Origin of the sequence: Streptomyces sp. NPDC005551 (assembly GCF_042871785.1) — a bacterium.
GTDB lineage: Bacteria > Actinomycetota > Actinomycetes > Streptomycetales > Streptomycetaceae > Streptomyces.
In genome coordinates this window covers 400,760-515,176 of record NZ_JBIAJE010000004.1, presented here as the reverse complement: position 1 = coordinate 515,176, position 114,417 = coordinate 400,760, and the positions used below count along the sequence as shown (strand labels likewise).

Here is a 114,417-nt window from a genome sequence, read left to right as displayed (position 1 = left end):
CTGTCGTCGACGACCGTGAGGTGCTTGCCGGGCGCGATCTTGTATCGGCCACGCCAGTAGTTTGCCCGCTTCTCGGCGAATCCCATGTGTTCCTCCCCTCCTCTTGCGTCGTCTCTTAGGCGGCGGTCCCGAACTGAGCCTGGCGGGCCCGGCGTGGCGGGCGAGCACGGAGGCGGCTCGCGGGAAGGGGGACGGCGGACGGAGGAGCGAGAGTGTCCATCTTCGGGACAGCGGCAGCCCCGGCAGGGTTGCCCGGAACGGCCGGACGGGCCTCGTGCATGCGGATGATCTCCGCGAGGTGATCGCCGGTGAAGCGATAGGCGCGGCCGACCCGGGTGAAGGGGATCAGCCGCCTGCGGGCACGGTCCTTGACCCACCAGGCGGAGCAGCCGAGCACAGCGGCAACGTCCTCGGGGAGAAAGAGGCGCGGCGGCGCGGCGGCGGCGTGTGAGGTCTGGGCGGAGGCATGGGGTATCGCGGTGTGGCGCAAGCAGGGGTCCTCTCCTGGCGCGGCGAATGGGGCGGCAACCCCGGCCGGGCCGGTGTCGTTCAGGGGATGGGATGGGCGGGCGGTGCTGGCCGTGGCCTGGGGTTTGCGATCCACGGCGGCCGGTAGGAGTGGGCTACGGCTGAGGCGGCGAGCCGAACTCCTCCTGGTTGATCTTCATGGTGTTCTCGGCGATGGCGTTGCTGACCATCACGTCGGCCGCCTCGCGGATGGCCGGGTGCTCGTCGAGGTAGGCGACCAGTTCGTTGTTCGCCCGGCGGTACGCGTGCTGAGCTCTCTGGGCAGCCGCGTTGGCGGCCACGACGGTGTCGATCAGCTCCATGGCGCGGCCGGCGGCGGCCAGGGCCGGCGGGCCGACGAGGTTGGACAGCGACACCCCGAAGACCTCGGCGAAGCCGATGGCCTCGTCGAGGTTGATGCGGCGCTTGCCGTTCTCGATCCGCCACACCGCCGACGGGTTCATCTCGTAGCCGGCCTCGTTGAGGCGGTCGGAGAGCGTGGTGGTGCTCCAGCCCCGCTGCTCGCGCTCGGCCTTGATCCGCTGGGCGGCGTTGTCCTCGCCCTTGAGCAGCACGGCGGGTGCCTCGTCATGGTCGTCGTCGGACATCCACCCTCCTTCCAATTGCAGCAGGCCCCTGCAATCTGCAGCGACCGTCCAAGAGTACATCACCTTCTGCCACTTGCAAAGCGCCTCTGCATGGGGCATAGTCGTTGTCATGCCGGAGCCCTGTGGACCGGCATGCAAAAGCCCCCCGGTGCTTGCGACACCGAGGGGCTCAAAGCGCAAACCTCACGCCGCCCATCCCTGAACGACTAGCTGCATAGCCGGGATTGCCGTCCCATATGGCCTGCAGATTGAGGAGCTCGATGTCCAGTATGGACGAAGCCACCCCGAACACGCCACCACTCACCACCACGCCCGTGCCGTCACCCGGCCAGTCGGCCACCGAGGAGCCCGATCCCACCCCGGCCTCCGAGGGCGAACGGGTACTCGCCGGCCTGCGGGCGCAGATCCGCCGGTACGTCGTACTGCCGAGCGAGGAAGCCTTCACGGCGGTGACGCTGTGGGTGGCGGCCACGCACCTGCAGACGGCGTGGCAGCACGCCCCGCGCCTCGCGGTCGTCGGACCGGCGAAGCGGTGCGGCAAGTCGCGGCTCCTGGACGTGATCACCGAGACCGTCCATGACCCGCTGATCACGGTCAACGCCTCGGCCGCCGCGGTCTTCCGGTCGATCACCGAGACGCCGCCGACCCTGCTGGTCGACGAGGCCGACACCCTCTTCGGCTCCGCGAAGGTCGCGGAGAAGAACGAGGAGATGCGCGGCCTGCTCAACGCCGGCCACCAGCGCAACCGGCCCACCCTGCGGGTCTCCGGCCCCAACCACGAGGTGTCGAAGTTCCCCACCTTCGCCATGGCAGCCCTCGCCGGCATCGGAGACCTACCCGACACGATCATGGACCGCTCGGTCGTGATTCGGATGCGCCGCCGCAGGCCGGGCGAGAAGGTCGCGGAGTTCCGCACCGTACGGGGCACACCCGCGTTGCACGCCCTGCGCAACCGGCTCGTGGCCTGGCTCGCCCCGCTCCACGCCGAGGCGACCAACATGACGCCACCCATGCCGGTCGAGGACCGGGCGGCCGACACGTGGGAGCCGCTGGTCGCGGTCGCCGACCTCGCCGGGGGACCGTGGCCCGAGGCGGCCCGCGCCGCCTGCCTGGAGATGACGAGGCACGAGGCCGAGCAGGATCAGGACCACAGCGCCCTGAACATCCGGCTCCTCGCAGACATCCGCCGCGCCTTCGTCGCCGAGGGCAACCCGCCGGTCATCCGCACCGGCCGCCTGCTCGGCATCCTGAACGAGGACGCCGAGTCGCCCTGGCCGGAGTACAGCGACAGGGGACTGACAGCGCGTGGTCTGCAGATCCTGCTGAAGGATTACGGCATCAGTTCGGCCAACCGCCGCTTCCCCGACGGATTCCAGGCCAAGGGCTTCACCCGCCTGCAGTTCACCGACGCCTGGGCCCGCTACTGCCCCGAGCCCGCACCGGCCGCCGAGCCGATGACCTTGCCGGAACTCGCGACCAGCGCCTGACCCGACACGACCCGTCCCGACCCGTCGCCGCGCAGGTCAGAGCCGGGACGGGTCACCGGCCCGCAACGAGTCGACCCGACATCGCCACCCTGACCCGTACCTGCTCTGACCAGGCACGCGACGGGTCGCAACGACTTATCACCCGCCCTGGGGCCCACCAGCCGCCCCGCACTTTCGCCTGGAGTCAACGCACCCTTGTTTGCACCCACCAAGCGCATAACTGTGCCGCCGCTGAACGTCGCGATCCAAGTGGGTGTGGCCCTGCTGGCCGTGGCCGCCTTCGCCCTCTCGTACGACGCGCTGCGTCAGATGGCCGCCGCCAGCCACATCTACTGGCTGCTCACCTACGCCTTCCCCCTCGTGATCGACGGCTTCATCGCCATCGGCATCGGCGCCCTCCTCGTCCTGCGCACCGCACCCATGCGCTCCCGCGTGTACGTCTCGGCCCTGGTCGGCATCGCCACCGCCACCAGCATCTGGGCCAACGTCCTGCACGCCGTCCGCCTCGACCAGCAGAGCAGCCCAGGCGGGCTCGCCCTCGGCAACATCACCGTCGGCGTCATCTCCGCCATCGCCCCGCTCGCCCTGGCCGGCGCCGTCCACCTCTACCTCATCGTCCAGCGCCACTCCGCACACACGGAGCCGGACGACGAGGGCCGCCACGACGCTGCGGCCACAACGCCGGAAGGTGGCGCGGCGCCCGCCACAACCGAACCCGCCTCCGGCAACGACGTGGCCGAGGAAGCCACCGAGCAAGTGGCGCAGCCCAAGAAGCGGCCCGCCAAGCGCCGTGACGACAGGCCGCTCGCCAACTACGAGCAGGTGGTCGAGATCGGGCGCACCGCGCCCTTGGGACGTGACGGCCACGTCTCCCGCCGCAACATCGAGAAGGCCATCAACGCCAAGGGCCTCCGGCCCGGCCGCCGCGAACGCCTCGAAGAGGTCAAGGCGCTCCTCCAAGCCGAGATCGACGGAGCCAACCGCGACGGAGCCCTCCTCGAAGCCGCCGCGTAGCCGCGGGGTCCCTCCCGCACGCCGACCGCTCGCCCCGGAAACGCCCTGGGGCGAGCGGCCTCTTCCCTCCCGTCCCCCACGCACGTCAGAAAGCCCGCCCATGCACGCACAGCACGTCCCTGCCTCCCACCCCACCACACCGCAGTCAGCCACGCCCCCGGCCCCGGGCGGAGCAAGGTATGACGTTGGACCGTCCAAGGGCCGGTCCAACGCGGAAGCCTCCGCCCCAGGGGTGACGGAGCCAAGGCCCCGGCGCGAGGGCGCACCGGGAACTGGGGTCGTCGTGCGTGCCGCCGACGAGGCCGCGCTGCACCGCGTCGCCCGCCGCCGCGCCCGCCAGAACGTCCAGCGCAAGGAGCGCGTCGACGTCCGCTACAGCATCGACGAGAAGACCGAGATCCTCGCCGAGGCCCGTCGTCTCGGCTTGGCCGGCGCGCACCTCGTCGGCGCCATCGTCATGGGCCACCTGAACGGCGACCTCGCCCTGCCCGAGCAGCGCACCACGACCGATGACCTGATCGACGAGCTGGCGGCCCTGCGCATGCAGGTAGCCAGGATCGGCACGAACGTGAATCAGATCGCCCACCGCCTCAACTCCGGTGGCGGTCCACACCCCGTGGACTCCGCCGTGCTCGCCGAGGCCGGACGGGTCCTGGCCATGGTCAAGCAGGCGGTCACCGCGATCGACGCCACCGCCGATGTGGCCGCCACACAGCAGCGGGCGGCCTGATTGATCGCGAACATCGTCAAGCCCGGCCACAAGACCAGGGGCGTCCTGAACTACCTGTACGGGCCCGGCCGCGCCAACGAACACACCGACCCCCACCTCGTCGCCTCGTGGGACGGCTTCGCGCCCGACCCCGGCCGCGACCCCGGCGCCACCCTCGCCGAGCTCGCCACCGTCCTCGACCTGCGCGTCAAGCAGGCCAGCCACAAGGCGCCGAAGAACCACGTCTGGCACTGCTCGATCCGCGCCGCGCCCGAGGACCGCCACCTGACCGACGACGAGTGGGCCACCATCGCCCGCCGCGTCCTCAACGCCACCGGCATCGCCCCGGCCGGCGACCCCGACGCCTGCCGCTGGGTCGCCGTCCGCCACGCCAACGACCACATCCACATCGTCGCCACCAAGGTCCGAGGCGACCTCCGCCCGCCGAGGAACTGGAACGACTTCCTGCGCGCCGACAAGGAACTCGTCGCCATCGAGAAGGAATACGGGCTCCGCCAGGTCCCGCGCGGCGACCGCACCGCAGCCAAGCGCCCCACCCGAGCCGAACAGGAGAAGGCCCAGCGCACAGGCAGAGCCACAACCGCCCGCGAACGCCTGCGCACCACCGCCCGCACCGTCCTCGCAGCAGCCACGACACCGGAGGAGTTCTTCCGGCTCCTCGAAGGCTCCGGGGTTCTCGTGGAGATCCAGCGGTTCCCCTCCGGGGACGTCCGCGGCTACAAGGTCGCCCTCGCCGGCGACACCAACAAGGACGGTCGGCCCGTCTGGTTCTCCGGCTCCACCCTCGCGCCCGAACTCTCCTACCCCAAGGTCAACGAACGCCTCGCAGCCAGCGACACCAGTCCAGCGGCACTGCCGGAGTCCCGTGCCTGGCGTCGCCTCGCCCAGGCCACCGACCGGGTGCCCGAGCTCCTCGACCACAGCGAGAACGAAGCCGGGCAGGCGCACATCACCGTGCTCGGCGAAACCCTCGACGTCCTGCCCCTCGCCGCCCCTCCGAGCCTTCGGCCCGGACTCCTTCAGGCAGCCACCGCCTTCGAGCGGGCCAGCCGCTCCCGCATCCGCGCCCAGCACCAGCAGGCTCAGGCCACCCGCCGGGCAGTCAAGGCGATTCTGCGTGAACCCGCTCCAAAGGACGGGGTCCTCCTCACGGTCCTCCTCGACGCCCTTCTGCTGGCGGCCGTGGCCGCGCAGCACTGGCACCGCACCCGTGGCCACAGTCAACAGGCGGAGGCCGCACGACAGGCAGCCGAGCATCTCCGGGCCGCGTACAAGTCCGCGGCAGCCGAGCCGCTGGCCGTGATCCACCGGCGAGGAACCGAGCTGCCCCAGTGGCTTCGTCTCCAGCAGGCGGCGACCGTGCGCCGAGCGCTCCCGGAACAAGCCGAACAGATCCTGGCCGAGCCCGGCTGGCCCGTCCTCGCGGCCACCCTCGCCCAAGTCGGCGCGGCCGGCCACAACCCCGCCGCCCTCCTCACCGAAGCCACCACCAGGCGAGAACTCGACACCGCCACCAGCGTCAGCGAAGTCCTCACCTGGCGGCTGCACCGCCTCGCCGACCTGACCCAACGCACCACCAGGAGTGCCCCGGCACCCCAGTCGGCTCCCTACCGTCCCGTCCGCACCGACCAGCAGCGCCGTACGCGCTGAATCCCGTCCGCCATCCGACAAGGAGCACACCCTGAAGATCCACCCCGTCACCAGCCTGTTCCCGATGCTCAGCCAGGGCGAGCTGCTCGACCTCGCCGAGTCGATCAGGACCGAGGGCCAGCACGAGGACATCGTCCTCGACGCCGACGGCGTCCTCCTCGACGGCCGCAACCGCCTCGCCGCCTGCGAGATCGTCGGCGTCGAGCCCCGCTTCACCACCTACACCGGCAACGACCCCACAGCGCTGATCTTCTCCAAGAACATATTTCGCCGACACCTCAGCAAGGGACAGGAGGCCGTGATCACCGTGATGGCGTGTTCATTTTCGGGACACTCCCTGCGGGACCTGTCCAAGCTCCACGGCCTCAGGCGCAGCCGCCTCTCCGCCGCCAACGTCGTCCTCAAGCACTCCCCCGACCTCGCCGAACAGGTCCGCATCGGCACCCTCAGCCTCGACAACGCCTACAACACAGTCCACGAGCGCAAGGCTTGGGCCGCCGCCCTGCAGAAGCAGTACGACCACCTCCGTGAGCACGCCCCCGACCTCGCCGAGCAGGTCACCGAAAGCGAGATCACACTCGCCGACGCCACAGCCGCGCTGAACGAGCGGCTGGAGACGGAGCGCCTCCGGCAGTACGTGATCAATGCCGACACCGTGCGTCTCGCCGATGGCGACACCACACCGCCCCTGGCCGAGCTCGTCGAACGGGGAGACATCACCTGGCCCGAGGCCCACCAGCGCGCCGAGGAGTTCGCCGTCCACCGACGGGACACCATCCAGCGATCCAGGCATGCCCTCCATCTCATCGCCGAGAACTGGAACGCCGTCCAGGACCTCGCAGCCCGCCGCGGCAGCCGCTACGCGCAAGAGGTCATCGACGGCCTCACCACCGAGGCCCGCTTCCTCGTCAAGGAATTGACCAGTCACCGCTGACGTCCCGAACATCCTGGGGGGCCAGCGCAACCCGCCGGCACCCAGAACCACCCAAGAGCTACCGACGTTCCCCCACGCGGCGGCCGACATCAGGCTGTCGGCATGACCGCCAATCCTCAGTGGGCTGCTCGCCGCACCAGCGCGGGAGCCAGCAGCTCCAGCGCCTCCTCCCACCGGAAGCGGTCCGCTCCTCCGCCCGCCTTCGGCCGGTGTGGCTCGTACGACCCGACCAGCACGCCCATGTCCCGAAGTTGGTCGAGGCTCCGGCCGTAGGCCGGGTGTGCGGCCATGGCGGCGTTCACGTACGGCAGGACGGCGGTCGGGATGCCCATCCCGTACGCCTCGCAGAGGATGCCCAGGGCAAGGGTGTCGGCGACACCGGCCGCCCACTTGTTGACCGTGTTGAACGTGGCAGGGGCGACGGCGATGGCGTCGGCAGACGGGAGCGGGCGCGGGGCGCCGGGGCTACGCCAGGCCGAGCGGATCGGGTGGCCAGTCTGCGCCTCGATCGCCTCCGTGTCGAGGAAGCCGAGGCCCTGTGGTGTGGCTATGACGCCCACGCCCCAGCCCCGCTCCTGCGCGGCGGTGATCAGCTTGTGGGCGTCGCCCGCGATGCCGGCGGCGCAGACGACGACGTACAGGAACGGCTGTGCGGTCACGCGGGGACTCCCAGTCTGCGGCGGAAGTGGTGGAGCTCGGGCAGGGTACGTCGCCGGTCGCGGGCGGCCATGTCGGCGACCAGGTCGCGGACGGCGGGGCGGCGTACGTCTTGAGCGGCGCAGGTCTCGGCGATCCGCAGGGCCTGGTAGCCCTCGGCGAGGCGGCCCTGCTGGTTGTAAGCGCGGGCTGCTTCGACCCAGAGGGCCGCTCGGCGTTCGGGGACGGGGATGTGGCGGCGCATGAGGGGTGCGGCGGTGTTCAGGGCGATGCCGGCGTCGCCGAAGGCGACTGCGGCACTCACCCCGTGAAGGGCGACGTTGGTGGGGCTGAAGTTGGCCCAGGCGTCGGGCCGGTCGAGCGCGACGTAGCGGGCGACGTCCCGGGCTTCGTCGAGGAATTCGCGGGTGGCGGCGCGGTCGCCGGCGGTGCTGGCGGCGGTGACGCCGCGCAGGAGGAGCAGGCCCACGGCGGCGAGGTAGCGCGGGGAGCGCTGGTCGTAGGCGCCGGCGAGCTGTCCCGCCGTGTGGCGGACGAGGGTGACGGCCTGGGTGGTGTGCTTCTCGCGGGTCAGGACGTGGGCGTGCACACGGACGCTGGAAGCGAGGACGACGGGGTCGCCGGAGCGCTCGGCTTCGGCCAGGGCGCGGCCCACCGCGAGCCAGGCGTTGCCGTGGTCCCCTTGCTTGAGCAGCAGGCTGGTCGAGGTCTGGTAGGCGGTGGCCAGGAGTCCGGCCATCTCGGCCTCGTTGCGGTGGTCGCCTGCGGCTTCCCGCAAGTCGGCGAGGAGGCCGGGCAGGGTGGCCTCCAGCTCCGCGTAGTCGCAGGTGCAGAACAGACGCCGGGCGGCAGAGACGCGGGTTTCCAGGGAGCCCGTATCCAAGGCGGCGGCCTGGCCGGAGGCAGTCCACGGACCGGGGAGGAGGGCGCGGACGAGGTTGTCGTGGGCGGCCGTGGCGGGAGTGGTGGGGGCCGTGAGGGAGGCGATGCTCGCGGCGAGGAAGGTGCGGCGGCGCATGTCTTCTGTCTCGGGATCGTCGGTCGTTTCTACGGACGGGCCAGGGTCGCCCAGGCCGAGGAGATGGAGGGGGATGTCGAGCTCGGCGGCGACGGCGCGTAAGACCCGGGTGTCTTCCGTACCGCGCCCGTTCTCCAGGCGGCTGAGCTTCGACTGGTGGTAGCCCAGCGCGGTGGCAACGTCCGTCTGCGAGCGGCCGGTGCGCTGTCGGGCGCGCTTGATCGTCTTGCCGATCTTCTCGGCTTCCGTCTTCACGTCTGCCATCCATGCCCTTCCGTCCGCGTCGAGCATGCCTCTGCGAACGAGCGTAGGCGAGCGGTACGGAGGCTTCATGCAGCTTCTGCATAGACGATGCAGGACGGGCACACGGCATCGCGAACGAGGCTGGCCGAGCGGTTCCTTGGGGTGGTCGATCCGACTCCTGGAGGCCGCTCGTGGAAGCGCACCAGCTCACCTTTACTCTCCCGCCCACACCGGTCGCCGTGCCCACGGCACGACGCCAGGTCCGGGAGGCCATAGCCGCCTGGCCGACGGTGGCAACGGCGTCGGAGGCCATCCAGACGGCCGAGCTGGTCGTCAGTGAGCTCGTCACGAACGCAGTCCGATACGCCGGCCACCAACCGATCAGCATCGCCGTCCAGTTCTGCGCCGCGACTCTGCGCGTAGAGGTCAGCGATGCGAGCCGCACTTTGCCGAAACCGGCGCTGCCGGACGAGGACAGCGAGGGCGGACGCGGTCTCTTCCTCGTCGGCGTCCTCGCAGACCGCTCCGGCACGGCGCCGACGGACTCCGGCAAGTGTTGCTGGGCCGAGATCGACATGGCTGCCTCACTTCCGGTCGGGGCTGCTGCCGCCTTGTCGCGTCCTACACAGAGGAGTTGTACGTGAGTACCCGCGTCCCCGCCGTCACGTCTCAGGTCATCGCGATCCGGCCCGGCCGGCCCCTCGCCGGTGCCGTGACGGTCGACGGTTCGAAGAACGCCGCGCTCCCGCTCGTAGCCGCTGCGGCAGCGCTCCTTCGCCCCGTCCGTCTCGACAACGTGCCCGCCAGCTCGGACGTCCAGACTCTGCTGGACCTGCTGCGCCAGGCGGGCTGGAACACCGCCCATCCGGTCGGTGACGACCACACCGTCCTCGTCCTTCCCCGCGAGGCGGCCCCGACGCCCGACGGCCTGGGCGAGGCAGCGTCCAGCATCCGGGCCTCGTACTACCTCGTCCCCGCTCTGATCGCCCTGTGCGGCCGTGCCCGGCTTCCCTGGCCGGGCGGATGCCGGATCGGCGACCGTGGGATGGAGCAGCACTTCAAGGTGTACGAAGCTTTCGGCGACCGCGTCCGCGTGGACGACCGCGGGTACGTGGTCGAAACCGGCAAGGCAGTCCGTGGCACGGTGTCGCTGGTCCTGCCGTTCCGGTCGCGCGGGGCGACGATCGCCGCAGTCCTGCGCTCCGTGGTCGCGGGTGCGCCGCTACGGCTGGGGCAGCCGAACCTCTCTCCTGAGGTCCTCGGCGTCGTGAACGCGCTGACGGCCGTGGGTTACAAGTGCCGTGCCGGCGAGCGCGTCCTCACCCTCGTGCCGCCGTCTTCCGTCCCGGAAGAAGACGTACCCGCCTGGAAGGTGCCGGGAGACAAGATCGAGGCCGGAACCCTGGCATGTGCCGTGGCCGCAACCGGCGGCACCGCGCGGATCAAGGGCGTCCACGGCCCCGATGTCGCGCCGCTGGTCACCGCCCTCCACCGGATGGGCATCCCCACGACCAACGAACCGGAGACCCTGGTCGTCCACGGACGGGACACCCAGCCGACCGGCCGCCCCCTGCGGGCCATGGCCACACTGGCCCCAGGCGGCCTCGACGCCGACTTCGAGCCGCCGCTCCTCGGTCTGGCCCTGGGCTTCCCCGGCACCCACCTGTTCTCGGACCCGATCAACCCCGGCCGCCACAACAACCTCATCCCGCAGCTCGTCCGCATGGGCGGCGAGATCACCGAACTGTCCTCCACCGAATGCCGGTTCACCGGCCCCCAGCGACTGACCGGTGCCGGAGTAGAAGCGACCGACATCCGCACGGGTTCGGCGCTGATGGTCGCCGGCCTCACCGCTCGCGGCGTCACGACACTCGGCGGGGTCGACCAGATCCGCCGCGGCCACGCCGATCTGCCCGGATCGCTCCTCGCCCTCGGCGCCGACATCTGCGAGGTCACTCCATGACCGCAGCCAGGCACTTCCAACGGATCATCGCCACCACCGACGTCCACTCCGCCTTCGACAACGCCGTACCGATGCTCGCGCACCTGCACGCCGCGAGGCACGACAGCTTCGTCGTCGACTGCGGGGACTTCTTCGAGGGCACGGGCTACTACCGGCTCGGTCAGGGCCGGATCGAACGGGACGCCCTCGCCCGTCTCTACGACGCCGTCACCCCGGGCAATCACGGCTGGGACCACCACTTCGAACCCGACCTGTACGACATCACCGTGTGCGCCAACGCCATCGACGACGAGACCGGTGAGTTGCTCTTCCACCCTGTCCGCCTGGTGCGCATCGGCACCCGACGTGTCGCCGTCACGGGCATCATCGGCCCGCAGGTGTTCAACGCCATCCCAGCCCACCAGCGCACCGGCCACCGTGTCATCGAGCCCGTACGTGCACTGCGCAAGCTGATGCTGGCCCATCACCACCAGGCCGACTCCTGGGTGGCGCTGAGCCACTCCGGGTTCGACGAGGACCTCAAGCTGGCCGAGTCCTGCCCATTCCTGGACGTCGTCTTCGCCGGGCACTGCCACAGCGATCGACCGGAGCCTGTGGTCGTCGGTGACACGCTGGTCCTCAAGGGACGCGAGCTGGCGGCGGGATACGCGCTCGCGCAGCCTCTGGGCTCCGGCTGGACCGCTCACGTGGCCGGCTTCCCACCAGCGGCCGACCTCCCAGACGAGCTCACGTCGGTACAAGAGGCCATCGACGCCATCCGCGACCAGCTGCGCACACCGCTGGGGCCGGTCCGGCACCTGTACAGGAACGGTCCACTTGACCGTCACGCCGTTCTGCTGGACCTCGCCGACCGCCTCCACAATGGTCTAGGCGCCGAAGCCGTCGTCCTGAACGAAACGGCCCTCCGGTCGCCGCGGCTCAACACGGTGCTCACGCATGGCGATCTCCTGGCGATCGAGCCCTTCGACAACCAACTCGTGCACGCCCACGTGCCCGAGCACTTCTCCGCCGACCCGACGGCCCTCCTCACTCACCTCACCGAGCAAGCCGGCCCGATCATGTCAACGCCCGATCCACTGCCCGACCGCCTGCCGACCGTGCTGACCACCAGCTATCTCGCTGACGCGTACCTCGGAGGCCGTACCCGGCAGGCCGGCATCCGTCTCAGCCAGGCCGTGCAGCACACGCTCACCGATGGAGACTCCCGATGATCCTCACTGGTCCCGAGATCACTCAGGCCGCGGCGGACGGCCGCATCCGCATCTTCCCGTTCGAGCCGACGCAGGTGAACCCGAACAGCTACAACGTCCGGCTCGGCGGGACCCTGCTCACGTATGCCGCCGACGTGCTGGACGCCCACCGGCCGAACTCCACCGTGCCGATCGAGATCGGGCCGGACGGCTTCGAGCTCCAGCCCGGCCAGCTCTACCTCGGCCACACGATCGAGGAGGTCGGCTCCGACACGTTCGTGCCGCTGCTCTTCGGCCGCTCCTCGGTCGGCCGCCTCGGCCTGTTCGTCGAGATCACCGCCCCCATCGGAGACATCGGCTTCCACGGCCAGTGGACGCTCATGCTCTCCCCGATCCGACCGCTGCGCGTCTACGCGGGCATGCGGATCGGCCAGATCATGTTCTTCGTATCGGTCGGCCCGGTGGCCCTCTACGCGGGCAAGTACCAGTCGTCCGCCGGCCCTCAGCCCTCCGCGTACTGGCGCGACGACGCCGCTCTCGGGGCGGTGGCCTCGTGATCCTCACCGGCCTCGCCATCGCCGCCGCCAGGGCCGCCGGCGAGATCACCATCGAGCCGTACGAGCCGCGGAGGATCTCCCCCAACGCCTATGACTGGCGCCTCGGCGACACCCTGCGCCTACACGACGGTTCCCTGGACTCGGCGAGGCCGACCGAGTTCCAGGAGGTGCCGATCCCCGCCACCGGCTACGTGCTGCGGCCGGAGGTCCTCTACCTGGGGACGACGTACGAGCGGACCGGCTCGGAGGCGTACGCGCAGTTCCTCAACGGCGACCGGACGATCGGCGCGCTCGGCATCTGGGTCCACGTGTCCGCTCCGCTCGGACACCAGGGCCACGCCATCCGCTGGACACTGGAGATCCGCGCCAGCCAGCCGGTCCGGGTCTATCCGCGCATGACCTTCGGGAAGTTGGTCTTCCTCCAGGCCCTCGGTGCCACGGCCAGCTACCAGAACCACGGCCTCAAGTACCGAGCCCGCCAAGGCATCGAAACGTCCCGCCTCTACGAGGAGAACCCGGGAGACCGCGCGTGAACCCCACCGTCGTCACAGCCCTCGACCTGCCGTTCCCGAGCCCCGGCGGAAGCGTCGAACTCTTCCTCGACCTGTACACCGGTCGAAATCCCCTCCTGCCCGCACGGGCCTTCATGCTCGCCCCGGAGCACAGGGGCCTGCGGCCGGCAGTACCAGCGGGTCTGGAGCTGGTGCAGGCACCGGGGAAGTGCCTGACCGGATACGCGTTCCGCCGTTACGTCGCCACACTTCAGCGAGCACTCGCAGAGGCGGTCGATCCAGGCAAGGTCGAGGTTCTCCACCTGCAGCACCTTGCCTTCGGCGCCACACCAGCCCTGCTCCGTGCCTTCCCGAATCACCCGCGGATCGCCCTCGTCCACGGGACCGATCTCCTCTTCGCGGAGACGCACCCCGAACAGCTCGCCGCCATGCGCGAGGCGGCCTGGGCCGCCGACGTCGTCGTGGTGCCGACCGGCGCGATGGCCGACCGCCTGCTTCTGCTCGCCCCCGACACTCGCCGTCGCAAGGTGGAGAAGATCCCCTGGGGCATCCCGGACCGTCTCATCGCCAGCCCTCCGCCCCGGGGCCGGAACCAGCCCTCCAGCCACCTGCGGATCCTGTACGCCGGCCGCCTCACCCCCGAGAAGGGCTTCGACACCCTGCTGGCAGCCCTTCCCCTCACCCAGTCCGTGGAGCTGTCCATCGCCGCGCCCCGAGCTGAATTCCATACCCTGCGCCACCGTCTCCACCAGCGTGGAGTACACGTCCACTACCTCGGCTGGCTACGGCGGCCACAGCTGTGGAAGACGTTCGCCGACCACGACGTCCTGGTCATGCCCTCCACGACGCTGGAGGCCATGGGCCTCGTGGCTCTGGAAGCCCAGGCATGCGGCCTCCCCGTCCTCTTCCAGCCGGTTCCCGGCCTCACCGAGGCGCTGGGCGGCACCGGCCTTGCCACCGACTTCGCCGACCCGCATGCCGTCGCCCGCGAACTCGACCGCCTCCGCACCAGCCCCGGCCTCCTTCCCGCCCTTCGTGCGGCCGGCCTCACCAACGCGGCCCGCTTCCCCCTGAGCGCCACAGCCACGGCCCTTGCCGAGCTCGGCAGACGGCTCACCTGATCACCCGTGGCGCACCCACTCCAGGGACAGCCGCCTCACTACGATCGGAACACCATGACGCTCGACATCCCGCGCATTGAGCAGCTTCTCCAGCACGGCGTCCGCGACCGGGTCTATCCGGGAGCAGTCTGGGCCGTCGGCAACGCCGAGGCCACGACGGCGAGCGGGGCGGTCGGTCTCCTCGACCCGGCCGCCCCCGACGAGCCGATGCGACTCGACACCGTCTTCGACATCGCCAGCCTCACCAAGATCGTCGCGGTGTGGTCCGTCATCGGAACACTCGTCGAGGAGGGCAAGCTCCAGCTCCACACCCCGCTCGGCACCTTCTGGCCCGAGGTCACCAACCACCCGCTCGCCCAGGTCACCACCCACGAGCTCCTGACCCACACCGCAGGTCTACCTCTGCGCGCCAACCTCAAGAACCTGTACGGCACCGACCCTCAGGACATCCGCGACGGCGTTCTCCGGGAGGCACTCCACCGCGCCCCCAGCGAAGCCGTCGAGTACACCGATCGCGCCGCCCTCATCCTCGGCTACCTCTCCGAGTACCTCGATGGCCAGCCCCTCGACCTGCTGGCGGCCAGCCGCGTCTGGGAGCCGCTCGGCATGATCGAGACCCGCTTCGGTCCCCTCCCCGCGGACGTGGTCGCCCGCTGCGCCCCCACCGAACTCGACGAGGAAACCGGCACCCATCTCAAGGGCACCGCCCACGACTTCTCCGCCCGCCTCCTCGGCGGCACCTGCGGCATTGCCGGCACCTTCTCCACCCTCGCCGACCTCAGCCGCTTCCTCCGCCACATGCTCGCCCCGACCCAGGCCGTCTTCGGCCCGACCTGGATCGCCGACTCCCTCCGCATCCGCACAGGCGAACTCATCCCGGCCCGCGGCTTCTTCTGGCACCCGGCCCCTGGCACGGGCCTCAGGGAGGACGTCTGGGTCCACTACGGCTTCACGGGCACCGGCATGTGGATCAGTCCGAAGCAGGAGCGCTGGGCCGTCCTCCTCACCAACAAGCTCTACTTCACCCGCGACCGGGTGCCACTGACCGACGTCCGGAACACCTTCCGAGCTGACGCCTTTTCCTGACCTGAAGACGGCGTCGCAGGTACCCGCATGCCGCCACACACACTTCAAGTCCACTTCCCGGTCGGGGGCCTGAGCAGCGGGAATCGCAGTCGGGGGCAAACCTTCAATCTCCTGGCTGGGATCTTCGGTGTGCGCGGCGGCTGTTACTCGGCCGAGCCTTGCTGTATCCGCTGGCGTGCCATCTCGTAGAACCTATTCGCCATCGGGGTGTCGGCGGAGGTGATACGTACATAGTCGGTGCTCAGCTCTCGGGTTCTCGCTTCGAGGGCCGCCAGGTCGGAGGCTTCGGTCATGAGGCTGATCTCGGTGTCTACGCGGTGCTTGAGTGCCGTGTAGGCACGAGCGGACGCGAGATGATCAGCGGCCTTCTTCGGCGATCCCAAGAAGGCTGCGGTGGCCGCAATGGCTCCGGCAACGGCGCCGAGCCCGCTGAAGAACACTCCGGGGCCGACCTTGACCGCGACCAGGAAGCCGGAGATGGCGGTCACGCAGGCAGGGATGAACACCATCAGCCGCCCCCATTTCTCTGCGCTCTTGGCCGCCTCGAAGTACCCTTGAGCGGTGTAGAGGCAGTTGCTCTGGATGCGCTTCAGCTCGGTCTTGATGCTCTCGAACTGCGTGTCAGAAGTAGACATAGGGTCCAATCCGGGGCGGGCTTATGTACGGGCCAGCGGCAAGGAAGTTGCAGAGCCATTCCATACCGGGGACGGAGGCCGTGATCTCGTTGCGGTAGCGGGTGGAGAGGTAGCCGGCCTCGTACAGCGCGACGAGTATGGCGCGTCGGACGGCAGCGCTGGTTTCTCCCTCGAAGCGGTGGCGCAGCAACTGGCCCTCGGTAGTAGATGCGTGCTGACCGACGTAGCGGGCGGCGAACTCGCGGGCGTAGTCAACCCGGTTGCGGTCCCCGAGAATAGCCCACGCCGCTTCTTTCACTCGTTCGTCCTTGAAGTCCATGGCGATGAAATAGCGCAGGACACGCTGCTCAATCAGAGGGTGCGCGGCGCTGTTGCTGGAGTGCAGGAACTGGACCAGGGCGCTTTCGACTTCGGAGGCTCTGGATTTGGCCGCGTTGAGGTACTTGAACACGTGCGTGATGGCGTGTGGGAGATGAGTGAGATTGTCCAGGCACCAGCCGACCGCGCGATCATCTCTAAGCCAGCGGAGCTGACCAAGGACAAAGCGGACCTGGTTACCGTTGAACTTTCCCTCTTTGGCGATCTCCTCGAAGTAGGTCACGAGATCTTCCCGAGCGCGCGGGCGTCCGTGTCTGATGGCACTGGCCAGGGAGTCATGCCGGATGTCGGTTTCGCGTTCCCGGGCGTCCTGAGGGTCGAGAATGACGGTCTTATTGGAGGAAACAGAGAGCCTCCTGGAGCGCAGTTGGCTGTTCACGCCGAGGAAGAGATCGCGCAGCTCGCTCCAGTCGGGATGGAAAACCTTGATGTCGTCGGAATAGCGCAGGAATCGGGCGCTGTTCTGGGCCAAGTAGGCATCAACAGGAGCGAGGTAGAGATTGGCGAGTATGCCGGAAGCGTCCGGCCCTTGAGGCAGCCCCCAAGCGTGGTTGATGGTCTGAAACCGGGTAAGGAAGTCGATGATGTGCCTGGCGGCCCGACCGTCGCCACCGAGCGCTTCTAGATCGTCTCCGAGGATGGCTACGTCGATGTGCTCGTAGAAGGCCGCGATGTCGAGGTAGGCGACTCTGAGTGAAGTGTCGGAACGGATGGTATCCAGCGACTTTGCCCGGTAGGACTTCCAGTTGGGCCACCATCCCTTGGGTTCACCCTTGAAGCGGTCCCATCGGTAGCTGGAGACGTCAGGGTGAAGGTGGCGGTCGATCTGATCGGCGACGGTGAAGACAAGAGCGTCGTAGATAAGCCGGTCTCGGGTGGAGAAACGGGCTACCGGCCGCACAGTCAGATCCGTCTTGGGGAAGTCAATGATGCTGGTGCTGTCCGGGCCGCAAGCACCGTCTTCAACGGCCTGCTCCAGCGTCTTACGGTAGCCGCGTTCCCACTGGTGCCGAACGTCCTGGTACCCGATGACATCGGGGACCTCCGATTCGGCTTCTCCCGCTATCAACAGGTCCTTGGCCTTGGTGAGCCTGCTGGAAAGGTCCACCGTCCCCCTTTGCCGCATGAAGGTGCCCCACCGGGATGCTAGCCGGGCAGGGCGTGAACTGGCCTGCGGTCTGGGCATCTTGTGACCGGTATCCCACACCAGCCGGTGATGGTGCAGGTGCGGGCGATGCAGTGTTGAATGCCGTATGGCCCGGTGAGTGTTCCAGCCATCTCTTCGTGATCGACGATCTGGACGAGTACCCCAAGGCCCACGGCATCAAGCACGACGTGCAGCGGACAGGACTGGCCGAGTATGTGCACCAGGTCCGGTGGACCCAGTCGGACGACGAGCAGAATCCTCGCAGCCCGTACATCGGCATCGAGGTCGTGCTGGACTGCGGGTGCAAGATCGAGAGTCTCTTTGTGTTCGCCGAGCAGCGAGAGCAGAAGGGCTGGGCGGTGGCCACCTCGGTCGGGTGGGGCCGATGGGGCGGACCCGAGGGAACCACGTACTCCCTCAGGGTCCGCCGCAAGAGCCTGGCTGCCTGGACCATCGCGGCCAGGATCCTGCAGGACTCTGCCTGGCAGTCAGCGGCGGAACCCACGGTGGGGATCTCGCGCTTCGACGTTCAGGAACGGTTCGAACCAGGCTGCGGCACGGAGATCGCCGATGCCCATGTGCTGGTTCGTCTCGCCGTCCGGGTCCTCGATCCCGTCGAAGCGAGCGTTGTAGAGCATCAGCACGTCAGTGTCCTGGAAGAACACCTCGGAGCACATGCCGAAGTCGTAGTCGTCACGGTGGGCGGGCAGCCTCCCGTGGTCACCAGCAGCATCGCCTTCAACCTCGCGGTCGCCGGCGTCACGGATGACAAGGTGAAGGGCAAGTTCCTCGGCCGTGCAGGTGGGCTCCGGCCACTGCCCGCGTTCGAGGTCACCAGCGAGGTCGTCGGCGGCCCGGGCGAACCGGCGGCGCCACTGAAGGTCGGCCGCGAAGGTCAGCTTCGGGAGATACGAGAACACTCCCCAGTGGCCGTCCTGTTCGTCTGGCACCACCGGCCTGTCACCAAGTTCCCCACTGTCGTCGTACGCCTGATCGGCGAGCACGCACAGTTCCGTGTAGAGGACGTCGGCGGTTCGGGGGGTGAGCTGCCACTGGCACCGCTCGTCTTCGCACTCCGGGTCGTCGCAGTGCGGCGCCTCCGTCGCGAACAGCGCCGCGAAGTCCGGGCTCTTCTTCCTGATAGACGGCGTCGCTGGCTCACCTCGGCGGACAGCCGCTGTGTACCGCAAGCCCGCACCGAAGTCGGCGACCACCGCTTCCTCGCTCCAGTCGGCGACCTCATGCCCTTTCTCGGTGCGCAGCCGCAGGCCCTGGGAGGTATCCGTGATCGTGTCCGCGCCATCGATCTCGCTGTCGGACTCCCCAAGCCACATGACGGCCCCGACGACGTCCTGGGGGTCGTCGTCCTCGAGGTCGTCGTTCGGCTGGGGCTCCCAGCCCGCGGTCCTGGCTGCCTTCAACACGGCCTGCTGGTCATGCACGTGGAACTCTCGGAGTACCTCTACCCGGATGACGGGACCAGCCAGATCAGCGAGGCGGGCGTCATTCAGGGTACGTACGGCGCGCGGGACCGCGTCGGCGTCGTCTTCGTCCGAGTCGTCGTCAACGACATAGGCGATCTGCTCCCACTTCAGGAGGCTGCCGGGAGGCATGGGCCAGACGCCCGCGAGGGCGTGCCGTGCGGCACTGCGGAGGGAGGAGGCGGGAGCGTCCGGCAGCTGGGCGCACAGCTTCTCCAGCGGCTCGGGCTTCCACGCGTCGGCGGAAGAACCGATGGCCTGCTGGAGGATGCCCACTGCCTGCTGCGCGAGTTCGGGGTGGCGGCAAGTGAGAACGGCCTGCAGTGAGGCAGGGCCCTCTCGGTGGTGGACGAGAGCGAGGATGCGGCTCTTGCTAGGGGTGTGCTCGCAGTGGAAGCCGCGGAGCGCGGCCATGGTCGGCTGAGCAGACATGCGGAGGACTCCGAACATTGGGCGCACGGGACCGTGCGTGGAAGCGAGTGGAGTTCCGCTGGTGGGCACGCTGCTGACGCGCCTCCGGACGGCGAAGACGAGGTGTGTTTGGTTGGTTCCCCCGGTGCTACCGGGAGTCCGGACCTGGCTCCCACAGCTTACTCACACGAAGCGTCGGAGGAGACTGATCCGATACCAGAGTTCTGCCTAAAGGGACCTGGCGCATACGATGGACGTTGCGGCCGCCTCCATGCTTCGATGCGATCAGCGTCGCACGATCGGAGGCAGGATTGAAGCAGTCAACGCGGGTTCTGAAGCGAAAGGCCCTCGCCTCACTCAAGAGAATGACTTCCGCGTTTAACGCAGTTGACGAGGAAGGCCGCACCTCATCTGTTCTGCTAAGCCTCCAGCATTCATTTGAAATGCTCCTGAAAGCAGCACTGGTTCACAATGATGTGCCGGTCTTCGATAAGAGCCTTGGGCGGTCGATCGGATTCGAAAAATGCCTGCAGCTAGCCCGCCAGGCGTCAGGCGTAAAGATCACCGATGCAGAAGCCGGCACTTTGCGGGCGATCGACGCGCTACGAGATGACGAGCAACATTGGTTCAACGCCGTCAGCGAACCTATCCTGTTCGTCCATGCTCGCGCCGGCGTCACGCTCTTCGACGACCTCTTGAACCGAGTTTTTGGGGAGCGACTAGCGGATAGCCTTCCGCTACGGGTGCTTCCCATTTCCACCGAGCCTCCTATGGGGCTCGACATCCTGATCGACCAAGAGTTCACCCAGATTCAGCAGCTCTTGCAGCCAGGGCGCCGGGCCCGGAACGAGGCCCCGGCCAGGATCCGGACACTTCTCGCGATCGAAGGGCACGCTTCTGAAGAGAGCCTTGTCAGCGAGAGAGACGTCGATCGAGTCGAGAAAGGGATAATCGACGGGAAGTCCAGGGGTGCAGTTTTCCCAGCCCTCGAACAAATTTCCACCGAGTTTTCGGGTGAAGGGCCGACACTGACTGTCCGGTTCGACAAGAAGGGGCCTCCAGTCAAATTTGCGGGAGAGGATTCAGACGCTGCCGCGATTCGTGAAATCGACCTCCAGAAGACGTTCCATTGGTCGGCAACGAATCTAGCCGAGAAGCTGGGCCTGTCGCTTCCGAAATCAATTGCCCTGCGGCAACACCTGGGGATCGATACGGACCCAAAATGCTACTACGTTTTCGAGATGGGCTCACAGAAGCATCCCCGCCTCTCAGATAACGCACTCAAGCGCATGAGGGAGTCCATGAAGAGCATCGACATGGATGCCGTATGGGAAGCTCACAAGCCAGTCGGCAAGGGAAAGGGGCCTCGGCAGTGCTTCGTGGAGGGATGCGCGCAATCCTGAGAAATAATCCCCCGGGACCTTCCAGCGATCCGCTGAAGCCTCGCCCTGCCTCTACCTCCGCCAGGCCAAGGCACTCTCCCGGGACATCCAGCACGTGGGCGGCCGACAAGTCCTTCGACCACTCCTACGATCTGCGGGAGCCCCCGACGGGATCGGCAGGTACGGCGAGTCTCAACTCAAGTCCACCGAAGGCAAGACCATGCTGACCAGGGAGCAGGAATGTTCGATCGCGACGTGAGCTACGCGTGTGCTGTCGCCAGCTACGACGCCGAGGGTGTGGGCGCAGCCATCGACTGGTGCTGCGAGCGCATGGAGGACGGCGACAGGCTCACCGTATGGACCAGCCTCAAGTCCAATCTGAGCAACTGCTCCGAGTTGGAGCAACTCGTCAACCGACACTCCAACGTCGAGCACATCACCGGCAGAGGCGGCGGGTTCATCCGTGGAAACGGTCCCGTGCTCATGGCCTGGCCGGACATGGCAGACATCGGGAAGCTCGTGCAATACGGCGGCCGCCACATCCGGGCGCTTTGCGTCATCACCTGGAACGAGGACGAGATCAGGCCATGGGTGACAGCCATGAAGCCATCCATCCTGGGCGATGGCTCGGCGTGGGAGGAGCTGACGCCCGAACTCGATCCCGTCGTCGTCGAGGCGCTGAAGGGCCTCACGTTGACGGTCAATCACAGCAACACCATCTCGGCAGGCCACGAGAAGGACATGGTCGTGAGCAGCCTTCTTGCACTGCACGACGCCGGCATCTGGATGGACGGTGAAGCCATGCAAGGGTGGGCGCTGGCGCATGGCTGGTCGGGGAAGAATCCCGAGCGCCTCGCCAAGTACGTGGAGGACATCAACACAGGGAAGCGTCCGCGATGCCGACGCATCCTGCGCCCGGACTACATCGACAGTCTTCGACGCCGAGTCGCGGACGGCACGTAGAGCTACGGGCTGACCAAGTCGCCTACCCATCCATGTGCACCATTCGAGCGGTAGGACACCCTGGGAGCCATCTGGGAGCCAACCCGCTCCCCGAGCCCCTTCGAGAACGCCCGAAACCATGGCACTCGGACCCTCTGATCAGGGAAAACGCCATCCGCGCAGGCCAGATCAGCAACCGAACCTCATTCGGGACGAAGAGGTCGTGGGTTCAAATCCCGCCACCCCGACAGTGAAGTACCAGGTCAGGGGCCTGATCCAGTTGATGGATCAGGCCCCTGAGTGGTTCCTGGAGATCGCTTGGGAGAAATCTGGGAGAAGATCTTGGTCGGGTTCTCCCAGTGGGTGACTGGTGAGGCCGTCTGAAGTGCGGCGGCTTAGGGCACTCGGACCTGCGCGTTCGCGAATCCAGCCTAGTAGTCGGCCGGGAACACCATGCCCGCCCGCCTCAACCGCCCTTAGGATCACGACACATGGCAAGCCATCACTCAGCGCGTCCCCACGACCACGCCCGAGCACTCGCCCAGCGCGTGCGAGCGATGCGGGAGGCTCGAGGATGGTCGCGGGAGCGGCTCTCCAAGGAAGCTGGCATCGCCGTAGGAACGCTGGCCCGTCTGGAGAGCGAGGGAGCGATCCAGCCAGGTTTCTTCACCGTCGGAGCAGTCGCCGAGGCACTTGAAGTCTCCCTCGATGAACTCTTCCAGGAGACCAAGGTCACTCCCGGCCTCTGGTCCGCCGGGTACGAAGGCCGGGACATCGACTCGTTCGTCTCCTCTCTCCTCGACAACCGTATTGATATCGTGGCGGACGTACGACTTACGCCGATCAGCCGCAAGAAGGGCTTCAGCAAGACTCGGCTCGGGCAGGCACTCGCCGAGGCCGGCATCGAATACACCCACCTGCGTGGCCTGGGCAATCCCAAGGACAACCGGGCGCCGTTCTGGGAGGGTCGCCTCGACGTAGGCCGGGCTCGGTTCCGTGGAGTGCTGCGGTCCGAGGAAGCGCAAACCGATCTTGAGCGCCTCGCAGAGCATGCCCGGCAGTCCCGGGTCGCGGTGCTGTGCTTCGAGAAAGACGAAAGCCGCTGCCACCGACAGGTCGTCCTGGAGACGGTCCGCAAGCGGGCCGCCGTGCCCGTAATTCCCCTGGCCTGACATCGCCCCTCGCTCCTGTACGCGGCCTTGCCGCTGGCGCATGCCTCTCCTCCAATCGGATCGGGAGATCAGTGGAGGGGGCAACCATGGGATCGGGGATTTGGCAGCGCGCACGGATCATGATCACGGTCAAGACCTATCCGGAACTGTCCGCGAAGTACCACGAGACGAGCTGCGTGGCCGGCATACGGCTCGACCAAGGGGCGCCCCAGCATGTGCGGCTCTTCCCGGTTCCGTTCCGGCTGCTGAACGAAGAAAGCCAGTTCGCCAAGTACTCGATCGTCGAGGTCGATGTGCAGCGACACCATGGGGACCGCCGTCCCGAAAGCTTGCGCCCCAACCTGCAGAGTCTCAAGGTCATCGAGCGCCTCGGGACAGCGGACGGCTGGCGCGAACGCTTCTCGCACGTGCAGCCCCTCGTAGCGCCGTCCCTGTGCTCCATAAAGCGGGACCAGGAGCTTCGGGGAACGTCGCTTGGCGTCTTCCGCCCAGCGGAGTTCACCGGCTTCCGCTTCGCTCCTGCCGAGCCCTGGCCAGCTTCGAAGGCGGCCCTGGCAGATCAGTTGGATCTACTCGCACAGGACCTCCGCCAATTGGAGTGGGTGCCATTTGAGTTCCGGTACAGCTTCCGATGCGCGGATCAGGAGTGCGCTGGTCACGACATGGGGCTGAGGGACTGGGAGGCGGGCGAGTCGTACCGCAAGTTCTTTCGCCACTACGGGAAGGACGGCGTGGAGGAGAAGTTTCGCGAGCGTTGGTTCGACCGGATGGTCACTGCGGAGAAGGCCGTGCACTGCTTCGTCGGGAACGTCGCGGCCCGCCCCAAGACGTTCCTGCTGCTGGGCCTGTTCTACCCGCGACGGGATGTCGTCGAGAACTTCCAGGAGAGCCTGTTCGACCTGTGAGGGTGAGTATGCAGGATGGGGAACCCATGTCACCGTCCCCTGACCGAGGCCGTCGGCTGAACTGCCGCGTGCCGGATGCGGCCTGCGGACCTGTCTGGATGCGGGCATGCCATGCTGTCGTCAACGGAGCGTCGCTCGCGTTCAGTTGATCGTCAGGGGGAGCTGTGGCAGGGCGGGATCTTCGCACGTTGTTCAGCTCGAACGACCGGAGCATCGCCGCCAGCGAGGCGTTCACGAACCGGCAGGCACAGTGGCAGGCCGTAACGGCCGGCCTCGCCGAGCACATACGGCACGTGACCCGTGCGGACTTCGACGTGGAGGACCTGGAAGCTCCCCGCCACAACATCCTCGTGTTCCACGGTGTGGGCGGTATCGGCAAGTCCACGCTCTCCCGAAAGATCGAGGCATCGCTGGCCCGCAGCGAGCACCGCCCGGCGCAATGGGAATCGCCATCCCACCCCGAAGAGCGGACCCTGCCAGTCCGTATCGATCTCGCGCGCGCCGCGGGTATGGATTTCGAGCGCGTCATCCTCACCATCCGTCTTGCCGTCGCCGCGCTCGGCCGGCCACTGCCCGCCTTCGACCTCGCCCTGCGCCGCTACTGGGAGCACAACCACCCGGGCGAATCGATCGAGGACTACCTGCGCCGGGGCGGGCTGCTGAGCCGCTTCAGCGCCGCTGCCGCCCTGCCTCAGCAGATGCAGTCCGCCCTCAGCGATGTCGCCCAGGCTCTGCTCCTGCCCGGCACCGTCGGCAGTGCGCTCGGGCACGGGGCCGGAGCGCTCATCAAGGCGTTACGCGAACGGCGCCAGTCTGTACGCGCCCTCTCCGGCTGCTCCCGCTTGGCCGACCTCCTGGAGGCCGAGCCCGATCTGGACGCCCTGAGCTTCTACCCGCACCTCCTCGCCTGGGACCTGGCCCAAATCCCCGTCGGCAAGAGCGCACTGCCCGTGATCCTGCTGGACACCTTCGAGGACACCGGCGACCGCACGCACCGCGACTTCGAGCGTCTGCTCCAACGCATCGTGTGGTTGATGCCCAACGCGTTCTTCGTCGTCACCGGACGCAACCGCCTCCAGTGGGGAGAGACGAGTCTGGAGGGGCAGGTCGACTGGACTGGGCCGCACTCGTGGCCCAGTCTCGCAGCCGACACGGCACATGTGGGGCGAGCTATATCGGGCCGTCAGGTCCTGATCGGCGACTTCTCTCCCGAAGACTGTGAGGACTACCTGGTCCGCAGGCTGAGCCGCGACGGGCAGCCGCTGATCGACGAACCGGTCCGCCGGATCATCACCGAGCGCTCGCACGGGTTGCCTCTCTACCTGGACCTGTCGGTCATGCGCTATCTGGAACTCCGGCGCGGCGGCAGACAGCCGCAGGCCACCGACTTCGACCACGACTTTCCCGCCTTGATCGCCCGTACCCTCAGCGACCTGACCGCCGATGAGCGCCACGTGCTCCGCTCGGTCAGCCTGCTCAGCGCGTTCTCCGTACCCCTGGCCACCCAAGCCGCCGGAATGGACCACGACGCGCCCACCCTACGGCTGACCGAGCGCCCCTTTATCCGGGAGTCCTCCTCCGGTGTGTGGCCCTTCCACGTCCACGACCTGATCCGCTCCGCCATTCGCAACGCAGACGACAGCAGTGACGACCGCTGGTCGGAACAGGACTGGCGGCGCGCGGCCCAACGAGCCTTCCACGCACTGGAATCACAGTGGCGCCAGGACCTGCGACACGATCGCGCAGTCCTGGTCGGCTATCTCCAGCAAGGACTGCTCCTCGCACGGGACTTCCGTCTCGATCTTGGCTGGCTCGCCGATGCCGCATTCCAGTACGTGGGGGACTCCGTCTGGGAACCGCTGGCGCTTCCCGCCGCCGATGCCACGTCATCAGGTGGTCTGCAGACCTCGGCAGATGCCCTGGTCGAAACGCTGAGCGCCATCGCCCGGCGCCAGCACGAGCACCGTGAACGCACGTCCAGTCGGCTCTCGGCCGTCCTCGCCTCGGAGCTGCTCCCCGATGACCTGGTCGAACTGGCCACGTACTACCTGGCGAAGGCCCAGCGAGACCTCGGTCTGACCGACGATTCGCGTCGCGGGATGCAGCGCGTCGCTTCAGCCGGGGGTCGGCTCTCTTCCGCGGCTCGGCGCGGCCTGGCACACCTGAGCCGCCTGTCCGGAGACTTCCCGACCGCGGTCGAAGCCGCGGGGAGACTGGGCTGGGAGGGGAGGCACCATCGGGTGTTGGGAGACGTGTGGTGGGTGCAGGGTGACATGGATCGAGCGGTAGCCGCCTACCTGGCAGGCCGGAGTGAAGCCGAGGAGCACGGTGTGGTCGGCGAGACCGCCATGGTGCAGGCGCATCTCGCCTTCGCCGTCTCCTTCTCCGATCAGCTTCGGGCCGATGACGAACTCGATATAGCGGAACGGCTGTTGTCCCACCTCAGCCTGCGCTCCAGCGAGATGACCGCTCGCATCGCCGTGCTCGTACGCGACGCCGGGTTCGCCGCCGACCTGCCCGGCCGGGCGGCCGTACTGCTCGCCGAAATCGGTGTCTCCGGCATTGCCTACGCCGCGGCGAAGCTGCAACTGGCCCTGTGCTTCCACCACGCCGTCCTCGACGCCCAGGACGGCCTCGCCACCGCGATCACCCGCCTGCGCGAACTCACGCAGAGCGGCGACTACGCCTACTACGTCGACATCGCCCACTTCATGGCCGGCCTTCCGCTTCCCGAGCACACCGCGCGAGCACGGTGGATCGACGGAGAACAACGGACCCGCGCACGATGGCGCCACCTGGTCACGGCACGTCGCAGTCAACTCGCCACGCCTCGTTAGGCTTTCCCCACACGCGCAGATCGCTGGTCGACGAGGCGCGACTACGATCGCCGGTCATGGACTGGCTGGAGCGCACCGCGAAGCTGAGGCAGTGGAGCAGAAGCGGGACCCGTGCTCCGCACAAGCCGTTGCTGCTGCTGTACGCCCTCGGTCGGTTCCAACAGGATGCCGCCCGCGAACTGCGGTACAGCGCGGTGGAGGAGGATCTGCAGCGGCTGCTGACCGAGTACGGTCCGCCGAACAGGACGACTCCGGCCTACCCGTTCCACCACCTGGTGAGCGACGGCGTGTGGGAGGTGCGCACCGATAGCGGACCGGGGAGCCCCGGAAGCGGGGTGCGGGAGTTGCGGGCCGCGGGTGCCGCTGGGCGGCTGGCGCCGGAATTGCGGGCGGCACTGCGGCGTGAGCCGGAACTGCTCGGCCGGATGGGACGGGTCCTGCTCGACCTGCACTTTCCGCCATCGCTCCACGGCGACCTGTGCGAATCCGTCGGCCTGGAGCTGGAGCCGGCGGAGACCAGACAGCTCTCCGCCGCCGTGCGGAGGCGACGGGATCCGAGGATGCGGGAGCGGGTCCTGACGGCCTACGAGTACCGGTGCGCCTTCTGCGGCTACGACGGCAGGATCGGCGCGGTGCCGGTCGGACTGGAGGCCGCGCACGTGCGCTGGTGGGCGTTCGACGGACCGGACGACGTAGACAACGGACTGTGCCTGTGCTCGCTGCACCACAAGCTCTTCGACAAGGGCGTCCTCGGTGTCGGCGAGGGCCACCGCATCCTGGTCTCCCAGCGCTTCGTCGGCCACAGCCCCGCCGCCCGCGAGCACGTCATCGGACTCGCCGACCGACCACTCATCGGACCTCAACCGGGCGCCCGCCCCGTCGCGGCGATCCACCGATCCTGGCACACCAGCCAAGTCTTCCAAGGCAGCCCACGCCCTGCCCCGGCCGCCTGACTGTCGAATCGTCGACTGCGCCCCGCTGGTGAGGAATGCGATACCAAGAGTCGCCGAGGCGCTGCGCTTCAAGCGCGACCGGGACCGGCTCCTGGACTGGGTGCCGTGTTCGGCTGGGACTGAACTCAGAACGCCTTCAAGTAGACCCTGGCCTGATCGTCCTTGAGCGCCTGGACGTAGATGTCGATCCACTGCACCTTCTTGCGGCGATCGTCCTTCACGCACGGGGGGCAGACCCCGGCCGAGCGAACTCCCTTCAACGTCTGCGGCTCGGCCAGCCCCAGGTGCTCGAAAAGCTCGCGATCCGGGGCGAAGTCGACCTTGTTCGCCTTCAGTGGTTCCTCGGAACGAAGGTCCTCCGCGATGCCTTCGGCGTTCTTCTCACCGGTGACGAACGAGAGCAGGTAGATGTCCTCCTGCGGGTTGACCTGCACGGCCCCCTTGACGTCGGTCGCGGCCTTGGGCGCCGTCACGTTCATGAACGCTGACGCCTCGGGCGCGCCGGCGTTCTTGTCCCACTGCGAGGTGCGCCCGTCGGTCACTCGGCGATCGTCCGTGTCCGGGCTGGAGCATGCGGAAAGCAGGAGGGCGGCGGCAGCCAGTGCCGTGATGAGGGGAATACCCCGTTCGATCGTCACCGGTTCTCCTCGTCGCCGCGGGAAGCGTCACCGCACGCTACGTTCTCGACCACCTCGCCTGCATCCGCTAACCCGAACCCGTCGGTGCAGGCGATCTCTTTGACATGCGCGTGCCCTAGCGGGAGGTCGTCGGGTGAGGTCCCGTGTGTGTGAGCGCCGCTGTCACCGCCGTCGCCGCCGTCGTCGCCGCCAGGGTTCCGAGGCTGACCAGGGCGACTCCGACCGCGAAGAGACCGCTCGCGTCGTCCGACCAGTCGTAGTAGGCGGCGGCCCTCGTACGGGCCGGTCGCCGAGCCTTCGGGGTGCACGGGCGGGTCGTACCGTTCGCTCCGCGGCTCGGTCAGGTGGTCAGTCCCCCGACGCCGGTGGGGCGGAGTACGTCCGCTCAACCGGGCTGTCGGCCGTGTGAGTTCGTGGCGGTCCCGGCCGCTCCGCCCTCCTCGCAGCGGCCCCGTGGGACGCTCCCCGCGGTGGTCTCGTACGGTGACGTCGGTGACGCCCCACCCTCGTGCCCGGCCGGGCCCGTGGTGTCGCCCGGTGTTCTTCGCGAAAGGTCTTTCACGGTGACAGTCAACGCCCCACGCCAGAGGGTCCGTTCGGTGGCTGTCGGTGCCGCCGGGGGTCGGCCCTGCACGCTGGTCGTGTGCCGGGGGTGCTGCTGCGGCAACCCGCGCAAGTATCCGGGCACCGACCACGAATGGCAGTTGGAGCGGCTGCGGGCCGGGGCCGAGGCGTCGGGCGGGCGGTTCGCCGTGCGCACGACGGACTGTCTCGGGCCCTGCGACCAGGCCAACGTGATCGTGGTGCAGCCCTCCGCCGCGGGGCGGCAGCGCGGCGGCCGGGCGACCTGGGTCGGCTTCGCCATGGACGACGACTGCACGGAGGAGCTGATCGGCTGGGCCGCGGCCGGGGGCCCCGGCGTCGCCGCCCCGCCGACGGCGCTGGAGCTGCAGTTCGTACGGCCGCCGGGCGAGACCCGCGGCCGCTCCCGTTCACGCTCCCGCCGCTGATCCGCAGGGACAACGGCACCCGCTACGACCGCTTCCTGTGCCCGGCACCCGCGCCGGACGGCAACATCGGCCAGTACAGCGGCACTTGTCCCGACGGCTGACCGCCGGCGGCGGCCCGCCGGTGTGGAACCGGTGGTGCTCGTGCGGCAGTCTTCTCCTGTGTGGGGAGCCTTCCGAGTCAGAGCGAGCCGCCCGAGACCGTCGCGCACATGGTGGTGTGCGGCGACGACGGTCTCGCGCACCGGCTGGCCGCCGAGCTGCGGGGTGTGTACGGCGAGCGGGTGACCCTCGTCGTGCCGCCCGCGGCCCGGCGTGTGCAGCCGCCCGTGGTGGGCCGGACCCGGGCGCCGGGCCTCTTCGACCGGGTGTCCGCCGCCGTCACCCGGGCTGCGGGCAACGGCGACGCGGCGGGCGCCCGTACGACCGGGAGCCGGGACGCGGGTAGCGCCCGTACGACCGGGAGCCGGGACGCGGGTAGCGGCCGTACGACGGCGGACGGGGACGCGGGCCCGGCTCACGCGGCGGGACTCCGGGGTTCCGGAGCCGCCCGGAGCGCCGAACCCCCGGGCGCCGAACGGGTGCTGGAGGCCGCCGAGGCCACCGAAACCGTGCTCGCCGAGGCGGGGGTGGAGCGGGCCGCCGCGCTGGCGCTGGTGTACGACGACGACGAGACGAACATCCGGGCCGCGCTGACCGCCCGTCGCCTCAACCCCCGGCTGCGGCTGGTGCTGCGGCTCTACAACCGGCGGCTGGGCCAGCACATCGAGGCGCTGCTCGACCAGGCCGCCACGCTGGCCGCGGCGGGCGCCGACGAAAGCGCCGGCGGGTTCGACGGCTTCGACGCGTCCACCACCGTCCTGTCCGACGCCGACACGGCCGCGCCCGCCCTCGCCGCGACCGCCGTGGCCGGCACCAGCAAGGTCGTCCAGACGGACGGGCTGCTGCTGCGGGCAGCCGAGCGCCCGCCGCCGGGGCCGGGGCAGGTCGCCGACCCCGGCCTGTGCACGCTGGCGCTGCTGTCCGCGACGACCAGCGATCCGGCCGGCGCCGACGGCTCCGAGAGCAGCGGCGACGAGGGACCCCGGCTGCTGCCCGACCAGGGAGCGGTGGCCGCGGCGACCGGGCGCGGCACCATCGTGCTGGAGACGGTGTCGTACTCCGGGCCACCGCTGCCCCCGGGACGCAGCGTCGTGCCGTTCGCCTCGCTGCTGTCACGCCGGCTGCGATGGTCGTTCGTGGGTCTGGTCGCCTGCGTGGTCGCGCTGGCGGTGGCGTCGATGGCGGTCACCGGAGAGAAACCGCTGCACGCCACCTACCTGACCCTGCTCGACCTCTTCGCGATCAACGACCCGGCGATCGGCAAGCCTCTCGGCCGGCAGCTGCTGCAACTCCTGTCCGGACTCGTCGGGCTGCTGCTCCTCCCGGTGCTGCTCGCCGCGGTGCTGGAGGCGCTCGGCACCTTCCGCAGCGCGTCCGCGGTGCGCCGGCCGCCGCGGGGGCTGTCCGGGCACGTGGTGCTGCTCGGGCTCGGCAAGATCGGCACGCGGGTGCTGACCCGGCTCCGGGAGCTGCACATCCCGGTGGTGTGCGTCGAGTCCGACCCGGAGGCACGGGGGCTCGCGACCGCACGGCGGCTGCGGGTGCCGGTGGTGCTCGGTGATGTCACGCAGGAGGGCGTCCTGGAGGCCGCGAAGATCCATCGGGCGCACGCGCTGCTGGCGCTGAGCAGCGCGGACACCACGAACCTCGAAGCGGCCCTGTACGCCCGGTCGTTGCGCCCCGATCTGCGCGTCGTGCTGCGTCTGTACGACGACGACTTCGCGACCGCCGTGTACCGGACCCTGCGGGCCGCGCACCCGGGGGCGCTCACCCGCAGCCGCAGCGTCTCGCATCTCGCGGCGCCCGCGTTCGCCGGGGCGATGATGGGGCGGCAGATCCTCGGGGCGATTCCGGTCGAGCGCCGGGTGCTGCTGTTCGCCGCCGTGAGCGTGGGCGGGCATCCGCAGCTGGCGGGGCGGACGGTGGGCGAGGCGTTCCGGGCGGGCGCGTGGCGGGTGCTCGCGCTGGACACGGCGACGCCGGGGGAACGCCGGGGCGGCCCGGCGGCCTCCCCCGGTGGCTCCGCCCGCGGCGAGCGCCCCTCGGGGCTCGTCTGGGACCTGCCGTCCACGTACGTCCTGCGCCCCGAGGACCGGGTGGTGCTGGCGGCCACCCGGCGCGGCCTCGCGGAACTGCTCGGGCGCGGCCCGCGGGATCGATCGGGGACCTGACCGGCTGCTGACCGGCTCCCCGCCGGCAGCGGCCCCGTCGGCAGCGGCCCCGCCGTCGGCTGTCCCACCGGCACCGGCGGCTGTCCCACCGGCGGCTGTCCCCGCGCGCAGACGAGTCGGACCGGGGCCGGTCGACCCCGAGGCCCCCCCGTCGCGAAGTCCTACCCCCCGAGGTGCCGCCGCGCGAAGTCCAGTTCCAGTCTCACCTGCTTGATGCGCTCGTCCACCACGAGCGACCCGTGGCCCGCGTCGTAGCGGTAGACCTCGTGGACGGCGTCGCGGGCGGCGAGGCGCTCGACGTAGTTGTCGACCTGGCGGATGGGGCAGCGCGGGTCGTTGACCCCGGCGGAGATGTAGACGGGGGCCTTCACCGCGTCGACGTACGTCAGCGGGGAGGAGGCCTCGAAGCGCTCGGGGACCTCCTCGGGGGTGCCGCCGAGCAGCGTGCGGTCCATCGCCTTCAGGGCCTCCATCTCGTCGTGGTAGGCCGTCACGTAGTCGGCGACGGGGACGGCGGCGATGCCGAGGGTCCACGCGTCCGGCTGCGTGCCGAGGCCGAGCAGTGTGAGGTAGCCGCCCCAGGAACCGCCGGTGAGGACGAGGCGGGAGGGGTCCGCGAGGCCGGACGTCACCGCCCACTCGCGGACGGCGGCGATGTCCTCCAGCTCGATCAGACCGACGCGCTGCTTGAGCGCGTCCGTCCACGCCCGGCCGTACCCCGTGGAGCCCCGGTAGTTGACCCGGACCACCGCGTACCCGTGGTCCACCCAGGCTGCCGGGCCGGCCGCGAAGGAGTCGCTGTCGTGCCAGGTCGGGCCGCCGTGGATGTCGAAGACGGTGGGCAGGGGGCCGGTCGTCCCCGCCGGCCTCTGCACCAGGGCGTGGATGCGTCCGCCGGGGCCGTCCACCCAGACGTCCTCCACGGGCACGGATCCCGGGGACTTCATGCCGGGCGGGTCCAGGACGACGTCACCGGTGGTCGAGCGCACCGCCGACGGCTCGGCCGCCGACGACCACAGATACTCCACGGTGCCGTCGGGGCGGGCGGTCGCACCCGACACCGTGCCCGGCGGCGAGGGCACCCGGGTCAGCTCGCGGCTCACCAGGTCGTACCGGAAGAGCTCGCTGCGGGCTTCGAAGCTGTGCCAGACGAGGAGCGCGGACCCGTCGGGACACCACTCGGCGCCGACGTCACCGGGCAGGTCCAGGGCCAGGTCGGTCTGCTCGCCGGTCGTCACGTCCCACACCAGCGGCTCCCAGCGACCGCGCCGCTGGTGCCCGATGAGCAGCCGCGCGTCCCCGTCGACCGGGGCGAAGCCGAGCACCTCGAGGCCGAGCTCGACGGTGCCGCCCTCGGTGTCGTCGAGCTCGGCGACCGGGGATCCGTCGGGCCGCAGCACGCGCAGCGCGGAATGCATCGCGTCGCCGTGCTCGGTGTGCTCGACGGCGATCAGGGAACCGTCGTGGGAGAGGTCGCCGACTCCGGCGGACTCGCGGTGCCGGTAGATCTCCAGGGTGGCCTCGCCGGTCCTGGCGAGGTGGATCGTGGAGCCGTCCTCGTCGGTGGAGCGGCCCACGACCGCCGTACGCCCGTCCCTGCCGAGGGCCAGGCCCGACGGGTAGGACGGCTCGAGGCCGGGGACGGCGACTTCGTCGGGGCCGCCGCCGAAGGGCTGGCGCCGCCAGACGCCGAACTCGTCGCCGTCCTTGTCGTCGAACCACCAGATCCACTCGCCGTCCGGGGAGAGCACGCCGTCCGTCGTGCCGTTCGGCCGGTCGGTGACCTGGCGCTGCTCTCCCGTCCCCCGGTCCCACGCGTACAGCTCGTAGGTCCCCGTCGCGTTCGAGACGAACAGCGCGCGGTGCGGGGCGTCCTCCGCCCAGTCCGGCAGGGACACCCGCGGTGCCCGGAAGCGCTTCTCCCAGGCGGGCATCTCCACGCCGGCCTGCGTGGACCCCTGCTCCTGCGTGGTCCCGTTGGTCTCAGTCATGGCCCCATAGTGCCTGGCCCGTCCGACAACCCGCCGGGGAGTCCCCCAGCCTGTGGAAAACTCCCGCCACGGCCGGGACGGTGAGAGGGAAGGCACCCACCCCGCGGCCCGCCTCCGCGCCGCGGCCCCGTACCGTTGACGGCGTGTACCGGTTTCTGCTGACGCCCCGCTGGTGGGGGATCAACGTCTTCGTGCTGTTGGCCATCCCCTTCTGCGTCTTCATGGGGTCGTGGCAGCTGGGCCGGTTCGAGGACCGGGTGCAGGACCACCGGACGGCGACCGAGCAGGCCGCGTCCGCCGAGAAACAGCCGGCCCGCCCCCTGGACGAGCTGCTGCCCGTGGACCGCGGCACGTCCGGCGCCCGGGCCACCGCCACCGGCCGGTACGGCAGGCAGCTGCTGGTGCCCGGCCGTGAACTGGACGGCAGGCACGGTTACTACGTGCTGACGCTGCTGCGGACCGACGGCGGCAGGGCGCTGCCCGTGGTCCGGGGCTGGCTGCCCGGCGAGGCGGACCCGGCGAAGGTCCCGGCCGCGCCCGCCGGCGAGGTCACCGTGACCGGCGCCCTCCAGGCGTCCGAGAGCCCCGGGGCGAACGGCGTCGGCGGCGGTCTGCCCGCCGGCCAGACCGGCGCGATCAGCACCGCGTCGCTGGTGAACCTCGTGCCGTACGACGTGTACGACGCCTGGATCACCCTCGACCGCGCGGACGGCGGGATGCGGGCGGTGCCCGCGACCGCGCCCGAGGGCACGGGCCTGGACCTGAAGGCGTTCCAGAACCTCGGCTACACCGGCGAGTGGTTCGTCTTCGCGGGCTTCGTCGTCTTCATGTGGTTCCGGCTGCTGCGCCGTGAGGCGGAGTTCGCCCGGGACGCGGCGCTGGGCCTGGTCCCGGACGAGGAGTCCGCCGGGCGGAACGCTCAGGAACCGGCGAGCAGCCCCGTCCAGTAGACCGTCCCCGCGCAGGCGTCGGGCACCACGGTCGACGCCGAGGGAGCCCCGGCGGCCGCCGTGTGTGACACCACGACCTTGCCGTCGACGGTGTCCTCCCTGACCATCTGCGTCGAGACACCGGAGTCGGTGGAGGTGCCGCCGCCGCTGTCCGCCGTACCGCCCGAGGGCGTCGGGTCCGGCGAGGGGTCGCCGCCGACGGGAGGACACGCCTGCGAGGGCACCCAGGCGAACTTCACCACGTAGGAGCCGCCCGGCCGGAGCACCAGGGTGGCGGCCTCCTGGGACGGGTCGGGCAGGGCAGGGGCCCCGTCACCCGCCGCGTGCCGCAGTGCCGTGGTCCTCGACGGGTCCGCGGCACCCGTCGCGGTGGCGCCCACACTGCCGGGGCCGGTCACGGTGCAGTCGGTGCCGGAGATGTTGGAGACGGAGAAGCTGCCGTAGACCGCGCCGGCCGCGTCCGGGGTGCCCGCCGAAGCCGTGGCGCCGCCGAGCTGCGCGACCGTGCAGGGCGCGGCACCCGCCGCCGAGGCGGTCGGGGCGGCGCCGCCGGTGACGCCGCTGCCGGCGCCCCTGCCCTTGTCCCGCTTGCCCTTTTCCTTCGTGCCCTTGTCCTTGGACTTGCCGGAGGGGCCGCTCGTGCCGCCGCCGCGGCCGTCCTCGCCCTTGCCTTCGCTCTGCCCGCCCTGCGTCGCGTGGCTGTTGCCCACGACGGAGGGGTGGGCGTCCGAGCCTGTCGCGTTCGAGACGTGGACCAGGGCAGGGACGGCGGTGCCGATGAAGAGCGCGGCGGCCGCCATGCCGACCATGGCCTGGCGCTTGCGGGCGCGCCGGGCCGGCACCGCCCGGCGCAGGTGGTCCAGGGTGCCGTCGGCCGGTTCGATCTCCTCGACGGCGCTGTGCAGCAGTGTGCGCAGCGCCAGTTCGTCGGAGCCGAGCCCTTCGGGGCCCTGTTCTTCGGGGCCGTGAGTCACAGTTCCGTTCCCAGCGTGCGATTGCGTGTGATCGTGCTCGGGGCGCCGCTCGTGGTGGTCGCTCATGCCGGTGCCGCCTCCATGGCGACGCGCAGCGCCGCGATGCCGCGCGAGCCGTACGCCTTGACGGACCCGAGCGATATCCCCAGGGTGTCGGCGACCTGGGCCTCGGTCATGTCCGCGAAGTAGCGCAGCACCAGCACCTCGCGCTGCCTGCGCTGGAGGCCCTTCATCGCCTTGATCAGGGCGTCCCGCTCCAGTAGGTCGTACGCGCCCTCCTCGGCGCTCGCCATGTCCGGCATGGGCTTGGAGAGCAGCTTCAGGCCGAGGATGCGCCGGCGCAGCGCGGACCGGGAGAGGTTCACGACGGTCTGCCGAAGGTAGGCGAGCGTCTTCTCGGGGTCCCGGACGCGTTTGCGTGCCGAGTGCACCCGGATGAAGGCCTCCTGGACGACGTCCTCGCAGGAGGCGGTGTCGTCGAGCAGAAGTGCCGCCAGACCGAGGAGCGAGCGGTAGTGCGCGCGGTAGGTCTCGGTCAGGTGGTCGACGGTGGTGCCCGCCGCCGTGGTGTCCTCGGCGCCGTCGCGCTGGTTCGGTATGCGGGCCTGCCGCGTCGCGGGCATGGGGGCGATCACCGGCATGCCGCCGGGCGTGCCGGGGCTGCGGGGTCGGCGGGGTGGACGCAGGGCGGTGCCCCTCGTCTGTACCGCGGTGAAATCGAGTACCTCTGCCACGCCAGTTGGACACGTCTGCCCCCGTGAGGGTTGTACGCGTCAGGCATCGCATTTGCGTCAGGCACCCCGTTTGACATGGTGTCAAATGCCCTCATGCGTACCAGCTCTTCCCTTGTGCCCCGTGTGCCGTGAAGTTCGGACGCGCCGAAGTGCGTCCGCAAAGACGCTCCCCGCCCTCCGCGCGGTTGCGGAGAACGGGGGGAAGAATCTTCGGACGCCCGGCCGGTCCGTTTCAAGTGGTCCGGACCATGTGCCGAGCCACAGTTCCGGCACGATCTGCACAGATCCTACAAACGAACGCGTCGCCGGCCGATGGGATTTCCGGCTCCGGGGCGCCCGGTGCGTCAGTCCTGCGGGCCGGCGGGTCCGGGGCGGGGGACCTACGCGCCGGTGATCTCCGCCGCCACCAGCTCCGCGATCTGCGCCGTGTTCAGGGCGGCGCCCTTGCGGAGGTTGTCGCCGCAGACGAACAGTTCGAGCGCCGTGGGGTCGTCGAGCGACCGGCGCACCCGTCCCACCCAGGTCGGGTCGGTGCCCACCACATCGGCGGGGGTGGGGAACTCGCCGGCGGCCGGGTTGTCGAAGAGGACGACCCCGGGTGCGGTGGCGAGGATCTCACGGGCCTTGTCGACGGTGACCTCGCCCTCGAAGCGGGCGTGGACGGTCAGCGAGTGCGTGGTCACGACGGGGACGCGTACGCACGTCACGGCGACCTTCAGCGACGGCAGGCCGAGGATCTTGCGGGACTCGTCGCGGACCTTCATCTCCTCGGAGGACCAGCCGTCGTCCGCCAGGGACCCGGCCCACGGCACCACGTTGAGCGCCACCGGCTCCGGGAACGGCCCGGTGTTGTCCCCCACGGCACGCCGTACGTCACCGGGCTTGGTCCCCAGGTCCGTGCCCGCGACGAGTGCGAGCTGCTGCCGGAGCGTGTCGATCCCGGACCGTCCGGCGCCGCTCACCGCCTGGTAGCTGGAGACGACCAGCTCGCGCAGGCCGAACTCGGCGTGCAGCGCGCCCAGCGCGACGATCATGGAGAGGGTCGTGCAGTTCGGGTTGGCGATGATCCCGCGGGGCCGCAGCCGGACCGTGTGCGCGTTGACCTCGGGCACGACGAGGGGCACGTCGGGGTCCATCCGGAAGGCGGCGGAGTTGTCGACCACGATCACGCCCTTGGCGGCGGCGACCGGCGCCCACTGGGCCGCCACCTCGTCGGGCACGTCGAACATGGCGACGGCGACGCCGTCGAAGGCGGCCTCGGTGAGCGCCACGACCTCGACCTCCTCGCCGCGCACGGTCAGCTTGCGGCCGGCCGAGCGTGGCGAGGCGATCAGGCGGATCTCGCCCCAGATGTCCGCGTGCTGGGACAGGATCTGGAGCATGACGGTGCCGACGGAGCCGGTCGCTCCCACGACCGCGAGCGTCGGCCGCCCGCTCCGCGACCCGGACGGGGACATCAGCGGCCCGTGCCTCCGTAGACGACGGCCTCGTCGCTGTCGGAGTCGAGACCGAAGGCGGTGTGCACGGCGCGCACGGCCTCGTTCACGTCGTCGGCGCGGGTGACCACGGAGATGCGGATCTCGGACGTCGAGATCAGCTCGATGTTCACCCCGGCGTCGCTGAGTGCCTCGAAGAAGCCGGCCGTGACGCCCGGGTTCGTCTTCATGCCGGCGCCGACCAGCGAGATCTTGCCGATCTGGTCGTCGTAGCGCAGCGAGTCGAAGCCGATCTTGTCCTTCGCCTTCTCCAGCGCGTCGATGGCCTTGCGGCCCTCGGTCTTGGGGAGGGTGAAGGAGATGTCCGTCAGGCCCGTGGCGGCGGCGGACACGTTCTGCACGACCATGTCGATGTTGATCTCGGCGTCGGCGATGGCGCGGAAGATCGAGGCGGCCTCGCCGGGCTTGTCCGGGACGCCGACGACCGTGACCTTGGCCTCGGAGGTGTCGTGAGCGACACCGGAGATGATGGCCTGCTCCACCTTCTGGTCCCCTTGCTTCGGCTCGTTGCTGACCCAGGTGCCCTGCAGTCCGCTGAAGGACGAGCGCACGTGGATCGGGATGTTGTAGCGGCGGGCGTACTCCACGCAGCGGTGGAGCAGCACCTTAGAGCCGGAGGCGGCGAGCTCCAGCATGTCCTCGAAGGAGATCCAGTCGATCTTCTTCGCCTTCTTCACCACGCGCGGGTCGGCGGTGAAGACGCCGTCCACGTCGGTGTAGATCTCGCAGACCTCGGCGTCGAGCGCCGCGGCGAGGGCGACGGCGGTCGTGTCGGAGCCGCCGCGTCCGAGGGTGGTGATGTCCTTCTTGTCCTGCGAGACGCCCTGGAACCCGGCGACGATGGCGATGTTGCCCTCGTCGAGCGCCGTCCTGATCCGGCCCGGCGTGACGTCGATGATCCGCGCTTTGTTGTGGACCGAGTCGGTGATGACACCCGCCTGGCTGCCCGTGAACGACTGGGCGCTGTGGCCCAGGTTTTTGATCGCCATCGCCAGCAGGGCCATGGAGATCCGCTCCCCGGCGGTCAGCAGCATGTCGAACTCTCGTCCGCTGGGCATCGGAGATACCTGCTCGGCGAGATCGATCAGCTCGTCCGTCGTGTCGCCCATCGCGGAAACGACCACGACCACCTGGTGGCCGTTCTTCTTCGCTTCCACGATCCGCTTGGCGACGCGCTTGATGCCCTCGGCATCGGCTACGGAGGAGCCTCCGTACTTCTGCACGACAAGGCCCACGTGCGCTCCTCGCTCAATCCGTCTCTGCACCGCACAACTGCGGTCGGCTCAGTCTATCGAGCGGCCGGAATTCCCCTCCTCGGTATCGCATGGTGAGATGTCCCGCTCACCACATGATCACCGGGCCGGTCTCCCGGCCGCTCCAGGACGGCACCTGCCCGATGCCGGCGCGGGTCACTCGCAAAGTGCGCCGTGTCACAGGGGGGCGGTGCGGGGCGGAGCGGGCCCGCGGGGGCGGTGCGGGCCGGCCGGACCGGCGGGCCGCCGGCGGGGGCCTGGCAGCCCCGTGGGCGGCGCCAGGCCCGGGCCGTCACTTGAGCTCGCGCAGCCCCAGCGGTCCGCCGATCTCCTCGGCCATGACCCGGCCGGCCTCCTCGGCGAGGGCGTCCTCGCTGAGGTCCTGGTCGGTGTCGAGGCCGTCCAGCCCCTGGAGGGGCTGGTTCAGCCGCACGTGCGCCACCAGCGACTGGAGGGCGCGCAGCGCCGCCGACGCGGTGGAACCCCAGTTGGAGAAGTACGAGAACTGCCACCACCAGAGCGCCTCGGTGGTACGGCCCGCGCGGTAGTGGGCCATGCCGTGCCGGAGGTCCGCCATGACGTCGACCAGGTCGTCGGAGATGCGCGCCGGGACCGGGGCCTTGCGGGGCTCGTACGGGTCGAAGACCTCGGAGTAGACGTCGACCGGGTCGAGCATGGCCGCGAGGCGCAGGCGCAGGTCGTCCACGTCGGGCTCCGGGCCCATGTCCGGCTCGTAGCGCTCGTCGGGGAGAATGTCCTCGTGCGCGCCGAGGCGGCCGCCGGCCAGCAGCAGCTGGGAGACCTCCAGCAGGAGGAAGGGCACGGCCGAGTCCGGCTCGTCGCCCTTGGCGACCTCGGTCACGGCGACCAGGAAGCTCTCGATCTGGTCCGCGATCTGGACCGCGAAGTCACCTGGATCGGGAGTCGTCGCATGCAGCATGGCGTCAGACATCTAGGAGTCGTCTCCCCTCGAAGGCGCGGCCGAGTGTGACCTCGTCCGCGTATTCCAGGTCGCCGCCCACAGGGAGGCCGCTGGCCAGGCGGGTGACCTTGAGGCCCATGGGCTTGATCATGCGGGCGAGATACGTGGCCGTGGCCTCGCCCTCCAGGTTCGGGTCCGTGGCGAGGATCAGCTCGGTGACCGTGCCGTCGGCCAGCCGCGCCAGCAGCTCCCTTATCCGCAGGTCGTCCGGGCCGACGCCCTCGATGGGGCTGATCGCGCCGCCCAGGACGTGGTACTTGCCCCGGAACTCACGCGTCCGCTCGACCGCGACGACGTCCTTCGGCTCCTCGACCACGCAGATGACCGAGAGGTCGCGGCGCGGGTCGCGGCAGATGTTGCACAGCTCCTCCTGCGCGACGTTGCCGCAGGTGGCGCAGAAGCGGACCTTCGCCTTGACCTCCATGAGGCACTGCGCGAGCCGGCGGACGTCGGTCGGCTCCGCCTGCAGGATGTGGAAGGCGATCCGCTGCGCGCTCTTGGGACCGACGCCGGGCAGCCGCCCGAGCTCGTCGATGAGGTCCTGGACCACGCCTTCGTACAACGGACTGCCTTTCCTGTGCTTCGTCGGTACGCATCAGTGTCCTGGTACGTACGGTAGTTGGCCGCCGCCGGTCTCCGAAAGGCGGGCCGGGCCCCGGTACGGCGGGCCCGGCCTCGCCGCCCCTCAGAAGGGCAGACCGGGGATGCCGCTGTCGCCGCCGAGCCCCTGGGTGAGCGGGCCCAGCTTCTGCTGCTGGAGCGTCGACGCGTTCTCGTTGGCCGCGTGGACGGCCGCGACGACCAGGTCGGCGAGGGTCTCCGTGTCCTCCGGGTCCACGGCCTTCGGGTCGATCCTCAGCGCCCTGAGCTCGCCGGAGCCCGTCACGGTCGCCTTCACCAGGCCGCCGCCCGCCTGGCCTTCGACCTCGGTGCGCGCCAGTTCCTCCTGCGCGGTCGCGAGGTCCTGCTGCATCTTCTGGGCCTGCTGGAGCAGCTGCTGCATATTGGGCTGGCCACCACCGGGAATCACGATCAGCTCCTGGTTTCGTACGGCTGTATGGGCGAGGGTTTCCCGCTGGCACGAGCCTACGTGGTCGGGGGGTCGGCCGCCCAAGCACTCTTTCGGGTGAGGCGGCCGGGAATCCTATACCTGATCAAGGCCCACTTCCGGGCGGAACAGCCCTGAAACCCGGTCCGTCGCCACCCATTGGGCGGTAGGAAAGGGTCCGGCGCTCCAGCATCAGCCGTCACAGGCCTTCGAGCAGCCGTCACGCAACGTCATCAGTAGGGAGTGCCGGGTGAGCCAGCCGGAGATGCCGCCCGAGGGGCCGCCCCGGGACGGAGGGGGCGAGGACGCCGCGGGTCCCCGGCCGGGCGACCTCGGCGGACGGGCGTTTCCGCTCGGCGACTGGGGAGAGCCCGCGGAGCGTCTCCACGAGCTGTATCTGTGGGTCGAGCGGGGCGCGCTGGACACGGCGTCCTGGTATCTCGCGGACCGCGTGTGGAAGCGGCGCGGGGCGCGGGCGCTGCGGACCGGGGCGGCGGCGGGCGCGGTGACCGGCGCGGCGCTGCCGCTGCTCGACCTCACCAGGGTGGTGGGCGGGGTCGCCGCCTGGGGGTATCCGGCGCTGCTCCTCGCGGTCGCGTGCGTGGCCGGCGACCGGTTCTTCGGGTTCACGTCCGGCTGGATGAGGGACGTGGCGACGGCGCAGGCCGTACTGCGCCGACTGCAGGTGCTCCAGTTCGACTGGGCGTCCGAGAGCGTGCGCGAGGTGCTCGGGCCCACCGAGGGGACGGCCGGGGAGGCGGCGGAGCGGTGCCTCGGGGTGCTGCGGCGGTTCTCCGAGGACGTGACCGAGCTGGTCCGGACGGAGACCGCGGACTGGATGGTGGAGTTCCGCACGGGGGCGTCGGCACCGCTGGGGATGCAGGCGTCCGTGGCCGGGGCGCCCCGGGTGGACGGGACCCCGCAGAACCGGTTCCCGCTGCCGCCGGGCGTCCGGCCGAACATGCCGAGGCAACGCCCGCCGGAGCCCCGGTGACCTCCGCGGGAGCGGCGGCGCCATTCCGGGGTGACCCTTCGGGGTGACCCTTCGGGGCGCGCCCGGCGGTGTGACCCTCCGGGGCGACGCCGGGTACGGCACGGGCGCGGGAGCCGGCTCGCCCGCGAGGGCGGCACGCGGCAGACGCCGCGGGCCTGGGAGCCACCCCCGCCCGGGAGCCGCGCACGCGGTCGGCGAGGGGGGAACGCCCCTCGCGCCTGTCACCCCTCGCCGCAGATCCGCAGCCCCACCGGGGTCCCGCACGGCAGGTGGCCGTGGGTGCGGACGACGTCCTGGCCGGCGCCTCGGCTCACGTAGGCCAGGAAGCTGGAGGCGAGGGAGGCGGCGGGCGGGCGGCCGTAGGTGTAGGCGTACTCGATCTCGCGGTACGGGTAGTCGCCGGTGCCCTGCTCCAGCTCCTCGACGGACGGGTCGTGGCCGTCGAGGGCGAGGCGGTGCAGGCCGGCGAAGCCGGTGGCGAGGGTCAGCTCGCTGTAACCGATCGCGCCGGGCAGCCGGGCGACCGTGTCCAGCACCTGTTCGGTGGAGTCGAGCTCACAGCGCACCACCGGGGCCTCGGCGTCGTCCTTGTGGACGCAGTCCAGCGAGGAGTTGGCGATCTCGCCGCGCCCCAGCACCCGCCGCTGGAAGACCTGCCGGGTACCGGAGTTGGCGTCACGGCTGACCAGGACGACCGGACGGTCCGGGCCGCCGAGCTGCTTCCAGTTCCCGATCTCCCCGCGGTGGACACGGCGTACGTCGGTACGTGACAGGCTCTTCAGCGGGATGTCCTCGTTCACGACCAGCGTGAACACGGACACCGCGAGGCGGCTCTCCCGCAGCTGGGGAAGCCCGTCCGGCTTGCGCCCGTCCGAGAGGGCGATCACGGCCGGTGAGCCGCCGTCGGACGCGGTGCCGGCGGCCTGGAGTTCGCGCACTCCCGCGGTGCTGCCGTGTGCGTCGACGGTGATGAGCGACCCCGCGCAGTCCTTCTCGTACTTGTCGGCCAGCTCCCGCATGACGGGGGCGAAGGCGGTCGATCCGGTCACCGTCAGCGTGCCCCGCGCACAGCCGATCGGCGGCGGGGTGTCGTCCCGGACGACGACGATGGCCGCGAGCGTGACGACGCACACCGTGAGCAGGACGGTGATCAGCCGGGCCGCGCGGCTGAACAGCGGCGGCTGGTCGTCCGGGGTCGTACTGCGGTTGGGGCTCACCACGCCGTCCCGGATCCCGCCGATGAGCCGTACGGGCCGCCCGACGTCACCGCCCGACAGCAGCACCAGCAGTTTGTAGTGCTCGCCCCGGTTGAGCGGGACGCGCGGGATGCGCAGGGTGCCGTCCTCGTAGCCGAGACCGGCGGCGGCGCTGAAGTGGTCCATCAGGTGCTCGGTGCCGGGCGGCTGCGTCACGGAGACGCCCCGGATCGTGCGGTCGGTGAACACCGCGGTGAGACCGTGCCGTTCGCGGCCCGTGTAGTCGTCGCCCGCGATGCTCCGGGAGCCGTCGTTCTCGATCCGCAGCAGGACGAGGGTCGCGCCGGCCATGCTCGGCACCTCGTCGAACAGCCCGAGCCGTACGTTCGCGATCCCCGACCGCACGTCGACGCCGATGGGGTTGTCCATCTGGACCCGGTAGCCGACCCGCTTGCTCCGCGGCACCCGGCGCTCGTACCAGACCATCCCCGCCGACGCCGCGATGCCGACCACCGCGGTCGCGATCGCCACCACGTTCTCCGCGCTCAGCCACTCCATCCGGCACTCCCCCGGGCCGCGCGGGCCCCGAGCCGCGCGGTGCCGTCACGGTACGGCCCGGAGGGGGAACGGCCGGGATACGGCAGATGAAGTTCGCCGCCGGTTCGGTGCCCGCATGCCCCGAACGGCCGTGCGCGCAGCCGCCGTTCGGCCGCTCAGCCGCCCTTCGTGTACGTCAGCTCCTGGCCCGACTCCGTGATCACGCGGCGCAGGCGGCCGTCCGGCAGGAGGGTGACCTCGGAGCTGCCCCCGGGGGAGCACGAGGAGGCCGGTTCGCCGACGACCACCTCGGACGGGCCTATCTCCAGGGGCCCGTCGGCGGTCGGGGTCTTCGCCAGCTCGGCACGGAACACGCAGTGGTAGGTGCCGCCGCCGGCCGGGCCGTCGGCGGTGAGCGAGAGGACGGTGTCGCCCGCCTTGCCCTGCCGGATCACCAGACGCCGGGTGTTGTGGCCCGTCGCGTTGTCGATGCTGCCGTTCCAGGTGCCGAGGTACTTCTCCGGGATCCCGCCGTCCTTCGGCGCCTCGGAGGTGGGTGACCCGGACACGGAGGGGGACGGCCGCGACGGGTCCGGGCCGGGTGTCGTGGGCCCGCCGGTGACCGGCGTCGGACCTTTGCCGTCGTCGTCGGTGCCGTCCTTCATCAGCGCGTACACGGAACCGCCCGCGCCGAGCGCGACCACCAGGGCGACCGCGACGAGGGCCGCGGTGGAACGGCCGCCCCGGCGCGCGGGCTCCTGCTGCGGCGGGACGGCGCCGGGGCCGTAGGGCGGGGTCGGGCCCGGTCCGTACGACGGGGCCGGGGCCGGGGCCGGGGCCGGACCGTATCCGGCGGGCGGCCCGGCGCCCCAGCCGTTCTGCGGGTAGCCGTACGCCGCGGGCTGCGGGTGCTGCTGGGGATGGCCGTAACCGGGCGGGGCGGCCGGCGGGGGTGCCAGGCCCGGCCCGGAGACCATCGTGGGGAGGTGGTTGACCGGGGCCGGGGTCCCGGGCTTGGGCGGGGTGGCGCCGCCGGGGGGCTCGGCGGCGGAGCCGTGCTCGGGCGGCGCCTGCGTCGCGGCGGGGGGCGCCTCCGGAGCCGGCGGTGCCTGCGGAGCGGGGCGCTTGACGAGGTCGGGGGAGTCCGGGGCCGGGGTGGCACGGGGGTCCCCGGCCGGTGCGCCCGCGCCGGGGGCCGCGGGCGCACCGGCATCAGGGGCACCCGACGCGGCGGCTCCCGCCGAGGCGGCACCCGCGGGAGCGGCACCCGCGGGGGCGGCGGCCTGGACGCCCGGCCGGGACGCCCCGGCCGCCGGCTCGTCCGGGTTCTCCGTGTCGAGCAACTGCACGGCGTGCCGCCCGAGTTGGGCGACCAGCGTGCCCGGCAGCCACGGGTCGCGGGCCCGTCCGTCGACGACGGTGTCCTCCGCCCCCGTGCGCTCCAGGATCCGGTCGAGGGTGGGGCGCGCCGCCGGGTCCTTGCGCAGGCAGTCGCGGACGAGTTCCGCCAGGGCCTCCGGCACGCCCGTCAGGTCGGGCTCCTCCTGCGCGATGCGGAACATCAGGGCGTGCACGCCGCTGTCGGAGCTGCCGAAGGGCTGGGCGCCGGTCGCCGCGTACGCGAGGACGGACCCGAGGCAGAAGATGTCGCACGCCGGGGTGATCCGGTCGCCGCGGACCTGTTCGGGCGCCATGAACCCGGGGGATCCGACGAGCGCGCCGGTCCGGGTGAGCCCGCCGTCGGTGACGGTCTCCAGGGCTCGGGCGATCCCGAAGTCGATGACCCGCGGCCCGTCGATCGTGACGAGCACGTTGGACGGCTTGAGGTCCCGGTGGATCAGCCCGGCCGCGTGGATGTCCCGCAGCGCCGACGCGAGCCCGGCGGCGAGGATCCGCACCGACCGCTCGGGCAGGGGACCGTGGTCCTGTCCCACCACCGTCTGCAGGGAGGGCCCCGCGACGTACCCCGTGGCGACCCACGGAATGGCGGCCTCGGTGTCCGCGTCGAGCACCGGCGCCGTCCAGTACCCGCCGACGCGACCCGCGGCCTGCACCTCCTGCCGGAAGCGGGCCCGGAACTCCTCCTGCTCGGCGAGTTCCCGGCGGACCAGCTTCACGGCGACCGTGCGTCCCCGGCCCGAGCGGGCCAGATACACCTGCCCCATCCCGCCGGCCCCGAGCCGCGCGAGCAGCCGGTAGCCCCCGATCCTCTGCGGCTCCCCTGCCCCCAGCTTCTCCATCGTTGCGCCGCCTTCCCCCGTACGTGAGCAACAGCCCGAGGATAGTGCGCCGCCACGGGGCGGTGGGCGGGGCGGTCTCTACGGTTCCGTAACAGCGGGCGCCGCCCCCGGTGCCGCCGGCCGGGCGGGCCCGTACGCCCGACAACCTGTCGCGGAAAGTCCCCGACCGCAGACAGGACGCCGATGTCGGGTACGCACCCCGGGCATCTACCCTCGCGGCATGACCCCTCAGCCCAACCCCCAGGCCGGCGCCGCCGTGAAGGCCGCGGACCGCGCGCACGTCTTCCACTCCTGGTCCGCGCAGGAGCTCATCGACCCGCTCGCCGTCGCCGGCGCGGAGGGGTCGTACTTCTGGGACTACGACGGCAAGCGGTATCTGGACTTCACCAGCGGGCTCGTCTTCACCAACATCGGCTACCAGCACCCCAAGGTCGTCGCCGCGATCCAGGAACAGGCCGCGACCCTGTCCACGTTCGCGCCCGCCTTCGCCGTCGAGGCCCGGTCGGAGGCCGCGCGGCTCATAGCCGAGCGGACCCCCGGCGACCTGGACAAGATCTTCTTCACCAACGGCGGGGCCGAGGCCGTCGAGAACGCGACGCGCATGGCCCGGCTGCACACCGGCCGCCCGAAGGTGCTGTCCGCCTACCGCTCGTACCACGGCGCCACCTCCACCGCGATCAACCTCACCGGTGACCCGCGCCGCTGGCCCAACGACCTCGGCGCCGCCGGAGTCGTCCACTTCTGGGCGCCCTTCCTCTACCGCTCCCCCTTCCACTCCGACAGCGAGCGGCAGGAGTGCGAGCGGGCACTCCAGCACCTGGAGGACACCATCGCCTTCGAGGGACCGGCGACCGTCGCGGCCGTCATCCTCGAGACCGTCCCGGGGACCGCGGGCATCATGACCCCGCCGCCCGGCTACCTCGCCGGAGTCCGCGAGATCTGCGACCGGTACGGCATCGTCCTCGTCCTCGACGAGGTCATGGCCGGGTTCGGGCGCACGGGCGCCTGGTTCGCCGCGGACCACTACGGCGTGACGCCGGACCTGCTGACCTTCGCCAAGGGTGTGAACTCCGGCTATGTGCCGCTGGGCGGTGTCGCCATCTCGGGCGCGATCGCCGAGACCTTCGCCCGCCGCCCCTACCCCGGCGGCCTCACCTACTCCGGGCACCCGCTGGCCTGCGCCGCCGCCGTCGCCACCATCAACGTGATGGAGGAGGAGGACATCGTCGGGCAGGCCGCCAGGACCGGCGAGAACCTGATCGGTCCCGCCCTGCGCGAGCTCGCCGGGCGGCACCCGAGCATCGGCGAGGTCCGCGGCACCGGCGTGTTCTGGGCGCTGGAGCTCGTCCGGAACCGGGAGACCCGCGAACCGCTGGTGCCGTACAACGCGGCCGGGGAGGCCAACGCGCCGATGGCGGCGTTCGGGGCGGCGGCGAAGGCCCACGGACTGTGGCCCTTCATCAACATGAACCGGACCCATGTCGTGCCGCCGTGCAACATCAGCGAGGCGGAGCTGAAGGAGGGCCTCGCGGCGCTGGACGCGGCGCTGTCCGTGGCGGACGAGCACACCGTGTGACATCCCACCCGCACCGCCCGGGGAAGGACGAGGCTGTCCGGACGGACTCTCCTGGGCCCGCGACCCCACCGCGTAAGGTGACGTGCTCGTAGACGCAGACGAGCGACGACCACGTACCCGTACGCGATGGGGGAGCCAGACACCATGCCCGGCACCGGCGGCAGCGGCGCCGTAACCCGTAGCACCCTGCGGCAGCAGATCGCGGACGCCCTCCGCGACGAGGTGCTGGCCGGCCGGCTCCAGGCGGGGCAGGAGTTCACGGTGAAGGAGATCGCCGACCAGTACGGCGTCTCCGCGACCCCCGTCCGCGAGGCCCTCGTCGACCTGTCGGCGCAGGGTCTCCTGGACGCGGCACAGCACCGCGGCTTCCGCGTCCACGCGTACACCCTGGACGACCACCGGGGCATGATCGAGGCCCGGAGCATGATCACGGACGGCATGTTCCGGAGCCTGGCCGACGGCTCCGCGGTCTCCACCGACCAGCCCCGCGCCCTCGCCGCGCTCGCCGGTGTGCGCCGCCGCGGCGAGGAGGCGGCGCGGGCGGCCTTGGCCGGCGACCTGAACATCCTGATCGGCTACGACCTGCGCTTCTGGCGCGAACTGAGCGGACTGTTCGGCAACGCCTACCTCGCCGACTTCCTGCACCGCATGCGCGTCCAGTCCTGGGTCTGCACGGTGCAGCACCTGCGCCGGGTGACCGACCTCAAAGGGCACCTGTGGTCGGGACACACGGAACTCGTGGACGCGCTGACACGCCGCGAACCCGAGCAGGCGCACGCCCTCGTCACCGCGTACAACGCGCACTCCCTCGCCGTCGTCGAGCGGCTGGCCGCCGGATGAGCGCGCCGCAGTGCACCGACGTCGTGCAGGACAAGCCGGCCGTGGACGTGGACCTGACGGTCGTCGTCCCCGCCTACAACGAGGAACGGCGGCTCGGGCCGACGCTGGACGCGATCGTCACGCACCTGACCGAGAACGAGGGCCGCTTCGGGCAGTGGGAGCTGATCGTCGCCGACGACGGCTCCACGGACGGGACCGAGGCCGTCGCCGCCGAGGCCGGTGCCCGCGACCCCCGGGTCCGGTTCGTCACCAGCCCCCGCAACCGCGGCAAGGGCCACGCGCTGCGCCTCGGGGTCGCCGCGTCCCGCGGCCGGCGCGTGCTGGTCACCGACGCCGACCTGGCGGCCCCGATCGAGGAGCTGGAGCACCTCGACAAGGCGCTCGCCGACGGCCGGGCCGCGGCGATCGGCTCGCGGGCCACGCCGGGCGCGTCGATAGAGGCGCACCAGCACCGGCTGCGGGAGCTGCTCGGCCGGGCCGGGAACCTCCTGATACGCAGGGTCGCGGTGCCCGGCATACGCGACACCCAGTGCGGCTTCAAGCTCTTCGACGGCGACCGCGCCCGCGAGGCGTTCGCCGCCTCCCGGCTCAACGGCTGGGGCATAGACGTCGAGATACTCCAGCACTTCCGCCGCTCCGGCTGGCCGGTGGCCGAGGTCCCGGTGCGCTGGGCGCACCAGTCCGGCTCGAAGGTACGGCCCCTCGACTACGGCCGGGTCCTCACCGAACTCTCCCTCCTCAAACTCCGCTCCGCCCGCCCCGCGGACCTGCTGGCCGCCGCCCTCTTCCTCCTCATGTCGGTCGCCCTGTACTCCGGCCGCTGGGTGAACCCCGACGACCGGTACCTCGTCGACTCGCTCCAGGACCAGAACCAGTGGGAGTGGTTCTTCGCCGTCACCGCCGACAGCGTCCGCCACCTGCACAACCCGCTCTTCACGACCTACCAGGGCTTCCCGGACGGCGTGAACCTGATGGCCAACACGGTCATGCTGGGCCTGTCGGTGCCGTTCACGCCCGTCACCCTGCTCCTCGGCCCGGCGGTCGCCCTCAACCTGGTGATGACACTCGGCCTGGCCGCCACGGCCGCCGCCTGGTACTGGCTGATCGTCAAGCGGGTCGTACGGCAGCGGGGCGCGGCCTTCCTGGGCGCCGCGCTCGCCGCCTTCGCCCCGCCGATGGTCAGCCACGCCAACGCGCACCCCAACTTCGTGATCCTGCTGATGATCCCGCTGATCATCGACCGGGCCCTGCGGCTGTGCGCGGGCACCCGGGTGGTCCGCGACGGAGTCGTCCTCGGGCTGATGGCGACGTACCAGATCTTCCTCGGCGAGGAACCGCTGCTGCTCGCGTCGATGGGCATGGCCCTGTTCGCGCTCGCCTACGCGGCCGTCCGCCGGGACGTCGCCAGGGCGTCCTGGCGCCCGCTGCTCAAGGGCCTGGGCGTGGGGGCGGCCGTCTGCCTGCCGCTGATCGCCTTCCCGCTGTACTGGCAGTTCGCCGGGCCGCAGAGCTACAAGAGCGTGCTGCACGGCGACAACGCGGGCAACAGCCCCCTCGCGCTGCTGTCCTTCGCCGAGCGCTCGCTGGTCGCCGGGAACGCGGAGACCGCGGGCGCGCTGTCCCTGAACCCCACCGAGCAGAACGCCTTCTACGGCTGGCCGCTGGCCGCGCTCGCCTTCGCGGTCGTCGTACGGCTGTGGGACCGGGCGCTCGTCAAGGCGCTCGCCTTCACCGTGCTGGCGGCGGCGGCGCTGTCGCTGGGCCCGCGGTTCCGCATCCCGCTGACCGACGTGGTCCTGCCCGGGCCCTGGGCGGCGCTGGCCGGCAAGCCGCTCTTCGAGTCGGTCATCGAGGGGCGGGTGGCGATGGTCTGCGCGCCCGCGCTGGGCATGCTGGTGGCGCTCGCGTTCGACCGGCTCGTGCGCACCCGCGCCCTCGCCACCCAGTACCTGGGGATGGTGGCGCTCGCCGCGGCGCTGCTCCCCCTCGTCCCGGCGCCGCTGAAGTCGGTGGACCGCGCGGACGTCCCCGCGTTCGTCGCGGACGGCACCTGGAAGTCGTACGTCGGAGAGGGCGAGTCCCTCGTACCGGTGCCACTGCCCGACCCGGTCAACGCGGACGCGCTGCACTGGCAGACCACCGCGGATCTCGGTTTCCGGCTGCCCGGGGGCTACTTCAACGGGCCCTTCGGCGAGGAGCGCGTCGGCATCTACGGCGCCGCGCCCCGCTACACGTCCAACCTGCTGCGGGAGATCGCCAACTCGGGCGCCGTCCCGGAGATCGGCGAGAACTGGCGGGCGCAGGCGCGCTACGACCTCGCGTACTGGAGGGCGGGGGTGCTGGTGCTGGCGCCGCAGCCCCGCCAGGACGCGCTGCGGGAGGCCGTCGACAAGCTGGTGGGGCACCCGGGCACCTTCGTGGACGGGGCCTGGGTGTGGGACCTGGACGGCTCCGGGGGCTTCCACCGGCGAACGGAATGAGCCCAAGTCGCGCGCACCGGGAGTCACCCGGGCGCCGCGCGCATTACGCTTCCCTGTCATCGTCGTACCGCTGTAGCGCAAAGAACCAGAGGAGCTGTCTGTTGGCCTGTGACCTGTGGCTGGTCCCGCTCGTCGACGTGTTGTGCCACACCCCCGACAACCCCTTCGCCGAGGAGCTCGCGCTCTACGACAAGGTGCTCGGCGAGGCGAAGCTCCCGCCGGTTCCGGTCTACGCGTACATGCCCGGGCTGACCGGTGAGGTCGCCCCGGTCGCGGGCTTCGACTACGACGCGCTGCATTTCCTGCGGCGGGCGTACCTGCTGCAGATGTGCGGCCTCGCGGTGACCCCGGTGGACGAACTGGGCGGGGACTACGAGCAGCTCCTAGAGATGTTCGAGACGAACGCCCAGCAGTCCCACCTGGTGTGGCACTACGACCACGCGGGCGCGTACGTGCCGGTCGACTTCCCGCACCCCCTGTCCAGCGACGAACTCCTCGCCGGCGGCGGCCCGCTCGGTTCGTCCCACGGCCTGCTGCGGGAGCTGGAGTTCGTCGGGCCGTCCATCGGCATCGATCCCGGCAACCCGCCCCTGGCGCCGGAACCGCCGCACGCGCCGACGGAGTTGGAGGAGCCGGCCGCGCCCGCGCCCTACGACGCGAGCCCGTTCGCCCGGGAACGGCACGTGTGGCTCGGGCTGCACGCGGCGGCCACGCGCAGTCTCGCCCAGGGATCGATGATCATCTTCAGCTGAGGGCGGCCCGGTTCAGTGGAGCTGGGAGAGCCCCTTGTGAAGGTCGTCCGCGTTCATGACGGGGAAGATCTCCACCTTGGCGTTGAGCTGCGTGAAGAACGTCTCACTGACCGGCGGCAGCTGGGAGCTGTCCGTCATGTCGAAGACGAGGTAGCAGGTCCGGCAGCCGCCCTCGGGACCGAAGTACGCGGCCTCCGGCCGAAGGTGCTCCATCGTCTCCTGGAGCAGCTGCGGCATCTTGCCGCTCGTCAGGGCCTCGTTGGCCTTGTCCGTGTCCATGGTGGCCTTGAGCATCACGCGCATCGCACTCACCTTCTCCTGGCTGACGCACGCACTCCTACACCGTTCAGCGTATGCCCGGTCCGCTCTGTGTGCCCCTGCGGAAAAGGGCGCCCCGAGGGGCGCCCTTCCCGTGGTCCCGAGGCCGGTCAGACGAACGAGTTGATCTCGATCGTCTCGTCCCGGCCCGGGCCGACGCCGATCGCGGAGATCGGGGCGCCGGACATGTCCTCCAGCGCCTTCACGTACGCCTGGGCGTTCTTCGGCAGGTCCGCGAAGGTCTTGGCCTTCGTGATGTCCTCGGACCAGCCGGGCAGGGTCTCGTAGATCGGCTTCGCGTGGTGGAAGTCGGTCTGCGAGTACGGCAGTTCCTCGACGCGCCTGCCGTCGATCTCGTAGGCCACGCAGACCGGGATCTCCTCCCAGCCGGTCAGCACGTCCAGCTTGGTGAGGAAGAAGTCCGTCAGGCCGTTGACCCGGGTCGCGTACCGGGCGATGACCGCGTCGAACCAGCCGCAGCGCCGGTCTCGGCCGGTGGTGACACCCCGCTCGCCGCCGATGCGGCGCAGTGCCTCGCCGTCCTCGTCGAAGAGCTCGGTGGGGAACGGCCCCGAGCCGACCCGGGTCGTGTACGCCTTCAGGATGCCGATGACCCGGCTGATCTTCGTGGGTCCGACGCCCGCGCCGGTGCAGGCACCGCCGGCGGTCGGGTTGCTGGACGTCACGAAGGGGTACGTGCCGTGGTCGATGTCCAGGAGCGTGCCCTGGCCGCCCTCGAAGAGCACGACCTTGTCCTGCTCCAGGGCCTGGTTCAGGACCAGGACGGTGTCGGCGACGTACGGCTTGAGCCGGTCCGCGTAGCCCAGCAGCTCCTCGACGACCTGGCCGGCCTCGATGGCGCGGCGGTTGTAGAGCTTGGTGAGCAGCTGGTTCTTGACCTCGAGGGCCGCTTCGACCTTCTGCGTCAGGATCGACTCGTCGTACAGGTCCTGGATGCGGATGCCGACGCGGTTGATCTTGTCCGCGTAGGTCGGGCCGATCCCACGACCGGTGGTGCCGATCTTGCGCTTGCCGAGGAAGCGCTCGGTCACCTTGTCCACGGTGACGTTGTACGGCGTGATGATGTGAGCGTTGCCGCTGATCAGGAGCCTGGAGGTGTCGACACCGCGCTCGTTGAGTCCGTTCAGCTCGGAGAACAGGACCGAGGGGTCGACGACGACTCCGTTGCCGATCACCGGCGTGCACTCAGGCGTGAGGATTCCGGAAGGGAGGAGGTGGAGGGCGTACTTCTGATCGCCCACGACTACCGTATGGCCGGCGTTGTTGCCGCCCTGATAGCGCACCACGTAGTCCACGGATCCACCGAGCAGGTCGGTGGCCTTTCCCTTGCCTTCGTCACCCCACTGAGCACCGAGCAGCACAAGTGCGGGCACAGGCGTACACCCCTTCCGGGCGGGGCATGTCCAAGGTCGAGGACGTACGCTGCTGTCTTTGCTGTACGGCTGCGTACGCCGGCGACCACCTTTGGCCGCGACCGTCGGACCGGATGCCCCGGAATAGACGAAGCCCCTGGCGCAATAGCGCAAGGGGCTCTTGCACAAAGATGCTACCCGAGGAAGCGAGGCAGGACCGAGGTGGCGGCTTCCGACCAGCTCCTTGTGGTCATCGACGCGGTCGCCCGTCGCACCGACGGGGAGTCGGTACGGATCGCGAAAGACGTGCTCAGCGCGGGTGCGGCCACGAAAGTGTGCCTTCCGGACGGGCCCGAGGAATTCGCCCGGGCGCTGGCCCGGAGGGGGTCCCGGCGGCCGGTCGTCATAGGCGACGACCGCGCTCTGCTGCGTGCCGTGTCCCATTTGCACCGGCAGCGGGAGCTCGCGGCGTGCCCGCTGTCGCTGGTGCCGGTGGGCGGGGCGCTCTCGCTCGCGCGTGGCCTCGGGGTGCCCACGGGCGCCGTGGCGGCGGCCCGGGCCGTGCTGGACGGCACCGTACGCCGTCTCGACCTGCTGGTGGACGACAGCGACGGCGTGGTGATCGGCGGGCTGCGGATCCCCTCCCTGCCGTTCGCCGTCGGCTCGGCCGCCGCGGACTCCTCCCCCGCCGACGCCTCGGCCCGGCCGTGGCTGCGGACCTGCCAGTCCCTCGTCCGGACGCTGGCGACGCGGCCCTCGCGGGTGGCGTCGCCGACGGGGCACGGTCCCACCCGGCTGCGGATCGAGGTGGACGGCGAGACGCTCGTCGATCTCCACCAGCCGGTGGAGGCGGTGTCGGTGACGCCCTGTGCCGGCGGGAGCGCCGAGGTGGAGGTGCGGCGGCTGTCGGTGGGCGCGGAGGCCTCGCCGCTGCGGGCGGTCGGGCGGCGCGTGACGGTGTCCGGGGCGGACTTCCGCTACCGCGCCGACTCGGTCATCACGGGCCCGGTGCGGACCCGCACGTGGACCGTCCGCGAGAACGCGTGGGGCCTGACGCTCCCGGGGTGAGCGGGGCCGCCGGTACTCCTGGGGCTCCTGGGGCTCCTGGGGCTCCTGGGGCTCCTGGGGCTCCTGGGGCTCCTGGGGCTCCTGGGGCTCCTGGGGCTCCTGGGGCTCCGCCTCCGGAGCCCGTTCGGCCTGCACGGTCCCCGCATAGCCCTCCGGCGGGGACGGCCGGTGTCGTCAGACCTCCACGCGCAGGCCGGCCAGGCCCCGGATCACGAAGTTCGGCCTGCGCTCCGGTTCGGACACCGGGCGCAGGCCGGGTGCGTGGACCAGCAGGGCGTCCAGGGAGGTGCCCAGCTCCAGCCGGGCCAGCGGCGCTCCGATGCAGTAGTGGATGCCCGCGCTGAAGGAGATGTGCGGGTTGTCCCGGCGCGTGAGGTCCAGCTTCCCGGGGTCGGCGAAGACGGCCGGGTCGTGGTTGGCCGAACCGAAGAGCATCGCGATCTCCGAGCCGCGCGGGATCGTCGTGCCGTCGATCTCGATGTCGTCCAGCACCCAGCGCTCGAAGAGCTGGAGCGGGGTGTCGTAGCGCATCAGCTCCTCCACCGCCGTGGGGACGAGCGAGCGGTCGGCGCGCAGGGCCGCCAGCTGGTCCGGGTGGCGGAACAGCGACCACCAGCCGTTCACCGTGGCGTTGACCGTCGCCTCGTGGCCCGCGTTCAGCAGCAGGACGCAGGTCGAGATCATCTCCTGCTCGGTCAGCCGGTCGCCCTCGTCGTGCGCCGCGATCAGCCCGGAGACCAGGTCGTCGCCCGGCTCCTTGCGGCGCTTTTCGATCAGCTCCCGCAGGTACTCGGTGAACTCGACCGACGCGCGGACCGCCTTCTCGGCCGTCTCCCGCGACGGCTTCAGCTCGTACATCCCGCAGATGTCCGCCGACCACGGCCGCAGCGGTGCCCGGTCCGACTCCGGGATGCCCAGCATCTCGGCAATGACCGCCACCGGCAGCGGCTCGGCGACGTCGGTCAGCAGATCACCGCCGCCCGCGTCCACCAGGTCGGCCACCAGCCCGGACGCCAGCCGGTGCACGTAGGGCCGCAGCTCCTCCACCGTGCGCGGCGTGAACGCCTTCGACACCAGACGCCGGATCCGGGTGTGGTCCGGCGGCTCCAGGTCGAGCATCCCGTGGTCGTTCAGCACGTGGAACGGCTCGTGCTCCGGCGGCGGCGCCGTACGCCCGAAGTCCTCGTGCCTGAACCGGTGCCGGTACGTACGCCCGAGGCGCCGGTCCCGCAGCAGCGCCGAGACGTCCGCGTGGTGCGGCACCAGCCACTGGCCGGTCGGCTCGTAGAAGTGCACGCGGCCCTGGGCACGCAGCTCGGCGTACGCGGGGTAGGGGTCGGCGAGGAACGCCGGGTCCCAGGGGTCGAAGGCGGTCATGTCCGGACGCTAGCCCGCCGCACCCCCGGCTGACCAGGGGTGCCGGACCGGGGCCCGGCTGACCGGGGGTGCCGGACCGGGGCCCGGCCGTCGCGGGCGCCCGCGGGTCTCACCCCGGGCGTACGAGCCGCGCCTCGTACGCGAACACCGCCGCCTGGGTGCGGTCGCGCAGGCCCAGCTTGACGAGGATGCGGCTGACGTGGGTCTTGATGGTGGACTCGGCGACGACGAGACGGTTCGCGATCTCGGCGTTCGACAGGCCCTGCGCGATCAGCACCAGGACCTCCGTCTCGCGCTCGGTCAGCTCCCCGTACGCCGCCTGCGCACCGGCCGGGAACCGGGGCACCTCCGCGAGCTTGGAGAACTCCGTGATCAGCCGCCTGGTCACCGACGGGGCGAGCAGCGCCTCGCCGGACGCCACCACCCGTACGCCGTCGGCCAGCTGGCGTGCCGAGGCGTCCTTGAGGAGGAAGCCGGAGGCGCCCGCCCGCAGCGCCTGGTACACGTACTCGTCCAGGTCGAAGGTGGTCAGCACCAGCACCTTCGCGGTGCCGTCGGCGGCGACGATCTCGCGGGTCGCCTCGATGCCGTTCAGCTCGGGCATGCGGATGTCCATCAGGACGACGTCCGGCGCCAGCTCACGGACCCGCCGGACGGCTTCCCGCCCGTTGACCGCCTCGCCGACCACCTCGATGTCCGGCATCGCGCCGAGCAGCACGGAGAAGCCCTCGCGGACCATCACCTGGTCGTCGGCGATCAGTACCCGGATGGTGCCGGGGGCACCGGGGCCGCCGGTGGCGTCGGCCGCGCTCGTCATGACGTCTCCTCGGTGAGTGCCACGGGAAGGAAGACCGACACCTCGTACCCGCCGTCGTCCGTGCCGCCCGCGGTCATCTCGCCGTTCAGCATCGTGACGCGCTCGCGCATCCCGGTGATGCCGTGTCCGGCGCCGTGCGGGGACTTCCGGAGCGTCGGGTGGGGCGCCGGGCCGTTGACTATGCGCAGGCCGAGCCCGCCCAGGACGTAGCCGATCTCGACGCGGGCGGTCGCCCCGGGCGCGTGCCGCAGCGTGTTGCTGAGTGCTTCCTGCACGATCCGGTACGCCGACAGTTCGACCCCCTGGGGCAGCTCGCGCACCGCGCCGGTGACCGCCTTGCCGACGGGCAGGCCGGCTTCCCGCACGTTGTCGAGCAGCGCGTCGAGGTCGAGGAGCGTGGGCTGCGGGGCGTCGGGGGCCTCGTAGTCCTCGGCCCGGACGACGCCGAGGACGCGGCGCAGCTCGGTCAGCGCCGCGACCGCGTTCTCCCGGATCGTGGCGAAGGCCTTCTCCAGCTCGGGCGGCGGGTTCTCCACGCGGTAGGGGGCTGCCTCGGCCTGGATGGCGACCACCGACATGTGGTGGGCTACCACGTCGTGCAGCTCGCGGGCGATGTTCGTCCGCTCCTCCAGCAGGGTGCGCCGGGACCGCTCGTGGGCGGTGACCGTCTGCTGGGCGGTCACCTCCTGCTCGGCCTGGCGGCGCACCTGGCGCACGGTGACGACCAGCAGCGCCAGCGCGGAGACGAACAGGAACGGCACGCTGTTGCTCGCGTAGTGGCCGCCGCCCAGGAGCGCCTCGGCCAGGAAGGCGTATGCCGCGGTCAGCGCCCACATCCACGCCCCGGTGCGCGGACGGGTCCGGGCGGCGACGACCGTCAGGACGACCAGGTGGGCGGCGAAGGACGCGGGCGCCCAGGGCCAGTCGGTCCACTCGTCGCTGAACGCGGCGACGAGCGCGGTGGCCGCCAGGGACAGCCAGAAGGCGGCGACCGGCCTGACCAGGGTCAGCAGGACCGGGCCGACCGAGAGGATCACGATCAGCAGATTGGGGATGCTCGCGCCGATGTCACCGGACGCCACGGCGATGAGCAGCACCAGCAGGGCCGCCGCCACGACCGTCGCGTGCGGGGTCCATGCCGCGTACCGCCGGACCCGCCCGGGGAGCCGGCGGTTTGTGCGCAGGGGCGCCAGGGGGCGGTAGGCGAAGGCGTCGTGGAACAGGTCCTGGCGCAGCCTCCGCAGGGCGTCCATGGCCAGCCGGAACTCGGGGCTGCGCGGTTCGGCGCCGGGCAACGGCGTCGTCTTCGTCTGGGTCGTCTCGGTCACATACGGAACGGTAGGCGGGACGCGGGGCCGCGGTCGTCCCCAGTGAGGGGGGTCCTCGGGGATCCGTCTCAGGTACTACGGGCGGTGCCGGTTCCCCGGCGTCGCGGGAACGGCCCGGTCACCCGCCCCGGGAACGGCCCGGTCACCCGCCCCGGGGACGCCGGGTCACCCGCGCCCGGGGCAGCCCGGCGAGCCCGCGTGGTCACCACGCCAGCTGGGCGATCTCCTCGGCCACCACGGCGCACGCGTCCGCCGCGGGGTCGATGAGCGGGAAGTGGCCGACGCCCTCCAGCAGGGTCAGGCCCACCACCTCGCCGGCCTTCGCCGCCGCGTCCGCGTACGACTCGGCGACGGCCTGCGGCACCACGATGTCGTCGCGGCCCTGGACGAGGGTGGTGGCGATGCCGGTCGGCAGGAGGAGTGCCGGGTCGGCGTACGGCCGGCGTTCCTCGAACCTGTCCGGGCCGCCGAGGAGTTGGATGGCCGCGCCGGAGCAGACGTCCAGCTTCCCGGCGAGACCGAGGTCGGCGACGGGGGCGAGCGCGACGACGCCGCGCAGCGGGGCCGGCCGCTCGGTGTACCAGGGTGCGTCGGCGGGGAGCAGGTGCCGGGCGGCGGCCCACAGGGCCAGGTGGCCGCCTGCGGAGTGACCGACGGCGACGGCCCGGCGCAGGTCGGCCAGGGGCAGCGCCTCCCGTGCGAGGCGCGGCAGGGCGTCGAGCGCCGCCGCGACGTCGTCGAAGGTGTCCGGCCAGCGGCCCGCGGCCGAGGCCGGGCCGCCCTGCGCGGGGGCGGCACCGCCCCGCCGGTACTCGACGTTGGCGACGGCGAAGCCCCGGCGGGCCAGGAAGCCGGCGAACGGGGTCACGTGCCGGCGGTCGTGCGGGGCACGCCAGGCACCGCCGTGCAGGACGACGACGAGGGGAGCGGGGGTGCTCGTCGCGGGGCCGCGCGGGGCGTAGAAGTCGATGACCTGGTCGGGATGGTCGCCGTAGGCCGCGGTGGAGTCGGGTTCGACGGCCGGGTGCGAGAGGGCGGACGCCTCTTCGGCGGCGTCGCGGACGACGGCGGCACGGCTGCCTTCGTCATCGCGGGGGACGGCGGCGTCCGGCATGCTCCAACCTCTCAGCGGCGAAACGGAATTGGACGTGAGGACGGTGGGCCGCCGGAAGACGGCCGACCGTTGGCGGGGACGGTACCAGGCCGGTGACGTGCGCGGACAGGCGGATGTCACGCTGGGTGAGGGTTAAACGGTCCTCTCGTTTCGTTACGCTGAGCGGGCGCGCGTCTCGACGCAGCCGGCCGAGTCCACGGCACCGCACCCTTCAGGAGGCCCCATGTCCGCCGAGCCCGGCACCGTACGCCCCGGGGGCCGCACCGCACGGGTCCGCACCGCCGTCCTGCGGGCAGCCGGGGACGTCCTCGCCGAACAGGGGTTCGCCCACCTCGACCTGGCGGACGTGGCCCGCCGCGCGGAGGTGGGCAAGACGACGGTGTACCGGCGCTGGGGCAACGTGACGGGGCTGGTCGCGGACCTGCTCGCCGACATGGCCGAGCAGTCGCTGCCCCGCGCGGACACCGGGTCCGTGCTGGAGGACCTGCGGGCCAACGCCGTACTGGTGCAGCGGACGCTGGCCGATCCCCGGCAGGGCGCGCTGTTCCGCGCGGTCATCGCGGCGGCCACCTGTGACGCGCGTACGGCGCAGGCGCTGGCGCGCTTCTACGAGGTGCGGGTGGCGGAGTGGGTGCCGTGCGTCGAACGGGCGGTGGCGCGGGGGGAGTTGCCGCCTGACACCGACGCGGCGCAGGTCGTACGGGCGGTGTCCGCGCCCCTGTACTACGCCCTGCTCACCACGGGGACGGCCCCCGGCCCGGCGGCCGCGGACCGCGCGGCGCGGGCGGCGGTGGCCGCGGCGACGGCCGGGGTGTACGCGGCACCCCCTGACCCGACGCCGGGGCGTACGCGCCCTGACCCGACGACCGGGGCGTACGCGCCCTGACCCGACGACCGGGGCGTACGCGGCCTGACCCGACGACCGGGGCGTACGCGGCCTGACCCGACGACCGAGGTGCACGCGGCCTGCCCCGGCCGGGGAGAGCCGCGTATACCCCCGACCGGCCGGGACGGGTACGCGGCCTGACCCGGCCGGGGGACACGGGCGCACCCGGCCTGACCCGGCCAGGGGATCCGAATGCACGCCGCCCGACCCGGCCGGGGGTGCGAGTGCACGCCCGACCGGGCGCAGGCGTGAGCCCCCGCCCGCGCCGCCACCGGCGCCCACGGCGCCCACTACTCCAGCACGTCCGCCAGGACCCGGGCCGCCCGCTCGACGTCCGTGAATCCGACGTACAGCGGCGTGAACCCGAAGCGGAGGACGTCCGGGTGCCGGAAGTCGCCGACGACCCCCCGCTCGATCAGCCGCTTCATGACCTCACCGGCGTCCGCGCAGCGCAGCGCCACCTGGCTGCCCCGCTCCGCGTGCGCGGCCGGGGTCAGCGACTCGACCCGCCCCTCGGGCACGTACGCCGCGACGCACTCCAGGAAGAAGTCCGTCAGCGCGAGGGACTTGGCGCGCACCGCGTCCACCCGGACGCCGTCCCACACCTCCAGAGCGGCCTCCAGGGCGAGCATGGAGAGGATGTCCGGGGTGCCGACCCGGCCGCGCAGGGCACCGGGGGCGGGTTCGAAGTCGGGCCGCATGCCGAAGGGCTGGGCGTGCGAGGTCCAGCCGGGAAGCGGCGAGTCGAAGCGGTCCTGCAACTCCGCGCGCACGTAGAGGTACGCGGGCGAACCCGGGCCGCCGTTCAAGTACTTGTACGTGCAGCCGACCGCGAGGTCGACCCCGTGCGCGTCGAGCCCGACCGGCAGGGCACCGGCGCTGTGGCACAGGTCCCAGACGGCGAGGGCGCCCGCCTCGTGCACGGCGGCCGTCAGCGCGGGCAGGTCGTGCAGCCGGCCCGTCCGGTAGTCGACGTGGTTGAGGAGCACCGCCGCCGTGCGGGGACCGAGTGCCCCGGGCACCTCGGCGGGAACCACCGGACGCAGGGTGCACCCGGTCATCCGGGCCGCCGACTCGGCGATGTACCCGTCCGAGGGGAACGTCGTGGCGTCGACCAGGATCTCGTCGCGTCCGTCCCCGGCGAGACGCACGGCGCCGACGACCGCCTTGAAGACGTTGACGCTGGTCGAGTCGCCGACGACGATCTGCCCGGGGGCCGCACCGACCAGCGGGGCGATGCGGTCGCCGATCCGCTCGGGCGCGGTCCACCAGCCGCTCTCCTCCCAGGACCGGATGCGCAGTTCGCCCCACTGCCTGCGGACGACGTCGTCCAGCCGGCCGGGGACCGTCGCGGGCAGCGCGCCCAGCGAGTTGCCGTCCAGGTAGACGGTGTCGTCGAGGACGAAACGGTCGCGCAGAGCGGCGAGTTCGTCGGCCGCGTCCAGTTCCTTCGCCCTGCCGCGCGGCTCAGACATGGGACCTCGCCGTCCACAGCTCCGGGAAGACGTTCTTCTGCGCCCGCTTCTCCAGCCAGGCCACCCCGGCGGAGCCGCCGGTGCCGGTCTTGGCGCCCATGGCGCGGCGGGTGGCGACGAGGTGGTCGTTGCGCCAGCGCCACACCAGCTCGGCGACGTCCGTCAACGCCTCGCCGAGGCGCGCGAGTTCGGCACTCTCGTCGCCGGCGTACAGCTCGGTCCACACGGCCTCGACCTCGGGCGAGGGCTCGTACTTCCGCGCGACGTCGCGCTCCAGCACGGCGGCCGGGACCGCGTGCCCGCGCCGGGCGAGCAGCCGCAGCACCTCGTCGTACAGGCTCGGCTCGTGCAGCGCCTTCTCCAGCTCGGCGTGGACGCGCGGCGCGCCGCGGTGCGGGACGAGCATGGACGCGGACTTGTCGCCGAGCAGGAACTCCATGCGGCGGTACATCGCGGACTGGAAGCCGGACCCCTCGCCGAGGGCGCTGCGGTAGGAGTTGAACTGGGCCGGGGTGAGCTGTCCGAGCGGCTTCCAGGAGGCGTTCAGCGCCTCCAGCTGACGTACGGAACGCTTCAGCGCGGCGACGGCGGTCGGCACGTCGTCCCGGCGCAGCGCACCGGCCGCGGTCTCCCACTCGTGGACGATCACCGTGAACCACAGCTCCATGACCTGGGTGGTCACCAGGAAGACCATCTCGCCGGGGTCGTCGGAGAGGGTGTGCTGGAGGTGGGTCAGGACATCCGCCTGTACGTAGTCCTCGTACGGCGTGGTGCCATGGAAGTCGAGATGCGGGGTCTCGGGCTCCTGAGCCTTGTCGGGCCTGGTCTGAGCCTGTTGGGACATCGCTGTCTCCTGTTGCGTACTCCGGGTAGCGGTCCGCCCCTGCCGTTACCGGCACGGGGGCCCCGGTCCCCACCGGCATCCTCCGCAATCGTCCCCCGAAACCGCAAGGCCCGCCTGGTCACACCAGACGGGCCCGTCGTCGCCCGACTCCTAGCCGAGGGTCTGGGCCGCCGCCGGCGAGGAGTCCTTCAGGAACTGGCTGCAGCGCTCGTACTCCGCCTGCTCGCCGATCGCCTGCGCGGCGCGGGCGAGGCCGTGCAGGGCGCGCAGGAAGCCGCGGTTCGGCTCGTGCTCCCACGGCACCGGGCCGTGGCCCTTCCAGCCGCTGCGGCGCAGGGAGTCGAGACCGCGGTGGTAGCCCGTACGGGCGTAGGCGTACGACTCCACGACGCTGCCACGCTCATAGGCCTCGTCGGCCAGCCGGGCCCAGGCCAGCGAGGACGTGGGGTACTTCGCGGCGACCTCGGCGGGAGAGGTGCCGTTCGCGAGGAGCTCGCGGGGCTCCGGGTCGTCGGGCAGTTCGGTCGGGGGCGGTCCCCCGAGAAGGTTCTCGTGAAGGCTCATGCCCCCAGTCTGCGCCATCCCCCACCCCACGGAACCCCCTCCCCGGACGCCGGCAGGTGCCGCCCGCACCGGAGCCGGGGCGCACGGTCCTACTCCCCCCGCGACGACTCCAGCGGCGGCGCCGTCACCCACCCGTGCGTACGGCACTCCGGGCGCCGGCACCTCGGCCCCGGCCTCCGCACCGTCGCGCACGCCACCCCCGCCCCCAGCACCAGCACCCCCGCGCACCACGGCATCGCCCGCCGGAACGCCGCGTCGAACTGCTCCGCCGACCGGTACGCCTCCGGACCCATCCCCGCCAGCAACGGCAGCGCCGCCACCGCGACCAGCCCCGCCGCCCGGGCCGCCGCGTTGTTGATACCGCTGGCCAGGCCGGCCCGCTCGGTCTCCACGGACGCCAGCACCGTGGCGGTGAGCGGCGCGACGAGGCTCACCATGCCCGCGCCCATCACGAGCACCGCCGGCAGGACGTCGGCCGCGTACGACGCGTCCGGCCCCACCCGCAGCATCAGCAGCATCCCGGCCGCACACAGCAACGGCCCCACCGTGAGCGGCACCCGCGGCCCGATCCGCTGGGCGAGATCCCCGGAACGGGCGGAGAACAGCAGCATCAGCACGGTCGTCGGCAGCAGCGCCGTACCCGCCCCGAGGGCCGAGTACCCGGCGACGACCTGGAGCTGGAGCGCGGTGAGGAAGAAGAACCCGCCGAAGGCCGCGTAGACGCACAGGGTCACGAGATTGACCGCCGTGAACTGCCGGGACGCGAAGACGTCGAGCGGCATCATCGGATCGGGCCGCCGTTTCTCGACGATCACGAAGGCGACACCCGCGGCGACTCCGGCGACCGCGCTGACGGCGACGACGAAGGACCCGTTCCGCGCCTCGATCAGCGCGTACGTCACCAGGGCGAGCGCCAGTGCGCCCAGCGTCGCTCCGAGCACGTCGAAGCGCCCGTGACGGCGCCCGTCGGACGACTCGGGAACGTGCCGCACCGCGACCGGCGCGCAGAGAAGGGCCAGCGGCACGTTCAGGAGGAAGACCCAGCGCCAGCCGGGGCCGTCCACGAGCCAGCCGCCGAGGAAGGGCCCGACGGCCGCGCCGACACCGCCGAAGCCGGACCAGAGCCCCACCGCCTTCGCCCGGTCGTCCGGGTGGAAGGACGCCTGGATGAGGGAGAGCGAGCCGGGCGTGAGCAGTGCCCCGCCGACCCCCTGGAGGGCGCGCGCCGCGACGAGGACGCCCGCGCCGGGCGCGAGACCGCAGAGCAGGGACGCCGCCGCGAACCACACCACACCGATCACGAAGATCTTCCGGCGTCCGAAGCGGTCGCCGAGGGCACCGCCGAGGAGGATCAGCCCCGCGAGGGTGACCAGGTACGCGTTGACGGTCCACTGGAGCGCGGCGAGATCGGCGTCGAGGTCCCGGCCGATGCGGGGCAGGGCGACGTTGACGACGGTCGAGTCCAGCAGGGCCATGCTGGAACCCAGGACGGTGGTGAGCAGGATCCACTTCCCCTGGGGGGAGGTGATCCGGACGGCCGGTGACTCCAGCGGCGGAACAGCCATGGCACCGATCATCCCCCGCGGGTGGCCCCACGGCCAGGTCTGCGGCCCCCGGCCGCCGGCCCCCGTCACGAGCACCGCCGCACCCGTCCACCGGCACACACGGAGGGCCCGGCACCCCCACGGGTACCGGGCCCTGCGTCACGAACCGGTGGTGACCGCCGGACGACTACTTGATCTTCGTACCGGTGGACCGCAGGTTCCCGCAGGCCTCGGTGACGCGCTTGGCCATGGACGCCTCGGCCAGCTTGCCCCAGGTGCGGGGATCGTACGTCTTCTTGTTGCCGACCTCGCCGTCGACCTTCAGGACACCGTCGTAGTTACGGAGCATGTGGTCCGCGACGGGCCGGGTGAACGCGTACTGCGTGTCCGTGTCGAGGTTCATCTTCACGACCCCGTTCTCCAGGGCGGTGGCGATCTCCTCGGCGGTGGAGCCGGAGCCGCCGTGGAAGACGAAGTCGAACGGGGACTGCTTGCCGTACTTGGCGGCGACGCCCTCGTTCAGCTCCTTCAGAAGCTCGGGGCGCAGGACCACGTTGCCCGGCTTGTAGACACCGTGCACGTTGCCGAAGGAGGCGGCCAGCAGGTAGCGGCCCTTCTCACCGAGGCCCAGTGCCTCGGCCGTACGGATGGCGTCGTCGACCGTCGTGTACAGCGAGTCGTTGATCTCGTGCGTGACGCCGTCCTCCTCGCCGCCGGTCGGGGTGATCTCGACCTCGAGGATGATCTTCGCGGCGCGGGCGCGCTCCAGCAGCTCCTGGCCGATGGCCAGGTTGTCCGCCAGGGTCTCCGCGGAGCCGTCCCACATGTGGGACTGGAACAGCGGGTTGCGGCCGGCCTTGACGCGCTCCTCGGAGACGGCCAGCAGCGGGCGCACGTACCCGTCGAGCTTGTCCTTGGGGCAGTGGTCCGTGTGCAGCGCGACCGTGACCGGGTACTTCTCGGCGACGATGTGGGCGAACTCGGCCAGGGCCACGGCACCGGTGACCATGTCCTTGCTGTACTGGCCGCCCAGGAACTCGGCACCGCCGGTGGAGATCTGGATGATGCCGTCGCTCTCGGCCTCCGCGAAGCCGCGCAGCGCAGCGTGCAGGGTCTGGGTCGAGGTCACGTTGATGGCCGGGTAGGCGAACTTGCCTGCCTTCGCCCGGTCGAGCATCTCGTTGTAGACCTCGGGGGTTGCGATGGGCATCTGTCCGCTCCTTGTATGTGCGGGTGGCGTGGTGCTTACGGCCCTGACCTAGGGGGGCGACGTCATCGTCGTCCCCATCTTTCCAGACGGGGCCCGATGGTCCACCCACCGTGTCCGGCCTGTGGACAACCGGGCCCCGCCCCTGTGGAAAATCCTCAGTCGAGGCCCAGCTCGTCCTTGGAGAAGGCGAAGAGGTAGGGCACTCCGGCGCCCTCCCGGATCTTCTCGGCGGCCCCCGTCGCCCGGTCGACGATGGTGGCGACGCCGACGACCTCGGCACCGGCCTCGCGGACGGCCTCGACGGCGGTGAGCGGGGAACCGCCGGTGGTGGAGGTGTCCTCGACGACCAGGACGCGGCGGCCCTTGATGTCCGGGCCCTCGACCCGGCGCTGCAGTCCGTGCGCCTTGGCGGCCTTGCGCACGACGAACGCGTCGAGCCGCCGCCCGCGCGCGGCGGCGGCGTGCAGCATGGACGCGGCCACCGGGTCGGCGCCCATGGTGAGCCCGCCCACCGCGTCGAAGTCGAGCTCCGCGGTCAGGTCGAGCAGCACCTGGCCGACCAGCGGCGCGGCCTCCCCGTCGAGGGTGATGCGGCGAAGGTCGACGTAGTAGTCCGCCTCCAGACCCGAGGAGAGGGTCACCTTGCCGTGCACCACGGCCTTGTCCTTGATCTGCTGCAACAGCGCGCCGCGTGTGCCTGCCGGCGTTGCTGCGTTGACGTCACTCATGCGAGCCAGCTTAGAGGCGCCGCGGGCCCGGTCCCGCCCCCGCCTCAGAGGCGTCGCCAGGTCCAGGTGGTGGCGGCTTCGAGGGGTTCGATGGGAGTGACCAGCCTCGGCAGGGAGTTGAGCCCGTCGGGCGGCCCGGTCTGCGGCTCCACGCAGACGGCGGCCTCCTGCTCGTCGTAGACCACGACCCACTCCTCGCGGCTGGTGACCTTCAGCTCCAGCTGCTCCGGCCAGGTGATGGTGACGTCGACGCCGTCGGGCATCCCGAAGCAGTCGTCCCAGGGGCCGGGCTTCGGCTCGGTCCGCCGTCCGGTGGGCAGGTGGTCGTCGCCGCGCTCCTCCTGCCAGGCGGGCGCGAAGTCCAGCCTGGCGTCCCCGCCCGCGCCCAGGTTCCGGTTGAACCAGGGGTGCCAGCCGATCTGCGCCGGGAAGGAGGACTCGTGCGCCTCCACGGCCATGCCGAGCGTGAGGCTGTCCTCGGTCAGGGTGACGATCTGCGTGACGCGCCCGGGGTGGGGCCAGGGGTCGACGAGGTCGTACGTGATGACGGCCTCACCGTCGCCGGCCCGCGCGGTGCGCCAGGCGCCGTCCCGGACGGTGCCGTGGATGGCGTGCGGCGGGGAGTTGAGGGGCAGCTGCCGGACGACGCCGCCGTCCCGGAAGCGCCCGTCCCGGGTCCGCCCGCACCAGGGCACCATCGGGAAGCACCCGAACTTCGCGCCCTGCCGCAGCAGTTCGACGCCGCCTACCCGTAGTCCGCCCACCCGTCCGCCGTTGCCCGGCTGTACGGTCACCTCCGCGTCACCCGCGGTCAGCGTGATGTCTTCGTTACTCACGCGGCCGACCCTACTGGCCGGACGGAGCCGCTTCAGCCCGTCCGGCGCTTCCGTCCCGACCCGTCCAACGCTCCGGGCCCACACGCCCCCGTCTCACCGGCCGTCCAACGCTCCGAGCCCCACACGCCCCCGTCACACCGGCCCGTCCAACGCTACGAGCCCCACACGCCCCCGCCGGCCCCCACTGCACAGCACTTCACCGCCGGCCCTCACTGCACCGCACTTCACCGCCGCCTGCGCAGCGCCCGTCCGACGACCACGGCCGAGGCCAGCGCGAGTGCCGCGGCGGGCGCCGCCCACCGCAGCGTGGCACCGGCGGAGGCCGACTCGGGCGCGGGCACCGGCGCGTAGCGCCCGCGCGGCGGCGCGTGATCGACCTCCTCGGCGCTCCGCCCGATCATCGTCCGGCGCGCGTGCGCCGCCTCGGCGGGCGGTTCGTCCACCAGGTCCAGTTCCTCGCCCACGAGCTCGTCGTCCGCGAGGTCCTCCTCGATCTCCTCCTCCTCGGCCTCCGCATCGGCGACGGAATCGAGGGAGGACGCCGGCACGTCGGCCCCGTACACCGGGGACGGGGCGGTCCCGGACCCGGAATCCGACCCGCACTCGGAGCCCGTCTCCGCCCCGGACTCGCCCGCGGGCGCACCCCCGGCCGCCGCCCCCGCTCCTGCCCCCGCTCCCGCGCCTGCCCCGAGGCTCTCCGCGAACCGGTCCAGCAGCCGCGTCACCGCCGAGGCCACCGCCTCCGCGGGAAGCTCCCCGACCCGCCCGTCGGCCGTGGCCCCGCCGCCGAAGGCGACCGTCGTCCCGCCGTCCGCGGGCGTGAGCCGCAGGGTGAGGGCGAGCTTGACGGCGCCGGTGCCGCGGGACTCCGTCGCGTCGCCCTCGACGGAGTACGACCCGTCGTCCCGGGCGGTGACCCGCAGTGCCCCGCGGTACGTGATGCTGTGGCTTCCGACCCGGATCTTCAGCCGCCCGGAGACCGGCGCCGTCCCCGCGTCCTGCTGGAGTCCCGGGACCGCCCGGGCGACCCGCGCGGGGTCGGCGAGCGCCTTCCTCAGCCGCTCGGCCGCAACCGGAACGAACACCTCATGGTCCATGTCGGCCGAGCCTACCCAGCATGGCCCGAAGCGCACCCGTGCAGCACGGGATTCCCCGGTTTCCGCGCCCGCGGGGGACTCAGTCGGCGTACCGCGGGTGGACCAGGGTGGAGGGCGGCAGGCCGGTGACGCGGGTGGCGGCCGCGGCGCGGGCCTCGGCGGCCGGCACCGCGCCGGTGACGCCGGGCGGCCGGGGCTCGCCCGGGTCCCCGCGCGGCGGCGGGCGCGTAAGGGAGGCGAGGACGAAGCCCCAGTCCCGCGGGGCGCGGGAGGCGCCGCTCGTCCGGTCGAGACCCGCGGCGAGGCCGGAGCCGTGTCCGCCGACGCGGTACGGGGCGGTGCGCAGCCCGGCGGCCCGCACGGTGGCGTCGACCGTCCAGAAGGTCCGGGGCCGGGAGCGGACGGGACCCGCGTGCACCACGAGCCGCCCGCCGGGTTGCAGCGCGTGGCGGACGAGGCCGTAGAACTCCTGGGAGTAGAGCTTGGTGCTGGGCGTGATGCCCGGGTCGGGCAGGTCCGAGATCACCACGTCGTAGGTGGCGCGGGTGCGGCGCAGCCAGTCGAAGGCGTCGCCGACCGTGACATGGACGCGCGGTTCGTCGAAGGCGTGCCGGTTGAGCGCGGACAGGGCGGGGTCCCGGCGGGCCAGCCGCACGACTCCGGCGTCGAGTTCGACCACGTCGACCCGGCGCACCCCGGGGTGGCGCAGCACCTCGCGGGTGGCGAGTCCGTCGCCGCCGCCGAGGACGAGGACGCGGGCCCGGGGCCCGTGCAGCGCGGGGTGGACGAGCGCCTCGTGGAAGCGGTGCTCGTCGCGGCCGCCGACCCGGAGCCTGCCGTCGAGGTAGAGGCCGAGGGGGTGGCCGCGGGTGCCGCCGGTGAGGACGACCTCCTGGACGCCGGTCCGCAGGGCGACGCGCACGTCGCCGCCGTACACGGCGTTGCGGGCGGCCCGTTCGAAGTCGTCGGCGAGGACGGCGGCGGTGGCGAGGAGCGCCAGGACGACGAGGTCGGCGGCGAGCAGCAGGCAGCACGCGCGCCGGGTGAGGTCCTGCCGGAACAGGCCGAGGACGAGCGCGCCGCCGGCGATCACGTTGACCGCGCCGGTGAGCAGGGCGCCGGTGAGCTGGCCGCACAGGGGCAGCAGGAGGAAGGGGAAGGCGAGGCCGCCGACCAGTGCTCCGACGTAGTCCGCGGCGAAGAGGTCCGCCACCGCGCCGCCCGCGTCCTGGCGGCGGATGCGCTGGATCAGCTCCATCAGGAGCGGGACCTCGGCACCGATGAGGAGGCCGATGGCCAGCGAGAAGACCACCACGAGGCAGTGCGATCCGCTCGCCCAGGCCCCGCCCCGGTCACCGGTCCAGGCGAACATCGCGTACAGCGCCATGGCGCTGTATCCGCCGACCAGGGCGAGGGCGGCCTCGACCGCGCCGAAACCGGCCGCGGCGCGGCAGCGCAGCCGCTTCGCCGCGAGGGAGCCGATGCCCATCGCGAAGACCATCACGGAGAGGACGACGGACGCCTGGGTGACGGAGTCGCCGGTCAGATAGGAGGCGAGGGCGACGAGTTCGAGTTCGTAGACGAGGCCGCAGGCGGCGCAGACGAAGACGCAGGCGAGGACGAAGAACCGCCCGGTGCCGGGCCGCACGGGCAGCCGCGCCGGGCCCCCCTGGTCTCCCGGCGGGGGTGCGCCGGGTTCCGGGGCTCCCCGTGCTCGCGTGACACCGCGAGTGGAGAAGGGCACGTGCGGATCGATCACACCGCCTACGCTACGTGACGACGACGGCACCTCCCGTCACCCACACGCGTGGAACCTGTCCGCCTGTGCGACAACCCGGCGCCGGGACCGCGGTGTTCGGCGGCTGTGCCCACGATCCCGAAGGCGGCTCGTCCGCCGCGTCGTTCAGGCGGCGGACGGACTGAGGGACGTGACGCGCGCGCTCACTTTCGTACGGGTGGCGACGAGTTGACCGTCCTGCGGGTAGGCGTGCCAGGTGCGCCAGTGCACATGGCCCTCGTGGTGCTGGGCGAGGAGGGCGGTGAAGGCGTGCGGACTGCCGGGGAAGACGCCCGCGAGTCCGTGGGGGTGGTCGGCGACCAGGGCCAGCAACTCCTGGGCGCGTCCGGCGAAGGAGTGGGGCGGGAGGGTCTCGACGCGGGCCGCGAACTCGTACTCCCAGTCGCCGATCCGCTTCGCGACGCCGAGCGGCAGCGGCGTACTGCTGCCGGGAATGCACGCGACGGTCTCCGAGCAGCGGCCGCCCTCCCGCTCGATGAGCACCTGGTGGGAGGCGCCGAGCAGCCGCAACTGCAGTTTCGTGTCCGCGAGTTCGAGGTCGAGGGTGGCGAGCGCCGACAGCGGCTCGAGGCCCAGGGTCCAGGCGAGGTCGGCCGCCCGTGTGTCGGTGTACGAGGTGTTGAGGGTCGTGAGCATGGGTCGGCTCCGCTATTGCGCAAAGGGAGTTGGGGAAGGGAGGCCTGTGCAGCCGGTCGATGCCGGGGAGATCGGCCAGGTCGGTCCGGGTCGGCGGGGACAGATCCGAGGGCCGCGTTGGTGATTTAGAGGGAATCATGAACTGTGGCGCGACCACAGCGCTTTTACCCAACTTCGTAGGATTTCCATCCCCCCGAGGGCTCCACAGCTCAACTGTTCAACTACGGCGTACGCCTGGCGCGCGGACGCCGCGTCCACGAACCGCCGCCCCCGCGTACCGAAAGGCTGACGTGCCCAGAGCGGCGACCCCCGGCGCGCGGTTGACGTGGCTGCCGCGCCGGACCGGTCGGGAACGCCGAAGTGCCCGTCGGAGAATGTCCCCCGACGGGCACTTCGGTGTGCGGATGCGCTTCCCCCGAAGGGAGCTCGGCTGCCCCGTGTCAGCTGCCTCCCCCGCATCCGCCCCCGCCGCCGCACGACGACCCGCCCCCGCAGGACGAGCCGCTGCTGCACGACGAGCCGCCACCGCAGGAGTGGCCGTGGTGGCCGCCACCGGACGACCCGCAGGACGCGGCCGTGCCGCCCCCGCCGGCCCACCAGCTGCCGCTGCCGCGGCGGGAACGCGCGCCGCGGCCCTTCGACCCGATGACCGACTTGTTGCGACTCCGGCTCGCGGCCGTGAAGATTGCGACCAGAGCGATCAGGCCAACCGCCAGGATGATGCCTGTGAACATGGCGTCACCCTCCTTTCACTTCCCCCGAAGCGGCCCCCCGTGGGCTGCGTGGAGGGGGGATGCCCTCACGGGGTGCGCGCCAAAGCAGAGTTGAGGAACTCCAGAGCTTCGGCGCAGGATGGCGGTCATGACCTTCAGCGCACGTCCTCTCCTGAACCGCCGGCTCGCCGAGTTCGGTACGACGATCTTCGCGGAGATGTCGGCCCTCGCCCTGAGCACCGGATCGATCAACCTCGGCCAGGGCTTCCCGGACACGGACGGCCCGCGGGAGATCCGGGACGCGGCGGCGCGGGCGCTCACGGAGGGGCGCGGGAACCAGTACCCGCCGGGTCTTGGCGTGCCCGAGCTGCGGACGGCGGTCGCGGCGCACCAGCAGCGCCGCTACGGGCTGTCGTACGACCCGGACACCGAGGTCCTCGTCACGGCCGGCGCGACGGAGGCGGTCGCCGCGGCCCTGCTGGCGCTGGTGGAGCCCGGTGACGAGGTGGTCGCGTTCGAGCCGTACTACGACTCGTACGCGGCCTGCATCGCGATGGCGGGCGGGACCCGGGTGCCGGTGACGCTGCGCCCGCACGAGGGCGTGTTCCGGCTGGACCTCGACGAGCTGCGGGACGCGGTCACCGACCACACGCGGCTCCTGCTGATCAACACTCCGCACAATCCGACGGGCACCGTGCTCACCCGTGAGGAGCTGACCGAGATCGCGAGGCTCGCCGTGGAGCGGGATCTGATCGTGGTCACGGACGAGGTGTACGAGCACCTCGTCTTCGACGGCGCCGAGCACCTGCCGCTGGCGTCCTTCCCGGGGATGCGCGAGCGGACGGTGAGCATCAGCAGCGCGGGCAAGACGTTCTCGTTCACTGGCTGGAAGGTCGGCTGGGTGACGGCGTCGCCCGCCCTCGTCGCCGCGGTGCGCTCGGCCAAGCAGTACCTGACGTACGTGGCGTCGGGCCCGTTCCAGTACGCGGTCGCCGAGGCCCTCGCGCTGCCGGACGCGTACTTCGAGGAGTTCCGCGCGGACATGCGGGCCAAGCGGGACCTGCTGTCCGCGGGGCTGGCGGACGCGGGCTTCGGGGTCTTCCGGCCCGCGGGCACGTACTTCGTCACCACCGACATCCGGCCGCTCGGGGAGACCGACGGTTTCGCCTTCTGCCGCTCGCTGCCGGAGCGCGCCGGGGTGGTCGCCATTCCGAACGCGGTCTTCTACGACCACCGGGAGGAGGGGGCCCCGTTCGTACGGTTCGCGTTCTGCAAGCGCACGGAGGTACTGGCGGAGGCGGTGCAACGGCTCCACAAGGCATTCGCGGGCTGACCGCCGCCCTGCGGGAATGGTCGACGTGTTCCCCGCCGCCTGCCACGCCTCGCCCGCCCGGCACTTTCGCGGCGCGGGCCGTCATTTCGGCGCTTGCCGCACCGACAGGGACGGACGTACAATTTTCTGTACGTGAAAGGAGCGTCGATCGTGAAGACCATGACGTATTCCGAGTCGCGCGCGCGGTACGCCGAGGTGCTCAACTCCGTCACCGACGACCGCGAGGAGGTCGTCATCACCCGGGCCGGACATGAGCCGGTCGTCATCGTCTCTCTGGAGGACTACGAGTCCCTGAAGGAGACGGCGTACCTGCTGCGCAGTCCGGCCAACGCCCGGCGCCTGCTCGCGTCCATCGACGAGCTGGAGAACGGCGGCGGCACCGTGCGCGAGCTGGCGACCGACGAATAAGGGCTGTCTCGAAGTTGAAGATCACCTTCTCTTCCCGTGCCTGGGAGGACTATCTGTGGTGGCAGCCCCAGGACCGGAAGATCCTCAAGCGCATCAACACGCTCATCACGGACATCACCCGGAACGGCAACGAGGGCATCGGTAAACCGGAACCGCTCAAGCACGGATTCCAGGGCTACTGGTCGCGCCGCATCAACGACGAGCACCGGCTGATCTACAAGGCCACCGAGGACGGCGTCCTGATCGCGCAGTGCCGGTACCACTACGAAAGCTGACGGGACCCGGGGTCTGGCACGGCGCCCCTCTCGCAACCTGCCCCGCGCCGCATGCGAATGGGTGTGTGGACAACGCGGTCTTCTACGACCTGCGGGCGTGACTGTCCCGGACGTGACGGCGCTTCCGGCGCGTCCGGCGACGGCACCGCCGCACCGGGAGACCCTCGTCAGCGGGCGTCCGTCTCGGGCTCCGGGAGCGGGAGTTCGTCGAGGTCGAGGGTGAAGGTCCGGCCGTCGGCCAGGGGGATGGGAAGCTTGCCCGTGGCGTACTTGTGGGTGTGTGCCGCGATGTAACCGGTGGCGGTCGGCTGAGTGTGAAGGACGACTTCCTGGGCGTAGGGGTCCACGACCAAGTAGACCGGGATTGCCGTAGCGGCCGTACTTCGCGGTGCAGTCGTCGTAGTCCTTCCGTGCGGAGGAGGTCGAGACGACCTCGGAGATCAGCAGGACGTCCTCGAAGCTGTAGCGCCTTCCCTCCCGGCGGGCGTCCTCCCGGAGGATCGCCAGATCAGGGGCGGAGTTCTCGTCGGCGGGGAAGTCGATGTAGACGTCGGAGGCGGTCTTCGCATGGCGCCCGAGGGACACGATCGTGTCGTACTGCATCGACTAGATCGTGCTGGAGTGCTCTTCGCTCCGCGGCGTGAGAATCACCTTTCCGTCGGCCCCGAACAGGACCGTGTACCCCTTGGGGAACTCGGTGTGCGCGATCGCGTCGACGCCCATCAACGGCTCCTTCCCGTGTGTGGTCGGGATACGACGGACAGTGCCGCGTCACCGAGCCCGACGGTACGGCCGGAGACCAGTTCCGGGCGGGCTCACGAACAGGCAGACCAACCAGGTGTCGGCTGGGTGACGGCGGCGCCCGGCCTCGCGGTGCGTTCGGTCAAGCAGTACCTGACGTACGTGGCGTCGGGGCCGTTCCAGTATGCGAGCGCCGAGGTCTCGCGTTGCCGGACGCCGTCAGGGCCAGGTGCGCTCGATGCGGTCGTGCCGCACGGCGTACGCCGCCGGACCGCCCTTCTCGACAGCCTCATGCATCGCGTCACGGCGTGCGACGAGCCGCTCGACCATCTCGGCGCTGCGAAGCTGCTGGTTGTCCAGGTAGAACAGCACCGCCTCGCGGTCCAAGACGGGCCGGATCTCCAGGTCCCGGGTCTTGATCCGCCCGTCCTTCGACAGTGGGACCCAGGACCGGTCGAGGCCGTAAGTGATCCACTCCTCGTCGGCCACGTCCTGTCCGTCGTCGGGAAAGACGTCCCCGATGCGGTGAACCGTCCACCCGCAGGCCCTCAGTCCTTCCGCGACGCGGCGACCGAGATTGCGGTCGAGGAAGTACTCAGGCGGCAAGGTGCACCACTGCCTGGCAGAGCGCGTCCACCTGCTCAGGCGTCATGCCGTAGTCGTACGCGATGTCCTCGACGGTCTCCCCGGCCTCCCACAGGTCGGTGATGGCCTGCACCGTGACGCGGTTGGCGGCCACCACGGGGAGACCGTGGCCGAACCTCGGATCGATCACGACGGGGACCGAGGCCGGGTACTGCCTCAGGCGCAGGCTGGAGGGGAAGTCGTCGCCCGGCTCCCAGGTGAGGTAGCGGAGATAGTCGGAGACCACCTCGTGGATGGGAACCTGGCCGTCGCGGGCTCGGCGGAGATCCCCCCAACCGTGCTCGATGAAGATGTCCACGCCGTCCGTGGCGATCCGCTTGGACACGAGACCGTAGGGGGTGTCGAAGGCGTCCCGCACGGCGGCGGCCGCCTCCCTGATCTCGCTCATGCGGAGCCCCAGGGAACGCAGGGAACGAAGAACGTGCGCCTCGGCCACCGCGATGAACGGCACCGACGGCTGTCCCTTGCGTACCGGCTCGACCTGGTGGACCAGTGGCGCTCCGGCGGCCTTGCCCCTCAGCCACGAGGTGAGGGTCGACTGCGGAATCTCGAGGAAGGCGGCGGTCTCCGCAGGCGTCAGCAGTCCATCCCTGAACCTGTCGACCATGCCCCACCTCCTCCTGGCGCCGGATTTCGCATCGTGCCACATCAAGCCTCCCATCTGCGGGCGGGCATATACCCGGTCATGGCCTCAGCCGGTTGCGCGGAGTTGGTCGCGGGTCCGGCAGTCCCGGCAGCGGCCGGGTTCCGCCGTGCGGAATGCCCGGTCGCAGCCGTCGCAGTTCTGCATGGGCACGACCGCGGGGCGTACGGGCGGTTCCGCGCTTCTGGTCGGTAGCGGCAGGGGTGTCTCCTGGAGCCGGTAGGCGAGGAGGCCTGCCGGACGGGACAGGAACCGGTCCGGGAGCCGTGCGGTGAGGTGGTCCGTGATCTGCGTGGGCAGGAGGCCGGCCGCGAGCCACCGGGTGACGGCCGGGGCGAGGCGGGCGGCTTCCGGCGCGGACAGGATCAGGCGGGGGTCGGCACGGCGCAGGGCGGCGAGTACGGCGATGGCCCGGGGGTCGACGTCGGCGACGGTGTCGGCGTCGGCGTCGGCGTCGGCGTCGGCGAGTGGCAGCGGTGTCCTTGCCCCGGCCGGTCCGGGCGCGGGCGCCTTCTCTTCCGTGAGCGCGGGCGCCGGTGGGACCGCCGCGGTGACGGCATGTCTCCGGGGTCGGCGGGGCCTCGGCGGCTCGGGAGGCGCGTCCGGGTCCGGAGCGCCGCCGGGGACGTCGTAGAAGTACGTCCGGGTACGGACCTGGCCCGTGGGCGTTCGCTCGCGGCGGCGCTCCAGGTATCCCGCCGTCTCCAGCTCCCTGAGCGCCCGCGAGATGAGGATCTCGCCCTCGCTGAAGTGCTCGCACAGCGCGGCGATGCTCACGGGGGAGCCGTCGGGCAGGGAGGAGATGTACGCCGCGACGCCGACCGTGACCGCGCTGCCCCGCCGCTGGGCGAGGGCGTTGGAGATCACCGTGAAGTCCGCCGTGAGACGGGTGCGGACGTGGATCACGCCGGACGTCCGAGTTCCGGCTTCGGCGCGCACAGGCGCGTTAGACTGCGGGTCAGCCATCGGGAAGGCTCTTCTTCCTGATCGGTCAGGCCCTCGTTCGGGATTGCCGTCCCGGCCGGGGGCCGTATTCGTTTGCGGTTGTCGCGGCGAACGTAACCATCCGTAGCTCGCCCCGGCAAGCCGGTCACCCGGACGGGTGACGCGAGCCGTTCGGCCGGGGAGGGCGGGTGGGCGGGTGGTTCTTTCCCCCGGTTCTTTCAGGAGGTCAGCGGCCGACCGGACCCTCGCGGGCAAGGGCCCGGCAAGCCCGGAACACGGAGGGCGACCAGGACCCGGCCACCTCAGGAACGGTGGTGCCTGGCCTTCAACTCGCCTATGAAGGCATCCCAGGCGGCGGCTTCGAAGCACAACGCCGGACCGTGCGGGACCTTGCTGTCACGGACCGGGACGACGACCCGGAACCCGTCGGCCACCTCTACGCAGTTGCCGCCCTCCTGATTGCTGTAGCTGCTCTTGCGCCACGCGGCGGCGCTCAGACCGGGACGGGACATTCGCTTCACTGTTGTAGCCCTCCATCGCAGATCGGATCATGTCGAGCGACATGAGCGGGGGCAGGGCATTAGCCCGTAGCCGATCGTAGGTCACGGTGAAACGCTTGACCTCGGCCGGATCCTCGATGAGCTGGCCGTAGTGCGCGCCTTCTGTGTAAGCGACTTCGGACTCGTCCGGCAGCGTCAACACCGTCAGGGAACCACCCATCGCGTCGTGCTCGCCCTGGGCGAACGGCAGCACCTGAACGGTGATGGGGTGCTCCTCCGCCAGGTGGAGCAGGAACTCCAACTGCGCGCTCACAACAGTGCGTCCGCCGATCGGGCGCCTGAGGACCGCTTCGTCGAGCACTACCCACAGCTCCGGTCTGTCGGGCGAACCGAGTCGTTCCTGCCGCGTCATCCGGGCGGTGAGCCGCTCCTCCAACTGCTCGTCACCGCTGAGCGTCAAACCGACGCCCAAAACGGCTCTCGCGTACTCCCTGGTCTGCAACAGACCGGGCACCACGTGCGCCGCGTACTCCCGGATGGCCACGGCCCGTTGCGAGTAGGCGATGAACGCCCGCGACCAGTCCGGGAACGCCTCCCGGTACACGTACGGCCACAGCTCGACGAGCAGATCGTCCGCGCCGAGGGCCGCGTCCAGCGCCCGCGCCAGGTCCAGCGTCGGTTTCGCCCCGGACGCCCGCTCGATCTGCGTGATCCGCGTGCTCACCACGTGTGTTCTGTCGCCGAGTTCGGCCTGGGTCAGTCCGGCCGCCGTACGGAGCCGGCGCACCCGTGCGCCGAACAGCGCGGCCATCGACGTACTGGGGTCGATCCCGTTGGCCAAAGCGTCACTTCCGTTCCTTACGGGGTGAAAAGTAAGGCTGTGTCACCTGTCGAGCGTAGGCCGACCGGACGACTCTTATGCACGGAACGTGACGACCCGCATACGTCACGGGATGCCTCGGCTCGACAGACAGGGACGGACGCCGTGCTGACAGGAACGACCGCATCGGACAACGGGCCGTGCGAACTCCCCTCACTGACGGCGCAGTTCGCGTCGTCCCCGGAGGGTGCCCGGCTCGCCCGCCGGCTCGCCGTCCGGCGCATGCAGGAGTGGGGACACCCGCCGACGTCGGACGTGTCGTGCGCGGTGGCCCTCGTCGTCGGCGAGCTCGCCGCGAACGCCGTACGGCACGGCCGGGCCCCCGGACGCGGCTTCGGCCTCGGGCTCGCCCTCCACCCGGCCGCGGGTCTGGTGCGCGTCGAGGTCGCGGACGCCGTCTCGGCGAAGCACCCGCCCGCGGAGCCGCCCGTGCCGGACCCGGGGGGCGAGTCCGGCCGGGGACTGTTCCTGGTGGACGTCCTGGCCGTGCGCTGGGGGTCCGAACCTCGCCACCCCGTGGGCAAGACGGTGTGGGCGGAGCTGTCCACCCGGACGGACCTCCCCGGCTGACGCACGCCGGCACCCGGATCGGGGGTTCCTAGCACCGTGGCGGCCGCTCTCGCGCGCGGCGCGCCGGACCGGCGCGATCCGTACCCGCACGGCGGGGTGATGCTCGCAAATGCCCCGTAAGGGACGCACAGTTCGGATGTGACCCACGCGAGTACCATCCCCGCCCCCGCCAGGGAGTCCGGTGCCGGGGGCCGCGGCCGCCCGGTTCCCGCCCCGCGGCGGCTGTCCACGACGGCGGCAGGCGCGCTCGGACTGTTCGCCGCCGCCCGCCTCACCGGTGTCCTCGTGCTGTCCGTGGCCGCCTGGGCCCAGGGAAAACAGCCGCTCGCCCTGCTCGGCCGGTCCTGGGACTCGGTCTGGTATCTGGGGATCGCGGCGCACGGCTACGGGCACACCCTGCACGTCGGGCCGGCGGTCGCCCGCAGCGACCTGGCGTTCTTCCCGCTCTACCCGGCGCTCATCCGCTGCGTCACCGCGCTGACCCCGCTCGGCGGCGGCGCCGCGGGCCTGGTGGTCGCCTGGACCGCGGCCGCGGCCGCCGCGTACGGGATCTATCTCGTCGGGGCGCGGCTGCACGGCCCCGCCGTCGCCACCCTGCTCGTCCTGCTCTGGGGGCTGCTGCCGCACTCCGTCGTGCTGTCGATGGCATACACGGAGCCCGTGCTGACGGCCTTCGCCGCCTGGTCGCTGTACGCGGTGCTGACCGGGCGGTGGGTGTGGGCGGGCGCGCTCGCGGCGCTGGCGGGGCTGGCACGGCCGAACGGGGTGGCGGTGGCCGCGGCGGTCCTGGCGGCGGCCGCCTGCGAGATCTTCCGGGCGCGCGGCCGCGATGTTTCCCACAGCCTGTGGACGGGCGCCGCGCTCGCGCCGCTCGGCTGGGGCGGCTACGTCCTGTGGGTCGGCCGCCGCGAGGGTGATCCGCTCGGCGGCTACTTCGCGGTGCAGCGGCTGTGGGGGTCCCGTTTCGACTTCGGCCGCGGCTCCCTGGGCTTCGTGAAGCACCTGCTGCTGCACGGCGGCCGTTTCGTCTTCCCCATGACGATGGTGATCGTGGCGGCGGCCATCCTGCTGTTCGCGCTGCTCGTCGCGGACCGCGCCCCGCTGCCCCTGCTCGTGCACAGCGGCGTCCTGCTGCTGATCGCGCTGGGCGGCTCGGGTTTCTTCGAGTGCAAGCCGCGCTTCCTGCTGCCGGCGTTCCCGCTGCTGCTGCCGCCGGCGGGCGCGCTGGTGCGCACGGCAAGAGCCCGGCCGTGGCACGCGACACTGGTGGTCGGCGCCCTCGCCGGGCTCTCGTTCGCCTACGGGGCGTATCTGGTGGCTGTCGCCCATACGCCCCTGTGAGTGGGGGCCGGGACTACTCCTCGTCGTCCCCGGGCTTGTCCGCCTCGTTGACTTCCTGTTCCAGGCCGAGCTGCTCGACGAGCCACTTGTCGAACTCGATGGCGGCCCGCACCCAGCTGACCGTCGACGAGACGAAGTGCTCCAGGCTGACGCCGGTGCCGATCAGCATCTGCGCCTCGCCGATGAGCCGGACGGTGCCGTCGTCATGCGTGTGGCTGTAGACCTTCGGCCACAGGGTGCGACGGTTCCAGTCGTCGATGGACTCCAGCAGCGCGGGCTTCTCGTCGATCTGGTGCGGCCGGTCGTAGAACGTCCGGACCGAGAAGACCTGCTGGTCACCCTCACCGCGGAACATGAAGTACGTACGGAACTGCTCCCACGGCGCGACGAGGTCTCCCTCTTCGTCGACGAGGTGCTTGAGCTCCATCTGGTCGAGGAGCTGCTTCACGAGGTCCTGATCCGGGACGACGGGGCCCGCCGGTCCGCCGGGCTGCGGCTCGGGCTGGCCCCCGAAGTTCGGAATCGAGGACGGGTCGATGCTCACCGTGTATTTCCCTTCGTACGGATTACGCCATCCTCCCCCATGCGGGGCGGGGAGTGGCAACCCCTGGCGGGCCTGTCCGCCGGGGGCTGACACGATCTGGCCGATGTCAGCCCCCGGACGGCGGCCGGGCGCGGGTCCACGGCGTGCCGCGGGAGGGCGGGAGGGGCTCCGACCGGCCCCGCACGCCTCCCAGGACGCCCGGGAAGACCCCGGTCGGCGGGTACGGCCGAAGGTGGCGTACGGGGGCGGGGGCACCGCCCTCGTACGCCGTGAGGGCCCTTCTCACCGAGAGCGGGCGGGGCCCCAGGGAGCCCTGAGGCCACCGAGGCCGCTGGGGCAGCCGAGGCTCCCGGAGCTGTCGGAGCCCCCGGGGCCCCCGGCGCTGTCGGGACCCCCGGGGCCAGCGGGACCCCCGGGGCCGTCGGGGCCGTCGGGACCCCGGGGGCCCGTGGCCTGTGGGACCGCCGGGGCCCCCGGTTGCCGAGGCCCCCGGAGTTTTCGGAGCCCTCGGGACCCCGGGCTACAGCGTCTTGCCGGCCGCCGGGCCCACGATCAGGCCGTCGCCGGCGGCGTCCACGCGGACCGTGTCGCCGTCCTTGACCTCGCCCGCGAGGATCTCCTTGGCGAGCCGGTCGCCGATCGCCGTCTGGATGAGGCGGCGCAGCGGCCGGGCACCGTAGGCCGGGTCGTTGCCCTTGTCGGCGAGCCAGGCCAGGGCCGCCTCGGTGACCTCCAGGGCGAGCCGCCGGTCGGCGAGGCGCTGGGCGAGCCGGTCGATCTGGAGCCGGGCGATGCGTTCCAGCTCCGTCCTGGAGAGTGCCGAGAAGACGACCAGGTCGTCGAGCCGGTTGAGGAACTCCGGCTTGAAGGAGGCCCGTACGACCTCCAGGACCTGTTCCTTCTTCTCCTCCTCGGTGCTGACCGGGTCGATCAGGAACTGGCTGCCGAGGTTGGAGGTGAGGACCAGGATGGTGTTGCGGAAGTCGACCGTGCGTCCCTGACCGTCCGTCAGGCGGCCGTCGTCCAGGACCTGGAGCAGGATGTCGAAGACCTCCGGGTGCGCCTTCTCGACCTCGTCCAGCAGGACCACGCTGTACGGGCGCCGGCGCACGGCCTCCGTCAGCTGGCCGCCCTCCTCGTACCCGACGTAGCCGGGCGGGGCGCCCACCAGGCGGGCGACGCTGTGCTTCTCGCCGTACTCGCTCATGTCGATGCGGACCATGGCCCGCTCGTCGTCGAAGAGGAAGTCCGCGAGCGCCTTGGCCAGTTCGGTCTTGCCGACGCCGGTCGGGCCGAGGAACAGGAAGGAACCGGTGGGCCGGTCGGGGTCGGCGATACCGGCCCGGGTGCGCCGCACCGCGTCGGACACCGCGCGGACGGCCTCCGACTGCCCGATCAGGCGGCGGCCCAACTCGTCCTCCATGCGCAGGAGTTTCTGGGTCTCGCCCTCCAGGAGACGGCCGGCCGGGATACCGGTCCAGGCGCCGACGACGTCGGCGATGTCGTCCGCGCCGACCTCCTCCTTGACCATGGTGTCGCCCTCGGCGGCCTCCACCTCCTCCTCGGAGGCGGCCTCCAGGTCCCTCTCCAGGTCCGGGATCTCGCCGTAGAGCAGCTTGGACGCGGTGTCGAAGTCACCGTCGCGCTGGGCGCGTTCGGCCTGGCCGCGCAGCTCGTCGAGCTTCTCCTTCAGCTCACCGACGCGGTTGAGGGACTGCTTCTCCTTCTCCCAGCGGGCGGTGAGGCCGCGCAGCTCCTCCTCGCGGTCGGCGAGGTCGCGGCGCAGCTTGTCCAGGCGCTCCCGGCTGGCGGCGTCGGTCTCCTTGCCGATCGCCAGCTCCTCCATCTTCAGCCGGTCGACGGCACGCTGGAGTTCGTCGATCTCGACGGGGGACGAGTCGATCTCCATGCGCAGCCGGGACGCGGCCTCGTCGACGAGGTCGATGGCCTTGTCGGGCAGGAAGCGCGAGGTGATGTACCGGTCGGAGAGGGCCGCGGCGGCCACCAGGGCGCTGTCCGCGATCTGTACCTTGTGGTGGGCCTCGTAGCGTCCCTTGAGCCCGCGCAGGATCGCGATGGTGTCCTCGACGGTCGGCTCGGCGACCAGCACCTGCTGGAAGCGCCGCTCCAGGGCGGGGTCCTTCTCGATCCGCTCGCGGTACTCGTCGAGGGTCGTCGCGCCCACCATCCGCAGCTCGCCGCGGGCCAGCATGGGCTTCAGCATGTTGCCCGCGTCCATGGCGGAGTCGCCGCCGGCGCCCGCGCCCACGACGGTGTGCAGTTCGTCGATGAAGGTGATGATCTGGCCGTCGGAGTCCTTGATCTCGGCGAGGACGGTCTTGAGCCGCTCCTCGAACTCGCCCCGGTACTTCGCGCCGGCGACCATGGCGCCGAGGTCGAGCGCGACGAGCCGCTTGTTCCTCAGGGACTCGGGCACGTCGCCCTTGACGATCCGCTGGGCGAGCCCCTCCACGACGGCGGTCTTGCCCACACCGGGCTCGCCGATGAGGACGGGGTTGTTCTTGGTGCGCCGGGACAGCACCTGCACGACCCGGCGGATCTCCTGGTCCCGGCCGATGACCGGGTCGAGCTTGCCCTCCCGCGCGGCGGCGGTGAAGTCGGTACCGAACTTTTCGAGTGCCTTGTACTGGCCCTCGGGATCCGCGGTCGTCACCCGGCGCCCTCCCCTGGTCGTCTGGAACGCGGCCAGCAGCTTCTTGGCACTGGCTCCCTGCGAGGACAGTACGTCCGCGGTGCGGCCGCCCTTCGCGGCGATGCCGATCAGCAGGTGCTCGGTGGACAGGAACTCGTCGCCGAGCTCCTTGGCCCGCTCGGCGGCGTCGGCGATGACGGCGAGCAGCTCCCGGTTGGGCTGCGGGGGCGCGACGGTGGAGCCCGCCACGCTGGGCAGCGCGGCCAGCACCTGCTCGGTCCCGGTGCGCACGGCCGCCTGGTCGGCGTCGACCGCGGCCAGCAGGTCGGTGATGTTCTCGTTGTCCTGGCCCGCCAGCAGAGCGAGCAGCAGGTGGGCGGGGGTGAGGTCCGGGTGGCCCTCGGACACGGCCCGGGTACTGGCCGCGTTGATCGCGTCCCGGCTCCTGTTGGTCAGCTCGGCGTCCACGGTCGCTGTCTCCTCCTCGCGTCAGTCGTCCTCATCCTGACTTCAGGAACGTACACAAAGTTGAGTCTATTCCACTCAAGAAGGTCCGCGGGACGAGAAAAGGTTAAGTTCCCGCCATGGCCGCATACCCCGTGAACCCGCGCGACCCCGACGCCGCCTATCTCGGCTTCTGGCGGGAGCGCCACCTGTGCACCCTGACCACCCTGCGCCCCGACGGCTCCCCGCACGTGGTGCCCGTCGGGGTGACCTACGCGCCGGAGGAGGGGCTGGCCCGGGTGATCACGAACGGGTCGAGCACGAAGGTGGCCAACATCCTGGCCGCGGGGGCGGGCGGCGCCCGGGTGGCGGTGTGCCAGGTGGACCGGCGGCGCTGGGCGACGCTGGAAGGGCTCGCCGTCGTGCACCGGGAGCCGGAGCGTGTCGCGGAGGCGGAGCGGCGCTACGCGGAGCGCTACGGGCGCGTCCCCTCGCCCAACCCCGCCCGGGTGGTGATCGAGATCGAGCTGACCTCGGCGATGGGGCGCGGCTGATCTCCGACCCGGCCGACCCGGAGGGCGGGCGGGCGGCCGGACAGCCGGGCAGCCGGGCGGCCGGGCCAGGCGGGCAGCCGGGCGGCCGGGCAGGCGGGCGGCCGGGCAGGCGGGCAGGCGGGCGGGCGGCCGGGCAGGCGGCGCGCCTCGCCCGATGGGCCTCGCCCGATGCGCAATCACCGCGATTCCTCGCCCAAAACTGCAGCGGCGTCACCGTGTTCAGGTCACGGTGACGCCGCTGCCGGGGGGAAGCACCTGCGCGATCTACTACGACGGGGGAATCGCGTCAGGCACTGCGGGGGGTGGCTGAGATGGTCCGTACAGCCGGGGTCTCCGGCTCGACCAGCTGGTGGTCACGCTGGTCCAGATTCACAAAGATCATGCCGTACCGGATGGCGCACCGTACTGGCTGCGGCGCCCCCCGAGGCCGCCGCAGACACCGGAACGCCCGGACGTCGTCGTCCTCGTCCCGGGTGACGACCACCGGCTCCCCGAAGACCGTCACCATCAACGAGTCACCGCTGTGGGGGATGGCGGTGGCCAGGTCGATGAAGTGCCAGCCGGACCGGTAGGCGGTCGCCATCTCCCGGCGGAAGGAACGGTCGTCGGGTGGGATGGTCATGCCGCCACGCCCTTGGGGGAACCGACGCTCCACGAGAGGTCCCCCTGCACGCTGCTCCAGGACAGGTCCGGCGGGGCGATGCTCCAGGACAGGTCGCCGGGCACGGCGCCGGTCGTGCTGGACACGTGTGCATTGGCAGGCTCACTGCTCCACGAAAGGTCCAGGGCGCTTGCGGCACTGAAGACCATCCCAGCGGAGAAGGCGACAGCGAGCACCGAGCGAACCATTCTCTTGCACATAGTCGGCTTCGTCCTCACTTCCTTGGATACTCTCCCCCGCCGTCCTCCAAGACGATGGCTCATTCAGTCAGGCAAACACCACAGGGTCGATGCATCATGTTCCTGCACGTTCAGGACCCTGGGGGGTGGAGCTTTGCCTACAAAGAACTCACATCGGACACATCCTCATGCCGAGACTGAACTGTGCGACGAGGGCAAGCGTCTTTATGCCACCGCGCTGCGCTCGGGGCGCATCGCGCGCCAGGAGGTGGAACCCGCTCCCTGCCTGATGGAATTCGCGCTGCTGCACCCCGATCCGGACGACCCCCTGTGGCTGCGGCCGGTGCCGCCGGCGGCCGCGCTCGCCCAGCGTCTGCACCCGATAGAGCGGGAGATCCAGGAGCGTAGGAGCCTCGCGGTGGAGTTGACCGACTCCTTCGAGCCATTCATGGCCATCACCGCCCAGGACCCGCCGACCACGCACGCCATCACCGTGCTCGAAGGCATCAACCGGATCAACTCGGCGATCGAGGTCGCGATGGCCGAGTGCCACTCGGAGATCCTCACCGTCCAGCCGGGCGGCGGCCGCAGCGAGCACTCCCTCATCGAGGCCCTGGAGCGCGGCCGGGCGGTCATCGCCCGCGGCATCACCATGCGCACGCTCTACCAGCACACCGCGCGGCACAGCCAGGGCACGCTGGCCTACGCGGAGCACATGACCAAGGGCAACGTCGAGATCCGGACCCTCGAGGAGCTCATCGAGCGGTTGATGATCTTCGACCGCACGGTGGCGTTCATCCCCGCGCGCGGCGACGGCCAGATGGCCCTCGAACTGCGCCACCCCGGCCTCGTGGAGTACCTCGCCAAGGTCTTCGAACAGCTCTGGGCCCGCGGTGTCCCGCTCCTGGAGGAAACCCCGTACGCGCCCCCCACCGACGGCATCACCGGCGTCCAGCGCTCCATCGCCAAACTGCTCGTCGAGGGCCACGTCGACGAGGCCATCGCCCGCCGCCTCGGCATGAACGTCCGCACCTGCCGCGCCCACATCGCCAAGCTCGCCGCCGCGCTCGGCAGCGGCAGCCGTGCCCAGCTCGGCTTCCTGATCGCCCAGTCGGGCATCCTGGACCCGGCCCGCTGAGCGGCCCCGGCACGAGGGCCCGCCCCGGGGCTCAGCGGGCCGTGGGCGCGTCCCGGCCCGGCGCGGCGGCCGGGAGCAGCTCCGCCGGGTCCGCGGCCCGCGGCGGCCCGTCGAGGCCCGCCTGGGCGATGCGCACCCCCAGCTGCGTGCGGCTGGCGGCGCCGAGGGTCTCGGAGAGCCGCGCGATGTGCGCCCGGCACGTGCGGACGCTGATGCCGAGACGCTCGGCGACCACGGCGTCCTGGTGGCCCTCCGCGAGCAGCGCCGCGATCGACCGCTCCCGGTGCGTGATGCCCTCGATGCCCGTGGAGGGCAGCGACGCGGCCAGCGGGATGCCCAGCCGCCAGAGCCGCTCGAAGACCGTGACCAGGTAGTCCACCAGGGCCGGGTGGCGCAGTTCCAGGGCGATCGTGCGGTCCGCGTTCGCGGGGATGAACGCCACCTTGCGGTCGAAGACGATCAGGCGCTCCACGACCTCGTCGAGCGTGCGGGCCTCGGCCGCCTCCCCCATCAGCTCCATGTACGTGTGCAGGCCCTGCCCGTGCCGCGCCACATGGGTGTACAGGTCGCGCATCCGGACCCCGCGCCGGCGCAGCCCCAGCGCCCGGTGCAGGCCCTCGGACAGCTCGTCCTCACGGCGGATGCCGCCCGGCTGCACCGTCAGCACCTCGGTGCGGCACGCCTCGGTGGCCTCGTCCATCGCGGCCCGGATCCGCGGCAGTCCGTCGAGCACCCGGATGGCGACGCCCTCGGCCGGCGGCCGGACGCGTCCGCCGAGGCCCGCGTACCACTCGAAAGCGGCCACCGCGTCGCCCACCCGCGCCTGGCTCGCGGTGATTTCCTCGTACATGCCCCGCAGCAGCCGCGTCATGACCTCCTGCGGCGACGTCGGCACCAGCCAGCCCATGTCGTCGGGGTCCGGGTGCAGCAGCGCCAGCTCCAGCAGGCACGGCACCGCGTCGGCGTCGGCACGCAGCACGCGACCGCGCCGTACCGCCCGGGAATACACGCGGTCCCCGGCCTCGCACAGCCGGTCAGCACCGTGCGGATGCGTGTCCGTCCCGTGCCCCGCCATCTCCCACCCCTGGCTCCAAACTCCTGGCTCCAGCGTCTTGCGCGATGCAACGCCTCGGCGTCTTCCGCAGCGACACTATGCGCGGCCCCGTCCGCCATCGCAACACGCCTCCTCCCGCCGCCTGCCCCCGATCGCCCCGACAGGTCGGTAAATATCCCCACCTCCGCAACGGACTCCTGCAACAAGCTGACCGGGCCGGTCCCGCACCGGCCCGCACACCCGGGTTACTGCACAAGCCGCGGAGTGGCCGGATCTCTACGCCGACGGTGCGGGGCGGGGCCAGGTACGGACGTCAGGACGCCGGCGCGAAGACGAAGAAGCCGTCCTCGGTGCCGAGGTAGCCGTACCGGGAGGCGTCGTCGAACAACGGCACGTGGTCGGCAGGGAGGCTCTTGGCCAGGACCTCCTTCGTGCGCGCGTCGACCGCGACGACGGTGTCGTCCCCGGTCGTGCCGTACAGGACCGAGTCGTCCGCCGAGAAGCGGAGGGGGGTCAGCGGCTTCTCACCGGCTCCCTGGGCCCAGAGCTGTCTGCCGGTCGCCGCCTCCCGGACGACGACGCCCTCGTCCGTGGCGGCGGCCACCAGGTTGCCGGAAGGGGCGAAGAGGGGCTCCCGCACGGTCGGGTAGGAGGCGCCGGCCTCGGCACCGCCGCCCAGCTCGTACCAGGCGTCGATCCAGACGTCCGAGCCGGCGGCCGTCTGCCAGGCGGTGAGGACCTTGCCGTCCGAGACCCGCAGCACCCTGACGCCCTCGGACATCCGGTCGCCCTCGTCCGTGAACTTCACGCCCCGGGGCGGCTCGACGTCGGCGCTGCTCCAGACCTTCCGCCCGGTGGCGAGGTCGGAGAGGGTGACCTGCTCCGGCTCGTACTGGAAGTCCGAGGCGTTCTCGAAGCCCGCGTAGTACTTCCCGGTGATCAGCGGCGCGAACGCCGACGCCCCGGTGGCCTCGCCCGTCTCGGGGAGGAACGCGCAGTCGGCCTGCGAGCCGGTGCAGTCGACCGTGCGCGTCTCACCGCCGTCGACGGGGGTGAGGCTGAGCGTGTTGTCGGCGGCGCCGACGCGGTAGCCCTCCAGGAGAACGACGGCGGGGTAGGTGGACTGCCCCACCATCCGGTTGACGTCCTGAGGCAGTTCGCTGGTGCCCAGCTTCTTCCCGGTGGCGTCGTACAGCGTCGCCGTCGAGGTCACGGTCTCCTCGGTCAGCCCGTCGGACTCGGTCGTCCCGGACGTGCCTACGGCGAGGGCGGGAACACCGTCGTGCCAGGTGGTGGCCGTGACGGAGTCGGACTTCACCTTCATCGTCCTGCGCACGCCGCCGGTCTTCGCGTCCCGGAACTCCAGGACGAGGCTCTCCGGTTCGTCGGACATGTGCAGCACGAGGTCCTTGCCCCGCTCGGGCTCCCCCGCCGCGTCGAAGTCCGTGACGTAGGCGCCGTCCGCGTCCTTCGCGAAGACGAACGTCTCGCCGAGGTCGAGCAGGCCGGGCGCACTGCCGCCCTCGGCGGCGGGCAGGCTCCACGCGGCCCGCTCGGCGAGTCCGGGCAGGCGGGGGCCCTTGTAGGCGGGGCCGGCCGGGGCCGCACCGCCGGAGCCGGCCGAACCGCCGGAGGCCGCGCCCTTGTCCGCGGGCTCGCCGGTCGCGTCACCCGAGCCGCAGCCGGCGAGCAGACCCAGCGCGAGCGCCAGCCCCGTCACCGCCCCCGCGCCCCGCGGCCGCCGTGCTGCCCGTCGTATCTCTTCATCGACTGCGCGCATCGAGAATGCGTCTCCCCGTGATCATGATGTGGAAGCGCGCAACCCTGGACGATCTTGGAATCGTCCATGAGCCGCCCGCCGCCGGGGAGTCCCGTTCGTCCGTATCTCGGCCACGGGGGCGCGGGCACCTTCACCGAATCTCCGCGCGCACCCGGGTCAGGCCTGGTCAGACCCCTACCCGGGTCAGGCCCGCGCCCGGCTCGCGCCTAGTTCAGGCCGACCGCGGAGCAGTCCGCCTTGAGCTTCGGCGTGCAGATCTGCTTGACCGTGTAGAAGCCCTCCTCCACGACGGTCTCCCTGATGTTCTTCTTGGTCAGGGCGACCACGGGCACCAGCTGGGCCGGGACCTTCTTCGTGGTGGGGCTGTCGACCGTGTCGCGGGTGAGGGCGTCGAACTCGATGGAGCGGCCCTGGACCTTCGCGACGGCCATCTGGGCGGCGGCGCTGGCCTCCTGCGGGTACGACTTGTAGACGCTCATGAACTGGTCGCCCGAGACGATGCGCTGCACGGCGGCCAGTTCGGCGTCCTGACCGGTGACCGGCGGAAGCTTGCCGGCGCCGGTCTCCTTCAGGGCCTCGATGACGGCGCCCGCCATGCCGTCGTTGGCGGAGTAGACACCGGCGATGTTGTCCAGGCCGACGGCCGTGATGGCCTCCTGCATCCGGATTTTGGCGTTCTCCGGCTTCCAGTCCGTGACGTCGTACTTCTTGGCGATGACCACCTTGCCCTGGAGCTCGGACAGCGCGCCCGCCTTGAACTGCGCGGCGTTCGGGTCGGTGACCGAGCCGTTCATCATGACGATCTTGCTGGTGGCGGCGCCGGAGCCCAGCGTCTCCACGAGCGCCCTGCCCTGCACCTCGCCGACGAGCTCGTTGTCGAAGGAGATGTACGCGTCGATCGGCCCCTGCGCCAGGCGGTCGTACGCGATGACGGGGATGCCCGCGTCCTTCGCCTTCTGCACGGCGCTCGCGATGGACTTCGAGTCCACCGCGTCCAGCAGCACGACGTCGACCTTGTCGGCCACCATCTGCTCGAGCTGGCTCTTCTGCCTGGCCGCGTCCTGCTCGGCGTTGGCGTACTCGACGCGGCCCTTGTCGTGGGTGAGCTCGGCGACCTTCTTCTTGATGATGGGGTGGTCGAACTTCTCGTAGCGAGAGTTCTCCTTCTCCGGAAGGAGCAGACCCACCGTGATGTCGTCGCCCTTCTTGGGGCCGGCGGAGCTGCCGTCGCCACCACCGATGCCGTCCACGACACCGCAGGCAGCGAGCGGGGCGGCCAGGGCAAATGCTCCCAAGGCTATGGCAGTACGACGCATACGGATTCGGGTGTTCACTTGATGTGCCTTCCGGACGAGGCCGCAGCTTTGCGACCAGGTGGCTGAAAGCCAACGCGGCGATCACCGCAGCGTCAAGGAGTAACCACTTAACGAGATGACAACGGCCTGGTGTGTGTGGCGTGTGAAGGTACCAACTCCCAGGACGTGCGGGAACGTTGCACCCTCTCCACCTCGTGCGACTTCCGGGCGCCCGCGCCGGGACCTCCGACCGTCACGGAACGTGGCCGCACGCGTACGTTTTCTGCCATGTGGGGTGAGGCCCGGCGGGCAGCCGAAGGGGCCGGGGAGGTGGCACCTCCCCGGCCCCTTCGCACGCGCTCGCGCGGGCCTACTGCTCGGACGACCGCTTGGGCCGCCACACCACCAGCGCGCTGGTCTGCTGGACGTCCTGGTACGGCACCAGGTCCCGGCGGTACGAGGCGTGGACGGCCGCCTCGCGCTGCCGCATCGCGGTGGCGGCTCCGTCGAGGGCCGCCTCCATCTCCGCGACCCGGGACTGGAGCGCGGCGACCTGGTTCTCCAGCTCGATGATCCGCTTGATGCCGGCCAGGTTGATGCCCTCGTCCTGCGACAACTGCTGGACGGTGCGCAGCAGTTCGATGTCACGGGCCGAGTAGCGCCGGCCCCGCCCGGCCGTGCGGTCGGGAGAGACCAGGCCGAGGCGGTCGTACTGACGCAGGGTCTGCGGGTGCAGTCCGGAGAGCTGGGCCGCCACCGAGATGACGTAGACCGGCGTCTCCTCGGTCAGTTCGTACGGGTTCCGTCGACGGCCGATTCCGTCCATGGCGTCCTCATGCTCCCTTCGCGGCCTGGAACAGCTCCGCCCGCGGATCCTCCTCCGCGGTCGCCTCGCGATACGCCTCCAGCGCGTCGCGAGCCTTGTCCGAGAGATCCGTGGGGACGGCGACCTCGACGGTGACCAGCAGGTCGCCGCGGGTGCCGTCCTTGCGGACCGCGCCCTTGCCCCGCGCCCGCATCGTGCGGCCGTTGGGCGTGCCCGGGGGCAGCTTCAGGGTGACCGGGGGCCCGCCCAGCGTGGGCACGCGCACCTCGCCCCCCAGCGCCGCCTCCGGGTAGGTGACGGGCACCGTGACGGTGAGGTTGTCGCCCTTGCGGCCGAAGACCGGGTGGGCGTCCACGTGCACGACGACGTACAGGTCGCCGGCGGGGCCGCCCCGTTCGCCCGGGGCTCCCTTGCCGCGCAGCCGGATCCGCTGGCCGTTGCTCACACCGGCCGGGATGCGGACCTGCATCGTGCGCGACGACTTGGCCCGGCCGCTGCCCCGGCAGACCTCGCAGGCGTTCTCCGCGATCAGGCCGCGGCCCTTGCAGTCGGGGCAGGGATCGGTCAGCGAGAAGCCGCCGCCCGACCCGCGGGCCACCTGGCCGGTGCCGACGCACGTCGGGCACACGCGCGGTGTGCCGTTCGCGTCGCCGGTGCCCGAACAGGCCTTGCAGGGCGACTGGGAGGACATGCGCAGCGGGACCGTCGCCCCGTCCACAGCCTCCGTGAAGCTCAGCGTGACCTCGGACTCGATGTCCTGGCCGCGCCGCGGCTGGGTCCGGGCGCCCGTGCCCGCGCCGCCGCGGTTGAACAGGCCCCCGAAGACGTCACCTATGCCGCCGCCGAAGCTGCCGCCCGCCGCCGTACCGCCCTGGGCGCCGCCTCCGAAGAGGTCGCCCAGGTCGAAGTTGAAGGAGCCGCCGCCGGCGCCGGGACCGGGCCGGAAGCCGCCGTTGCCGAAGAGGGCGCGTGCCTCGTCGTACTCCTTGCGCTTCTTGGTGTCACCGAGGACGTCGTTCGCCTCGGAGATCTCCTTGAAGCGCTCCTCCGCCTTCGCGTTGCCCTTGTTGGCGTCCGGGTGGAACTCGCGCGCGAGCTTCCGGTACGCCTTCTTGATCTCGGCCTCGGTGGCGTCCTTGGGGACGCCGAGAACCTTGTAGTAGTCCTTCTCGATGAAGTCCTTGGTGCTCATCCCCGACGTCCCTCCTCCCTCTTCCGTACAACGTCAGCCCTCGTCCGGGCCACCGCTCTCCTTGTCGTCGGCCGCCTCGGCGGACTCCGGTGAGTCCTCCTTGGCCGGCTGCGCCCCGGGCTGGGGTTCGGCCACGGCCACCCGCGCGGGGCGGATGGTGCGCTCGCCGATGCGATACCCGGGCTGAAGGATCGCCACGCAGGTCGTCTCCGTGACGTCCGGCGCGTAACTGTGCATCAGGGCCTCGTGGATCGTCGGGTCGAAGGGCTCGCCCTCCTTGCCGAACTGCTGGAGGCCCATCTTCGCCGCGACGGTCTCCAGCGACTCGGCCACCGACTTGAAGCCGCCGACCAGTTCGCCGTGTTCCCGTGCGCGGCCGATGTCGTCGAGTACGGGCAGGAGCTCGGTCAGGAGGTTCGCCACGGCGACCTCCTTGACCGCGACCCGGTCGCGCTCGACGCGGCGGCGGTAGTTCTGGAACTCGGCCTGGAGCCGCTGGAGGTCCCCCGTGCGCTCGGTGAGCGCGCTGCGGGCCTGGTCCAGCTCGGCGGTCAGGCCGGCCACCTGTGCGGTTGCGTCCCCGTCCGGGGCCGCCGCCGCCTCCTCCTCCTCGGGGGAGGCGGCGGCGGCCTGCGGCTCGGCGTCGTCTGAGGTGGCGCCGGAGGGGACGTCAGGCTTCTCTTCGAAACCCGGGGTCTCCTCCGTCACGCGGCACCGTCCTTGCGCTCCTCGTCGACGATCTCGGCGTCGACGACGTCGTCGTCAGCGGCCTTCGGCTGCTCGGCGCCCTCGGCGCCACCGGCCGCCTGCGCGGCGTTGGCGTCGGCGTACATGGCCTGGCCGAGCTTCTGGGAGACGGCGGCGACCTTCTCCGTGGCCGTACGGATCTCGGCGGTGTCCTCGCCCTTGAGCGCGGCCTTCAGCTCCTCGATGCCGGCCTCGACCTCGGTCTTGACCTCGCCCGGGACCTTGTCCTCGTTGTCCTTGAGGAACTTCTCGGTCTGGTAGACGAGCTGCTCGCCCTGGTTGCGGGTCTCGGCGGCCTCGCGGCGGGCGTGGTCCTCCTCCGCGTACTTCTCGGCCTCCTGGCGCATCCGGTCGACCTCGTCCTTCGGCAGCGAGGAGCCGCCGGTGACGGTCATCTTCTGCTCCTTGCCCGTGCCCAGGTCCTTCGCGGTCACGTGCATGATGCCGTTGGCGTCGATGTCGAACGCGACCTCGATCTGCGGGACGCCGCGGGGGGCCGGCGGCAGACCGGTCAGCTCGAACATCCCGAGCTTCTTGTTGTACGCCGCGATCTCGCGCTCGCCCTGGTAGACCTGGATCTGCACGGACGGCTGGTTGTCCTCGGCGGTGGTGAAGATCTCGGACCGCTTGGTCGGGATCGTCGTGTTCCGCTCGATGAGCTTGGTCATGATGCCGCCCTTGGTCTCGATACCCAGGGACAGCGGGGTCACGTCGAGGAGCAGGACGTCCTTGACCTCACCCTTGAGCACACCGGCCTGCAGGACGGCGCCGATGGCGACGACCTCGTCCGGGTTGACGCCCTTGTTGGCGTCCTTGCCGCCGGTCAGCTCGCGCACCAGCTCCGCGACGGCCGGCATACGGGTGGAACCGCCGACGAGCACGACGTGGTCGATCTCGGACAGCTGGATGCCGGCGTCCTTGATGACGTTGTGGAACGGCGTCTTGCAGCGCTCCAGCAGGTCGGCCGTCAGCTGCTGGAACTGAGCCCGGGTGAGCTTCTCGTCCAGGTGCAGCGGGCCCTCGGCGGACGCGGTGATGTAGGGCAGGTTGATCGAGGTCTCGGTGGACGAGGACAGCTCGATCTTGGCCTTCTCGGCAGCCTCGCGCAGACGCTGGAGAGCCATCTTGTCCTTGGAGAGGTCCACGCCGTGGCCGCTCTGGAACTGCTTCACCAGGTAGTCGACGACGCGCTGGTCCCAGTCGTCACCACCGAGGTGGTTGTCACCGTTGGTGGCCTTCACCTCGACGACGCCGTCACCGATCTCCAGCAGCGACACGTCGAAGGTGCCGCCACCGAGGTCGAAGACGAGGATCGTCTGGTCGTCCTTGTCGAGCCCGTACGCCAGCGCGGCGGCGGTCGGCTCGTTCACGATGCGCAGGACGTTCAGGCCGGCGATCTCGCCGGCCTCCTTCGTGGCCTGACGCTCGGAGTCGTTGAAGTAGGCCGGGACGGTGATGACCGCGTCCGTGACCTTCTCGCCCAGGTAGGCCTCGGCGTCGCGCTTCAGCTTCTGCAGGATGAAGGCGCTCATCTGCTGCGGGTTGAAGTCCTTGCCGTCCAGGTTGATCTTCCAGTCAGTGCCCATGTGGCGCTTGACCGAACGGACCGTCCTGTCGACGTTCGTGACCGCCTGGCGCTTGGCGACCTCGCCGACGAGCACCTCACCGTTCTTGGCGAAGGCGACGACGGACGGCGTGGTCCTGGCGCCCTCGGCGTTGGTGATGACGGTGGGCTCGCCGCCCTCCAGAACGCTGACGACGGAGTTAGTCGTGCCCAGGTCGATGCCGACCGCACGTGCCATGACAATTCCTCCAGCTGACATTGAGTGGAACGGACTCAAGTGTGCATCACTCCCGCCGCGTCGTCAACAGAGCTGAGTCGAGCGGACTCAATTCTTATCCGTTCCTTACGCGCAATGAGGGTGTGAGCTGGGGTTTTGCGGAGCGATCGGCAAGCGGGGGCCGCGCAATCCGACACCGGGTGCCCGGGGCACACACGCCCATGCCGGGAGGGAATGCCGCAACAGGGCCTGAATGGCAGGATCCGGTGGTACCGGGCGAGCCGCGACCCGGCCGGTCCGGGCGGCGCGCCGCCGTGAGGCAAGCCTCAGCGACGCAGATCACCGCCCGCCTGGCTACAGTGCGGCGCAAGAAATGGGTAGTCTCAGACGGACTGCATAAGTTACCGCTTAGTAATCACTTTCGAAGCACCACCTCGCAGGCCCGAGGAGCCCCCGAATGCAACTCGCCGCGATCATCGTGTCGCTGGTCCTGACCGTGGTCGGCGTCGCGCTGCTCGCACGCGCCATCGGCCAGTTCGTCCGGCACTTCAAGCTCGGCCAGCCCGTCCCGGCCGGCACCCGGACCGACAACCCCTACCAGCGCAGCGTGACGCTGGTCAGGGAGTTCCTCGGTCACACCCGGATGAACCGCTGGGGCGTCGTGGGCGTCGCCCACTGGTTCGTGGCCATCGGCTTCCTGACGCTGCCGCCGACGATCGTCAACGCCTACGGCCAGCTCTTCCAGGCCGACTGGACGCTGCCCGTCCTCGGCGACTTCCTGCCGTACGAGCTGTACATCGAGTTCATCGGCACCATGACGACGCTCGGCATCGTCACACTGATGGCCGTCCGGCTGCTGAGCCTGCCCTCGCGTCCGGGACGCAAGTCCCGCTTCGCGGGCTCCAAGATGGGCCAGGCGTACTTCGTCGAGTACGTCATCTTCACCATCGGTCTGGCGATCATGATCCTGCGCGGCCTCGAGGGCGCGCTGCACGGCGTCGACCACTACGAGGCCGCCTACTTCACCTCGTACCCGCTGGTCCTCCTCTTCAAGGGCCTCGGCGTCACGACGCTGCAGAACCTGGTCTACCTGTTCGCGATGATCAAGCTGGGCACCACCATGATCTGGATGATCACGGTGAGCCTGAACACCAACATGGGTGTGGCCTGGCACCGCTTCCTCGCGTTCCCGAACATCTGGTTCAAGCGGAACGCGTCCGGCGCGACCGCCCTCGGCGGACTCCAGCCGATGACCAGCGGCGGCAAGCCGATCGACTTCACCGATCCCGGCGACGACGACGTCTTCGGCGTCTCCCAGGTGGAGCAGTTCTCCTGGAAGGGCCTCCTCGACTTCTCGACCTGCACCGAGTGCGGCCGCTGCCAGTCGCAGTGCCCCGCCTGGAACACCGGCAAGCCCCTCTCCCCCAAGCTCCTCATCATGTCGCTGCGCGACCACGCGCACGCCAAGGCGCCGTACCTGCTGGCCGGCGGCGGCAAGGACATGGAGGGCAACGAGAAGGCCTCCGCCGAGGCGCTGAAGGACGTGCCCGCCGCCGCCCTCGCGGAGGCCGAGCGCCCGCTGATCGGCACGCTGGAGGAGAACGGCGTCATCGACCCGGACGTCCTGTGGTCCTGCACCACCTGCGGCGCCTGCGTCGAGCAGTGCCCGGTCGACATCGAGCACGTCGACCACATCGTCGACATGCGCCGCTACCAGGTGATGATCGAGAGCGCGTTCCCGTCCGAGGCGGGCACGATGCTCAAGAACCTGGAGAAGAAGGGCAACCCCTGGGGGCTGGCCAAGAAGCAGCGCCTGGAGTGGACGAAGGAGGTCGACTTCGAGATCCCCGTCGTCGGCCGCGACATCGAGGACCTGACCGAGGTCGAGTACCTGTACTGGGTCGGCTGCGCCGGCGCCCTGGAGGACCGCGCCAAGAAGACCACCAAGGCCTTCGCGGAGCTGCTGCACATGGCGGGCGTCAAGTTCGCGATCATGGGCGGCGACGAGAAGTGCACCGGTGACTCCGCCCGCCGCCTCGGCAACGAGCCCCTGTTCCAGGAGCTCGGCATGGAGAACGTCATGGCACTGAACATGGCGTTCGGCGAGGAGACGGACGACGAGGGCAAGGTCCTGCCCGAGTCCGCGAAGCCGAAGTCGGCGAAGAAGATCGTCGCCACCTGCCCGCACTGCCTCAACACCCTCGGCAACGAGTACCCGCAGCTCGGCGGCGACTACGAGGTCATCCACCACACCCAGCTGCTCCAGCACCTCATCGACGAGGGCAAGCTGCTGCCGGTGACCCCGGTGGACGGTCTGATCACCTACCACGACCCCTGCTACCTGGGCCGGCACAACAAGATCTACACGCCGCCGCGCGAGATCATGTCGGCCGTCCCGGGCCTGCGCCAGCAGGAGATGCACCGCCACAAGGAGCGCGGCTTCTGCTGCGGCGCCGGCGGTGCCCGCATGTGGATGGAGGAGCGGATCGGCAAGCGCATCAACAACGAGCGCGTCGACGAGGCCCTGTCCCTCAACCCGGACATCGTCTCCACCGCCTGCCCGTTCTGCCTCGTCATGCTGACCGATTCGGTCAACGGCAAGAAGAACGACGGCAAGGCCAAGGAGTCCGTCCAGGTCGTCGACGTCGCCCAGTTGCTGCTCGACTCCGTCAGGACACCGGTCGACCCGGCGGGTCCGGCCGAGGCCGAGAGCACGCCGGAGCCCGAGCCCGTCAAGTGACGGCCGGATCCGCCGCGTAGCGGCCCACCTCGTCCGGCCTCCGAAGCACCCCATGTCCCCGGCCCGCCCGGGGACATGGGGTGTTCTCGTCCGTACCGTGCCGCGCGTCCGCCCGCACAGGGGCCATCATGTGCGGGTCGGGGCGGTGCACCGTCGTCGTACGAGCCTGGAGCCGGATTGATACACCTGCGTGCCGTGCTGGTCTCCGTCGTGGTCCTCGCCGCCGCCACCGGGTGCGGCGCGGACGAACCCGCCTCCGAGCGCCCCGCCCACAAACGCCCCTCCGCCGGGAAGCCCGCCGGACACCCCGACCCCGGCGACTTCAACGGCGACGGGTACGACGACTACGTCGACTACGTCCAGGCGAAGTCCCCCGGCGAGAAGGAGTACACCGGCACCCTGATCGTCGTCTACGGCTCGAAGCAGGGCCTCAACCCCGCCTGGAACAGCCGCACCCGCGCACCCCGGGGACACGAGGGACTCCTCTCGGTGCCGCTGCGGGCCGACCTCGACGGGGACGGCTTCACCGACCTGCTGGGCAGCCGCGGCGACGACGCGGCCGACGCGCGGGCGTTCGCGATGTTCGGCGGCCCGCGCGGCCTCGGCGCCGCCCGCGTCCTGGACCTGCCGCGCGGCTTCCGCCCGCTGGCCGCCGCCGACTTCGACGGCGACGGGTCCGTGGACCTGCTCGACGGCGGCCGGGGCGGCACCGGAGACACCGGCTCCCGGGAGCCCGGCACCGACGGCTCGCTCCAGTACGGGCCGTTCGACCGCGCCGGCACACCGAGGCGCCAGGCCGTCCTCGACCTCGACCAGCACGGTTACGCCGCGCCGCGGACCGCCACCACCGGCGACTTCGACGGCGACGGCCGGGCCGAGGCCGTCCTCACGTACTCCTACGACGCGGAACAGGACGACTCCGCCCCGGCCGGACTGCACGACATCGCCTACTACGAGGGCGGTGAGCGGGGCCTCGTGCGCGACACCCGCCAGGAGGAACGCATCAGCCGGGCCGTGTCCACCTTCGACGGACCGCGCACCCCGGGGACCGGCGACGCGGACGGTGACGGCACCGACGACCTGCTGCTGCCCACCCAACTGCCCGTCGCCCCCGCCGACATGCCGCGGACCGGCGGCGCACTGACGATCCTGTACGGCGCCGGGTCCGGCCTCGGCACGGGACGCCCCGAGACCGTGATCGGCGACCGCACCGGCGACCGACGGCCCGTCGGCTTCGGCGCGGAACCGGCCGTGGGCGACGTCGACGGCGACCGCAGGCCCGACGTCGTGGTCCTCACCCCCGCCCCCCGCGGTCACGACGGCGAGGTCACGCTGCTTCCGGGCGGGGCACGCGGAGTGCCCTCCGCGACCGGCGAGCGGTCGGTGGGCTCCGGGACCGACGGGCTGCCCGGCACCCCGAACCCGCACGGCTGGAACGCCTTCGGGCACCGGCCCCCGCTGCTCGACGTCGACGGCGACGGCCACGCGGACGCGGTCGTCTTCGGCCCGCGGTACGAGAAGGGCAGGGGCGCGTTCCTGGTACTGCACGGCTCCGACGCCGGCTTCGACCCCGAGCGGGCGCGGATGTTCACGCCGGGCGACCTCGGCCTGCGGGTGCGGCCGCTCTAGAGCCACCCCAACCTGCCTGCCCGCCTGCCCGCCTGCCTCCCAACCTGCCAACCTGCCAACCTGCCTGCGAGGGTGGTTCAGGTGCGCCCGGCACGGCTCCCACGACGTGCGTGCCGCCACCTGCGCCCCACCACGCCCAGAAGTTTTCCGCATCCACGTACAACCCTTGCGCCCCAGCACGTGTCTCCTGTTCGCCGACCGCCCCGTGACGTCCAGGACAACTCCAGGCAAACGCGGGCGACGCGCACCCCATTGACTGCGGACGCCGGCCAGGCGTCCCCCGCATGCCGCAGGAGAATCCCGCATGCACAAGCACCTGAGAATCGCCCTCGCGACGGCCGCCGCGGCCACGCTGACGGGCGGTCTCCTCACCTTCACGACCACCACGGCCCTCGCCGCGGACTCGGTCCACCACCACGAGGCGGACTTCAACGGCGACGGTTACGGAGACACCGCTTTCTCCGCGGGCAACTCCACCGTCGGCGGCAAGAAGGAAGCCGGTCAGATCGTCGCCCTGTACGGCTCGGCGAACGGCGTCACCGCCACGAGCCGCACGACGGTCAGCCAGGACACCACGGGCGTCCCGGGCTCCGCGGAGACCGGCGACCGCTTCGGGCTCGGCACGTATGGCGACTACAACGCGGACGGCTTCGACGACCTCGCCGTGTCGGCCGCGTACGAGGACGTCGACGGCGACACCGACGGCGGCACCGTCCTCGTCCTGTGGGGCTCCCCCGGCGGCCTCACCGGCGGCACGACGATCAAGGACCCTGCGGCTTCCTCCCACGACCGCTGGGGCAAGACGCTCGCCGCGGGCGACTACGACGGCGACGGCAAGGACGACCTCGCGGTGGGCTCGTCCGCGAGCACCGTCTACGTCTTCAAGGGCGGCATCACCGCCTCCGGCGGCTACGGCGCCCGCGCGACCGTCAAGCCCCCGATCCAGTCGGGCGGGGTCACCGGCCCGCTCAACCTCACCGCGGGCGACGTCAACGGCGACGGCAGGACCGACCTGGTCGTCGACGGCTACGAGACCGACAGCGAGTCCGGCTGGAACACCAACTACTACCTCCCCGGCTCGGCCTCCGGCCTGGTCTCCTCCGGCGCGGTGGAGCTCAAGCGGGGTGTCATCACGGCCATCGGCGACGTGAACGGTGACGGCTTCGGCGACATCGTGACCGGCCAGGACTGGGACCCGTCCAACGACGGCACCCCCTCCGTTCCCGAGTCGGTGACCGGCGGCAAGGTCCACATCATCTACGGATCCGCGAGCGGCCCGGCGTACACGGAGGCCGTGAGCCAGGAATCCGGTTCCGTGCCCGGCGAGTCCGAGCGCGGCGACTGGTTCGGCGGCGAACTGTCGCTCGGCGACGTCAACGGCGACGGCTACCAGGACCTGGCCGTCTCCGCGATGGGCGAGAACCTGAACGGCGTCGTGAACACGGGCGCGGTGACCGTCCTGTACGGCTCCGCCTCCGGTCTCGACACCGCCGCGGCGTCGCAGTACTTCGCCCAGTCCACGGCCGGCGTCCCCGGCTCGGACGAGAAGGACGACTACTTCGGCTCCGAGGTCAAGCTGACCGACGTCACCGACGACGGCCACGCGGACCTGCTGGTCGGCGCGCACGGCGAGAACGACTTCAACGGCGCGCTCACCTACCTGCCCTCCGGCGGCACGAAGATCACCACCACCGGTGCGCGGTCCCTGGCACCGTCCTCGGTCGGCGTATCGACCGACGGCTACCCCGTGTTCGGCGCGAACGCGGCCAACTAGGGCCTGTCCGACACCTGTTCCCCGCTCGTCGGGCCCGCGCCGCCCCCGGCGCGGGCCCGTGCTGTCCCCCGGAGCCCCGCATGCGTCTGCGCACCACCACGGCCCTCGCCGCCCTCCTGGCCGCGGGGGTCGCCCCCGTGACCCTCTCCGCCCCCGCCTCCGCCGCCACCGGCCCCTACACCGCCGACTTCAACGGGGACGGGCACGCCGACGCCGTCGCGCCCTCACCCAACGCCAGTACGAGCGGCAAGTGGTGGTCGGGTGCGGTCGGTGTCGTGTACGGCTCGTCCGCCGGGGTCGGCCGGACGGCGTCCGTCAGCCAGAACAGCACCGGCGTCCCCGGCTCCGCCGAGGAGTCGGACGGGTTCGGCCAGGCGGTCGCCGTCGGGGACCTCGACAAGGACGGCTACAGCGACCTCGCGGTCGGCGCGCCCCAGGAACAGGTCGGCGACGACGTGAGCGGCGGGACCGTCGTGATCGTCTGGGGTTCGCCGACCGGTCTGAAGGGCGCCACCACCGTCAAGGACCCCGCCGTCTCCGGCCACGACCGCTGGGGCCAGGCCCTGGCCATCGGCGACTTCACGGGCGACGGCCGGCCCGACCTGGCCGTCGGCGCCTCCGGCACCACCCAGTGGATCGTCAAGGGCGGCTTCACCAGGTCGGGAACCACGGGCGCGAACATCTCGTACACCACCTCCTGGACCGGCAGCACCGGCGTCCTCCGGCTGACCGCAGGCAAGATCGACACGGACGCCCGCGCCGACCTGCTCCTCGGTGGCCGCACCAGGATCGCCTCCGAACGCAACCTGGACCACACCTATCTCTACTTCGGCACCGCTTCGGCCCCGACGAAGAAGACCGAGCTCCCCCACGGCAAGCAGCTCGCCGTCGGCGACATCGACAAGGACGGCTACGGCGACATCGTCACCGGCGAGACCCAGACCGCGACCGGCGGCGACCTGGAGACCCCGGGTCCGGCGGTCGTCTCCCACGGCACCGCCTCCGGCGTCGGCGCCCCCGAGGCCCTCACCGACTCCGGCCGCCCCTCGCTCGGCGACATCGACGGCGACGGCCGCCTCGACCTGGCCCTCGGCCACCCCGACGACTCCGGCATCAAGTCGGGCAACGGCACCGTCCTCGTCCAGTACGGCGGCGCGGACGGCTTCGGCACGCCGACCCGGCTGACCCAGGACACCCCCGGCATCCCCGGCGCAGCCGAGGACAACGACTTCTTCGGCACGGCCGTCCTGCTCACCGACCTCACGGGTGACGGCCGCGCCGACCTGCTGGCCGGCTCGGACGGCGAGAACGAGGCCGACGGACTCGTCCACCACCTCAAGGGAACGGCCACCGGCCTCACCACCTCCGGCTCCGCCTACTACGGCCCGAGCGCCTTCGCCATCCCGACGGCATACGACCCGAGCCTCGGCGGCGTCCTGGTCGGCTGACACCCCGGCACACCGGCACGCGGGACGCGGATGCCACGGCACGTCGGCGCCTCGGCACAGGGCGCGTCCGCCGAGGACGGCGGCGGCGTGCCCGGCACGGGAGTACGGCGGGTGCGGCGGGCCGGGGACCGCCGTGTTCCCCGCCGCGTCCCGGGCCCGCCGTGAACTCGCGGTGAACCCCGGCGCAACCCCCGGCGCCTCTCGGCAGTCACACGAGTGCCCCCGCAGTTCCCGCAGTTCCCGTTCCCGCAGTCCCGCAACCCGTTGGAGCCCCCGTGCGCATCCGGACGTACGCCACAGCAGTCACCGTCGCCGCGGCGGCCACCGCCGGACTGGTGCTCGCGCCGCCCGCGACCGCCGCCGCACCCAGGCCCGTCACCAGCGACTTCGACGGCGACGGCTACGCGGACCTCGCCGTCGGCGTGCCGACCGCCACCGTCGGCGGACAGCCGCAGGCCGGATACGTCAGCGTCGTCTGGGGCGGACCGCGGGGCCTCGGCTCGGCGGGCACCACCCGGGTCAGCCAGTCGGGGGCCGCCGTCCCCGGCACCCCGGAGAAGGGCGACCACTTCGGCGCCGCCGTCACCGTGGCCGACGCGAACGGCGACGGCACGGCCGACCTGCTCGTGGGCGCCCCCGGCGAGGACGTCACCGGCGCCGGGACCGACGCGGGCACCGTCGCCGTGATCCGTGGAACACGCGGCGGCCTCGGCACCGGGACCACCGTCCTGAACGGCCCGGCGGCCCGGGCGGCGTACGGGAAGTCCCTCGCGGCGGCCGACCTCACCGGCGACGGCACCACCGACGTGGCCGTCGGCGCGACGGACAAGGTCGTACTGAAGGCGGGCGGCGGCGCCACGACCACCGTGTTCACCGGCGCGATGGGCGGCCGCGCGCCCGTCCTGACGACCGGCGACTTCGACGGCGGTGACGACGGCGTCGCCGACCTGGCCGCGGGCTACTGGTCCACCACACCCTTCACCCAGTCCCACGTACGCCTGTGGAGCTGGTCCCCCGAGGAGAAGTCGCTCGCCAACATCTGGAACACCGACAACGCGGGCGTCTCCGCGCTGGCCGCAGGCGACTTCGACGGGGACGGCCACGACGACCTCGCCCTCGGCGAGTGCCGGGAGATCGCCGACGAGAACATCGACGACCCCTGCGGCCCCGAGGAGACCGCCGCGGGCGGCGGCATCCACGTCCACTACGGCGCCGGCGTCCCCGGAAACTTCGGCCACCGCCACCAGACCCTCAACCAGGACACCGCCGGCGTCCCGGGCGTCGCCGAGACCGGCGACCGCTTCGGCGCCTCCCTCACCGCCGCCGACATCGACGGCGACGGCCGTGACGACCTGATCGCGGGCGCCCCCGGCGAGGCCATCGGCGACCGCGCGAAGGCAGGTGCCGCGACACTGCTCCTGGGCGGCGCGAACGGCCTCGTGGACGCGTCCGGGCAGGCCCGCTCGGTGGCGTACCAGCAGGACACCCCGCGCGTCCCGGGCGTCGCGGAGACGGGCGACGCCTTCGGCGCCGCGGTCGCGACCGGTGACTACGATCACGACGGCGCACCCGACGTGGCGGTCGGCTCCCCCGGCGAGAACGGCGGCTCGGGCGGCGTCTGGGTGCTTCCGTCGGCCTCGGCGGACGGCTCCCACGCCTTCACCCCCACCGGGTTGGGCCTGCCGGCCGCGTCCACCCCGCTCGCCTACGGGAAGACCCTGAGCAGCCACTGAGACCAGGCCTGTTGACCCCTTAGGGGATGTCACAGCTCGGCCGCAAAGCCGGGTCCGATGCCCCGGGCCCGGCACGTCACTCTCCGGGAACAGGTACGTTCGATTACGTGGCTGGATTCAGGATCGGACGCGGCCGGGACAACCGCACCCCGCAAGGGCGACCGCAACAACACCCGCGGCAGGAACCGTACGGACAGCAGGCCCCCCAGGGGCAGGGCGCGCCGTACGGCTATCCACCCGCGCCTCAGCAGCCGTACGGCGGACAGCCCTACGGTGGTCAGCCGAACGGCGGAGGGTGGCCGCAGGGCGCTCCCGGCCAGGGCGAGCCGGAGTACTTCGGCGACGACGGCCGGCAGGGTTACCAGCAGGGCCCCGACCCGTACGCGGCCAACCAGCCGGGGCACACCCAGGCCTTCGCGATCGGCGAGGACCCGTACAGCCAGGGTGAGACCTACCGCGCGGGACAGGCCCCGGCCGCGCCGGTCGGCCCGCGCCTGCGCTGGAAGGACCTGCTGCGCGGGATCGTCCTGCGCCCCGCGCCGACCTTCCTCCACATGCGCGACTACGCGATGTGGGGCCCCGCGCTCGGTGTCACGTTCGTCTACGGCCTGCTCGCCGTCTTCGGTTTCGACGGCGCCCGCGAGGACGCGATCAACGCGACGCTGTCGAACGCGGTACCGATCGTCCTCATCACGGCCGTCGCGATCGTCCTCAGTACGTTCATCCTCGGCGTGGTCACGCACACGCTGGCCCGCCAGCTCGGCGGCGACGGTGCGTGGCAGCCGACGGTCGGCCTCTCCATGCTGATCATGTCGATCACGGACGCCCCGCGTCTGGTGGTCGCCATGTTCTTCGGCGGCGACGCCTCCTTCGTCCAGCTCCTCGGCTGGGCGACGTGGCTGGCGGCCGGTGCCCTGCTCACGCTGATGGTGTCCCGCTCGCACGACTTGCCCTGGCCGAAGGCGCTGGGCGCGTCCGCGATCCAGCTGATCGCGATCCTGTCGATCATCAAGCTGGGCACGTTCTGACCGGACCCCCGTTCTGACCGGGCCCCTGCTCTGACCGGCGCCCCGTTCTGGCCGGCTCCGTCCGCGGGGGCCGGCTCAGTCGGCGGGGGCCGGCTCAGTCGGCGGGGGCCGGCTCAGTCGGCGGGGGCCGGCTCAGTCGGCGGGGGCCGGCTCAGTCGGCGGGGGCCGGTTCGATGTTCTGGTTGGCGTGGAAGAGGTTGTGCGGGTCGTAGGCCCGCTTGACCGCCGCGAGCCGGTCGTAGTGGTCGCCGTAGGTGGTCCTGACCCGGTCCCGGCCCTCGTCGGCGCCCAGGAAGTTGACGTACGCGCCGCCCAGGGAGTGCGGATGCAGCTCCGCCCAGTAGTCGACGCACCACTGCCTGATCGTCTCGGCCCTGGCTGGGTCGGGATCGACGCCGCCGACGATGCCGGACCAGACGGCGTTCCGGCGGGTCCACGCGGTCTCGTCCTCGCCCACCCGCCCGGCGGCCCCGTCCACCGGGTACAGGTGCATGGTGGACAGCGGGGTCGGCAGGCCCTCCGCGTACCTGGCGTGCACGTCGATGGCATCGTCGGTGATCCGGTCGAAGAGGTCGCCGCGCCAGTACCACTGGAGCCCGGCGGGGATCAGCTGGTCGAACATGGTCTGCACCGCGGGGTACGGCATCGGCGCCGTGAAGTGGAAGGCGGGCGGCCCGGCCTCGCTCACGGGCGCCAGCATCTCCTCCACGCGGTCCGGGTCCCCGCTCCAGCACCACACCACTCCGCACATCCGCTGCCCGTGGATCTCCTCGGGGAACGGCGGTCCCGACGGCACGGCGAGCACCGCGAAGAACCCGTTCAGGTCGTCGGGCGCCTGCGGCAGGAACGCGCGGTACCACCGCATGACGTCCTGGATCCTGTCGAGGGTCCACAGGGTGATCCCCAGCGCGACGGTGTGCACCGGGTGCAGCCGGAAGGTGAAGGAGGTGGCGATGCCGAAGTTCCCGCCGCCGCCGCGCAGCGCCCAGAAGAGGTCCGCGTGCTCCCGCTCGCTCGCGGTGACGAACCCGCCGTCGGCGAGCACCACGTCCGCGGAGAGGAGATTGTCCACGGTCAGGCCGTACTTGCGGGTGAGGTGACCGTGTCCGCCGCCGAGGGTGAGACCCGCGACGCCGGTCGTGGACATGATGCCGGTGGGCGTGGCCAGGCCGAAGGCGTGGGTGGCGTGGTCGAGGTCGCCGAGGGTGGCGCCGCCGCCGGCCTGGGCGGTCTGCGTCACGGGGTCGACGCGCACCCCGCTCATCGGTGACAGGTCGATGGTGACGCCGTCGTCGACCAGACACAGCCCGGCGCCGCTGTGCCCGCCGCCGCGTACGGCCGTCTCGAGACCGCGGTCCCGGACGAAGTCGACCGCCGCCATGACGTCTCCGGCGTCCCGGCACCGCACGACGGCGGCCGGGCGCCGGTCGATCATGGCGTTGTAGACGGTGCGGGCCTTGTCGTACCCGGAATCCTGCGGGGTGATGACCGGACCGCGCAGGGCGGTCCGCATCGCCTCGAGTGTGCTGGCGTCCATGGCGAGCGCCCTCCCTGGCGGGGACCCCGGCGCCGTCGTGAGCCGCCGGCGCGGATCGCACGTCACGGGGCCCGGTCGGACACCACGGGGCTGACCACTCCAGCGTCTCGCCGCCTGCCCGCCCGCGCATCTCCGCACGGGAGGGGCCCGGCCGACCGGGCCGGGGGAATGTCAGAGGCGCCCTCTAGGGTCGGCCCCATGACTGATCGTGAGACGTTCGCTCCCCTGGTGTTCTTCGAGTACGACCACGCCCCCGGCACCTACTGCCTGATGCTCCCCGACGCCGCCATGGGCGGCGTGGCCGGGGTCTTCGAGGAAGCGGGCCACGAGTGCAACGGCTACGCGTGGGAGGGCGTGGCCAGATCGGCCATGCGCACGCGTGCGCCGGAAATGGCGGACCTGGTCAAGTACGACCCGGAGGCCGGCATGTTCATCGCCTACGGCGCCGACCCGGCCGCCCTGCAGACCCTCGGCGCGCTCCTCCGGGAGGCGATGGGGGACCGGGCCCTGCTGAAGGGGTTCATCGAGACCGGCGACCCGGCCTGGTTCGACTGACGCCTAGAGCGCTTCCGTGTTCGGCCTGGCCGCTTCCCCGGACCTGTGCACGGGAGGGAGCACGCTCCACGGGAAGTTGATCCACTCGTCGGTGCGCTTCCACACGTACTCGCACTTCACGAGGGAGTGGGACTTCTCGTAGATGACGGCGGTGCGGACCTCGGCGACGGCGTCCACGCAGAAGTCGTGCACGAGCTTCAGCGTCTTGCCGGTGTCGGCGACGTCGTCCGTGATCAGGACCTTCTTGTCGGAGAAGTCGATCGCGTTCGGCACGGGCGCGAGCATGACCGGCATCTCGAGGGTGGTCCCGACGCCCGTGTAGAACTCCACGTTGACCAGGTGGATGTTCTTGCAGTCGAGGGCGTAGGCGAGACCGCCGGCGACGAAGACACCGCCACGGGCGATGCTGAGCACGATGTCGGGCTCGTAGCCGTCGTCGGCGATGGTCTGGGCGAGTTCGCGCACGGCGACGCCGAACCGCTCGTAGGTCAGGTTCTCCCGCACGTCACCCATGCTCTGCCCGTCGCTCCCGCTCACACCTGGGTCCGGTGGAAGTTGAGGAACGACCGCGAGGCGGTCGGCCCGCGCTGACCCTGGTAACGGGACCCGTACCGGTCGCTGCCGTACGGGAACTCGGCCGGCGAGCTGAGCCGGAACATGCACAGCTGCCCGATCTTCATCCCGGGCCACAGCTTGATGGGCAGCGTCGCGAGGTTGGACAGCTCCAGCGTCACGTGCCCGGAGAAGCCGGGGTCGATGAAACCGGCGGTGGAGTGGGTGACGAGCCCGAGGCGTCCGAGCGAGCTCTTCCCCTCAAGCCGCGAGGCGAGGTCGTCGGGGAGCGAGACGACCTCGTACGTACTGGCCAGCACGAACTCGCCGGGGTGCAGGATGAACGGCTCGTCGCCCTCGGGCTCGACGAGCCGGGTGAGGTCCGCTTGCTCGACGGCGGGGTCGATGTGGGGGTAGCGGTGATTCTCGAACACCCGGAAATACCGGTCGAGCCGCACGTCGACACTCGACGGCTGCACCATGGTTTCGTCGTACGGATCGATGCGGACCCGTCCGGCGTCGATCTCGGCCCGGATGTCCTTGTCTGAGAGAAGCACGTCCCGAGGATACGCAAGGCGCGCGGGCCGCCCACAATCGTGGCCGGTCCGCGCGCCTTCCTGTCCCGCTGTGTGCCGCTGCGTGCGTACGCCCGTGCTACCGGGCCGCCGCTTGTTCAGCGCCCTCGGTCACTGCTTCTGCAGCGCCACCGGGACGACGCTCCGGAGCCGCGCACACCGCGGACACCGGACCAGCCGACCAGGACCGAGCCGCTCGGCCTGCTGCATCGGGAACGTAGCGGTGCTGAACACGTGCCCCTCGGCACAACGGACGACGGTGTGCTCCATCAAGTCCTCGGATTCCCTTCCCCAAGAGCCGCGCCTGACTGACGACGAAAGCCACATTACGGGATGAAAGGGACGGCCCTCCAGGCGGCACTCCGGTCCCGCCGGGACCCTCGTCCGCACCCCCACCGTACGCCCCAACTCCGGCCGCCCGCAGCGGCATCCACCCCCTGAAACACCGCGAGGCCCCGCGGTTTCCGCGCCGGGGGCCAGGCATGAGGTAGAGTGAGCGGGCATTCGACACCGGCTCAACCGGCGTCTTACGCGGGTGTAGTTTAATGGTAGAACATCAGCTTCCCAAGCTGAGAGCGCGAGTTCGATTCTCGTCACCCGCTCCATGTGAAACCCCCAGGTCGATGACCCGGGGGTTCTTTGTTGTCCAGACCGGTGGGTGGCGCGCGCACCACATCCGCACCATTAAGGGCGTAGCTAGCTGCCCGTGGGCTTCTCGTCGTGGGACGCCGGGCCGTGATCCTTGCCTTTGTGGTGCTTCGCACGCTCCGCGCGGACCAGGTCGTCGAGACCGGCCGCGAGGTCTCGCTGCCGCTCCTCGTCGGAGTGCTGATAGATCAGTGCGGCTTTCTCGGACGACTGGCCGGCGCGGACCATCGTGTCCTTGAGGGTGGCACCCGAGCGCGTGTCCGGTGTGACGAAGGTCGTAGAACCGGAAGCCGTCCGGGAGCCCGGCGGCCAGTCGGGCCGACGCCACTTCCGACCGAACGAAGTCCGCCGGAAGGGCACGCCCTTCTCACCGACGAAGACCGACGCGGTCGGACCCCTTCTCGGCGAACCAGGCGAGGTGCTGCCGTACTTCCTTCTGGAGGAAAGCAGGGAGAAGGCGGGTGTCGCAGGTTCGAATCCTGCCGGGCGCACCAGGCAAAAGGCCCCGGACCGATCATGGTCCGGGGCCTTTGACATCAAGCTTTGAACCGGCCGGGAATCCCGACGGAAGGAAGCACCCCCGCCAGCGAGGCCACCGTCATCCGGCGCGCCCCTGCATCACGGGACCAAGCACACATTCCGGTCTGAACGCCGAGCGAATCAACCCCTCAACCCTGATCAGGGTCATCCGGTGCCGGTATCAGCCTTGTGCAGCATCTGGGCCAACAGCAGGGCACCTCCGGTCGCTGCCCCTACCGCCCCCGCGGCCAGGAATCCGCGAGAGGAACGCCAGGACAGCACCGACCACCGCGACTGCGCGGAAAACAACGATCCTGTACTCAGCCACGACCCGGTTGAGATCAGCGACAGGGCGGAGCCGATCGAGCCGACCGACAGGGCGCTTCCGATCGAGCCCACTGACAGGGCCGAACCGACGGACCCCACAGACAGCACAGATCCCACTGAACCGATCGACAACACAGAGTCCTGTGACCACAAGGACAGCACTGAACCAGAGGAAGCGCGTCGGACTGACCAAACGGACAGTTTTGTCATGAGGCCATCCTGCCCGATGGTCGCTCCGTCTTGGGAGGTTGTGGACGGATGACGCGGATCTCGGGTGAGGGCCTTCCGTCATCTGGCTCGCTGCGTGGCGGGGTAGTTCCCCTTGGGCCCCCGGACCGGCCCGGATCTACGACCACGCCAGACTTCCGTGACATCCAACTGCGTGACAACGCCGACGAACACCGGCGGACGCCCACGCATACCCACGGACCATCCCAGCAGCTCAGAGCCACACCGTCCCAAGGCAACGCCCTTGCCCAAGTTGCTTCGGGACGAAGCAGTCATCGCCGAAAGGTTTGACCATCACGCCACTTCTCAAGCCCCCAAATCTCGGCGTGCTCCCGTAGGTAGTCGGCGAGTTCGGGTGGATGGAGTTCAAGCGCTCTCACGGCTGACGCGTCCGACGCGACTCGCACCGGCGAGAAGTCGCCTATGTCGGGATCACCAAGCTCAGGGCCGCTGCGGTGGTTGAGATCCATGTCCAGCACGTCAGCGCGAAAGAAGTGCTGGACGACGGTGACCTTGTCGCCTGGTTCGGTCAAGGTCAGGAACTCGCTCGCCGGGCCGATCGTGGCACCGATCTCTTCCATCACTTCACGGCGTAGAGCCGCTTCAAGGTCGGCATCCTCAGCTTCGACGCAGCCACCAACGGTCGTGTAGTAGGAGGTGCCGCCCGGCCATGCCCGGCGCAGGAACACCAGTTGTGGTGTCAGGCGAACGCCCAGTTCAGCGGCCCTACCGCCCCAAATGCCCGCAGCTTCCCAAGCTGAGAGCGCGAGTTCGTCACCCGCTCCATGATCAAGGCCCAGGTCATCGACCCGGGCTTTTTTGCTGTCTGCACCGGTGGGAGCGGCGCTGCCGCTCCTCGTCGGAGTGCCGGGAGAGCAGCGCGGCCTTCTCGGAGGACGCCTGGATCAGGTCGTACCGGTCCTCCATTTCCGGACCGTCACTGTCAGACCCGTCGGGCAGGATCGGGTCATGCTGATTGCCACGAGCGCCCGGGGTCACGCGATGAAGCGCCCTTCGAAGCCTGCGATAAGCACCATGCTCGCCAACCTGGGGCGCGACAACGAGCACATGGTGCTCGAACGACAGGACGAGGACCTCACAGGCGACTGGTACATCCAGGTCCTCCTGCGCGAGAACAACACGTACCAGCTGGAGTACCGGGACGGCGTTCCCGCGGAGCACTACCAGACGCAGACCATCTCTCAGGAGAAGGTTCTCCTAGCGCTGCTCGGTTGGGCGGCCGGCACGTCGGACTGGAGGGAAGACTTCATGTGGAACAACATCAGTTCCATGTTCAAGCGGTCCGCCCCTGAGGACGTGGACGAGCCGACCCCCTAGCATCTGTCCGCTCCCGCTCCCGCTCACACGATCACGTCGCCGGGAGCCGGACGTAGGCGTCCGCCGCCCTGACCGTGTCGCAGACACCAACGACCCGGGGATCTCCCCTGCCCGGGCGGCCGATCAGTCGCCCTTGGGCCAGACCGGGCCCTGGTCGGTCCAGATGACACCCTTGTTGCGGCACAGGCAGAAGGGGTGGCCGACCGGGTCGGTGTAGACCTGCCAGCCGTAGCCGTCGGAGTCGATGAAGTCCTGCCGCAGCGTCGCGCCGAGGTCGAGGACGCGGCGCTGCTCGGGCTCGATCTCGTCCACCTCGAAGTCGAGGTGGAACTGCTTGGGGTGCTCGCTGTCGGGCCACTGCGGAGCGCGGTAGTCGTCCACCCGGATGAAGGCCAGCTCGATCTCGCCGAACTGGATGCCGGCCAGTCTGCGGAGCTGCCTTCCTTGACCGGGCGGCCCATCACCTCGGAGTAGAAGGCCGCCAGCTTCATCGTGTCCGGGCAGTCGATGATGAAATCGGTGAGGCGCAGCATCCCGCGATCTTGGCACAAGCTCACACCCGACTCGGGCTGAGGGCTGTCACCGGGTTCCGGCTCGTGGAGCGGGAACCCGGTGGGTCGGCGAGGTCAGCGGACGTCGACGTAGTCGCCCGAGGCGGTGGCGGATGCCGTGGTGGACGTGCCGGCGAAGGTGTAGCGCCAGTAGCCGTCCGTGGACGCCGTCACCGTGGTCTTCAGGGTTCCTGTGCTGCTCGTAGTGACCGTCTTCACGGTGGTGTACGTGGACGTCCCCTTCTTACGGAACTGCAGCTTCACCAACTGGGCGGCGTAGCCGTGGTACCCGCCGCGCGTCTCCCAGTCCGCGCGGGAGAGCTTGCCGGTGACGGTGAGGGTCTTGCCCTTGGCCACCGGTTCCGGAGCCGCGTCGGCCGTCAGTGTCGCGTCACGCAGGACGGACACGGACTTGGCGGCGTGCAGGTCGGCGTGGCCCGTGCCGTCCGCGGACTCGGTCCAGGCGGCGACCTTCCAGGTGCCGGCGAGGGAGTTCCGGCCGAGGGTCCAGCGCGGCTGGATGTAGGCGAAGTGCGCCTGGCAGGTGGAGGTGGTCGCGCTGACCGTGGTGCAGGCCGCCGGCCAGGTGCCGTAGAGAACGGCGTCGGGAGTGTCGTACGAACCCTTGTAGAGGTACATGTCTCCGCTCGCGATCCCCGAGGGGTCGGTGGCGGTGAACGTCGCCGTGAACTCCTGCAGCGGCGCGTCGGTCAGCTCCACCTGCTTGCCCTCGTTGACCACGACGTTCGAGATGCGGGTCGCGCCCACCGTCTCGTCGCTGCGGGGCGCCGGGCCCGCGAACGCCCGCACGAGAGTGCGGCGGAGGATGCCGCCCTGGTCGTCGGCGGCGGTGACGCGCAGCGAGACGAAGGAGGCGGTGGCGGGCACGTCGAGCGTCGCCGAACCGTCCGCCGCGACGTCCAGGTCCGTCCAGGTGGCGCCGTCGTCCGTGGAGTAGGCGACCTCGGTGATCCGGGTGCCGGCCGTCGTCGCGTCCGTGTTGCGCGTGGTCGCGCTCGCCTGCACCCGGACCGGACCGGCGGCCGCGCGGCCGTACCCGTCGAGCCCCGGAACGCTCAACTTGGCGTCGATGAGCGGAAGTTCCCGGGCCTCGGCGTAACCGGAGCGGAACGTCCACTCGTTGCGTACGTCCGTGGACAGCCGGGAGTACGGGACGCGGCGGTGGACGGTCTGGTCGAGGGTGTACGTCTGCTGCGTCGACGGCAGGCTGGACGACGTCAGCGAGTGGTACGCGTCGAGGCCGTCGGCCCGGGCGTAGGTGACGCCGTCGGAGGAGGTCAGCTTGTACGAGTACGTCGCACGGCCGTCGATCGCCGTGTGGCCGGCCGAGTCACCGAAAGCGTTCAGCTCGGACAACCGGATCTTCCCGTGGTCCCGCTGCGAACCACCCCACTCCGAGCGAAGTGGTTGAAGCGGAGCCTCGCCGAGGGTCTCGCCCGCGCCGGTTCCGGCGGCCAGTGTCCGGTCCGGGAGGTTCAGGGTCAGCTCGCCGGTGCCGTAGGACAGCAGCCGGCTGTAGGTGACACCCGGGGTGGCGTACTCGGTGACCGAACCGGCGACGGGCACCGAGGAGCCGATGAACACGCCCGTCCACTCGCCGAAGGACGGAACACTCTGCAGCTGGGCCGTGGTCCGGGTGCCTGGAGCACCCACCTTCGTGACGGTCTTCGCCAGGGTCGAGGCACGGACCGTCACGACGGGCGAGGCGGGCACCGTGGTCGTGAAGCTGTGCGTGAGGTCGTAGCGGTAGGGACTCGGCACGCTTGCCGAGGCGCCCTTCTCGGCGAGCACCTCGTGCAGGCGCAGCGAGACACCACTGACCGAGAAGGGAGTGACGTACACCTTGTCGGCCCCCGAACCGGCGAAGCCCGCCAGGTCGCCGCCCGGAACACTGATCCACACGGCGGACGCGTCCCGGGTGGCGGTGGCGTCGTCGGTGCGGATCGCGGTCTCCTTGGCCGCGCGCTGGTCGAAGGTGACCGTTTTGGCGGCCGAGCCGACCGTGAAGGTACGGGTGAGCAGGTAGCTCGGCTCCTGCCAGTCGTTGTGCAGCGCGACCGAGAAGTAGTCACCCGGCGGCAGCTTCACGGTCGACGAGCCGCCCGCGGTGTCGCTGTCGACGGCGTACGACGTCCAGGTCCTGCGGTTCCAGACGTAGAACAGCTTGGACCGGACGTCTGCGTTCGTGATGCTCAGCTTGACCGAGTACGTCGACGCGGCAGCGTACGTCGTCGTGGGAACGCCCGGGGCGTCCTCGGGGCGCGCCGTCGACCGGAGCTTCGCGGTCGGACGGTCCGCGGTGGACTTCCCGGTCGGCTGCACGGACACCGTGCCGTTCAACGACGCGACGGAATAGCGTGTCGCGTCGGCGGCGCCTGCCGCGTCCGCCGTCACCCGGATGTCCCGTCCGCCGATGAGCTCGACGCGCCCGCGGTCCGCCAGCTCGGCGCTCCGCCCGGTCGGGGAAGCCACGTCCTCCGCCGGCGCAACCGTCCCTGTCGCGGCCGGTTCACCTTCCGACGCCGTTGCCGTGGGCGTGAGCAGCGTCGAGGCGGTCAGTGCCGCTCCGCACAGCCCCGCCGCGGCACGTCTTCGAATCCGTCCCGCGCGGAAAATGGACATCAGTTTGCCCCCCTTGACTGTCTCTCCTGAGAACCGCTCCCGGCGTATCCGCCACGGAAAACGATCAGCTCACTGTAAGGGGCTGTACCGACACCACGGAGACGATTGCCTACGACCGTGCCTGGCAGGTCCAGGAGATCCTCACCCAGCGTGGGCAGCACCGCAGTACGGGCCAGAAGTCGGCAAGTGAGCTGCCGCACCGCACCGATCCAGCGCCCCGCGTTCTTCGGTACGGCCGCATCCGGGTAGAGGTCGG

General features: G+C 71.1%; 103 protein-coding genes, 1 tRNA gene and 2 pseudogenes (1 of these 106 running past the window's edge). 44 read left to right on the top strand and 62 right to left on the bottom strand.

The features are described from left to right. The 3 genes from ACFYP4_RS14690 to ACFYP4_RS14680 form a co-directional block, all read right to left on the bottom strand. Window positions 1-86, bottom strand: the start of a protein-coding gene (locus tag ACFYP4_RS14690; protein ID WP_388785542.1) for a LacI family DNA-binding transcriptional regulator. The gene continues 1,429 nt to the left of window position 1, outside the view; the window shows 86 of its 1,515 coding nt (coding positions 1-86); the start codon lies at window positions 84-86; the stop codon falls past the left edge of the window. Between the two features lie 29 nt (window positions 87-115). Next, window positions 116-490 (bottom strand): helix-turn-helix domain-containing protein, encoded by a 375-nt coding sequence (locus ACFYP4_RS14685; protein ID WP_388785540.1) that lies wholly within the window; start codon window positions 488-490, stop codon window positions 116-118. Between the two features lie 133 nt (window positions 491-623). Then, entirely contained in the window at window positions 624-1,115 is a 492-nt protein-coding gene (locus ACFYP4_RS14680; protein ID WP_388785538.1) for a helix-turn-helix domain-containing protein, read from the bottom strand. A gap of 269 nt (window positions 1,116-1,384) precedes the next feature. Here ACFYP4_RS14680 and ACFYP4_RS14675 point away from each other — a divergent pair, with 269 nt between their 5' ends. The 5 genes from ACFYP4_RS14675 (at window position 1,385) to ACFYP4_RS14655 (ending at window position 6,930) form a co-directional block, all read left to right on the top strand. Further along, window positions 1,385-2,602, top strand: coding sequence for a DUF3631 domain-containing protein (locus ACFYP4_RS14675; protein ID WP_388785702.1), 1,218 nt, complete (start codon window positions 1,385-1,387; stop codon window positions 2,600-2,602). A 222-nt stretch (window positions 2,603-2,824) separates the two neighbouring features. Further along, on the top strand, window positions 2,825-3,616 hold the full coding sequence (locus ACFYP4_RS14670; RefSeq protein WP_388785536.1) for a DUF2637 domain-containing protein: 792 nt from the start codon (window positions 2,825-2,827) through the stop codon (window positions 3,614-3,616). A 283-nt stretch (window positions 3,617-3,899) separates the two neighbouring features. After that, the gene (locus tag ACFYP4_RS14665) at window positions 3,900-4,346 is read left to right on the top strand and encodes a MobC family plasmid mobilization relaxosome protein (RefSeq protein WP_388785534.1); all 447 of its coding nucleotides are present in this window, start codon (window positions 3,900-3,902) and stop codon (window positions 4,344-4,346) included. After that, the gene (locus tag ACFYP4_RS14660) at window positions 4,347-5,996 is read left to right on the top strand and encodes a relaxase/mobilization nuclease domain-containing protein (protein ID WP_388785532.1); all 1,650 of its coding nucleotides are present in this window, start codon (window positions 4,347-4,349) and stop codon (window positions 5,994-5,996) included. Between the two features lie 64 nt (window positions 5,997-6,060). Continuing rightward, complete coding sequence (locus ACFYP4_RS14655) at window positions 6,061-6,930, top strand: plasmid replication/partition related protein (RefSeq protein ID WP_388785530.1); 870 nt, start codon at window positions 6,061-6,063, stop codon at window positions 6,928-6,930. A gap of 116 nt (window positions 6,931-7,046) precedes the next feature. Here the strand turns inward: ACFYP4_RS14655 and ACFYP4_RS14650 are convergent, their stop codons facing one another. Both ACFYP4_RS14650 and ACFYP4_RS14645 read right to left on the bottom strand, forming a co-directional pair. Further along, window positions 7,047-7,589 (bottom strand): flavoprotein, encoded by a 543-nt coding sequence (locus ACFYP4_RS14650; RefSeq protein ID WP_388785528.1) that lies wholly within the window; start codon window positions 7,587-7,589, stop codon window positions 7,047-7,049. After that, window positions 7,586-8,869: a helix-turn-helix domain-containing protein gene (locus ACFYP4_RS14645; RefSeq protein WP_388785526.1), complete on the bottom strand. Its 1,284-nt coding sequence runs from the start codon at window positions 8,867-8,869 to the stop codon at window positions 7,586-7,588. The genes ACFYP4_RS14650 and ACFYP4_RS14645 overlap by 4 nt, the downstream gene beginning before the upstream one ends. A 170-nt stretch (window positions 8,870-9,039) precedes the next feature. Between ACFYP4_RS14645 and ACFYP4_RS14640 the strand changes: the two genes are divergently transcribed. The 7 genes from ACFYP4_RS14640 to ACFYP4_RS14610 are packed head-to-tail and all read left to right on the top strand — an operon-like array spanning window position 9,040 to window position 15,277. Continuing rightward, on the top strand, window positions 9,040-9,492 hold the full coding sequence (locus ACFYP4_RS14640) for an ATP-binding protein (protein WP_388785524.1): 453 nt from the start codon (window positions 9,040-9,042) through the stop codon (window positions 9,490-9,492). Next, entirely contained in the window at window positions 9,489-10,811 is a 1,323-nt protein-coding gene (locus tag ACFYP4_RS14635) for a UDP-N-acetylglucosamine 1-carboxyvinyltransferase (RefSeq protein WP_388785522.1), read from the top strand. Before ACFYP4_RS14640 ends, ACFYP4_RS14635 begins: the two co-directional genes overlap by 4 nt. Continuing rightward, window positions 10,808-12,022 carry a metallophosphoesterase gene (locus ACFYP4_RS14630; RefSeq protein ID WP_388785520.1) on the top strand — a complete coding sequence of 405 codons (1,215 nt, stop codon included), beginning with the start codon at window positions 10,808-10,810 and terminating at the stop codon, window positions 12,020-12,022. The genes ACFYP4_RS14635 and ACFYP4_RS14630 overlap by 4 nt, the downstream gene beginning before the upstream one ends. Continuing rightward, complete coding sequence (gene dcd, locus ACFYP4_RS14625) at window positions 12,019-12,558, top strand: dCTP deaminase (RefSeq protein WP_388785518.1); 540 nt, start codon at window positions 12,019-12,021, stop codon at window positions 12,556-12,558. The genes ACFYP4_RS14630 and dcd (ACFYP4_RS14625) overlap by 4 nt, the downstream gene beginning before the upstream one ends. Further along, window positions 12,555-13,091 (top strand): deoxycytidine triphosphate deaminase, encoded by a 537-nt coding sequence (locus ACFYP4_RS14620; RefSeq protein WP_388785516.1) that lies wholly within the window; start codon window positions 12,555-12,557, stop codon window positions 13,089-13,091. The genes dcd (ACFYP4_RS14625) and ACFYP4_RS14620 overlap by 4 nt, the downstream gene beginning before the upstream one ends. Beyond that, window positions 13,088-14,191, top strand: a complete 1,104-nt coding sequence (locus tag ACFYP4_RS14615; protein WP_388785514.1) for a glycosyltransferase family 4 protein — start codon at window positions 13,088-13,090, stop codon at window positions 14,189-14,191. Before ACFYP4_RS14620 ends, ACFYP4_RS14615 begins: the two co-directional genes overlap by 4 nt. A 54-nt stretch (window positions 14,192-14,245) precedes the next feature. After that, on the top strand, window positions 14,246-15,277 hold the full coding sequence (locus ACFYP4_RS14610; protein ID WP_388785512.1) for a serine hydrolase domain-containing protein: 1,032 nt from the start codon (window positions 14,246-14,248) through the stop codon (window positions 15,275-15,277). A 143-nt stretch (window positions 15,278-15,420) separates the two neighbouring features. On the opposite strand, the gene ACFYP4_RS14605 is transcribed toward ACFYP4_RS14610, so the two are convergent. The 3 genes from ACFYP4_RS14605 to ACFYP4_RS14595 form a co-directional block, all read right to left on the bottom strand. After that, window positions 15,421-15,912, bottom strand: coding sequence for an SLATT domain-containing protein (locus ACFYP4_RS14605; protein ID WP_388785510.1), 492 nt, complete (start codon window positions 15,910-15,912; stop codon window positions 15,421-15,423). Next, on the bottom strand, window positions 15,899-17,398 hold the full coding sequence (locus ACFYP4_RS14600) for an RNA-directed DNA polymerase (protein ID WP_388785508.1): 1,500 nt from the start codon (window positions 17,396-17,398) through the stop codon (window positions 15,899-15,901). The genes ACFYP4_RS14605 and ACFYP4_RS14600 overlap by 14 nt, the downstream gene beginning before the upstream one ends. A 527-nt stretch (window positions 17,399-17,925) precedes the next feature. After that, window positions 17,926-19,350, bottom strand: coding sequence for a hypothetical protein (locus ACFYP4_RS14595; protein ID WP_388785506.1), 1,425 nt, complete (start codon window positions 19,348-19,350; stop codon window positions 17,926-17,928). A 344-nt stretch (window positions 19,351-19,694) separates the two neighbouring features. Here ACFYP4_RS14595 and ACFYP4_RS14590 point away from each other — a divergent pair, with 344 nt between their 5' ends. The 6 genes from ACFYP4_RS14590 (at window position 19,695) to ACFYP4_RS14565 (ending at window position 27,520) form a co-directional block, all read left to right on the top strand. Further along, the gene (locus ACFYP4_RS14590; RefSeq protein ID WP_388785504.1) at window positions 19,695-20,732 is read left to right on the top strand and encodes a hypothetical protein; all 1,038 of its coding nucleotides are present in this window, start codon (window positions 19,695-19,697) and stop codon (window positions 20,730-20,732) included. 219 nt (window positions 20,733-20,951) lie between these two features. Beyond that, entirely contained in the window at window positions 20,952-21,674 is a 723-nt protein-coding gene (locus ACFYP4_RS14585; RefSeq protein WP_388785502.1) for a hypothetical protein, read from the top strand. A gap of 470 nt (window positions 21,675-22,144) precedes the next feature. Further along, a complete protein-coding gene (locus ACFYP4_RS14580; protein ID WP_388785500.1) occupies window positions 22,145-22,825 on the top strand; it encodes a DUF488 family protein in 681 nt (226 codons plus the stop codon). A 119-nt stretch (window positions 22,826-22,944) separates the two neighbouring features. Further along, window positions 22,945-23,730 carry a hypothetical protein gene (locus ACFYP4_RS14575; RefSeq protein WP_388785498.1) on the top strand — a complete coding sequence of 262 codons (786 nt, stop codon included), beginning with the start codon at window positions 22,945-22,947 and terminating at the stop codon, window positions 23,728-23,730. Window positions 23,731-23,894: 164 nt separating this feature from the next. Continuing rightward, on the top strand, window positions 23,895-26,567 hold the full coding sequence (locus ACFYP4_RS14570; protein ID WP_388785496.1) for an ATP/GTP-binding protein: 2,673 nt from the start codon (window positions 23,895-23,897) through the stop codon (window positions 26,565-26,567). A 56-nt stretch (window positions 26,568-26,623) separates the two neighbouring features. After that, window positions 26,624-27,520, top strand: coding sequence for a phosphorothioated DNA-binding restriction endonuclease (locus ACFYP4_RS14565; protein ID WP_388785494.1), 897 nt, complete (start codon window positions 26,624-26,626; stop codon window positions 27,518-27,520). A gap of 125 nt (window positions 27,521-27,645) precedes the next feature. Here the strand turns inward: ACFYP4_RS14565 and ACFYP4_RS14560 are convergent, their stop codons facing one another. Beyond that, complete coding sequence (locus ACFYP4_RS14560; protein WP_388785492.1) at window positions 27,646-28,158, bottom strand: hypothetical protein; 513 nt, start codon at window positions 28,156-28,158, stop codon at window positions 27,646-27,648. A 599-nt stretch (window positions 28,159-28,757) separates the two neighbouring features. On the opposite strand from ACFYP4_RS14560, the gene ACFYP4_RS14555 reads away from it, so the two are divergent. Continuing rightward, window positions 28,758-29,168, top strand: a complete 411-nt coding sequence (locus ACFYP4_RS14555) for a (2Fe-2S) ferredoxin domain-containing protein (RefSeq protein WP_358852922.1) — start codon at window positions 28,758-28,760, stop codon at window positions 29,166-29,168. 209 nt (window positions 29,169-29,377) lie between these two features. Continuing rightward, window positions 29,378-31,438 (top strand): NAD-binding protein, encoded by a 2,061-nt coding sequence (locus ACFYP4_RS14550; RefSeq protein ID WP_388785700.1) that lies wholly within the window; start codon window positions 29,378-29,380, stop codon window positions 31,436-31,438. A 161-nt stretch (window positions 31,439-31,599) separates the two neighbouring features. Here the strand turns inward: ACFYP4_RS14550 and ACFYP4_RS14545 are convergent, their stop codons facing one another. Continuing rightward, a complete protein-coding gene (locus ACFYP4_RS14545; RefSeq protein WP_388785490.1) occupies window positions 31,600-33,429 on the bottom strand; it encodes a prolyl oligopeptidase family serine peptidase in 1,830 nt (609 codons plus the stop codon). 143 nt (window positions 33,430-33,572) lie between these two features. On the opposite strand from ACFYP4_RS14545, the gene ACFYP4_RS14540 reads away from it, so the two are divergent. Beyond that, on the top strand, window positions 33,573-34,379 hold the full coding sequence (locus ACFYP4_RS14540) for an SURF1 family protein (RefSeq protein ID WP_388785488.1): 807 nt from the start codon (window positions 33,573-33,575) through the stop codon (window positions 34,377-34,379). On the opposite strand, the gene ACFYP4_RS14535 is transcribed toward ACFYP4_RS14540, so the two are convergent. The 7 genes from ACFYP4_RS14535 to ACFYP4_RS14505 all read right to left on the bottom strand — a co-directional run bounded on the left by ACFYP4_RS14535 (window position 34,349) and on the right by ACFYP4_RS14505 (window position 40,848). Next, complete coding sequence (locus tag ACFYP4_RS14535) at window positions 34,349-35,353, bottom strand: hypothetical protein (RefSeq protein WP_388785486.1); 1,005 nt, start codon at window positions 35,351-35,353, stop codon at window positions 34,349-34,351. The genes ACFYP4_RS14540 and ACFYP4_RS14535 overlap by 31 nt on opposite strands. Window positions 35,354-35,415: 62 nt before the next feature. Further along, window positions 35,416-36,087: a SigE family RNA polymerase sigma factor gene (locus tag ACFYP4_RS14530; RefSeq protein WP_358852926.1), complete on the bottom strand. Its 672-nt coding sequence runs from the start codon at window positions 36,085-36,087 to the stop codon at window positions 35,416-35,418. 380 nt (window positions 36,088-36,467) lie between these two features. Then, window positions 36,468-37,544: an aspartate-semialdehyde dehydrogenase gene (locus tag ACFYP4_RS14525; protein ID WP_358852927.1), complete on the bottom strand. Its 1,077-nt coding sequence runs from the start codon at window positions 37,542-37,544 to the stop codon at window positions 36,468-36,470. After that, window positions 37,544-38,818 carry an aspartate kinase gene (locus tag ACFYP4_RS14520; RefSeq protein WP_358852928.1) on the bottom strand — a complete coding sequence of 425 codons (1,275 nt, stop codon included), beginning with the start codon at window positions 38,816-38,818 and terminating at the stop codon, window positions 37,544-37,546. The genes ACFYP4_RS14525 and ACFYP4_RS14520 overlap by 1 nt, the downstream gene beginning before the upstream one ends. 310 nt (window positions 38,819-39,128) lie before the next feature. Further along, entirely contained in the window at window positions 39,129-39,788 is a 660-nt protein-coding gene (locus ACFYP4_RS14515) for a DUF5063 domain-containing protein (protein WP_358852929.1), read from the bottom strand. Further along, complete coding sequence (gene recR / locus ACFYP4_RS14510; protein WP_356133870.1) at window positions 39,781-40,380, bottom strand: recombination mediator RecR; 600 nt, start codon at window positions 40,378-40,380, stop codon at window positions 39,781-39,783. The genes ACFYP4_RS14515 and recR overlap by 8 nt, the downstream gene beginning before the upstream one ends. Window positions 40,381-40,503: 123 nt before the next feature. Continuing rightward, window positions 40,504-40,848 carry a YbaB/EbfC family nucleoid-associated protein gene (locus ACFYP4_RS14505; RefSeq protein WP_388785483.1) on the bottom strand — a complete coding sequence of 115 codons (345 nt, stop codon included), beginning with the start codon at window positions 40,846-40,848 and terminating at the stop codon, window positions 40,504-40,506. A gap of 268 nt (window positions 40,849-41,116) precedes the next feature. Here ACFYP4_RS14505 and ACFYP4_RS14500 point away from each other — a divergent pair, with 268 nt between their 5' ends. Beyond that, window positions 41,117-41,860, top strand: a complete 744-nt coding sequence (locus ACFYP4_RS14500; RefSeq protein ID WP_388785481.1) for an SLATT domain-containing protein — start codon at window positions 41,117-41,119, stop codon at window positions 41,858-41,860. Window positions 41,861-42,081: 221 nt separating this feature from the next. Here ACFYP4_RS14500 and ACFYP4_RS14495 read toward each other — a convergent pair whose 3' ends face one another. Next, the gene (locus tag ACFYP4_RS14495) at window positions 42,082-43,614 is read right to left on the bottom strand and encodes a substrate-binding domain-containing protein (protein ID WP_388785479.1); all 1,533 of its coding nucleotides are present in this window, start codon (window positions 43,612-43,614) and stop codon (window positions 42,082-42,084) included. A gap of 155 nt (window positions 43,615-43,769) precedes the next feature. Then, entirely contained in the window at window positions 43,770-45,833 is a 2,064-nt protein-coding gene (locus ACFYP4_RS14490; protein ID WP_388785477.1) for a serine/threonine-protein kinase, read from the bottom strand. A gap of 220 nt (window positions 45,834-46,053) precedes the next feature. Between ACFYP4_RS14490 and ACFYP4_RS14485 the strand changes: the two genes are divergently transcribed. The 4 genes from ACFYP4_RS14485 (at window position 46,054) to ACFYP4_RS14470 (ending at window position 51,481) form a co-directional block, all read left to right on the top strand. Further along, window positions 46,054-47,409, top strand: coding sequence for an aspartate aminotransferase family protein (locus tag ACFYP4_RS14485; RefSeq protein WP_388785474.1), 1,356 nt, complete (start codon window positions 46,054-46,056; stop codon window positions 47,407-47,409). 144 nt (window positions 47,410-47,553) lie between these two features. Further along, window positions 47,554-48,249: a GntR family transcriptional regulator gene (locus ACFYP4_RS14480; protein ID WP_388785698.1), complete on the top strand. Its 696-nt coding sequence runs from the start codon at window positions 47,554-47,556 to the stop codon at window positions 48,247-48,249. Beyond that, window positions 48,246-50,729 carry a dolichyl-phosphate beta-glucosyltransferase gene (locus ACFYP4_RS14475; RefSeq protein WP_388785472.1) on the top strand — a complete coding sequence of 828 codons (2,484 nt, stop codon included), beginning with the start codon at window positions 48,246-48,248 and terminating at the stop codon, window positions 50,727-50,729. Before ACFYP4_RS14480 ends, ACFYP4_RS14475 begins: the two co-directional genes overlap by 4 nt. Before the next feature lie 101 nt (window positions 50,730-50,830). Continuing rightward, complete coding sequence (locus tag ACFYP4_RS14470; protein ID WP_358854807.1) at window positions 50,831-51,481, top strand: hypothetical protein; 651 nt, start codon at window positions 50,831-50,833, stop codon at window positions 51,479-51,481. A gap of 12 nt (window positions 51,482-51,493) precedes the next feature. Here ACFYP4_RS14470 and ACFYP4_RS14465 read toward each other — a convergent pair whose 3' ends face one another. After that, window positions 51,494-51,784: a hypothetical protein gene (locus ACFYP4_RS14465; RefSeq protein ID WP_388785469.1), complete on the bottom strand. Its 291-nt coding sequence runs from the start codon at window positions 51,782-51,784 to the stop codon at window positions 51,494-51,496. 125 nt (window positions 51,785-51,909) lie between these two features. Further along, window positions 51,910-53,193, bottom strand: a complete 1,284-nt coding sequence (locus tag ACFYP4_RS14460; protein ID WP_358854805.1) for an adenylosuccinate synthase — start codon at window positions 53,191-53,193, stop codon at window positions 51,910-51,912. Window positions 53,194-53,394: 201 nt separating this feature from the next. Here ACFYP4_RS14460 and ACFYP4_RS14455 point away from each other — a divergent pair, with 201 nt between their 5' ends. Beyond that, entirely contained in the window at window positions 53,395-54,240 is an 846-nt protein-coding gene (locus tag ACFYP4_RS14455) for a diacylglycerol kinase (RefSeq protein WP_388785466.1), read from the top strand. A gap of 174 nt (window positions 54,241-54,414) precedes the next feature. On the opposite strand, the gene ACFYP4_RS14450 is transcribed toward ACFYP4_RS14455, so the two are convergent. From ACFYP4_RS14450 to ACFYP4_RS14435, 4 genes are all read right to left on the bottom strand, one after another. Further along, window positions 54,415-55,617, bottom strand: a complete 1,203-nt coding sequence (locus tag ACFYP4_RS14450) for a cytochrome P450 (protein WP_388785464.1) — start codon at window positions 55,615-55,617, stop codon at window positions 54,415-54,417. Between the two features lie 109 nt (window positions 55,618-55,726). After that, complete coding sequence (locus tag ACFYP4_RS14445; protein WP_358854802.1) at window positions 55,727-56,434, bottom strand: response regulator transcription factor; 708 nt, start codon at window positions 56,432-56,434, stop codon at window positions 55,727-55,729. After that, entirely contained in the window at window positions 56,431-57,762 is a 1,332-nt protein-coding gene (locus ACFYP4_RS14440) for a sensor histidine kinase (RefSeq protein ID WP_388785462.1), read from the bottom strand. Before ACFYP4_RS14440 ends, ACFYP4_RS14445 begins: the two co-directional genes overlap by 4 nt. Before the next feature lie 202 nt (window positions 57,763-57,964). Beyond that, window positions 57,965-58,876, bottom strand: coding sequence for an alpha/beta hydrolase family protein (locus ACFYP4_RS14435; RefSeq protein WP_388785460.1), 912 nt, complete (start codon window positions 58,874-58,876; stop codon window positions 57,965-57,967). 223 nt (window positions 58,877-59,099) lie between these two features. Here ACFYP4_RS14435 and ACFYP4_RS14430 point away from each other — a divergent pair, with 223 nt between their 5' ends. Continuing rightward, window positions 59,100-59,762: a TetR/AcrR family transcriptional regulator gene (locus ACFYP4_RS14430; RefSeq protein ID WP_388785458.1), complete on the top strand. Its 663-nt coding sequence runs from the start codon at window positions 59,100-59,102 to the stop codon at window positions 59,760-59,762. A 290-nt stretch (window positions 59,763-60,052) separates the two neighbouring features. Here the strand turns inward: ACFYP4_RS14430 and kynU are convergent, their stop codons facing one another. From kynU to ACFYP4_RS14375, 11 genes are all read right to left on the bottom strand, one after another. Then, window positions 60,053-61,237 carry a kynureninase gene (gene kynU, locus ACFYP4_RS14425; RefSeq protein WP_358854798.1) on the bottom strand — a complete coding sequence of 395 codons (1,185 nt, stop codon included), beginning with the start codon at window positions 61,235-61,237 and terminating at the stop codon, window positions 60,053-60,055. Beyond that, entirely contained in the window at window positions 61,230-62,081 is an 852-nt protein-coding gene (locus ACFYP4_RS14420) for a tryptophan 2,3-dioxygenase family protein (protein ID WP_388785455.1), read from the bottom strand. Before ACFYP4_RS14420 ends, kynU begins: the two co-directional genes overlap by 8 nt. A 150-nt stretch (window positions 62,082-62,231) precedes the next feature. After that, complete coding sequence (locus ACFYP4_RS14415) at window positions 62,232-62,645, bottom strand: DUF3151 domain-containing protein (protein WP_358854796.1); 414 nt, start codon at window positions 62,643-62,645, stop codon at window positions 62,232-62,234. A gap of 89 nt (window positions 62,646-62,734) precedes the next feature. Further along, complete coding sequence (locus tag ACFYP4_RS14410; protein ID WP_388785453.1) at window positions 62,735-64,210, bottom strand: MFS transporter; 1,476 nt, start codon at window positions 64,208-64,210, stop codon at window positions 62,735-62,737. Window positions 64,211-64,376: 166 nt separating this feature from the next. Further along, a complete protein-coding gene (gene fbaA / locus ACFYP4_RS14405; protein ID WP_358854794.1) occupies window positions 64,377-65,399 on the bottom strand; it encodes a class II fructose-bisphosphate aldolase in 1,023 nt (340 codons plus the stop codon). A gap of 155 nt (window positions 65,400-65,554) precedes the next feature. Then, entirely contained in the window at window positions 65,555-66,127 is a 573-nt protein-coding gene (gene pyrE, locus ACFYP4_RS14400) for an orotate phosphoribosyltransferase (RefSeq protein ID WP_358854793.1), read from the bottom strand. A 44-nt stretch (window positions 66,128-66,171) separates the two neighbouring features. Further along, window positions 66,172-66,963: an aldose 1-epimerase gene (locus tag ACFYP4_RS14395; protein WP_358854792.1), complete on the bottom strand. Its 792-nt coding sequence runs from the start codon at window positions 66,961-66,963 to the stop codon at window positions 66,172-66,174. Between the two features lie 224 nt (window positions 66,964-67,187). Continuing rightward, the gene (locus ACFYP4_RS14390) at window positions 67,188-68,060 is read right to left on the bottom strand and encodes an SRPBCC family protein (protein WP_388785450.1); all 873 of its coding nucleotides are present in this window, start codon (window positions 68,058-68,060) and stop codon (window positions 67,188-67,190) included. 79 nt (window positions 68,061-68,139) lie between these two features. Next, a complete protein-coding gene (locus ACFYP4_RS14385) occupies window positions 68,140-69,819 on the bottom strand; it encodes a polyamine aminopropyltransferase (RefSeq protein WP_388785448.1) in 1,680 nt (559 codons plus the stop codon). 144 nt (window positions 69,820-69,963) lie between these two features. Beyond that, window positions 69,964-70,494 carry a DUF2617 family protein gene (locus ACFYP4_RS14380; protein WP_388785446.1) on the bottom strand — a complete coding sequence of 177 codons (531 nt, stop codon included), beginning with the start codon at window positions 70,492-70,494 and terminating at the stop codon, window positions 69,964-69,966. 440 nt (window positions 70,495-70,934) lie between these two features. Next, window positions 70,935-71,228, bottom strand: a complete 294-nt coding sequence (locus tag ACFYP4_RS14375; protein WP_388785444.1) for a hypothetical protein — start codon at window positions 71,226-71,228, stop codon at window positions 70,935-70,937. A 118-nt stretch (window positions 71,229-71,346) separates the two neighbouring features. On the opposite strand from ACFYP4_RS14375, the gene ACFYP4_RS14370 reads away from it, so the two are divergent. The 3 genes from ACFYP4_RS14370 (at window position 71,347) to ACFYP4_RS14360 (ending at window position 73,223) form a co-directional block, all read left to right on the top strand. After that, entirely contained in the window at window positions 71,347-72,540 is a 1,194-nt protein-coding gene (locus ACFYP4_RS14370) for a pyridoxal phosphate-dependent aminotransferase (protein ID WP_388785442.1), read from the top strand. 150 nt (window positions 72,541-72,690) lie between these two features. Further along, entirely contained in the window at window positions 72,691-72,948 is a 258-nt protein-coding gene (locus ACFYP4_RS14365; RefSeq protein ID WP_037676836.1) for a type II toxin-antitoxin system Phd/YefM family antitoxin, read from the top strand. A 14-nt stretch (window positions 72,949-72,962) separates the two neighbouring features. Further along, entirely contained in the window at window positions 72,963-73,223 is a 261-nt protein-coding gene (locus ACFYP4_RS14360; protein WP_388785439.1) for a Txe/YoeB family addiction module toxin, read from the top strand. Between the two features lie 167 nt (window positions 73,224-73,390). Here the strand turns inward: ACFYP4_RS14360 and ACFYP4_RS14355 are convergent, their stop codons facing one another. The 6 genes from ACFYP4_RS14355 to ACFYP4_RS14330 form a co-directional block, all read right to left on the bottom strand. Further along, window positions 73,391-73,570: a hypothetical protein gene (locus ACFYP4_RS14355; RefSeq protein ID WP_358854786.1), complete on the bottom strand. Its 180-nt coding sequence runs from the start codon at window positions 73,568-73,570 to the stop codon at window positions 73,391-73,393. A gap of 613 nt (window positions 73,571-74,183) precedes the next feature. Next, window positions 74,184-74,570, bottom strand: a complete 387-nt coding sequence (locus tag ACFYP4_RS14350; RefSeq protein ID WP_358854785.1) for a toxin-antitoxin system, toxin component, PIN family protein — start codon at window positions 74,568-74,570, stop codon at window positions 74,184-74,186. After that, window positions 74,560-75,216: a DUF433 domain-containing protein gene (locus ACFYP4_RS14345; protein ID WP_358854784.1), complete on the bottom strand. Its 657-nt coding sequence runs from the start codon at window positions 75,214-75,216 to the stop codon at window positions 74,560-74,562. The genes ACFYP4_RS14350 and ACFYP4_RS14345 overlap by 11 nt, the downstream gene beginning before the upstream one ends. Window positions 75,217-75,300: 84 nt before the next feature. Continuing rightward, a complete protein-coding gene (locus tag ACFYP4_RS14340; protein WP_388785436.1) occupies window positions 75,301-76,218 on the bottom strand; it encodes a hypothetical protein in 918 nt (305 codons plus the stop codon). 281 nt (window positions 76,219-76,499) lie between these two features. Then, window positions 76,500-76,631, bottom strand: a complete 132-nt coding sequence (locus tag ACFYP4_RS14335) for a DUF397 domain-containing protein (protein ID WP_388785434.1) — start codon at window positions 76,629-76,631, stop codon at window positions 76,500-76,502. Further along, entirely contained in the window at window positions 76,594-77,508 is a 915-nt protein-coding gene (locus tag ACFYP4_RS14330) for a Scr1 family TA system antitoxin-like transcriptional regulator (protein ID WP_388785696.1), read from the bottom strand. Before ACFYP4_RS14330 ends, ACFYP4_RS14335 begins: the two co-directional genes overlap by 38 nt. Window positions 77,509-77,682: 174 nt before the next feature. Here ACFYP4_RS14330 and ACFYP4_RS14325 point away from each other — a divergent pair, with 174 nt between their 5' ends. Both ACFYP4_RS14325 and ACFYP4_RS14320 read left to right on the top strand, forming a co-directional pair. Beyond that, the gene (locus ACFYP4_RS14325) at window positions 77,683-78,147 is read left to right on the top strand and encodes an ATP-binding protein (RefSeq protein ID WP_358854782.1); all 465 of its coding nucleotides are present in this window, start codon (window positions 77,683-77,685) and stop codon (window positions 78,145-78,147) included. A gap of 138 nt (window positions 78,148-78,285) precedes the next feature. Continuing rightward, window positions 78,286-79,488, top strand: a complete 1,203-nt coding sequence (locus ACFYP4_RS14320; RefSeq protein ID WP_388785432.1) for a hypothetical protein — start codon at window positions 78,286-78,288, stop codon at window positions 79,486-79,488. 13 nt (window positions 79,489-79,501) lie between these two features. Here ACFYP4_RS14320 and ACFYP4_RS14315 read toward each other — a convergent pair whose 3' ends face one another. Together ACFYP4_RS14315 and clpB are read right to left on the bottom strand one after the other, a co-directional pair. After that, entirely contained in the window at window positions 79,502-80,032 is a 531-nt protein-coding gene (locus tag ACFYP4_RS14315; protein ID WP_355789325.1) for a YbjN domain-containing protein, read from the bottom strand. A 520-nt stretch (window positions 80,033-80,552) separates the two neighbouring features. Continuing rightward, a complete protein-coding gene (gene clpB / locus ACFYP4_RS14310; protein ID WP_358850780.1) occupies window positions 80,553-83,153 on the bottom strand; it encodes an ATP-dependent chaperone ClpB in 2,601 nt (866 codons plus the stop codon). A 116-nt stretch (window positions 83,154-83,269) separates the two neighbouring features. Here clpB and ACFYP4_RS14305 point away from each other — a divergent pair, with 116 nt between their 5' ends. Further along, window positions 83,270-83,683 (top strand): pyridoxamine 5'-phosphate oxidase family protein, encoded by a 414-nt coding sequence (locus ACFYP4_RS14305; protein WP_358850781.1) that lies wholly within the window; start codon window positions 83,270-83,272, stop codon window positions 83,681-83,683. Window positions 83,684-83,969: 286 nt separating this feature from the next. Here the strand turns inward: ACFYP4_RS14305 and ACFYP4_RS14300 are convergent, their stop codons facing one another. Both ACFYP4_RS14300 and ACFYP4_RS14295 read right to left on the bottom strand, forming a co-directional pair. Further along, window positions 83,970-84,305: a hypothetical protein gene (locus ACFYP4_RS14300; RefSeq protein ID WP_358850782.1), complete on the bottom strand. Its 336-nt coding sequence runs from the start codon at window positions 84,303-84,305 to the stop codon at window positions 83,970-83,972. Continuing rightward, complete coding sequence (locus ACFYP4_RS14295) at window positions 84,302-84,430, bottom strand: hypothetical protein (protein ID WP_358850783.1); 129 nt, start codon at window positions 84,428-84,430, stop codon at window positions 84,302-84,304. The genes ACFYP4_RS14300 and ACFYP4_RS14295 overlap by 4 nt, the downstream gene beginning before the upstream one ends. Before the next feature lie 361 nt (window positions 84,431-84,791). Here ACFYP4_RS14295 and ACFYP4_RS14290 point away from each other — a divergent pair, with 361 nt between their 5' ends. Next, window positions 84,792-85,661 (top strand): helix-turn-helix transcriptional regulator, encoded by an 870-nt coding sequence (locus ACFYP4_RS14290; RefSeq protein ID WP_388785429.1) that lies wholly within the window; start codon window positions 84,792-84,794, stop codon window positions 85,659-85,661. 31 nt (window positions 85,662-85,692) lie between these two features. Here the strand turns inward: ACFYP4_RS14290 and ACFYP4_RS14285 are convergent, their stop codons facing one another. The 7 genes from ACFYP4_RS14285 to dnaK form a co-directional block, all read right to left on the bottom strand. Beyond that, entirely contained in the window at window positions 85,693-86,736 is a 1,044-nt protein-coding gene (locus tag ACFYP4_RS14285) for a LuxR C-terminal-related transcriptional regulator (RefSeq protein WP_358850785.1), read from the bottom strand. Window positions 86,737-87,028: 292 nt separating this feature from the next. After that, the gene (locus tag ACFYP4_RS14280; protein WP_388785427.1) at window positions 87,029-88,495 is read right to left on the bottom strand and encodes a PQQ-binding-like beta-propeller repeat protein; all 1,467 of its coding nucleotides are present in this window, start codon (window positions 88,493-88,495) and stop codon (window positions 87,029-87,031) included. A gap of 206 nt (window positions 88,496-88,701) precedes the next feature. Then, a complete protein-coding gene (locus tag ACFYP4_RS14275; protein WP_358850787.1) occupies window positions 88,702-89,811 on the bottom strand; it encodes a substrate-binding domain-containing protein in 1,110 nt (369 codons plus the stop codon). Window positions 89,812-90,160: 349 nt separating this feature from the next. Beyond that, window positions 90,161-90,616, bottom strand: coding sequence for a heat shock protein transcriptional repressor HspR (locus tag ACFYP4_RS14270; RefSeq protein ID WP_358850788.1), 456 nt, complete (start codon window positions 90,614-90,616; stop codon window positions 90,161-90,163). A gap of 7 nt (window positions 90,617-90,623) precedes the next feature. Further along, the gene (gene dnaJ, locus ACFYP4_RS14265) at window positions 90,624-91,808 is read right to left on the bottom strand and encodes a molecular chaperone DnaJ (protein ID WP_358850789.1); all 1,185 of its coding nucleotides are present in this window, start codon (window positions 91,806-91,808) and stop codon (window positions 90,624-90,626) included. 33 nt (window positions 91,809-91,841) lie between these two features. Further along, window positions 91,842-92,516, bottom strand: a complete 675-nt coding sequence (gene grpE / locus ACFYP4_RS14260; protein WP_358850790.1) for a nucleotide exchange factor GrpE — start codon at window positions 92,514-92,516, stop codon at window positions 91,842-91,844. Then, the gene (gene dnaK / locus ACFYP4_RS14255; RefSeq protein WP_358850791.1) at window positions 92,513-94,357 is read right to left on the bottom strand and encodes a molecular chaperone DnaK; all 1,845 of its coding nucleotides are present in this window, start codon (window positions 94,355-94,357) and stop codon (window positions 92,513-92,515) included. The genes grpE and dnaK overlap by 4 nt, the downstream gene beginning before the upstream one ends. A gap of 436 nt (window positions 94,358-94,793) precedes the next feature. On the opposite strand from dnaK, the gene ACFYP4_RS14250 reads away from it, so the two are divergent. The 6 genes from ACFYP4_RS14250 (at window position 94,794) to ACFYP4_RS14225 (ending at window position 104,688) form a co-directional block, all read left to right on the top strand. After that, complete coding sequence (locus tag ACFYP4_RS14250) at window positions 94,794-97,076, top strand: (Fe-S)-binding protein (RefSeq protein WP_388785423.1); 2,283 nt, start codon at window positions 94,794-94,796, stop codon at window positions 97,074-97,076. Between the two features lie 177 nt (window positions 97,077-97,253). Continuing rightward, window positions 97,254-98,705 carry an FG-GAP repeat protein gene (locus ACFYP4_RS14245; protein WP_358850793.1) on the top strand — a complete coding sequence of 484 codons (1,452 nt, stop codon included), beginning with the start codon at window positions 97,254-97,256 and terminating at the stop codon, window positions 98,703-98,705. Between the two features lie 304 nt (window positions 98,706-99,009). Further along, window positions 99,010-100,479 carry an FG-GAP repeat protein gene (locus ACFYP4_RS14240; protein ID WP_358850794.1) on the top strand — a complete coding sequence of 490 codons (1,470 nt, stop codon included), beginning with the start codon at window positions 99,010-99,012 and terminating at the stop codon, window positions 100,477-100,479. Between the two features lie 80 nt (window positions 100,480-100,559). Then, the gene (locus tag ACFYP4_RS14235; protein WP_388785421.1) at window positions 100,560-101,927 is read left to right on the top strand and encodes an FG-GAP repeat protein; all 1,368 of its coding nucleotides are present in this window, start codon (window positions 100,560-100,562) and stop codon (window positions 101,925-101,927) included. Between the two features lie 275 nt (window positions 101,928-102,202). Next, window positions 102,203-103,660, top strand: coding sequence for an FG-GAP and VCBS repeat-containing protein (locus ACFYP4_RS14230; protein WP_358850796.1), 1,458 nt, complete (start codon window positions 102,203-102,205; stop codon window positions 103,658-103,660). Window positions 103,661-103,686: 26 nt separating this feature from the next. Beyond that, window positions 103,687-104,688 (top strand): YIP1 family protein, encoded by a 1,002-nt coding sequence (locus ACFYP4_RS14225; protein WP_388785419.1) that lies wholly within the window; start codon window positions 103,687-103,689, stop codon window positions 104,686-104,688. A 151-nt stretch (window positions 104,689-104,839) separates the two neighbouring features. Here the strand turns inward: ACFYP4_RS14225 and ACFYP4_RS14220 are convergent, their stop codons facing one another. After that, a complete protein-coding gene (locus ACFYP4_RS14220; protein ID WP_388785417.1) occupies window positions 104,840-106,225 on the bottom strand; it encodes an FAD-binding oxidoreductase in 1,386 nt (461 codons plus the stop codon). Between the two features lie 198 nt (window positions 106,226-106,423). Between ACFYP4_RS14220 and ACFYP4_RS14215 the strand changes: the two genes are divergently transcribed. Beyond that, entirely contained in the window at window positions 106,424-106,780 is a 357-nt protein-coding gene (locus ACFYP4_RS14215; protein ID WP_358850799.1) for an immunity 51 family protein, read from the top strand. 3 nt (window positions 106,781-106,783) lie between these two features. On the opposite strand, the gene ACFYP4_RS14210 is transcribed toward ACFYP4_RS14215, so the two are convergent. Together ACFYP4_RS14210 and dcd (ACFYP4_RS14205) are read right to left on the bottom strand one after the other, a co-directional pair. Further along, window positions 106,784-107,293: a phosphoribosyltransferase gene (locus ACFYP4_RS14210; protein ID WP_388785415.1), complete on the bottom strand. Its 510-nt coding sequence runs from the start codon at window positions 107,291-107,293 to the stop codon at window positions 106,784-106,786. A 20-nt stretch (window positions 107,294-107,313) separates the two neighbouring features. Then, on the bottom strand, window positions 107,314-107,889 hold the full coding sequence (gene dcd, locus ACFYP4_RS14205; RefSeq protein WP_358850801.1) for a dCTP deaminase: 576 nt from the start codon (window positions 107,887-107,889) through the stop codon (window positions 107,314-107,316). 549 nt (window positions 107,890-108,438) lie between these two features. Here dcd (ACFYP4_RS14205) and ACFYP4_RS14200 point away from each other — a divergent pair. Continuing rightward, a tRNA-Gly gene (locus ACFYP4_RS14200) sits at window positions 108,439-108,512 on the top strand. Between the two features lie 91 nt (window positions 108,513-108,603). Here the strand turns inward: ACFYP4_RS14200 and ACFYP4_RS14195 are convergent. From ACFYP4_RS14195 to ACFYP4_RS14180, 4 genes and pseudogenes are all read right to left on the bottom strand, one after another. After that, window positions 108,604-109,012 (bottom strand): annotated as a pseudogene (locus ACFYP4_RS14195) (site-specific integrase); the annotation flags it as partial. A gap of 227 nt (window positions 109,013-109,239) precedes the next feature. After that, window positions 109,240-109,611 (bottom strand): hypothetical protein, encoded by a 372-nt coding sequence (locus ACFYP4_RS14190; RefSeq protein WP_358850802.1) that lies wholly within the window; start codon window positions 109,609-109,611, stop codon window positions 109,240-109,242. A 290-nt stretch (window positions 109,612-109,901) separates the two neighbouring features. After that, window positions 109,902-110,318, bottom strand: a complete 417-nt coding sequence (locus ACFYP4_RS14185) for an NUDIX hydrolase (protein ID WP_358850803.1) — start codon at window positions 110,316-110,318, stop codon at window positions 109,902-109,904. Window positions 110,319-110,430: 112 nt separating this feature from the next. Then, entirely contained in the window at window positions 110,431-110,556 is a 126-nt protein-coding gene (locus ACFYP4_RS14180) for a hypothetical protein (RefSeq protein WP_388785412.1), read from the bottom strand. Window positions 110,557-110,664: 108 nt separating this feature from the next. Here ACFYP4_RS14180 and ACFYP4_RS14175 point away from each other — a divergent pair, with 108 nt between their 5' ends. Next, on the top strand, window positions 110,665-110,967 hold the full coding sequence (locus ACFYP4_RS14175; protein WP_358850804.1) for a hypothetical protein: 303 nt from the start codon (window positions 110,665-110,667) through the stop codon (window positions 110,965-110,967). A gap of 123 nt (window positions 110,968-111,090) precedes the next feature. On the opposite strand, the pseudogene ACFYP4_RS14170 reads toward ACFYP4_RS14175, so the two are convergent. Together ACFYP4_RS14170 and ACFYP4_RS14165 are read right to left on the bottom strand one after the other, a co-directional pair. Further along, a pseudogene (locus ACFYP4_RS14170) lies at window positions 111,091-111,500 on the bottom strand (VOC family protein). A gap of 93 nt (window positions 111,501-111,593) precedes the next feature. Then, on the bottom strand, window positions 111,594-114,011 hold the full coding sequence (locus tag ACFYP4_RS14165; protein WP_358850806.1) for a hypothetical protein: 2,418 nt from the start codon (window positions 114,009-114,011) through the stop codon (window positions 111,594-111,596). Window positions 114,012-114,417: the final 406 nt, after the last annotated feature.

Bases quoted from the DNA above. Each gene is read 5' to 3' on its own strand.
- ACFYP4_RS14680 (WP_388785538.1), bottom strand. From the start codon at position 1,115: ATGTCCGACGACGACCATGACGAGGCACCCGCCGTGCTGCTCAAGGGC.
- ACFYP4_RS14675 (WP_388785702.1), top strand. From the start codon at position 1,385: ATGGACGAAGCCACCCCGAACACGCCACCACTCACCACCACGCCCGTG.
- ACFYP4_RS14655 (WP_388785530.1), top strand. From the start codon at position 6,061: ATGCTCAGCCAGGGCGAGCTGCTCGACCTCGCCGAGTCGATCAGGACC.
- ACFYP4_RS14645 (WP_388785526.1), bottom strand. From the start codon at position 8,869: ATGGCAGACGTGAAGACGGAAGCCGAGAAGATCGGCAAGACGATCAAG.
- ACFYP4_RS14630 (WP_388785520.1), top strand. From the start codon at position 10,808: ATGACCGCAGCCAGGCACTTCCAACGGATCATCGCCACCACCGACGTC.
- dcd (WP_388785518.1), top strand. From the start codon at position 12,019: ATGATCCTCACTGGTCCCGAGATCACTCAGGCCGCGGCGGACGGCCGC.
- ACFYP4_RS14610 (WP_388785512.1), top strand. From the start codon at position 14,246: ATGACGCTCGACATCCCGCGCATTGAGCAGCTTCTCCAGCACGGCGTC.
- ACFYP4_RS14605 (WP_388785510.1), bottom strand. From the start codon at position 15,912: ATGTCTACTTCTGACACGCAGTTCGAGAGCATCAAGACCGAGCTGAAG.
- ACFYP4_RS14595 (WP_388785506.1), bottom strand. From the start codon at position 19,350: ATGTCTGCTCAGCCGACCATGGCCGCGCTCCGCGGCTTCCACTGCGAG.
- ACFYP4_RS14590 (WP_388785504.1), top strand. From the start codon at position 19,695: ATGACTTCCGCGTTTAACGCAGTTGACGAGGAAGGCCGCACCTCATCT.
- ACFYP4_RS14585 (WP_388785502.1), top strand. From the start codon at position 20,952: ATGTTCGATCGCGACGTGAGCTACGCGTGTGCTGTCGCCAGCTACGAC.
- ACFYP4_RS14580 (WP_388785500.1), top strand. From the start codon at position 22,145: ATGGCAAGCCATCACTCAGCGCGTCCCCACGACCACGCCCGAGCACTC.
- ACFYP4_RS14575 (WP_388785498.1), top strand. From the start codon at position 22,945: ATGATCACGGTCAAGACCTATCCGGAACTGTCCGCGAAGTACCACGAG.
- ACFYP4_RS14565 (WP_388785494.1), top strand. From the start codon at position 26,624: ATGGACTGGCTGGAGCGCACCGCGAAGCTGAGGCAGTGGAGCAGAAGC.
- ACFYP4_RS14550 (WP_388785700.1), top strand. From the start codon at position 29,378: ATGGTGGTGTGCGGCGACGACGGTCTCGCGCACCGGCTGGCCGCCGAG.
- ACFYP4_RS14545 (WP_388785490.1), bottom strand. From the start codon at position 33,429: ATGACTGAGACCAACGGGACCACGCAGGAGCAGGGGTCCACGCAGGCC.
- ACFYP4_RS14525 (WP_358852927.1), bottom strand. From the start codon at position 37,544: ATGTCCCCGTCCGGGTCGCGGAGCGGGCGGCCGACGCTCGCGGTCGTG.
- ACFYP4_RS14515 (WP_358852929.1), bottom strand. From the start codon at position 39,788: ATGTCTGACGCCATGCTGCATGCGACGACTCCCGATCCAGGTGACTTC.
- ACFYP4_RS14495 (WP_388785479.1), bottom strand. From the start codon at position 43,614: ATGGAGTGGCTGAGCGCGGAGAACGTGGTGGCGATCGCGACCGCGGTG.
- ACFYP4_RS14490 (WP_388785477.1), bottom strand. From the start codon at position 45,833: ATGGAGAAGCTGGGGGCAGGGGAGCCGCAGAGGATCGGGGGCTACCGG.
- ACFYP4_RS14485 (WP_388785474.1), top strand. From the start codon at position 46,054: ATGACCCCTCAGCCCAACCCCCAGGCCGGCGCCGCCGTGAAGGCCGCG.
- ACFYP4_RS14480 (WP_388785698.1), top strand. From the start codon at position 47,554: ATGCCCGGCACCGGCGGCAGCGGCGCCGTAACCCGTAGCACCCTGCGG.
- ACFYP4_RS14475 (WP_388785472.1), top strand. From the start codon at position 48,246: ATGAGCGCGCCGCAGTGCACCGACGTCGTGCAGGACAAGCCGGCCGTG.
- ACFYP4_RS14465 (WP_388785469.1), bottom strand. From the start codon at position 51,784: ATGCGCGTGATGCTCAAGGCCACCATGGACACGGACAAGGCCAACGAG.
- ACFYP4_RS14450 (WP_388785464.1), bottom strand. From the start codon at position 55,617: ATGACCGCCTTCGACCCCTGGGACCCGGCGTTCCTCGCCGACCCCTAC.
- ACFYP4_RS14445 (WP_358854802.1), bottom strand. From the start codon at position 56,434: ATGACGAGCGCGGCCGACGCCACCGGCGGCCCCGGTGCCCCCGGCACC.
- ACFYP4_RS14435 (WP_388785460.1), bottom strand. From the start codon at position 58,876: ATGCCGGACGCCGCCGTCCCCCGCGATGACGAAGGCAGCCGTGCCGCC.
- ACFYP4_RS14430 (WP_388785458.1), top strand. From the start codon at position 59,100: ATGTCCGCCGAGCCCGGCACCGTACGCCCCGGGGGCCGCACCGCACGG.
- kynU (WP_358854798.1), bottom strand. From the start codon at position 61,237: ATGTCTGAGCCGCGCGGCAGGGCGAAGGAACTGGACGCGGCCGACGAA.
- ACFYP4_RS14420 (WP_388785455.1), bottom strand. From the start codon at position 62,081: ATGTCCCAACAGGCTCAGACCAGGCCCGACAAGGCTCAGGAGCCCGAG.
- ACFYP4_RS14415 (WP_358854796.1), bottom strand. From the start codon at position 62,645: ATGAGCCTTCACGAGAACCTTCTCGGGGGACCGCCCCCGACCGAACTG.
- ACFYP4_RS14410 (WP_388785453.1), bottom strand. From the start codon at position 64,210: ATGGCTGTTCCGCCGCTGGAGTCACCGGCCGTCCGGATCACCTCCCCC.
- fbaA (WP_358854794.1), bottom strand. From the start codon at position 65,399: ATGCCCATCGCAACCCCCGAGGTCTACAACGAGATGCTCGACCGGGCG.
- pyrE (WP_358854793.1), bottom strand. From the start codon at position 66,127: ATGAGTGACGTCAACGCAGCAACGCCGGCAGGCACACGCGGCGCGCTG.
- ACFYP4_RS14390 (WP_388785450.1), bottom strand. From the start codon at position 68,060: ATGGACCATGAGGTGTTCGTTCCGGTTGCGGCCGAGCGGCTGAGGAAG.
- ACFYP4_RS14380 (WP_388785446.1), bottom strand. From the start codon at position 70,494: ATGCTCACGACCCTCAACACCTCGTACACCGACACACGGGCGGCCGAC.
- ACFYP4_RS14375 (WP_388785444.1), bottom strand. From the start codon at position 71,228: ATGTTCACAGGCATCATCCTGGCGGTTGGCCTGATCGCTCTGGTCGCA.
- ACFYP4_RS14370 (WP_388785442.1), top strand. From the start codon at position 71,347: ATGGCGGTCATGACCTTCAGCGCACGTCCTCTCCTGAACCGCCGGCTC.
- ACFYP4_RS14345 (WP_358854784.1), bottom strand. From the start codon at position 75,216: ATGGTCGACAGGTTCAGGGATGGACTGCTGACGCCTGCGGAGACCGCC.
- ACFYP4_RS14340 (WP_388785436.1), bottom strand. From the start codon at position 76,218: ATGGCTGACCCGCAGTCTAACGCGCCTGTGCGCGCCGAAGCCGGAACT.
- ACFYP4_RS14330 (WP_388785696.1), bottom strand. From the start codon at position 77,508: ATGGCCGCGCTGTTCGGCGCACGGGTGCGCCGGCTCCGTACGGCGGCC.
- ACFYP4_RS14305 (WP_358850781.1), top strand. From the start codon at position 83,270: ATGGCCGCATACCCCGTGAACCCGCGCGACCCCGACGCCGCCTATCTC.
- ACFYP4_RS14300 (WP_358850782.1), bottom strand. From the start codon at position 84,305: ATGACCATCCCACCCGACGACCGTTCCTTCCGCCGGGAGATGGCGACC.
- ACFYP4_RS14285 (WP_358850785.1), bottom strand. From the start codon at position 86,736: ATGGCGGGGCACGGGACGGACACGCATCCGCACGGTGCTGACCGGCTG.
- ACFYP4_RS14280 (WP_388785427.1), bottom strand. From the start codon at position 88,495: ATGCGCGCAGTCGATGAAGAGATACGACGGGCAGCACGGCGGCCGCGG.
- ACFYP4_RS14275 (WP_358850787.1), bottom strand. From the start codon at position 89,811: ATGCGTCGTACTGCCATAGCCTTGGGAGCATTTGCCCTGGCCGCCCCG.
- ACFYP4_RS14270 (WP_358850788.1), bottom strand. From the start codon at position 90,616: ATGGACGGAATCGGCCGTCGACGGAACCCGTACGAACTGACCGAGGAG.
- dnaJ (WP_358850789.1), bottom strand. From the start codon at position 91,808: ATGAGCACCAAGGACTTCATCGAGAAGGACTACTACAAGGTTCTCGGC.
- dnaK (WP_358850791.1), bottom strand. From the start codon at position 94,357: ATGGCACGTGCGGTCGGCATCGACCTGGGCACGACTAACTCCGTCGTC.
- ACFYP4_RS14250 (WP_388785423.1), top strand. From the start codon at position 94,794: ATGCAACTCGCCGCGATCATCGTGTCGCTGGTCCTGACCGTGGTCGGC.
- ACFYP4_RS14240 (WP_358850794.1), top strand. From the start codon at position 99,010: ATGCACAAGCACCTGAGAATCGCCCTCGCGACGGCCGCCGCGGCCACG.
- ACFYP4_RS14235 (WP_388785421.1), top strand. From the start codon at position 100,560: ATGCGTCTGCGCACCACCACGGCCCTCGCCGCCCTCCTGGCCGCGGGG.
- ACFYP4_RS14225 (WP_388785419.1), top strand. From the start codon at position 103,687: ATGTCACAGCTCGGCCGCAAAGCCGGGTCCGATGCCCCGGGCCCGGCA.
- ACFYP4_RS14220 (WP_388785417.1), bottom strand. From the start codon at position 106,225: ATGGACGCCAGCACACTCGAGGCGATGCGGACCGCCCTGCGCGGTCCG.
- ACFYP4_RS14215 (WP_358850799.1), top strand. From the start codon at position 106,424: ATGACTGATCGTGAGACGTTCGCTCCCCTGGTGTTCTTCGAGTACGAC.
- ACFYP4_RS14210 (WP_388785415.1), bottom strand. From the start codon at position 107,293: ATGGGTGACGTGCGGGAGAACCTGACCTACGAGCGGTTCGGCGTCGCC.
- ACFYP4_RS14190 (WP_358850802.1), bottom strand. From the start codon at position 109,611: ATGACAAAACTGTCCGTTTGGTCAGTCCGACGCGCTTCCTCTGGTTCA.
- ACFYP4_RS14180 (WP_388785412.1), bottom strand. From the start codon at position 110,556: ATGGAGGACCGGTACGACCTGATCCAGGCGTCCTCCGAGAAGGCCGCG.
- ACFYP4_RS14175 (WP_358850804.1), top strand. From the start codon at position 110,665: ATGCTCGCCAACCTGGGGCGCGACAACGAGCACATGGTGCTCGAACGA.